Genomic DNA, 87728 nt, shown 5'->3' with positions numbered 1-87728 from the left:
TAAAGGCAAAATTAAAAATGAGCCCGGTGCAATACCGGACTCATTTGGATCAAGCTGCCTAATGAAATAACCGTGTCAACTTTTAGGGGTCACTTCAAAACTCGCTCTTTTTTTGTTATGTACAATAATTCATTACTACTCTAATTCAATCGAAACATTTTTTTGTGGTACGAATGTAGAAATTGCATGTTTATAAATAAGCTGTTGCTTACCTTCTGTTTCCAGTAGGACTGTAAAATTATCAAATCCTTTAATTAATCCACGAAGCTGGAAACCATTTAATAAGTACAGCGTAACAAACGTATTTTCTTTACGGAGTTGATTTAAAAACTGATCTTGAATATTGATTGATTGCTTCATGTCGAATCCTCCTCTTTTTCTCTACTTACTATTATTCGACTTTAGTTGTAACTTTCCTTCTATGTATCGTAAAATTTCTGACGTTTTTTCACCATCTGTAACATCAAACCATGTGACATCCATTTTATTACGGAACCACGTTAATTGACGTTTTGCATAACGACGTGAATTCGTCTTTAATTGTGATACCGCTTCTTCTAAAGAGACACGATTCTCAAAATAATCATATACCTCTTTATACCCAATCGCTTGAATAGATTGACAATCTCTCATCCCACGATTATACAGCCCTTTTACTTCCTCTAATAAACCTTGTTCCATCATTAAATCCACTCGTAAGTTAATGCGATCGTATAGCATTTCTCGATCCATTGTCAAGCCAATTAGTGAAACATCATATAATAACTCGTTTTCTTGTTTTTCGAGTTGTTCACTCATTTTTTCGCCCGTCGTGTGGAAAATTTCTAACGCCCGAATGACACGACGCACATTATTAGCATGAATACGCTCCGCGCTTTCTGGATCTACTTCTTGCAATTTTTCATGTACATATTCCACACCACGTTCTTGAGCTAGCTTTTCCATTTTCTCTCGGTATATAGCATCACCAGCATCATCTGTAAACTGATAATCGAATAAAACAGATTGTATATAAAGACCGGTTCCACCAACAATAATCGGTAATTTACCCCGCTCTGTAATTTCTCGAATATGTTTACGAACACGTTCTTGAAATTCTGCGACAGAAAATGAATCTTCCGGATCTTTTATATCGACCATATAATGTGGAATTCCGTCCATCTCTTCTTTTGTCACCTTTGCGGTTCCAATGTCCATCGTGCGATAAATCTGCATGGAATCTCCACTTATAATTTCACCATTCAACGCTTTGGCAAGGTCAATACTTAACTTCGTCTTTCCAACAGCAGTTGGTCCAATGATGACAGCAACCTTTTCGCGTTGCATTTCTCCCATATCATTCAACTCTCTTTATGTAATATACTCCATCTATTGATTATATCCAATCTTAACAATTTTAACGGTACGATTGCAAGTTCTTTCATTCTGGTACATGAAATTTCATATAAAAAAAGAACATAGTTTGTCCAATTCTGCATACACATGATAAAAAATAGCTTTGAGAGGATGAGTTGACTATGAAACAATCTACCATCAATTTTTCATCTTTAACAAAAGACCTCATTTTAGCCACTGCTACAAAAGAACAAAACTGTTCACAAGAAGAATTATACTTCGCTCTAAATTGTTTGCTACGTTCTTTTCATTCTACGCTCCAAGAAACGACATTACATCCAGAAAATAAAAATACAGAGTATATGCAGACTCAATTTTGCAGTGCATATAAAATTCTTACAGGTACAACTATTTATCCCTTTCAATAATCCATAAAAAGCGGTTGCTTGAAAATATGTAAGCAACCGCTTTTTAAATTAATACATATACACTATTGTATAACTTTCACTTTTACAGACTTACGGCCCCAGCTATTAGCACTACCATCTGAGCCCACTAATACATCAATGCGATTTCCTTTAATCGCACCGCCAGTATCTCCAGCAATCGCTTCTCCATATCCTTCTACCCATACTTTCGATCCAAGTGGAATTACCTTTGGATCAACAGCAATTACTTTCATATTTGGATTCGCTGTTAAATCATGCCCCATTGCAGTTAACACACGACCACCATACGTACCATTCTCACTTGGATTTGCTGTATACGCCGTCGCTTCTACTGTTATTTCACGACCGCCAGCAGGTGCATTTGTTTCAGCAGATTTCTTAACTGGTTTCGCAGCTGGCTTTTCCTTTGCTACAGGCTTACTTGATTCTACATTTTTAACAGACTCTTTGCTCTTAACTGCCGTATTATTTTTAACCGACGGATTTACTCTAGCCGGTTCTTCTTGCGTTACAACTTCTTTCTTTTCAATCACAGGTGCTTCTCCTGTTAAAAATGGTACGTGAACATATGCAACTTTTCCATTGTAGTCGAATTGTAACCATTCATTTTGAACTTGATTTGTCGTTTCAATCAAATCATTTTTATTAAATTTACCAAGAATTTCAGAGTCAGTATTCGCTCCAGCACGAATATTTAATACGTTCGCCGTTACATAATACGTACTTTTAGTAAATTCAGCACTTACAAATGCTTCTTTACCGTCTAATTTAATTTTCGACCATCCGTTTTCTGTATTTATAACATCTAATTTATTTCCACTTAACATTTTACCTACAAGCTTTGACTCTACATTTGGGTTTTCTCTCACATTTAATACGTCTGTTGTTACAATCGTTTCTGCTTTCGCAGAACCTGCAAAAATCCCAAGACCAAAAACTGCCGCTGTTGCTATACCTAATAATTTTTTCATGAATAGCCTCCATTTGCTTTGTTTTCGTATTTTCATTATAGCAACAGATTTTTTAGTTTTTTAGAAATCACACAATTACAAAGCACTCGTAATATACGATTAACGAGTTGTAACATAAATTTCCATATTAATGAAATGCATTTTCAATAGAAACCCCAATATTTTTCATATATTTTCCACATACAAGCATGAAAATTTTTTTCCAAAAAAAATTACAGTATTACTGTTTTGTTACAAAAAAATCATATTCCATTACATCTTTTACCATAAAACATCATTCTCCAATTATTAATCTCTTTTTTTGTAATAAAAAGGAGTAGCTTATAGCAGCTACTCCTTTTTCATTTATTATTTAACTTTCTTTTTCCAAATTCCCATCATAAGAGCAGAAATAACTGTCCCTACTAATATAGAGAAAATATATAGCAACGGTTTATTTACTAATGCTATAACAAATAACCCACCATGTGGTGCCGGTAATGTAATTTGGAATAACATAGATAACGCGCCTGCAATACTTGAACCAACAACACAACTTACAATTACTCGAATCGGATCTGCAGCTGCAAATGGAATTGCACCTTCTGTAATAAACGATGCTCCCATAATATAATTTGTTAAACCAGATTTACATTCCGCTTCTGTAAACTTCGTTTTAAAGAATGTAGTTGCAAATGCAATTGCAAGTGGCGGTACCATACCACCAGCCATAACAGCAGAGTGAACTCCAAAGTTCTGCGCTTCTATTGCAGCAATACCAAATGTAAATGCGGCTTTATTAATTGGACCCCCCATATCGATTGCCATCATACCACCTAAAATAAGACCTAGTAATATAGCATTTGTACCGTTCAAACCATTTAACCATCCTGTTAACATTTCATTCAATGCTACTACAGGTGGATTTACTACTTTTTGCATTACAACTCCTGTAATTAACAATCCAAAGACTGGATATAACAAAACAGGTTTAATTCCTTCTAACTGCGCTGGTAATCCTGAAAATAATCTTTTCAATCCTAAAACAACATATCCAGCTAAGAAACCAGCAATTAATCCTCCTAAAAACCCAGCATTCGCATGTGCCGCTAAAAACCCTCCAACAACACCAGGCATAAAACCAGGACGATCAGCAATAGAACTCGCAATAAATCCAGCTAAAATTGGTACAAGGAATAAAAACGCCCCTGTTTTTCCTCCACCAATAGACATGAACAATTCAGCTAATGGACCTTCCGCCTTTATACCACCAAACGAAAACGCTAGCGCTATTAAAATTCCACCGCCAACAACGAACGGAAGCATATTACTTACACCACTCATTAAATGCTTATAAATTCCTAATCCTTTTTCATTCTCTATACTCTCTGACTTCCCATTCTCTTTTACACCTTTAAAGATTGGTGCATCTTGTTTGACAGCTCGATTAAGAAGCTTTTCCGTTTTTCTAATCCCATCAGCTACCGGCACTTGAATGACATGTTTTCCAGCAAAACGATTTATTTCTACTTGTTTATCTGCCGCAACGATAATGGCCGTTGCACGTTCAATGTCCTCTTTCGTTAAACCGTTTTTTATACCTGTTGATCCGTTCGTTTCAACTTTAATCGCAATCCCTAACTCTGCCGCTTTCGCTTTCAAACTATCAGCAGCCATATATGTGTGAGCGATTCCAGTCGGACAAGCTGTAACAGCTAATACGTATGGTTCATCCCCTTCCGGTTTCGCTACTTCAACTTCTTCTTCTTTTTCATTCTCTTTTTCATCAAATAAGCGAAGAAGTTCCTCTTCATCCTTTGCTTCTAATAATTGCTTGCGAAAGCCTTCATCCATTAATAATGTAGAAAGACGGGACAACGTTTCTAAATGTGTATTATTTGCTCCTTCACTTGCAGCAATCATAAAGAATAAATGTGCAGGCTGTCCGTCAAGCGATTCATAATTGATACCGCTTACACTTCTACCGAAACAAATCGCCGGTTGCTTAACAGCCTTCGTCTTCGCATGAGGTATGGCAATGCCTTCCCCAATTCCAGTCGTACTTTGGGACTCCCGCTTTAAAATAGCTTCTTTAAATTCCGTTTTACTATTTAAACGATTTGCCCCACTTAATTTCTCAACTAATTCATCTATGACAGCTTCTTTATTTGAAGCTGTCAAATTCATAATGACTGTATCCCTTTTTAATAGTTCTGTAATTTTCATATGTTACTTCCCCCTATCGCTTAACTACAATTACTTGCGACAATAATTCTTCTACTTTTTCCTTTTTACATAAATCTGCCGAAAATGCTGTTGCACTCCCTGTTGCAACACCATATTGGAATGCCTTTTCAATATCTTTTGTTTGTTCGTATTTACCTACAAATCCAGCAACGAGAGAATCTCCTGCCCCAACTGAATTAATAACAACACCTTTTGGAACAGTTGCTTCATATATACCTTCTGCCGTAAATAATAAAGCTCCATCTCCGGCCATTGATACAATAACGTTCTCTACACCTTGTTCGACTAATTTTCTTCCATACGGTAAAATCTCTTCTACTGTTAAAAGCTCCACTCCAAATAACTCACCAAGTTCATGATGATTTGGCTTTATTAAAAATGGCTTATTTTTAATTACATGTTGCAGTGCACTTCCACTTGCATCCACTACTACACGAATACCTTTTTCAGCTCCAAACGCAGCAATTGATTCATAAAAAGTATTTGGAATAGAAGTCGGTACACTTCCAGCAAGTACAACACAATCTCCACGTTGCATACTTTCAATTTTGTTCATTAACTGTCCGAACTGCTCTTTTGTCACAATAGGACCTTGTCCATTTAATTCTGTTTCTTCTTCCCCTTTTATCTTTACATTAATTCTAGTATCTTCATCTACTTGGACGAAATTTGTTGTTACACCTTCATCATGTAATACATCTTGCATAAACTGACCAGTAAATCCACCAGTAAATCCAAGTGCAACATTTCCAACACCTAAACGATGAAGAACGCGAGAAACATTAATCCCTTTTCCTCCAGGAAACTTCATGTCTTTCTCTGCTCGATTTACTGTGCCTAAATCAAAAGAATTAACTTGTACTACATAATCAATAGATGGGTTTAAAGTAACTGTATAGATCATTGTTTATCAGCCTCAATTACATTGGTTTGTCTTTTATATTTTTCTAAATCAATTTCTAAATGGTTTGTAATAATATTTGCATCTTCAACATTGGCAATTTTCGCAAACGCAACTTCTGAAAACTTACTTTCATCAATTAAGAAATACCCTTCGTTCGCTAATGTTAATGCCATTTGTTTTAAAAGCGCTTCTTCTGGATCTGGTGTTGTAAAACCAAACTGTTCATGTACGCCATTCGCTCCTAAAAAACATTTATCAAAGCGATACTTCTGCATACTTTCCTGTGCCATCGCACCAATTAAAGCCTTCGTCCTACTCTTCATCATTCCGCCTAGTAAATACGCACGAATATTATTTTCAACTAAAGCTTCAATATGCATAAGTCCATTCGTCACGACAGTAACATCTTTATTTATTAGAAATGGAATCATTTCAAATGTTGTACTTCCTGCATCTAAATAAATACAATCCCCTTGTTCCACAATAGTAGCTGCATACTTAGCAATTTGATGTTTTATTTGAATGTTTTTGGATGATTTTTCAATCATCGTTGGCTCCTGTCCCTTTGCTGTTAAAACAGAGGCACCACCATGAACTCTTTTTAATAACCTTTGTTTTTCTAATTGTGCTAAATCACGACGAATTGTTGATTCAGAGCTTTCTGTTCTTTCAACTAATTGCTGTAATTTAACTACTTTCTGTTCTTTTACAAGCTGCAATATCATTTGATGACGTTCAGGAGTTAACATTTTACTCACCTCTTCTTTGATTACAGTATAATGAAAACGATCACAAAAATCAACCATATTCATTCATAAATAATCAAAAACAATCAAAAAAAAAAAAAAAAAAAAAAAAAAAAAAAAAAAAAATAAAAAAAAAAAAAAAAAAAAAAAAAAAAAAAAAAAAAAAAAAAAAAAAAAAAAAAACAATTATAGAAAACAAAAAAGAAACCCGTTTGATTGTTATATCAAATAGGTTTCTTTTCTCGATTCACTTATAAAGAAGCTTTATATATGCTTAAAACATCATCTTTATTTAATTTTTTAAAGTTACCAAATTCACCATAAGCCATCGCTTTATCCGCCATTAAATCAATTTCATTTTCTCCAATAGTATAATCAGATAATGCTACTGGCGCCTCAATTGAAGTCCAAAATTGACGCAGTGCCTCAATTCCTTCTAACGCCACTTCTTTATCTGTTTTGCCATCTGTTTCTATATCAAATACACGAATAGCGAACTGCTTAAAACGACTTACATTTTCATCTATAACATGCTTCATCCAATTTGGGAATAGAATTGCAAGGCCGCCGCCGTGTGGTATGTCATGAACAGCAGAAACTGCATGCTCAATATTATGAGTTGCCCAGTCTCCTTTTAGTCCCATTGCTAAAATGCCGTTTAACGCCATAGTACCGCAATATAAAATTGTTTCCCTATGCTCATAATTTTCTAGATCACTTAAAAGCTTAGGAGCTGTTTCAATTACTGTTCTTAAAACAGATTCACAATAACGATCTTGTAGTTCTGTATTTGTTCCATGATGGAAATATTGCTCTAATACGTGTGACATAATATCTACCATACCGTAAATTGTTTGATCTTTCGGTACAGACGCAGTATGAACTGGATCTAAGATTGAAAACTGCGGGAAAGTAACCGGGCTACCCCAGCCGTATTTTTCATTCGTTTCCCAGTTTGTAATTACCGAGCCTGCATTCATTTCAGATCCTGTTGCTGCAAGAGTAAGTACAGTACCAAATGGTAATGCCTCGCTAGCAAATGCTTTTTTCGTTACAATATCCCATACATCTCCATCGTACTTACTACCAGCGGCAATCGCTTTCGTACAGTCGATTACACTTCCTCCACCAACTGCTAAAATAAATTCGACACCATTTTCTTTACAAATTTGAATCCCTTTTTTTACTGTTGATACACGAGGATTCGGTTCAACACCAGTCAATTCAAATACTTCCGCATTTATATCTTTTAAAATAGAAATTACATTATCATATATACCGTTTCTTTTAATGCTGCCTCCTCCATATACGAGAAGAACTTTTTTACCGAACTGTGGAATTTCAGTTTTTAACTGCTCTAATTGTCCTTTACCGAAAATAAGTTTTGTCGGATTACGAAATACAAAATTTTGCATATCTTTTTACCATCCCTTCTATTTAAAAAGCAACTATACTTTTGTATACCATATTTTTTTCATTTCACAAAAATATTTGCTTAACAAAAAAATCCCAGCCTTTAGGGCTGAGATTTTTTATTGATAATAAGGTGAGATCATTAAGTAAACAATAACACCAGATAGACTTACATATAGCCAAATTGGCATCGTCCATCGTACAATTTTACGGTGACGTGTTAATTGATTCGTAAAACCAAATACAAGTGCGAACAATGCAAGTGGTACAATAATTGCCGCAAGGATAATATGTGTAATTAAAATGATGAAGTACACATATTTAATAAATCCTTCCCCGCCAAAATGTGTTGCTGGCGCCAAGTAATGATACGATAAATACGAAACACAGAATAGCAAAGTCGTCGTGAATGCCGCAAGAATGAAACCACGGTGCATTTTCACATTCTTTTTAATAATAGAGTATAAAGCTGCTAATAAGAATACGAACGTAAAGCTATTAAAAATTGCATTTAACATTGGTAAAATCGTTACATCAAAATGTACTTCTCCTTCATAGCCAACAGGTCCAAAGAACAAAAATAAAATAATCGCATTTACAATTACAGAAAGCGTTATCACAATAGGAGCATAGCTTTTCTGATTTGTTGATTGATCCACCAAAATGGTCACTCCCTCTTCCTTCAAATATGTATACGTAACCTCACTATTTTAACATATTATTCACAGTGTAAATGTGACAATAGTTTGACACAGTAAGACCAGACAAAGAAAAAAATCCTTCTTAATAAAACTTCTTAAGAAGGATTTTATCGCTTTATTATTCAAATAGCAATGCAATTAGTTTTTGTTAAAAAACGTATTGCTATATGCTTGAAAAATTTCAGATACTTGATATCCCATTAATGAAATTGCTGTTAATGAAAAGAAACCAATCATAAGAAATCGAAACCACATATAAATCTCCTCCTTGTATTTAGCTTAAAAAACGTTAGCTATATTACAAGTTACGTGGCACTCTTCATCATCACTTTCTTTCTTCTTTACAATTGCTGTTATAAATCGAATCATAAAGAATAGAACAAAAGGAATTTGTTCGTAATTCACCTTGGCATAGTTCAGCAACGGCTCGCGCTGCACATCGAACGGGGATGAGAAGGAATAGAACATACCTTGCTCTTCCATATATACAATTACAATTTTCATGCAAAATACTATTCCTAGAAACGAAACAATATCTTGCCATTCTGTCGTATATAACAGGTTATACAGCTCTAATACGTACTCTTCCATCATCATCCCCCCTTCCTTTTTTACCATTTTGCTCGCCTTCGTATAAAAAGTCAAGAAAAAAGTTTATATTCACTATGACAATAGTAATTACTCGTTTCTATGTTTATATATGATTCTTTTATAGCAATGATTGGGTGTAACTCTATTCCAAAACAATGAATTAGAATCGAACGGATTCTTCCTTTCTACTTTTAGGTTTCAAAACTGTGCTATTTTTATTTCTATTAAAAATAAAATAAGAAAGTATTATAAGAACAGTAACAAGCATCGTTAAAAGTGCTTGTGGACGCAAAGATTCAATTGCAAGCATTGCAACTAAAACTGCTATAATAGCAGCAATTGTAACATACGTTACATATGGGAAAAGCCACATTTTCACTTTCAAATTTCTTTGTTCTACTTTTCCCATTTTTTTACGCATCTTTAAATGCGAAACTGCAATAACGAGATAAACGAGTAACGCGATCCCACCAGAAGCATTCACTAAAAATAAAAATACTTTATCTGGAGATATGTAACTAAAAACAACTCCAATATAAGCGAAGAAAGTTCCAAATAAAACTGCTCGAACTGGAACACCACTACTGTTCAATTTTAAAAACACCTTTGGAGCATCTCCTCTTTCTGCCATCGAAAAAAGCATTCTTGAGTTTGTATATAAGCCCGAATTTAAACAAGAGAGTACAGCTGTTAAAACGATAAAATTCATAATTTGTGCTGCCGCTGGTATTCCTATATGTTCAAGTACCGCTACAAATGGACTTTTTAGTATGTTTGCTGAATTCCATGGAAGGAGTGTAACGACTATAGCAATAGATCCAATGAAAAATACGAGAATACGCCAAATTACACTATTTGTTGCTGTTTTTACTGCTTTTACAGGTTCAGCAGACTCACCAGCCGCTACCGCTACAATCTCTGACCCCATAAATGAAAATATAACGACGGTAATTCCAAGCAGCACCGAACTTATCCCATTTGGCATAAATCCCCCTTGTCCTACTAAATTTGAAGTGCCAGGTGCTTCCGTTCCTGGTACAAATCCTAAAATAACAGCAAGTCCAAGACAAAGGAATAAGACGATGCTTATTACTTTAATAAAAGAAAACCAATATTCAAACTCTCCAAATGATTTCACTGAAAAAACATTCGTCAACGTTAATAAAATCGTTAATATTAGGCTTAATAACCAAAGTGGGATGTCTGGAATCCAATATTGAATAATGCCAGCACCTGCTGTGGCTTCTATTGCAATAACAATTACCCAGAAAAACCAATATAGCCACCCAATTGTATACCCCGCCCATGGGCCAATAGCTTCTCGTGCATATGTTGCAAATGAACCACTTGTCGGGTTAATAGCTGCCATTTCGCCCAACATTCTCATGACGAAAATGACTAGAAGTCCTGCTAATGCATATGAAACGATAGAACCTGGCCCGGCCGAATGTACAACTGCACCACTTCCAACAAACAAACCAGCCCCTATTACGCCACCAATTGAGATCATCGTAATGTGGCGTATTTTTAGGTCTTTCTTAAGATTTTTATCCAAATCTTGTACATCCCCTTCCAAACTTTATTTTGAAATTTATGTAAGAGTATTATGCAAAAAACCTTGTCTTACACTTCTTAATATATCAAAATATTCTGAATTAAAAAATTTCAAATCCACCTCCTTCATAAATTATTACATTAGGTTTAATAATTTTCCATACACAATTGTTGAGAAAATTATTAAAACTAACAAAAAGATAGAATTTTCAGATATTATTAAAGAAACAAGATTATACATCTAGACAACTTTTTGTATAGGAGTGTTGATATGTTAAACAAGTTCAAATTTATTTGTTGTATGTTAGTAATTTTCTTACTGCTACCGCTAGCCCCCTTCCAAACAAAAGCAGCAAACAATTTAGGATCAAAATTACTCGTTGGATATTGGCATAACTTTGATAACGGTACTGGCATTATTAAATTAAAAGATGTTTCACCAAAATGGGATGTAATAAATGTATCTTTCGGTGAAACTGGTGGTGATCGTTCCACTGTTGAATTTTCTCCTGTGTATGGTACAGATGCAGAGTTCAAATCTGATATTTCCTATTTAAAAAGTAAAGGAAAAAAAGTAGTTCTTTCAATAGGTGGACAAAATGGAGTCGTTTTACTTCCTGACAATGCTGCTAAACAACGTTTTATTAATTCCATTCAATCTCTAATCGATAAATACGGTTTTGATGGAATAGATATTGACCTTGAATCAGGTATTTACTTAAACGGCAATGACACTAATTTTAAAAACCCAACAACTCCTCAAATCGTGAATCTTATCTCAGCAATTCGAACGATTTCAGACCATTACGGCTCAGATTTCCTACTAAGCATGGCCCCTGAAACAGCTTATGTTCAAGGCGGGTATAGCGCATATGGAAGCATATGGGGTGCATATTTACCAATTATTTACGGAGTGAAAGACAAACTAACTTATATTCACGTTCAACACTATAATGCTGGTAGCGGCATTGGGATGGACGGTAATAATTATAATCAAGGAACCGCAGACTACGAGGTCGCGATGGCAGATATGCTCTTACATGGCTTTCCTGTAGGCGGTAATCCAAATAATATTTTCCCAGCTCTTCGTTCAGATCAAGTAATGATTGGACTTCCGGCGGCACCAGCAGCAGCTCCAAGTGGCGGGTATATTTCTCCAACTGAAATGAAAAAAGCTTTAGATTATATCATTAAAGGCGTTCCTTTCGGAGGAAAGTATAAGCTTTCTAATCAAAATGGCTACCCTGCATTTCGTGGTCTAATGTCTTGGTCCATTAATTGGGATGCAAAAAACAGCTTTGAATTCTCCAATAACTACAGAACATATTTTGATGCTATTCCTTTGCAAAAATAATAAAAAACAGCAATAGGTTATATAAAGTAACCTATTGCTGTTTTTTATTTATGTAAATTACTTTTTCACATCCATATCTACAGTACGAAGAGATTCATCTCCATTTCGTAAATAGCTATTTACGAGACTTAAAAGTAACTTCCCACCAACTAACATTGCACGTTCATCAAAATCAAATTGAGGATGATGATGCGGATATGTTGCTCCTATTTCTTCATTACCCGCACCTGTGAAGAAAAATGCTCCTGGAACATGCTCTAAGTAGTATGCAAAATCTTCACCACCCATAATCGGCGGCACTTCAATGACCCTTTCTCTTCCAAGATCACGTTCTGCAACCTCCATAAAATGACTCGTTTCCTCTACATGATTTATTAATATTGGATAGCCACGTTTATATTGAATATTAACTTCAGCCTGAAGAGACTGACAAATCCCCTCAACAACTCGTCTAAATTCCTTCTCCATATATTCTCTTACTTCAGGATCTAACGTTCGAATGGTTCCTGTAAACGTAGCAGTATCCGCAATAATATTATCCGCTTGACCAGCATGGAATGTACCAACTGTTAAAACTACGGATTGAAGTGGATCGACTTTTCTACTAACTAACAGTTGCAACTGGTTAATAATTTGTGTTGCAACAATAATAGCATCTACAGTATGATGCGGCATACCTCCGTGACCACCTCGCCCTTGAACCTTCACCTCAAAAGAATCAGCTGCCGCCATCATTGCTCCTGCTTTCGCACCAACAATTCCTACAGGCATTTGAGAAGATACATGCGTACCAAAAACAACATCTACTCCTTCTAAACAACCATCCTCAATCATAGCGATAGCCCCGCCAGGCTCTTTCTCTTCTGCATGTTGGTGTATAAGAACTATTTTTCCAGAAAGTTGGTCTCTATGATCACTTAATATTTTTGCAACTCCTAAAAGTGTTGCTGTATGTCCATCATGGCCACAAGCGTGCATTACGCCCGGAACCTTTGATTTATATGAAACTTTCTTTTCATCTTGAATAGGTAGTGCATCAAAATCAGCACGCAACGCGATTGTCTTCCCAGATTTCCCACCTTCAATTACGCCGATGATTCCTCTTCCCCCGACATCTGTTTTCACATCAATATGAAAACTTTTTAAGATTGCAGCTATTTTTTTCGGTGTTTCTATTTCTTGAAACGATAGCTCTGGGTATTGATGAAAATCTCTTCGCCACGAAACCATTTGGTTATACAAACTTTCCAACTCTTTATGCCATGTTTCTATCATAGAAATTCCCCTTTCTTTTTTAACACTTTAAATTTAATTTACATAACATTCTGTATTTAATCAATAAAAAGGAGAACTTTCTCTGAAAGTCCTCCTACTATTCTAGAATCGTCTAATTACTATTTTGCTTCAACACAAATACTGAAAGTTCAGGTACACTCCAAAATCTAACCGGCATTCGGGTTGTCCCAATACCTCGATTTACGTATAAATGTAACGGCTTATTCTTCCCTTCTAATTCATACATACCTTCAACATAGCTCTCAGCTAATTTTGTAGTAATTAATGGACCTATAAAAGGAATTTGAACTTGTCCTCCGTGACTATGCCCTGAAACTTGAAAATCAACTGGATAACAAGCTACTTTGTCTACAACATCCGGCTCATGTACTAATAGCATATTGAAATCTTGTTGCCTTACATGTTTTAAAGTCGCGTCTATTTGCGGCTTCCCTAATAAGAAATCATCCAAACCTGATATTGTAATATATTTACCGTTTCCCACTTTAATTTTCTGCACTTCATTTACTAATACAGAAAAACCAGCTTCCTCCATATACTTTTTATAAAACACACTACCACCCCCGCCCCTATCATGATTCCCAAACACAGCATATTTCCCTAAGGGAGCATTAATTTTCTGCAAAATAACCTTCGCTTCATCTTTTTCCGCACTATAAGATCCAAACTTATCTATTAAATCTCCTGTGAAAACTACTATATCTGGATGCAATTCATTCATCTTCTCCACCAAATTTTCTAGTTGTTTCAATGTAAACTCTGGTCCTAAATGTACATCTGAGAATTGCAATATTTTTTTATTATTAAACTCTTTAGGAATCGTCGGGGCTTCTATTTCATTCCACGTAACTGTTATTAGTTTTCGTTCTATTTCTGTCGCATAGAAATACAAGCTTACTGGAATCATTACTATACTTATGAAACTTATAATAAGTTTCTTTAAGATTGATTTTTTTTGTTCTTTTTTTACATGATGCGTATTCATGTTTTCACCTCTAGATGTAGTTTAAAATCCTTTTGTTACATTGATGTGACAACATGAAAAAAATTGGGGTTTCAACACGTTGTAGCAAATATGTTTGTTATCCCAGCTGCAATTTTTACCGGTCATGTAACTTGGATTGAATATTTCCCAAACTTCTTGTTTTCTTTGGGAATTTAGTAGGCGGTTTGTATTTTGTAGAACTACCTTATTTCATATCTTATAATAAGAAACTACCTACAAATAAAGAGAAGACTGAAATACAGAACAAATCTATATCCGCTTAAATGGAATGGTTATAAAGTAGGCCTAAAAAATATTACAAATTTCATTTTTTTCGTGAATATATCTACGTACACTTGTTCTCGAATGTTTTATACGTTATAATAACAACTTAAATAGCATTATTTACATATGAGGTGAAAAACATGAATAAAACAGAATTAATTAAAAACGTAGCACAAAATGCTGAGATTTCTCAAAAAGAAGCTACTGTAGTTGTACAAACTGTAGTAGAATCAATCACTAACGCTTTAGCTGCTGGTGAAAAAGTACAACTTATCGGATTCGGTACATTCGAAGTTCGTGAAAGAGCTGCTCGTACAGGCCGTAACCCACAAACTGGTGAAGAAATGCAAATCGCAGCTTCTAAAGTACCTGCTTTCAAAGCTGGTAAAGAACTAAAAGAAGCTGTAAAATAATGAAAAAATAGCCTTCTCGTTTATGAGAAGGCTATTTTTTCATAACATAATTAATAAAAATCTGACCATTGTGCTGTTTTTTTTGTTCCTTTATGCAAATAAAACCTTTCCTTTCAAAGAAAGATTTTGCTGTAATACTCGCCTCTGTATATATATCCCCGTGCCCTAAGTTCACTGCTTCTTTTTCTAACTTCTGTAATATGTATGAAGCTACCCCTTTTCCTTGATAATCTTTATGCGTAAATAAGCGATCTATATAATGCTCATCATTATAATCCCCAAACCCCACTATCACACCTCTATACTCAGCAACGTAACAAATATTCTTTTCTAAAGACTGTAGCCATCTTTCTCTATCTAGTCGCTTTGGCGCCCATGCCTGTAGCTGTAACTCGTTATAATCTCTTGCATTCACCGTATGAACTGTTTCATAGAACAATTGTAATACTGTTTCTAAATCCTCTTTCTGGAATGTCCTAATTATAATATCCGTTAACATATATGAGTCTCCTTACTAAACTAACACTCGGCTTTCTACTATAATAAGATTCAATATTGCTGCTTTATTATACCTTTTTTCTTTTTATACAAACAAAAAAACAACACTTATTCAAAGTATTGTTTTTTGTATAAAAGCATTTTCAATTACTCTATAAATTAAAATTTTTATTATTTTAATTTCACTCTTTGCAATCTTAGCGCATTTAATACGACTGATACCGAGCTAAATGCCATCGCCGCCCCTGCAACCCAAGGTGCTAAGAAACCTAATGCTGCAATTGGGATCCCTAAGCCATTATAAGCTAACGCCCAGAATAGGTTTTGCTTAATATTTCTAATCGTCATTTTACTCATAAAAATTGCATCGGCAATACTATTTAAATCACCACGGATTAACGTAATATCCGCTGCTTCCATCGCTACATCCGTTCCTGTTCCAATTGCCATACCAATGTCTGCTGTAGCAAGAGCAGGAGCATCATTTATTCCATCTCCAACCATCGCTACTTTCTTACCTTGCGCTTGCAGTTTTTTCACTTCTTCTGCTTTTCCTTCTGGCAATACTTCTGCAATTACGTGATCAATACCAACTTGCCCTGCAATTGCCTGAGCAGTTTGTGTATTATCCCCTGTAATCATAACAACGTCTAGACCCATTTTCTTAAGTCGTGCGATAGCTGCTTTTGAAGTATCTTTTACAGTATCCGCAACAGCAACTATTCCAGCATACTCCTTATCTATCGCTATTAACATTGCTGTTTTTCCTTCTCGCTCTAGCTCTTCCATCGATTTAGAAACTTCTTCAATATCAATATTAAACTTCGTCATTAATCGACGTGTACCAATTAATAATTGTTTCCCTTCAACAATCGATTCAATACCGAACCCAGGAATTGCTTCAAATGTTTCCGAACTTGGTATATCAATTTTCTTTTCTTTAATTCCTTCTACTATCGCTTCTGCAAGTGGGTGTTCAGAATTTTTTTCTGCCGCTCCTACTAAACGTAGTATTTCTTCTTCATGGAATCCATCTGCTACAATTATATCTGTTAACACTGGCTTCCCATTTGTCACAGTACCCGTTTTGTCTAAAATAACCGTATCTAATCGGTGCGTTGCTTCTAAATGCTCTCCACCTTTAAATAAAATACCATACTCAGCTGATCTTCCTGATCCAGCCATAATAGATGTAGGTGTCGCAAGACCTAACGCACATGGGCAAGCGATAACAAGTACTGCTATCATTTTCTCAAGCGCTCCGCCAAAATCACCAGGTGTAACAAATATCATCCACACTGCAAATGTAATAATAGCAATCACAACTACAACCGGTACGAAAATACCAGAAATTTGATCAGCTACCCGTTGAATAGGCGCTTTCGATCCTTGCGCTTCTTCTACTACTTTAATAATTTGAGCTAATGCCGTATCTCTACCTACCTTAGTTGCTTTAACTTTTAAAAATCCATTTTTATTTATTGTAGAACCAATTACTACATCTCCAATTGTTTTATCAACTGGAATACTTTCACCCGTTAACATCGATTCATCAATCGCAGATTTTCCTTCTACAATTTCTCCATCAACCGGTATTTTTTCACCAGGTTTTACATAAACGATATCACCAGCTACCACTTCTTCGATTAAAATCTTCATTTCTGTTCCATCTCGCACAACTGTAGCTGTTTTCGCTTGTAATCCCATTAACTTTTTAATTGCTTCTGATGAACGTCCCTTTGCCTTTGCTTCAAATAATTTACCTAAAATAATTAATGTAATAAGTACCGCACTCGTTTCAAAATATAAATCTGTCATATGTTCCGAAGAACCAATAGATTGAATACTTAAATATACACTATAGAAATAAGCGGCCGACGTTCCAAGTGCCACGAGGACATCCATATTCGCACTTTTATTACGTAACGCTTTATAAGCTCCAATATAAAACTGTCCACCAATGATAAATTGAACAGGAGTTGCAAGGGCTAGCTGTACCCAAGGGTTCATTAGCATATCAGGTAAATAAATAAACGATGTAAATGAGAAATGACTCACCATTGCCCACAATAACGGGAATGATAAAATAAACGAAATAATAAATTTCTTCTTTTGTCGTTCAATTTCTTGTAAGCGATGATCTGTTGATCCATCTTGCTCATCTGATTTCACTTCTAATTTATATCCTAACTTTGTAATCGTACTCTTCATTTCATTTACACTGACTTCATCAGGATTAAAGTCTACCGTTGCCGACTCTAAAGCGAAATTAACCGTCGCTTTGTTCACACCATCTAACTTATTTAAACGCTTTTCAACTCTATTCGCACATGCTGCACATGTCATTCCTGAAACAGTAAATTCAGCTTTATCACTTACAATTCCATATCCTAACGATTCAACTTTTTCTTTAAAGTGTTGCGGATTTGTTTTAGTTGGATCGTACATTATTTTTGTTTTTTCAAGTGCAAAATTTACATTTGCATCATGAACACCTTCTACTTTTTTCAGACCTTTTTCAATTCTATTGGCACATGCTGCACATGTCATTCCTGATATTTGAAGATTGGCCTCTTTTTGTTCATTCATGTCTCTCACCTCTATATACCCTTATAAGGTATAATTATTAGCAAAATAAATCGTACTTCGTTTAAAGTACGATTTATTTCCATATCTAAAAATAATTATTGAACATCGTATCCTTGATCTTCGATTACAGCAACGATATCTTTTAATGTTATAGCAGACGAGTCGATAGTAACTTCAACAGTTCCTTCTGCTAATTGAACCTTCACTTGTTCAACACCGTTTAGCTCTTTCACACTGCTTTCGATAGAGTTTACACAATGTCCACAAGACATACCTTCAACTTTTAATGTTAACTGTTCCATTTAAAATCCTCCTCTTGTTTCTTCATTGTTTGTTAATCACAACTACATCTTACCATACCCCCCTAAGGTAATCAATGGTTTTGTATCATGATTTTTCAATTATTTTCTAAACGTTTATTTTACACACAATTTTTCACTACAATACACCTAAATCCAATATACGGGTAAACAAAAAAAACAAGCCAGTTACATACTAGCTTGTTTTTACGCTTTTGAAAAACGTTCAAATACTGTCATTAATTCTTCAATTGCTTCGTCACCATTTCCATTTTTAATAGCTCCTGAAACACAATGACTCGTATGATTTTTTAAGACACCCATTCCTACTTTTTTCATCGCTGCATTAATCGCTGAAATTTGCACTAAAATATCAACGCAATAACGATCATTTTCAATCATATTTTGAATACCACGAACTTGTCCTTCGATTCTCTTCAATCTATTTATAATTTGCTCTTTTTCTTTTTCTGATCTATGTGTTACTGATTCATGCTCTTTATGATCCATATTATCACCTTCTTAAAATTTCTCTTCATCCAATAAAACAATTGCTTTTATGAGTATACTAATTATAGCATTAAATATCTATGTATGATACCCCATATGAGTATATTTCCACTTTATGATTATTCTTAACACATTATTAGCTTCTCAGTCTCAATTTTTATTATACCCTTTCCTTTTTGTAAAAAAATCATTATATCTCCAATCAAAATCCAATAAAGTGAAACTTTAATTAGCACTCCCCAATCGGGCTTTTACTGGTAGCCTGCCCGGCAAATAGCGGGATAAATTGAAACAATAATAAGCGGGGATTGTCCATCCCCGCTTATTATTCGCCTACAAATATAAAAGCCTCAATCTTCACACGTTTAAATTGAGACTTTTTTCTTCCTATATATAGTTATTGCTGATCACATACTTTTGTATCATTCACTACTGAAGTTCCTTCAACGGTCACCGTATGAAAACAATCATTCACTCGAACTGTCACAACATTATCTTGCCGATCAATGATATGATATTCATTAAAATTTTTATTCAGAGCACTGCGAATTTGTTCTCCTTCATAAATTGGGATGCCATGTGATAGAACCCAAATCAGTCCAGCGATAGCAAGAATAGTTTTCATACGATCTACCTCCTTGAGAATATAGTGAACTTTTAATCCGCGCTTTTTCAGCTCTATTCCTCTTGATTTGAATGAATCAAGCCTTTTTGGAAATAAGTTCATTTCGTCTATTTTATGTTTATGCTAATTGTGACGGAAATGTGACAACTTTTTGTCTCTTTAGACGAAAAGTTGAAACAAAACTTTCAAAAAGGACAATTCTACTTGAACAACACAAAAGACTATGGAAAATTTCCCCATAGCCTTTTGTTTGCATTTTATTAGACGATCACTTGATTAACTAACTTAAAAATGTGAATTTACTCCAATCACTAGCCTTTTAAACACTGGATACATGACTAATAAATCTCAACCCTTTACTTAAAGAAGTCGGCACAACAGATGCATGATTCTCTCCTTCTGCTTCATAAAACATAAATCTAAATTGATCGTGTTTTACTTGGAGAAGGCGCTCTGACAATTCATTTGCACCTACAACCATATGCTCTCGTTCAAGTGAACCAACTGTAAGAAATACTCCTGTTTTAACCTTTGCATTGTTTAATTCATTTATAAGATTCTCTTCTTTTTCAAGCACAGATTGGTTATTCCACCAAATAGATGGGCTACTAATAAAATAATTTTGAAAGGCATTTACGTTTGTAAATAATATATGTAAAGCAAATAGGCCACCTAGCGAATGCCCAAATAACGTTTGTTTTCCTTTATCAATCGCAAAACTTTTTTCAATTTGCGGTTTAACTTCTTCTTCAATAAAAGTAAAGAAGTTATGTGCTCCTCCTGTTTTAGGCCACGGTTTACCGTCTGGTTTTAAAGGAGCATCTTTTGAAATTACGCTAGGTGTAAAATCATAGCATCTTTCTTCTCCTGAAAATGCTCCTTCAATTGGATAACCCATACCTACTATAACGGCTGGTGAAACACCTGTTTTTTCAGCCCTTACTGATTGTATTTTAACCGCTTCATGAAATGTTTGAAAAAAGGCATTGCCATCTAATACGTATATGACAGGGTATCCTGAATCCGGTGCTGGTTGCCTCGGCTTTGAAATATGAATTTGATATTCCTTACCCTCTACTTTTGAATACATTTTCCACTGTTCTGTATTAGATGTAATAATCTGCTGTTTTTCAATAGTAGTATTCACCCTATCTCCCCCTTTTAGCTCGTTACATATATTTCTACTTTTTCTTCTTGAGATACAACACTATCATAACCGAAACAAACAGGAGCCCCATTATACGGGTCAATCATGACACGCGCATCAATATGAAATACTTCTTTTAAAACTTCATTTGTAATAATTTCTTCTGGACTACCAGTTGTAACAATTTTTCCATCTTTCATTGCAATAATTTCATCGGAAAACCTTGCTGCGTGGTTAATATCATGCAATACCATTACAATCGTACAGTTATGTTCTCTATTTAACTTTTCTACAATTTGCAATACATCTAATTGGTGAGACATATCAAGATATGTAGTCGGTTCATCTAATAGCAACACTTCTGTCTCTTGTGCTAAAGCCATTGCTAGCCATACCTTTTGTCGTTGACCACCTGATAAATTTGCAATTTGTCTCGTTCTAAATTCTGAAGTTTTCGTTATATCTAATGCCCAATCAATCATTTCTTTATCTTTTGAGGTTAACTTGTTTACGTTATTTCGATGTGGATAGCGTCCATAAGAAATTAATTCTTCTACTTTAAGCTCTCCTGGTGCAATCGGAGTTTGCGGAAGTAAAGCTAACAGCTTGGCAATTTCTTTCGTTGGAATTGTATTTAAATCCTTTCCTTGCAAATACACTTTACCGCTTTTTTGCTTTAAAATTCGTCCCATCGTTTTTAATAGTGTTGATTTACCGCACCCGTTTGGCCCTATAATTGTCGTTACTTTTCCTTCTTGTATTTCCACATTTAAATCGCGAAACACTGTAAGTTTTTCATAACTTGTTTCTAAATTTTTTGCACTTAACATACTCACTTTTATTCCTCCTCTTACGCTTTCGCCTTATAAAGTAAATATAAGAAATACGGTACACCGACAATAGAAATAACGATTCCAACTGGTAACTCTACAGGTGTGAAAACTGTTTTTGCAATAAAGTCTGAAGCAATTACAAGAAACATTCCGATTACTCCGCACGTAGGAATGATATGCTTATGCTGAATACCAACAAGTCTTTTCGCTATATGCGGTGCCATTAGTCCTATGAAACCAATACTTCCTGAAACAGCAACACATGCGCTTACAAGTCCGATACTACTTAATAGTAAAATTGATTTCTCTCTTTCTACTGAAACACCTAAACTCGTAATACTCGTTTCTTCCAATTGAAATAAATCTAATAAATAAGCTTTCTTCTGTATAAGTGGAATTAAAATGATAAGCCACGGTAACATAGCAATAATATACTTCCAGTTTGCACTATATATGCTTCCAGACACCCAAACTGCAGCCATCTCAAAATCAGTTGATTTCATTTTGAGTGATAAATACATAGAGAATGCGCCAAACCCTGAACCGATTGCAATCCCTGTTAACAAAAGTCGCTGCGAATCTAACTTACCGTTTTTCCAAGAAAACAGATAGATTATAATGGCTGCACCTAATCCACCAACTAGGCCAAACATCGGCATCATCATTATAGAAATCCAGTCTGTGCTCTTTAATTGTCCTTGAAAGAAAAACATAAAAATGACGATAGCTGTACCTGCTCCGGCATTTACTCCTAAAATACCTGGGTCCGCCAAACCATTTCTCGTAATCCCTTGAATTACAGCACCCGCAACGCCTAATCCTAATCCTACTAATCCAGCAATTACAATGCGCGGAAGACGAAACTCAAAAATAACTAAATCATGCTCTGGTAACGGATCTATTCTAAAAAGTGTTTTAAATACATCTGTAATCGTAATATCAAACGTTCCATTCGTTAAACTAATATAAATGGCACATAGTATTAAAAATATAATAATCCCCATCGTCATTCCAAAACGTTGACTTGAACTTTTAAGCATGTCTCTCTCCTCCTCTTGTACGGATTAAATAAAGGAAGAAAGGAATCCCAATTAAAGATGTAACGACTCCAATTGGCGTTTCAAATGGATAGTTTACAAATCTACTTAGTACATCACATAAAGCTAAGAAAACTCCACCAATAACACCCGCACATGGTAAAATCCACTTATAATCTACCCCAATAATAAAGCGAGTAATGTGTGGAATAATTAAGCCTACAAAACCAACTTTTCCTACTAAAGCAACTGCTGTTCCTGTTAAAAAAATTACTGATAAAATTGCCATCGCTTTTACTAGTTTTGTACGCTGCCCTAGATTAATAGAAACTTCTTCTCCTAAAGAAAGAATGGTAATAGATTTCGCTATTAACAGCGCTAAAACTATCCCAATTATCCCAAAAGGTATCGTGATTTTAATTATATTAGGGTCCACTTGGTCTAACTTTGCATTAAACCAAAAACTAACATTTTGAGAGATTTGGAAATACGAAGCCATCGCAGCTGATACACTGCTTAAAAATGTTCCAATAACTGTCCCTATAATTGCTAACCTAACAGGAGATAAGCCATTTTGAAGAAGTGAGCCAAAACCAAACACGATACCGGCCCCTAGTGCAGAACCAATCATTGAACATAAAACCATACCGATCGATGACATTCCTGGAAGAAAAATCATACATAGTGTAATAACAAAGGCTGCACCATCCGTCACACCCATAATAGAAGGGGATGCAAGATAGTTTCTTGTCATCCCCTGCATAAGTGCTCCTGATATGGCTAGAAATGCTCCGACTAAAAGAGCTGCAACTACCCTTGGTAAACGTGAAGTAATAATAATATTATGATTTACATCGCTTGAATCAAAATGAAATAATGCGTTCCACACTGTTTCAGCATCAATACTTTTCGCACCATACAAAATAGAAAGTATAACTGTAGCTAAGATGAGTATGGGTGCTATACATAATATAGTTACTGGTACTGCATTTGTTTTCTGCATATCATTCAACGCACCTTACTTATTGTATTATTTAGATAAATTTTTCACTGCTTCTTTTAAGAATGCTGTTTTACTCCAAGCTGTACCACCTTGTGCCATTGGATCCACAACGTTTACAAATACTTTCTTTTCTTTCGCAGCATTCATACTTTGCCAAATTGGATTGCTTTCAATTTCTTCTAGTACTTTCGGGTTTTTATTTTCACTTGCCTCGTATTGTAAGAAAATATAATCCGGGTTAAGTTCAGCAAGTTTTTCAAATGAAATTTTCTCTTGTGCTTTTACAGTTTTCAATTGCTCTGGAGCAGTTAGTCCAAGATCTTTATAAATGACAGGGTTAAAGTATACGCCTTCAGGATATAGGAATAATTCGTTTGCTCTTAGTCTAACGACAAGTACTTTTTTGTCTTTTAACTTATCTCCTAGTTTTGCTTTTGCTTTTTCAGCGTCCGCATTGTAATCTTTAATAATCTTTTCTGCTTTATCTTTTTTACCAGTTAATTCTCCCATTAACTTTAAGTTATCTTCCCAATTTGTTGAAACGTGTGATACTGGGAACGTCGGAGCTACTTTCGTAAACTTTTCAGCTGTTTCTGCTGGGAATTTCGTACTTGATGTAATAACATCTGGTTTTAATTGAAGTAATGTTTCAAAATTCGGTTGCATTTTCTCACCAACAGATTTTGCACCCTCTAAATCTTTTTCAAGATACTTTGGTAATTTACCACCTACAGTAATCGCACCAACTGGTTTAATTCCAAGTACTGCCGCATCTTCCATTGACTCTAAACTAGCTGTCGCAATTTTATCTACTTTTGCTGGCACTGTATATTCTTTACCTAAATATGTAATTTTTCGTTTTTCATCTTTTTTTGTTTCCGTAGCTTTTGTCTGTTGCTTTTGCTCCCCTGAAGTTTTATCCGCACTATTACATGCCGCTAACCCTACACTTAAAACTGTAACCATCCCTAATGTAAATAACTTCTTGTTCATCTTTATATATCTCCTCTCGAAACCTGTAAATAGATTATTTTTATATAAAAACTTAACTACATGAAACTTGTTCTAAGCATATATTTCATTAGATTAATAATTTTATCCGGAACTCATTCCCATTCACTTCCCCTAAACTATAATTCTTTTATACTTCATCCATTGATAATCTTTTCACTGATAATGATTATCGTTACTAAGTATATATTTAATATGTAATTATTTCAAGAATGATTTGAAAAATTTTAACAAACTGAATTAAAAAGAAGTATCCGCCTATTATTAGCGAGATACTTCTTTTTTTAGAAATTTATATGTAATTCAACTGGACAATGGTCTGATCCTATTATTTCACTGTTAATTTTCGCATCCGTTATTTGCCCTTTTATTCTGTCCGAGACAACAAAATAATCTAAACGCCATCCGATATTTTTCGCTCTTGCTCCCATACGATAGGACCACCAAGAGTATGCACCTTCCTGATTAGGATAAAGGTGACGGTACGTATCAACAAATCCTTCTTCTAAAATACGTGTAAACTTCTCCCTTTCTTCATCAGAGAATCCAGGGTTTTTACGGTTACTTTTTGGATTTTTTAAATCTATTTCTTTATGAGCAACATTTAAATCTCCACAGAAAATAACTGGTTTCTTTTCATCTAATTGCTTTATGTAAGCCCTGAAATCATCTTCCCATTCCATTCTGTAATCTAAACGCTCTAATCCTCGTTTTGAGTTTGGCGTATATAACGTTATCATGTAAAAATCTTCGAATTCTAAAGTAATGACTCTGCCTTCTTGATCATGCTCTTCAATGCCTAAACCGTACGTAACAGAAAGCGGTTCTTTTTTCGTAAAAATTGCCGTTCCTGAATAGCCTTTTTTCACAGCATAATTCCAATATGTATAATATCCCTCTAGATTTAAATCAATTTGTCCACTCTGTAATTTAATTTCTTGTAGACAAAATATATCTGCATTGGATTCCTCAAGATATTCTAAAAATCCACCTTTTGTGATAACTGCACGTAAACCATTTACATTCCATGAAATTAACTTCACTTATAATCCTCCTCTTGCTGTTCACTTTCAAAGTTCATGCTATCACAAAATAGAAAAACAATCATATTTTCATCTTTGTAATCTTGCTCTTACATTTTTGAATACGTACATACGCACTTTATTCAGGTTATACTAATTTCAGAGGTGATGTTCTTTGCACAATGGAGAATTTATGTTAACAAGTGTGTATTGGCAAGCAATTATTCATAATGATTCTTCCTATGACAACAAATTCTTTTATGCTGTGAAATCAACTGGTATCTTTTGCCGACCATCGTGTAAATCAAGAATACCGAATCAAAACAATGTACGAATTTTTCTTCATGCAGAACAGGCATTGCAGGAAAACTTTCGTCCGTGCAAACGTTGTAAACCAAATGGGATTACTTTACCAAATGAAGAGTGGGTAGAACAAATTAAACAGTATATTGAAAAGCATTTTGACGAAGCATTAACTCTCGACATACTGGCGGAAATGTGCCACGGTAGCCCCTTTCATTTACAACGCACTTTCAAAAGAATAACAGGAATTAGCCCAATGGAATATATACAGCAATTCAGGATTGTAAAAGCGATGGAATATCTTTCACATACAAAGCAATCCGTTAAGGAAATTAGTACTGCTGTCGGGATAGAAAACCAAGAGTATTTCGCAACTTTATTTAAAAAGAAAACTGGATTTACTCCTACTGAATATCGAAAAAAGAACGTAATGAAAGAGGTAGACAATAATGAATTCCTACAAAAATAAATCTATATATTGGACGCTACTTACACATAAAAATTGGTGCTTTCATATTGCTGCAACTGAAAATGGAATTTGTTTCATTGGATCACAAGACGCAAACTTTGAAGAACTAAATATATGGGCTAGAAAAAAACAGCCCCAACATATATTGACTTGCAATCCAGATTACATGCAAACATATACGAAAGAAATTATGGAGTATTTAGAAAACAAGCGTGAAACTTTTACTTTCCCTATCGATGCTTACGGAACTGCTTTTCAATTATCCGTTTGGAATACGGTACGTGAAATTCCTTACGGGAAGACCTATTCTTATTCAGAAATTGCAGAAAGAATTCAAAAACCTACAGCTGTGCGTGCCGTTGCTTCTGCTATTGCCGCCAACCCTCTTCTCATTACGATTCCTTGCCATCGCGTTATAGGAAAAGATGGAAAACTAACTGGTTTTAGAGGCGGATTAGAAATGAAAAAAGAATTGCTCACATTAGAAAAATTACAGGTGGAATTCATATGACAGCAGAATATAATAACGCATTGACTTTAGCAGCTCCAAAAGAATTTAATTTCCAAGAAAACTTACGCTATCTATCACGTTCTAACAATGAATGTATGTTTCACATTGAAGATAACAAAATTTATAAAGTCATTCCTGTTGAACATGTAAACCCTTTAGTTGAAATTAGTATAAATACTGAAGGAAATATTCAAATACGTTTTTTAGGAGAATCCTATAACTCTGAAAAATGGGTATGTGATGCTATAGCTAACTACGTAATAGAGTGGTTTGATTTCACTACCGATTTAGCTCCTTTTTATACATTAGCTAAACATGACCCACTCCTTCAAGGCCCTATTCAAGATTATTATGGGCTTCGCACATTAGGTATTCCAGATTTATTCGAAGCACTTTCCTGGGGAATTATCGGTCAACAAATTAACCTCGCATATGCTTATACGCTAAAAAGAAGATTAGTTGAACAATTTGGAAGTTACGTAAAATGGAACGATAGAAAACATAGGATATTCCCATCACCTGAAACAATTGCAAATTCACATGTAGAGGATCTTAAAAAATTAAAAATGACGACTAGAAAATGTGAATATTTAATCGGTATTGCGAGGCTTATTACAGAAGGGAAACTATCAAAAGAATCGTTACTACAAACACAAGATGTAAAAATTGCTGAAAAACAATTAACCGCTATCCATGGTATAGGACCGTGGACTGCCCACTATGTTTTAATGCGCTGTTTACGCTTCCCTTCAGCCTTTCCAATTGATGATGTTGGTCTGCATAATGCAATTAAATTTATTACAGGTTCCGAAAATAAACCGACTAAACATGAAATAAAAGACTTTGCGGCAAACTGGACAAATTGGGAATCTTATGCAACTTTTTATTTGTGGCGCGTGCTATATTAAAAAGAACCAAGTAGCACATTCGTACTACTTGGTTCTTGTCTAAGCTTGTTCTTCAAATCGTCTTGCGATTTCTACAATAACTTGAACAGCTTTTTCCATAGTATCTACCGAAACATACTCAAATTTACCGTGGTAGTTTTCACCACCAGTGAAAATATTTGGCGTCGGTAATCCCATATATGATAATTGTGATCCATCTGTTCCACCGCGAATCGGGTGAATGTTCGGTTCGATATTTAAACTTTTCATCGCTTCATATGCAATATCAACAATTTCTCTTACCGGTTCAATTTTTTCAAGCATGTTATAATATTGATCATTCATTTCTAAAACGACCGCATCTTGCCCATACTTCTCTTGCATTTGCTTCACAATATTTTCAACGTTATTTTTACGTGTCTCAAAATTTTCACGATCAAAATCTCGAATAATATAATACGCTTTACTTTGCTCAACATCACCATTTAAAGAAAGTAAATGATAGAACCCTTCATAGCCTTCTGTATATTCTGGCGCCTCTTCTACTGGTAAATGCCCGTTAAACTCCATAGCAAGTTTCGTTGCGTTACGCATTTTATTTTTCGCTGTTCCAGGATGTGTATTCGTTCCGTTAAACGTTAACTTAGCACCTGCAGCATTAAAACTTTCATACTCTAAACCACCTAATGGACCTCCATCCATCGTGTAAGCGAATGATGCACCAAACGTTTCTACATCAAAATGCGCTGGCCCACGACCAATTTCTTCATCCGGTGTAAATGCTACTCTTATTTTCCCATGCTTAATTTGCGGATTATGTATTAAATGGTTCATTGCAACCATAATTTCTGTAAGACCAGCTTTATCATCTGCACCTAGAAGTGTTGTACCATCAGTTGTAATAATCGTATGTCCTTTATATGATGGTAATTCCGGGAACTGCTCTGGTGTTAAAACAACATTTAGCTCTTCATTTAACGTAATTGCATGACCATCAAAATTTTCATGAATTTGTGGTTTTACGTTTTTCCCCGTAAAGTCTGTTGCCGTATCTAAATGGGCTAAAAATCCGATTACAGGCACATCCTTGTCCGTATTAGCGGGAAGTGTTGCCATTACATAACCATTGTCATCCATCGTTACTTCTGTTAACCCAATTTCTTTTAACTCTTCAACTAATAATTTACCAAATTCAATTTGTCCAGGTGTTGTTGGCACTGTATGGCTTTCTTCATTTGATTGGGTATCAATTTTTACATATCTCGTAAATCTTTCAATAAGTTCTTGTTTCAAGTTCGTTCACTCCCTTTTCTGTTTCTCTCTCCATTATAATCCTTAAAACGAAATATTTTAACTGTTTTGACTGTGAAGATGTATATTTCATTTACATTGTTAACAATTTTAAACGAATGCTAAAAAGACATAATATTTGTACATTAAAACCGTAACAGGTAACATACATAATTATAAAATATGGGAGGTTTTAAAGATGAGGCTAACTCTCTTTCGCTATTTTCTTTTTTTCTTAGGATTAATTTTCTTTGGCCTTGGAAACGCTCTTGCAGTCAAAGTTAAATTTCTCGGTTTGCATCCTTGGGAAGTTTTAAATATGGCCCTCTACCAAAGATTTGGATGGACCATTGGTACGTGGAGTGTCATATGTGGATTATGTCTCGTTCTCATTTCTTTACTAGTAGATCGAAAATATATAAACGTAGGCACATTTTTAAATGCACTGCTTATCGGTCCTATTATGGACTTTTTCTTACAATCAAATATCCTTCCAAACGCTACTCATTATTTATGGATAAACTTACTCATCTTATTTTCCGGTATTGCAATCACAGGTATTGGGGGAGGTATGTATGTTGCGGCTGAAATTGGTGCTGGACCTCGCGATGGATTCATGCTTACTATTTCCGACAAAACGGGACTGTCTATTAGCCGTGCTAGAATCATAGTAGAATGCGTTGTATTAGTTATTGGATATATGCTAGGAGGTCCTGTTTTCATCGTAACGTTTCTATACACTTTTATTCAAAGTCCAATCTTTCAGCAATCATTTACAGTATTTCAAACACTTTTACACACTTTACATAACAAAAATAAAGAGCAAATTAATGAAAATATATAAAACACAACTAAATACCTATTGCTCTTTTCATTAACTTTCTAACAAATAATTCACCCTATTTACGATTCTCACCGCAAATAGGGTGTTTCTTTTTTTATCTCACAATATAAGAGTATATACTACTCACTCACAGTAAAAGTATAGATATCGTCATAAACACAACCATTTACCCTAATCACATACTCGCCAGGTTTACTAAAACTAATTGTGTATTTATTTAACTGAATTGCTTCTTTATCTCCCGAAAGAACATCAATACTTCTACCACTCAATAAATACTGCTCACTTTGATTCATCTTTACATGAATCGCATTAAAATTCTCCTCTTGCACTTGCGATGTTTCTGCAGCACTTATACTTGGTTCTAAAAAAAGTAGTCCACTTAATCCAATTGTCCCCGCTAAAGCTACTCCCGCAAATTTTCTCATCTTTTTCATCACAATGACCTCCTTCTAAATGTAGCGCAAAGGCGATGTCTCCCCCTTACACCACAAAGCCTATATGTAACGGAATAAAAAGTAAACACGTACAACAAGACAAAATTCTACATCTTTTTCTTCTATTGAATATAAATCCAATGTTTGGAGTTTTGTCATATTTAAAATGGTTTCCTTAAACCAATTTTCCCATAATTTATTCAAATACTGAATAATTACTTATTGATGTAACATTCTAAAAATAGTTGATAAAGATGCTTTCTATTCAAATAAAAAAGATTTTGCTATAAAAGTAACTTTTACAGCAAAATCCATGCAACCAATTTTATTCCGCTTTCCATAATCTCTCTACGTTCATTAATTGTTCTTCTTTAAATTCCATCTTATATATATCCGGTTTTGCTGTATTCATTAAAAATTCAAGCCCATATTGCTTATCAAAATAGTTCATCATCAATGTCATGGCAAGCCCATGTGTACCAATTACAATTTTGCGCCCTTGAAAATCGATTAAGATTTCTTTTAATACTTTCACTACTCTTCTCTGACAATCCGCATATGACTCTCCTTCCGTTCGTGCAAAGTCCGGATTAGAGAACATCTTCTTTACAAGTGGATACACCTCTTTGTCTAATATAATCTGATCCTCACTTGCAAATCGACACTCTTTAAGATTTTCATATACTACTATTTCTTTTTCATAGAAATTAGCTGCCTCTTCTATCGTTAACATAGCTCTCTTATACGGACTTGAAATGAAAGTATCAATTCCCTCTGTTTTTAATATCTCAGTTACTCTATGAGTATCTAAATTTCCTTTCTCAGTTAATCCACGTGTTCTTTCATTCCCCTCTATTTTAAGTGATTCACCATGTCTAACCATGTAAATAAATGTACTCATAATTCCTCCTTAAGATTGTTTATACATCACGTTAATCTGTCCCATCCAAAAACTTAGGCGTAATCGCAATATTAATTTATTCCCCTTTAATATACTTTATACACTTTGCTAAGTTGTTCTTCTAATCCACTCTCCTACTAAACTCTCAAATAGTTCAGGCTGTTCAATTTGCAAATTATGTCCTGCCGTGTCTAACACAGCTAATGTCGCTCTTGGATAATTTTCAATCATTCCTATAATATCTTGATACCCTACCGTTATATCTTGTCTTCCAGCTAATAAAAGAACGGGTTTCTCATATTTCTTACGGTGAAAATCTATAGTAAGAGGGTAATTCTTTTGCAACCTTTCAATAAATTCATAATTAGCAACATCTAATCCTGGCTTAATTTCTTCTTTGAATCGTGTATATGTATATTCATTTGCTACCACTGCCAAATCGCAAAATTCTTCTCTTTCGATAGAAGTGAGCGTATTTAAAAACTCCTCGTCTCGTACAAGCACCTGTTTATCCGGTAAAAGTCTTTCTTTTGGTTGTGCTACAACAACAGGACATACTAACAATAATCCATTCACCTTCTCAGACATCTTTGAGAGTATCCCTCTAGCCAAATATCCTCCGTACGATTCTCCTACCAATAAGAATTTTTCAGTAGAAATAATCTCCTCAATAAATGCAATAAGTACTTCTAATATATGGTCTGAACTATTTATCCAATCTGGAGCATTCGATTTTCCCATGCCAGGTAAATCAATATAAATTTTTTGATATCCTTCATATTTCTGAAATACTGATTCCATACATCTTTGCATTAACCTATGATCAGGGGCACAGCCATGTATAATAAAGACTGGTTTCCCCTCTCCAACAATTTCGTAGTATATTTCTGCATCTTTAATTCGACATAACATAAAAAGTTCACCCTCTTTTTATAGTTTTAATGGCAACACTATCAAACCCACAAAATCATACCTTCTTATCTTATTACTTTCTAGAACTGATTTTCAATTATAAATTTTCAGATTATAAAACAGAAAGTCTTCCCTTTCGTTTTATAACCTAGAAGGAAGTCCCTTGTCATTTTATATGTAATGTTGCATCTCTGCTTGCAAATCACTAAAAAACCTTTAAAATCTAAAGGATGACTAAATATACAAATTCTATCTATATTCCTTATAAACTAAAAATTATTGAACGCAATACTTTTTCAATTTTAAGAAGTATTACACTCTTCAATTCTTTTCTTATTAGCATGCTTTTTATATGGAAATCTGATACAATCCTTAAGTAATATTATTATGTATAGATATTACGAATATGGTGCATAATTAAAGAAGGTGATTTTATTGAAATTAAATAAAAATTTACAACTATGCATATTAATTACAACGTTAGTATGCTATTCAATCTATTTTATGTTTTTCTTTCTGTTCCCTACTCATTTTTCAAATTTCAATGTACGCTTCGCTTCACTCATCATTGAAGCCATTACATTTGTATCACTAATTTACTCTATATATTCTAAAAAGGTTAGTTCAAATCCTTTTTGGATATGTATCACAATAGCAATTGGTAGTTTTTTATTAGGAAAAATAGTATATACGTATCAAGATAACTTTTTTGAGATTCCAATATATCGTTTTACTGTTTCTGATGTATTTTACATGTTTTTTCTATTCTTCTGCCTTATCGCTTTCTGCTATAAAATCTTAAAAGAATGCAACAAATGGGAAAAGGCATTCTTTATTTGTGATCTATGCATCGTACTCATTTCCGTATTCACATTAGAATGGTATTTATTTAATCAGCCAGATTTAAATATATTTTCCCTTTCACTGGGAGATATTTTTCTTTCCTTTCTATATCCAATTGCAGACCTATTATTTCTTCTACTAAGTGTTAGTCTCTTTTTCCGTCCAACTGTTTTTAATTCCAAACGGAAAATTTATATTTTTATTTTTGTATTAATAAGTTCTGCAACTTTTAACTATATTTATTTCTACCTATATAGCTATTTAGCAAATGATACTATAACGCTATTACGTCTTTTATATAGAGTACCTATATTACTTATCGCAATAGCTGCTTCCATTTCAGACGATTATAATAACAATAAAAATTATTTTACTGTACACCCTAGATTAGGGAAAAAGATTTTAGTCGTATTTCCCTATCTGGCCGTCGCAATACTAATCGGGTTTACGTTAAAAGAACAAACATCATCTTCCACTCTCATTACAGGAAATTGTATCGCTTTTGTTTTTGTACTTATTCGACATTCTATTGTGGGTATGCAAAATGCTACTCTAACAAAACGTCTACAAGCATTTAATGCTCAACTAGAAGATAAAGTTACTTTAAGGACTTCTGATTTAGTCCATAAGTCAGAGGCTCTATCTCAGAAACAGCAAAAATTCGAATCATTATATGAATATCATCCTGACCCCATTTTTACAATTGATTTAAATGGAGTATTCTTAAATGTAAATAAGGCAGGAAGCGTCCTACTCGGAGCACCAACAAACGAGTTACTCGGTGAGACATGTTTCTCGATAATTTTAGATGAAGATAAACACAAACTGTTAACTGCATTAGAAAAAGTTAAACAACAAAAATCGGCATCCTTACAACTTAGTTCTCAATATAAAGATGGTTTTATTTATTTTTTATACGTTACCATTGTCCCTATTATGATAGATGGACAAATTTCAGGAAGCTATATTATGGTAAAGGATATTACCGCACAAAAAAAACAACAAGAAGAAATAAAATATTTAGCATTCCACGATACTGTAACGAAAATTGGGAATCGAGCCTATTTCCATAAGAAATTAAGAAAAGTTATAAAGAATGCTCAAACAATAAATAGTGAGTTTGCATTATTATATTTAGATTTAGACCGCTTTAAAGCAATTAACGATACACTTGGGCATTCGTCAGGTGATTACATATTAGAAGAAGTGGCACAGCGATTCCAATCATGTCTTCCATCACATACTTATGTATCAAGAATCGGTGGCGATGAATTTACAATCTTAATTGAAAACTATACTGACCATGATTCCTTATTTCAGTTATGTAACGAATTATTTGAAAGTATGAAAAAACCATTTGTCATACATGAACAAAAATTAAATGTATCACTTAGTATTGGTATCGCTATTTATCCACATTCTGGAATCGATGCCTCTACACTTTTGAAAAACGCTAATGTCGCAATGTATGATGCGAAAGAAAAAGAGCTTAATTCAGTCTCTATTTATGACGATGTAATCGCTAAAAAAATCGAAAGACGATTACGATTAGAGAAAGATTTACCAAACGCACTTCAAAATGAAGAATTATTCCTTTTATATCAACCTCAAGTTGACAGTGAATCTAACAAAATTATCGGTGCTGAAGCTTTGATCAGATGGAACCATCCCGAATTAGGTGTTATTTCTCCATACGAATTTATTCCTATTGCTGAAGAAACACTACAAATTATTCCAATAGGAAAATGGACATTACAACAAGCTTGTGAGCAAATGAAACGTTGGCATGCACTTGGGTATTCTCATTTAAAAATAGGAGTAAATTTATCTGCTAAAGAATTTGAACAAGAAGATTTTGTAAAGTCTATTTCATCTACTTTAGCAACTACAGGCTTACCAGCAAGTTCTCTCGATCTTGAATTAACAGAACGAATTGCAATGATGGATGAAAGAGAAACATTAATAAAACTACGTACACTAAAAAATTTAGGAATTCACATTTCAATCGACGACTTTGGTACAGGCTATTCTTCGCTTGCTTACTTACCTTTATATCCAATCGATACTTTAAAAATCCCGAGGGAATTTATGACAATGTCTGAAACGTGTGAAGATGGAATGGAAATCATTAAAACAATCATCACATTAGCACATACATTAGAGATGTCGGTTATCGCTGAAGGTGTAGAAACGAAAGAACACGTGAATTTCCTTCAAAAAAATAAATGTCAGTTTATTCAAGGTTACTATTACAGTAAACCTATTTATTCTAATGCATTTACTAAGCTGTTAAAAAACGGTATTCGTCTATAGTATATAGCTCTATACAGAATATAATAGGCTACATACTAATGAATTTGAAAAACAAAAGGAAAGAAGATACCTTTTTTCCTTTTGTTTTTCTATTTAACTTTCTATTATTTCACCACTTCATTTATTAAATCTATTAAATGATGAATCCCCTCATCATTTGTTTTCTTATATCCATTCATGTTTTGAACATATCTCTCCTTATTTGCATATAGCCGGTTTACTGCATGTGTAAATGTACTATTACTTGCTCTGTCTTGAAGTAAAACTTCCGCATACCCTTGCCTAGAAAAATAGTCAGCATTTAAAACTTGATCCCCTCTACTGGAACCGTTAGTTAACGGGATAAGCAACATCGGTTTCTTCAAAAATAACAATTCAGAAATAGCAGTAGAACCCGCTCTGGAAACGACAACACTTGCCATATTCAATATATGCGGCAATTCTTCCCCTATATATTCAAATTGCATATAACCTTCCATGCCAATAGATGAATCTACCTTTCCTTTACCGCACATATGAACAATATTAAAACTTAATAATAATGTATCTAAACTTTTCCTTACCATATCATTTATCCATTTAGCCCCTTGACTCCCACCCATAATTAACAATACTGGCTTATCTTGCTGAAATTCACAATAACTTCTTCCTCGTAATACGTTACCTCTCTCAATTTCTTCCCTTACAATTGGTCCTACATAAACTTTTTTCTCGTTACTTACATTCTCCCCTGTATGAGGAAATGTTGTGCATAGTTTTGTAGCAAAAGGCAATGCTATTTTATTTGCTAACCCTAACGTACTGTCTGGCTCACGTATTACGATTGGTACATGATTTAACCATGCCCCTATAACTACAGGAACTGAAACAAATCCTCCTGCCGAAAAGATAACGTCTGGCTTCACTTTCTTAATTAATTTATAACTTTGTAAGCAGCCTTTTATAATTTTAAAAGGATCTTTAAAGTTCTCCCAATCCCAATATCTCCGAAGTTTCCCCGTTGAAATACTATTGTACTTAACATTTTGAACTAATAACTTTTCAATTCCATTTTGAGATCCAATATACTCAACTCTCCATCCTTTTTCCATAAATTTAGGAATCAATACCATATTAATCATAACGTGTCCTGCTGTACCGCCCCCAGTAAAGAGAATCTTTTTATTCATAACTTATATCCACCTTTATCATTAAAAATCTTGCTTTATATCAATCTATTACATGTAAGTAAACTTACTATTATTTATATAAATATTTAACTCAAATCCTATATCTTGCAAAAGATCTTTGATGAGTTCATAAAAATCATTTCCATACTCACTACATTCACACTGAGTAAAGACTTGGATTACAGGCCTAATTCCCGTCTCTACTGCTGGATTTTTCCGATTAACCTTTTCCACGTATGCTCGACATTTATTTATCGCCTCATAGATGTGCAAAACATGCGCTTCTTCATCTTTCCAATCCAGCGTATCGACAATCGAAAGAAATAGTGTATTTTGATTATTTATTGCTTCATAACCATTCACATTCATATACTTCTTACACCCTTTTTTATTTTTCATTGCATGCAGATGTCACTGCACTTCGCATATTCAAGTACATCTTTTAATGATTGATGAAATTGAATTTCTGGGATCCAACCTAACTTTTTTATATCCTCTATTACTAAGCTCACATTTGAGCTGCTTCCACTATTCTCTGTTTCTTTTATAGTAAAATGGAGCTGTGTTAATCTTTTATATTGTTCTAGTACATCTAATAAAGATCGTCTCACTCCTGATCCAATATTATATTGTTTCCCATTTATACCATTACGTAATAACACATGATACGCTTTAACCGCATCACGTACATCTAGAAAATCCCTACTATCTTTCAAACTGCTTACTTCAATAATCGCTTTACTCCTACCCGATTCTATATCTATCATTTTTTTTGCGAGAATCGAACAAATGCCATTCGATTCTCCTGGACCAATTAAGTTTGAGGGCTTTGCAATGATAATATTTGAATCCATTAATCCGCCCCAAGCCTCTGCAATAATGACTTGCATCGTTTTACTTAAACTATATGGATTTGAAACTTTTATGTTATTCATACTATCTGCTTGCAATGCAGATCCTATAACTAATGTTTTACAATGCGAAGCTTCCTGCTTAATCGCTTCTAATAAATACAAAGTCCCTATTACATTAATCTCCATGTATTCAAGAGAAGCTGTCCAAGACTCTATAACTGAATTTCTTCCTGCTAAATGCAATACATAGTCTGGTTTTATTTGTTTCATTACCTTCATTACTTCGCTCTTATTAGTTAAATCACAAGTAATACTATTTCCGATGTTTTCTCTATGTGGACGGTTTTGAAACATAGGAATTACATGAAAGCCCTGCTCTAAAAAATATTGGCAAGCATGTCTACCTGTGAAACCATTTGCACCAGTTATTAAAAGGCTTGCATTTTTTTTCATCGTAGAAATCCGCCCTTTAATAGCATTTGTTTCACCTCATCTTTTGCAAGTAAGTCTTGTTGAGAACTAAAACTCTTCACATCCACAAGCGGATAACTAGCATAATATTCTTGAAGTCCCTCTATAGGAATAGTCGGTAGTACCACAAAATAATTTTGATCAAAACTTATACTTGTTTTACTCTCTACTTCAGATAAAAGCATTTCACTTAATTTTTCACCTGGCCTTATCCCTACTTCTTTTATCTTCACGTATTCTTTTTTCGAATCTTCGATCAACACCTTTGCTAAATCTGTAATTTTACATGCCGGCATTTTCATGACAAAGATTTCCCCTCCTCTTCCGTCAAATGCTGCTTTAAATAACAACCGAACAGCATCTTCAATCGTTAAGAAAAATCTAGTCATATTTACATCGGTAATTCCTATTTGTGAAGACTTCTTAATTTGCTTTTTAAAAAGCGGCACTACACTTCCGCTCGTCCCTAAAACATTTCCACCACGAACACAAATGAATTTTGTTTTCTGCGTTTGCACATTCGCATGAACCATTAATTTTTCACCAATTGCTTTTGTCATCCCATACGTATTTGATGGATCCGCTGCTTTATCTGTTGAAACATATATAACTTTCTCAACTTGCATCTGGATAGATGCTTCAATTACATTTTGCGTACCATGTATATTTGTTTTTATAGCTTCATAAGGATAATACTCACATACTGGAACATGTTTTAAAGCTGCAAGATGGAATACATAATGTACATCTTGGCAAGCATAGACGAGTTGGTCTTTATCACGAATATCTCCAATGATAAATTTTAATCTAGTTTCATTTATAAACTGTTGCTGCATTTCAAACTGAACCGTTTCATTCCTTGAAAAAACTCTAATTTCTTTCGGTGATTTTTCTAATAATTGTTTTATAAGTTCATGTCCCCACGAACCTGTACCACCAGTAATTAAAATTATTTTATTAAGCATTTCTTTTCCTCCTGCTGTATATTTCATAAAAATTGTATTTATTAAAAGCTATTGAATTATTTTCAATTGATTCAAATCATAATTGTCATTTGTTACATTAAATTGACAAAATAAAAAAACAGAAACTATTAAGCATAGTTTCTGTTTTTTATTTCGCTTCATAACGGTAAGATTTTTTATACTATTTGCATGATAAATAAATTCCTTGTAAAAAACACCGCTCATTTATTTCTTATACTCGTAATAAAATAAAGTGAAACTTTATTTAGTGGGGGGGCAGCCCGACCTCCACTGAACTTCTTTGCTTCCGCTGAATTTTGAGGTGGGGATCTTACTGCCCGGCAAATAGCAGGATAAATAGAATGATTCATAGCCAATAATCACGTTTAAACTTATGAAAAAGGGAGGTAACGGAATGGACCGAAGCAATTCAAATCATACATATAACGGACCTTCCAAAGCACTGCCTCTCTCCCTATTTGATGTAAAAAATGAATTGAAACAAAAAAGCAAACTCATTCATTCTGACACCATGTATACATTAACGAAAGAAGAGCAATTCATCATCAACAATATAAAAATACAGACAGAACAACTAAATAAAAATAATGTTACGAGAACACGCGCGTACTACCAATTTTACATTCGATATCCAGAAATACATTGGGCACTACTTGGACATATGGTATCACGTAACGGTGGTTGGAATATGACTGATTTAAAAGGAGACTTATATACGAAACTTTTATCAGAGAAAGATCAAATTACATTTTTTTCTTTTTTAGAAAGAGGGAATTGGCTCATTTTTCAAGATGTATATCCTCAATTTTTACTTTATGAACAAAGTGTTAAAAAAGCAAAAAAGCTATTTCATCTTCTCCCTCACCTAAATGTTTCTACATTTATGGAAACGATGTGGAACGATTTTTGGAAAACTGGGAACAAAAAAACATTAGCAATCGCAACTATTATTAATGAGCAAAACTACTTAGAAAAAAGAGTGATTCAAAATGCACACTTTCAAAAGACCGTACTCAATAGTATCGGATTTAAACTCTTTGATTTCTTTCAGTTTAATCATATCCTTTTCCCTTTCTACGAAAATAATACAAATCAAAAAACTTTATTAATTGGCGATACAATGAAACATTTTACTTCCTTGCATGAACGAATCTTAATTGGAAAAAGGTTGTATTCATTATTATTTCGAGATACACATATTTTATCTCAAATCATATATTGGGCTGAGCATCATCCACATACAGGCTCAAGGAAAGATTACTGGCCTCATTTATTTTCAAGTGTAAATGAATCTTTTTCCCGTGAGTTTTATAAACGCCGCATAAAGAAATGCCAGTTACGTAGTGGCGCATATCGTATATACAGCCCTGCACTCATCTATGCATGGCGAGATATGAAGCATGAAGAAGTTGAAAGTGAAGATTGGTTTACGGACTGGCAAGTTGTAAATTACTTAGTGGATAAGGAGGAAAATATGAATGGAAAAATTACAGAAGACTACTGCAAAACACTCGAAAAAATTGAACTGGCAATTCTCGCAAAGAAAAATGTCCTCCTTCGAGAAGAAGAATAATTTTCTAGCATTAGCAGTTACAATCTTACTCTCTTCAATTATCGGAACTTACTTAGATGCTTTCTTTGTCCATAAGCACATATATTTCTTTCCAGTTAGGCCCTTCCCATCCATATTTTCAGTTAACATTGGCTTTACGTTGTTTGTACTACCGATTTTAACAATCATTTTCATACAAATTTCAAAAACATTATCTGCCGTTTCTAGAACTATATTTATTATTTCCATAGGTATTTGTGCTAGCATTTTTGAACAAGTTGCTGAAGGTTTAGGTTTATTTATACATAGTGCAGACTGGAACCATACATATTCTTTATTTGGTTATATGGTGTTCCTTTCTTTTATTTGGAAAGTATATAATTGGATACAAAAATAAAGAGACCATTATAGGTCTCTTCTTAAGCATACTCTTCAGTTACTGCTAATGGTGCAAACGTTTGAAGACTTTTAGAACGTAAACGATAGGCAACAACTTTCTTCTTATATTGCCTTATTACATCAACATGTTCTTCATAACTATATATCGATAACGTAATTACTCTTTTTCCTTTTTTCGTTTCAATGATTATCGGCGTGCCTTCACCTTGTGGCGGAAAATAATGTTTATCTAAAAATAAAGCCTCGTTAAAATCATTTATAACTTGCAGTTTCATTTCGCCCTCTATATTCTTTCCATCTAGCGATACAGTCGTATGTTCTTCATCAAGTTTTTGATGTAATTCAAATCTACTAATAATGGATTCTACAACAGAAGTTGGCATACTAGAAACTAGAACTTTAATGGCACCAAAAATAAATAATGTAACTATAAACCATGTTGTCACTTTTATCATCTCCATACATTTTAAAATAAGTAGCATTATACTTCTTATTACAACTTTTAAAATATAAATTTCGTTCCATAAGGTATTAATATACTAATGAGTATTCCTGTTACAATCATCGTTACTGAACCGATAGTCGCTTCTTTCTCGCCTTCCTTCACGAGTCGACTCACACCGATAATATGTGATGCGCAGCCCATCCCCACTCCTTTTCCAATCGTACTTGTTATCCGGAAAAACTTAAGTACTGTCGGTCCGATAATAGCACCTGTTATTCCTGCAACAACTACAAAACTAGAAGTCATAGTTGGAATACCACCAATTTGATCCGCTAATGAAATAGCAATTGGCATTGTCGATAATTGCGGAAGAGTTGTTAGTATAAATTCCTTATCTATATTCAAAATCCCACCAATCACTACATTCATACTCGTTAAAGCCACTATACCTATCAATACGCCAATAAGTATCGATAAAAAGTTTTTCATAAGTATCTTTCGTTCTTTAAATAGAGGTATGGCTAACGCTACAATTGCAGGACTCAAAAAGCCTGAAAGAACGTCCCCACCATTTTCCTTATACTCATGATGAGAAATGCCAAACATCAGAAATAAGCAAATCATAATTGCTGTAACTGTTAATACTGGTAACATAAATGGAAACGTATATTTTTTATACAGCTTTGTCGCAAATAAATATATGACTACAGTAATAAGTATTAAGACCATTTGAATCGTGCACCTTGTCGATTTTATTTTTTGAATGTTACTAATAATTGACTTACATACCCTGAAACAATCAACGTTACTACCGTACTTGCAACAACTAAAAGGAATATAATACTTCCTTTACTTAAAAGAAAAGATCCATATTCCATTAATCCTGTTGTCGAAGGAATTAAAAATAACGGTAAAAATACGATTAACTTTTCTGCCCCTAACTCAAACCACTTTAATGGAAAAATACGAGTAAAAAGGAGTAGAAACAGCATTAACATTCCTATTAAACTTCCTGGCATCGATAGATGGAATATTCCCTGAATCCACGTACCAGCTAAGCTAAACACATATAGCACGCCTACTTGAAGTAAAAGCGTCACATACTTCATTTCTTCCCCTCATTCCAATATTACGCATCACTATTATGAAATTTCGTTTAGCGTTTCCGCAAACCTCGTAATTCCAAGTTGGATTTGTTCTACATTTACTCTCCCAAAAGTAAAACGAATATATTCACTTTTAGAACCTAAAACACTTCCAGGGACAAATGCTACACCATTCCGTATAGATTCACCTAATAAATGATATTCATCAAACGTTCCTTGTACTTTGCACCATACATGTATTCCACCCTCTGGAACAAAAAATTCAACGCGGTCCCCTAATATTTCTTCAAGCTTTCTAATTAACTCATCTCTTCTTTGTTTCAATTGTCCACGAAGCATTGTAATATGCGTATGAAAATCTTCTGATTCTAAAAATTGATTTGCTACCCACTGTGTAAATACACTATGACCAAAATCAACTTGTTGCTTCGCATCTGCTAAACGTTCTATTACGCGCGTAGGACCAATTACCCAGCCAATACGTAATCCTGACGCAACAATTTTTGATAATGAACTTATATAAAGAACATTCCCATTCTGATCCATTGATTTTAATGTTGGATTCACTTCTCCATTAAAAGAAGTTAAACTATATGGATCATCCTCTACAATCGGTATACCGAATTCAGAAGACAATTCTAAAATCTTTTTACGCCTCGCTAACGAAAGCACAGTGCCCGTCGGATTTTGATAATCCGGATTCAAAAACACCATACGAATACGATGCTTTTTGTGCAAATCGATTAAGTCATCTGGATTCATTCCATGCTCATCAACAGGTAAATGGAATATATTTAAACCGGCCGATTTAAACATGGGAAGCGAGAAACAATACGAAGGATCTTCAATTGCAATGGCATCGCCCGGTTTTAATAAGCATTGAACGATAAGATTAAGTGCCTGTTGTGCTCCAGATGTAATCAGAATCGAGCTTGATTCTGATTCAATTTGTTTGTATTGCTGAACATGTACTGCAATTGTTTTTCTCAACATCTCATTTCCAAGTGGATGGTCATAACCGAGGTTTTCCATAAATGTTTTCTCCGACAAAATCGTTCGAAATCTATCGCTCGGAATTAATTCTGGTGACAATTCTCCACTCGCTAAATTAATTAAGTCATCTTTTTGTGTTTCCGTTCGAATTTGTTGAACAAGTGGTACGTTAGGTAAGAACGATCCATCCTCAACGTACCTCCCCCAGTTCGGTATTCGTTTATGTGACACACCCCATATGTCTGTATTCACCCGAGTTCCGCTTCCTTTTTGCCGTTCTACTACTCCAAGTGATTTTAACTCTTCATATGCAGCTACTATTGTGCTCCGGTTCACTTGTAATTCCTTTGCTAGCATACGCTCAGAAGGTAACTTGCTATCAGAAGGAAATTCACCTGAAGAAATACCCCTTTCAATATAATCAGCAATTTGTTTATATACGGGTGTCTTATCTGCACGATTTGGTTTCCATTCCATCTAGTTCCCTCCTCTCAAAACGAACTATCCTTTACTCATTAATAACAGTATTTACTGTAACAATCGTATTAATTAAGCGCATGATTTAAAAATGTTTCTACCGTCATATTAAAGCTAGTTGGCTGCTCTAAATAAGGTAAATGTCCACTATTTTCAAACTCAATGAAAGTCGTATTTTTTAAATGTATTTCAAACTCTCTTACATATTTCTCAGGGACAAAATCATCATTTCCCCCTCTTATTATTAAAACAGGACATGAAATATTTGCAAGAAACGGTCTCTGATCATAATCAACTAATTCAGCAAATAATCTTTGAATATGCAATGGGTTAATAGACTGTAAAGATTGATAAAATCCCCGGACGATCCCTTCATTATCTGCTACTCCCATCGCCTTCAATAATGTATCCGCCCATGTTTTTCCGTTATCCTGTAAGCTAAGTAAATCATATACTTCAAGTCGCTCTTTACGATCCTTTAGTTCCAAATAAGGAAATGCATTTACAACAATTAAGCTAGAAACAAAGCTTGGATATTGTATAGCAAAATCAATTCCTACTCTAGCCCCTTTTGAAAGACCACAAATGACTACTTTTTGTAGCTTTAAATAATTGCATAACTCATACAAAACATTTGCGTATTCTTTAAAGTTAATTTCTAGTCCTTCAGATTTCCCATGCCCAGGTAAATCTATTGAAATCACTGTCCAATTCCCCTTGAAATATCGCCTTTGATATAACCAATTATTTGCGTTTCCTCCAAGACCGTGTAAAAACAATATGACGGGACCCGATCCTTCTATATTATAAAAAACCTTTCGATTCTTATATTCAAAATACATATTCATCACCTTCAGCTATAGCATCACTTATTTTTATCTTTGAACGGGTATATCCAAAACGGTTCTCTCTCTAACCACTCGACTGTTTCCGGAACACCATCTTCATACTCTCTTTTCAGTTCCGCTACCTTAGTCGCAAATTGTGATGCATGTGCTTGCAATGCGTCCAACTTTTTGGGAACATATTCTTTTACTCCATTTTTAAAACTTGGTGGCCCTATTTCTGCTTCATGATTATTTGAAAAAGCTACAGCATAAAATGTTGGCCTCTTATTTTCCGGAATATTAGCTAACGCCCTGGCTACTGCTTCTCCTGTTGCATTATGATCTGGATGAACTGCATATCCCGGATAAAAAGAAATGACTAACGAAGGATTCAATTCTTCCACACAATTTTGTATTACACTTCTTAATTCTCCAGGAGTTTCAAATTCAAGCGTCTTATCACGATATCCCATCATACGTAAATCTTTAATCCCTAAAATATTAGTTGCGCTCTTTAGTTCTTTCTCTCTTATAGCATATAATGATTCACGTGTTGCAAAAGGAGGGTTTCCCATCGCTCTCCCCATTTCGCCAAGCGTTAAACAAACATACGTAAGAGGAACATTCTGCTGAGCATAAGCTAAAATTGTTCCAGCCACGCAATATGATTCATCATCTGGATGCGGAAAAACAATTAAAACGTGGCGCTCATTTTTTATCAAAGTGCTACTCCTCCATCATACACAATGTAAATGTGTTCCTTTAAAAAGTTATTAAATCACTACCGCATACCACGTTACCCCAACAAGTAGAACGAAAAGAAGGATAATATAGATAGTCGATAAGTTTTTCACATTTCTCTTTGTAGACTTGCCGTAATTCTCCTCCACATTTCGTGCAACTAGTACGGTCCCAAACAGCGATACAATTACAATAATAACTACTAGTGAAATTGCAAAACTCATTGTATTTTCACCTCTCTAAGGCTAGTCTATTTTAATTAAGAACTTCAATAAAAAACTTCCTCTTTAAAGCATCAATAAAATACTACCTTTCTTCTCTTATCATAATGGATGTTTGTAAAAAACGGACCAACCACTTTTATGTTTTTTTGCTCATCCACTTCAAAATAAAAAGCAACTAATCACTTAGATCAGTCGCTTTTTCAAAAGGTTATTTGTATTCATTTTTCACTTGAAATGAATTCGATTTAAAAGTTTCGTCTTTTCATAATGAAACATTGATTGCGATAGCTAGAAAATTGTTCCATTTACAAGAAAAACTGTATTTTCAATAAGAAGCGACGTATTTCACCGCTTCTTACTATGACCATATTTACTATTTTACAAGTGACTTATTCGCTCTTATAACTTCTTGATAAAGTAATGGTGACCATTTTTCATTTATATAATCTTGTATTATCCAGCCCACTCTCGTAGGATTCTTTTGCTTCATATAATTTGCAATTTCAGGATTTATGTAGGACGCATAATAATATGGACTATTCCATGCTGTACCACCAGAAGACAAGCTTGTAAAATTAATATATAGATGATTAACATCTTCACTATTGTTAATCGTTTCATTTAATGTATCTTTAATAGCGTTTACTTTCTCATCATAACTCACTTTATATTTATCTTGTACTGTTACATTTACATTTTGATTTATAGTTGAGGTAAACGTCTCATTGTCTGGCCAATAGAAATTATTATATCCCCCAGATTCATTACTACCACTATATCTTTTTAGTAATACAATTTTCCCACGAGCATCTCCAAGCTTTATATTCCCTTCTGTTTTTAAAAAGATTGGATCACGAAAATAATTTTTCTCAAACGTACTACTAAATGAGCTTTCCGCCCCTTTCATATCCTCATACTCTTTTTTTAAAGACATAATAATCGTTTCACTTGGATTATCTTTTAAAAATTGTTTCGCTTCGTTTATAAATTCGTGCAGTGTTACATAAAGATATAATGGCCCATGATGAAGAACTATCGTATTATCATCTGTTAAACGCCCTCTTATATCAAAAATTCTAGCTCCATGATCCATTTGATAACGAAAATCATATTCTTGCGTCATTCCCCACACTTGCTTTATCGGATTTTGCAACTTGAACGTTCCACTATCATGTGTTCCTGGAATTGAAATTCGTGCTAACGGTATGTCATCATTTATAGGTTTCATCCATCTAGACCAATTTTCAAGCTCATTAATAGAGCTAGCTGCAACGGTTTTCTTATCATTGAAAGCAAATACAAAGGCGCTAAGTACCATACTACATATGAATAACTTCAAAATAAACTTCTTATTGTTCATTATTATTCCTCCCTTTTCTGTTTTACATCAAACTTATTGAATATAATATAATCTGGTGAGTAAAAAATAAATGACATTTCATAAATATGAAATATTGCATAGAAGTAACGTTTAACTAATCGGACGAATACGAGGTGGAATTCTTACTGCCGACAAATTGCGAGATAAAGTAAAAAAACATTCACGTATCCTGAATTAAAATAATCGAAAGGAACTTCATCTGAAGTTCCTTTCGATTATTTTATATTTAATACATATGAACCATCTTTATTCTCATACTTATAGACATATAAATAATATTTACCTGGCTTTGCATTATAGGTTCCTTTAACTACATTTCCTTCATTTTCACCATATGCTACATAGTTATTTACATCCGATTCATGATGAAGTACCCATGTCATTCCAATATTTTTTTCATTTAGTAGAGAGATATTAATAGTTTCTGGCGAGTCAATTTGGAAAGTAAATACATCTACGTTATCACGATTATGTAGTGTCCCTTTCATTGGTGTATGAAAGTTAATTTTATTTGCCTGTTTAGGTTCATTATTTGGTTCATTTTCTGTTACTTGTAACTCATTCCCACCGTTTAGTTCTCTTCGTTCATACCCTAAATTTACTAGGATAGACTTCAAATCCGGTAAAACACCAATTTTATCTGAATATGGATCTTTAGACTTCGTTCCAGTGTTATGGTTACTTAATATCGTTCTCAATTCACTTGGTCTATATGGTTGTCCTACATTTTCTTTAGCAATACTTTGTACTAAAGTCGCTGCTCCAGCAATAATAGGCGAAGCACTAGACGTGCCACTAAAGCTGGATGTATAAAGATTTACAGCACTTCTACTTTGCTCAGCTGTAGTTGTATCTACGTTTTCTCCCCAGCCATACACATCAATACGGCTTCCATAATTCGAAAACCACATACGTTCATGAGGGAAAGATGAAGAACCCGCTCCTACCATAATTGCACCCGAATCTTTAAAATCTTTACTATTACGATTTAAAACTTGTTTACCATTTCTATCTTTAAATTGATCTAAATCATTCCAACCATTTGCTCCAGCCTCTATAATTACAACACCCTTATCTGTACCCGCACGAATTGCATCAAAGATATCTGGTTGTACTTCAACAGGCAAATATTTATCACCATATCCATCAAAAGAAGCTTGTGCCTCTAATAATAAAACATCCCCAGCTTCTAAATGATTTACAGCACTTAATATTGCATCAGCTGTATTATACTGTCCGTTATCTCTTATTTGAGAAATCACTTTTGCTTTTGCTTTTGGTGCAATCCCAATATTCCCTACTTCATTATCTTCAGATGATACAATTCCTAGTACAGACGTCCCATGACCGACATGTTGATCTATATTTCTTCCAGACATCAATTCAATATTTCGATGTACTAAATCCTCATGATTTAATAACCAACCATATTCCATATCAACAAAGGTTACATCATTTCCATTACCGCCTTGAACGCCCCAGGCGAAGGGTGCATTAATACCGTATGGTGCTGCTTCAAGATAACCTTGTTTATTAAATCTAGGATTATTATTAGGAGTAAGAGATACACTTAATTGTTTCACTTCAGGCGGTATTATTTTTTCTTGTTTCTTCATATACACATCTTCTATTAAAGAAGATGCTTTTAACTTATCTACTAGTGTTTCTTCACGCCCATCATTTTTGGTTTGAAGAATATAGTAGTTTAATAGGCTTGTAGATACATTATTAGGTGCTTTCACTTCAAGATTTTGTATTTCTTCCGGACTTACAGATGTGAATAGACGAGTAAATGTTACATCTGGATATTCTGCCAAAAAATCTTCTAATACTTTATCGTTCGTTTCAGATTGTATCTGTTTTTCAATACCATCTTCATATGGTAATTTCAAATCTGCACTGAATTTTACAATGATTTGTTTATCTGTTTCTTGTTCTATCCCTAATTTACTCTGCTGTTCTATAGAATCAGCAGTTACAATATTAACACTGTCCCCTATTCCTAAAAATGTTGAGACGATCACAGCTGAAACACCTACTCTTTGAAACATTTTCATTACATAAATCCTCCTAATTCATAACAATTAATAATCATTATATTAATCTATAATGATTTTATTTCTATAACATATTACCTTTCTACTAAATAGATTATAGTAAGCAGCAATATGAACTTCAATGTATTTTCATATGCAATATTTCATATTTGAATCCTATATGGATGTAAATAAAAAACTTATAATGATTATTTATTTTATATGTGCTAATATACTTACATTAAAATATTTATATTCCCATATTCTGAATTACATTATGCAACAGTTATACCTTACTTTATTAGGAGGATTTACAATGAAATTATTAAAACTAAAACATATAATTCCTTTATCTGCAGTAGCACTTACATTCGTATGTAATCAAAGTACAGCTGAAGCTTCCACCATTCATACAGTAAAAAAGAATGATACACTTTGGGGCATTAGTAAACAATATGGAGTTTCCATACAAGCCATTAAACAAGCGAATAATAAAGGAAACGATCAAGCTTTTATTGGAGAACAGTTACATATTCCAGGATCTATGAAATCAAATGAGGTTACAGTTCATCAAAACGAAAAAACTACGAACACTTCTGGACAAATTATTTACCAAGTACAACCGGGAGATTCATTAGAAACGATAGCAAAGCGCTACAACGTAACCGTTCAATCTATAAAACAAATTAACAACACAATCGGTAACAAGCTTTATACAGGTCAACATTTGAAAATTAATTCCAGTATTTCCGAAAAAGAAATAGACTTAATGGCACGCTTAGTTACCGCTGAAGCTGGTGGCGAATCATATAAAGGAAAAGTAGCTGTAGCAAAAGTTATCCTAAATCGAGTAAATGCAAAAGGGTTCCCAAATACAATAACAGGCGTTATTTATGAACCTATTAAATACGGATATGCATTTACTCCTGTTACAGATGGAAGAATTAATCAGCCTGCAAGCGCTGAAGCAAAAATGGCTGTAGAAGAGGCTATCTCCACAAAGGGAATACATTCTGATTGGCTTTATTTCTACAACCCAAAAACATCAACAGACAAATGGATTACGACACGTCAAACAGTAGCAGTAATCGGTAACCATGCCTTCGCTAAATAAAACTATACTTCCCTTCTAATTTATGCACTTAACAACTTTTTCAAATGATGAACAGACCTTTTTACTGAAAAGGTCCGTTCTTTTTATATGTAAACTTTTATGAATCATATGAAAAAGTGATTATTTAAAACGATATCTCCGTTCAAATAAAAACATTTATACTTCATCCACCACTTAGAGAAATTGAAAAAGTATAAAGTTCAAAAACTTTTTCTTTATTCATAAAAGCTATTTCTTAACTTCATAAAAGTGTTATACACTAGGAAAATAGTAAACAAACTATTCGTTAGCAGGTGAAAGAATATGTATGATGTTACAATTATCGGCGCTGGAGTAAGTAGCATTTTTATGGCTTATTCATTAGTCAAAAGTAACAAAAACATTTTAATTCTTGATAAAGGTAAACCGCTAGAACATCGAAATTGTCCTTTAGATCAAGGAAAAACGTGTGACTGTAACATATGTGATAAATATTTCGGTTTTGGTGGCTTAGGAAAGTCTGAAGGAAAATTTAATTATACAAATGGATTTGGAGGAGAACTCGAACAAAAAGTAGGTAAAGAAGGTTTTATGCAACTCATGGCTGAAGTAGATGAAATTCTATGTCAGTTTGGTGGAAATTCAGTTTCAAAATATTCTACAGAAAATGTAAATCTCACTAAGAAAGCTGCAACTTGTGGTTTACAAATGTTAACAACAGAAGTAAGGCATCTTGGTACTACAATTTCCAGTACCATTTTTCAGCAACTCTATGAATTTTTACTTACGAAAATAAATATCCAATTTCATATAGATGTAGAGCATATTATGAAACAGAAAGATCATTTTAATATAACTACAAATCAAGGAACAGTTCAATCTAAGCAACTCGTATTTGCAACGGGGCGCTCTGGGGCAGATTGGTTAAAAGAAATGTGCACTTCTCTAAGTATTTCTCAGGAACAAACACGTGTAGACTTAGGGATTAGAGTAGAAATGAAAGAACATCAATTACGTTCTATATTAAAAGATACTTTTGAAACGAAACTTTCTTATCAAGGTGAAAATTTCACAGCAACTACTTACTGTATGAATCCAAAAGGACGCATTATTCGAAAGTACGAAGAAGGTTTAGTTATGCCTGACGGTCAAAATTTTCGAGAGCAAGGAACTGGCACTCCTAACTTAAATTTCACTTTGTTTATCCCGCGCTATTTCACAACTCTTAAAGACGCCAATATATATGCAAACTCAATTATTAAAGGCATTAATCAAGGACGAGATCGGATTGTTATACAGCGCTTAGAGGACTTATTAAAGAAACAACCTACAATGGAAAAAGATATGAAACATAATCGTATACAACCTACACTACACGGAGATTATGGAGATTTGCATAAAGAAATTCCTCCATTATATATTGACGGACTCAAAGAATTTTTATTACGCTTAGAACATTTTATCCAAGAACCTATCGATAAAGATACTTTATTATATGGAATAGATGGAAAGTTCTATGCCCCTACGATAAAAATCAATAACCATTTTGAAACAAGTATGAATGGGCTATTTTTAGTTGGAGATTGTTCAGGTGTTACTCATTCATTATCTCAAGCAGCTGCAAGTGGTCTATATGTTGGAAAATATTTATCTGATATGTGAACTCTTTCATTACACTACTAGTCAAACGGTTTACGTTTCACCACCACTTTACTTAATGAAATGATTATCCTACAAAGAAGCATGATTTTACGGGATATATGAAAAACTACATTCTATGTAGTTTTTCATATAACCGTTTACTTTAAACTCACCTTTTATTCAAATTCCAACTCATTGAATGTCAATAGTTTAAAAAGCGTCTATTCCTTTTCACTTTCATTTGTTCGATATTTTGTAACATCATCATAGTGTTTAATATGTTAGGATGTCTATAAGTCACTTTCACTACAAATATGACTTTTTCTGCTTCGCATCTAAAAAATTAAATTTATGTTACTTCGCATTTAAATTCCCCATTGTATGTATAGGAACACTGCAAATTATTACCATTAGAAAACATAATTTAAATGGTTCACCCTACTATAATAGTTATAAAAACATAACATATAACCTTAGTTAAATAAATTTTATAAAGAAGGTGTAAAAATGAAGAATAAAATAAATTTACAAATGCAAAATATAAGCTTTGTTATCATAATTGCTTTAGCAGTATGGTTAAAAACATATCTTATTACGCGATTCAGTTTTGATTTAAAAATTGAGTCTTCTACACAAGAGCTTATTTTGTTTATTAGTCCTCTCGCTGCATCGTTAGCATTTGTTGGATTAGCATTATTTGCAACTGGTGAAAAGCGAAATTATATAGCGCTATGTATTAATTTCTTATTAACGATCGTACTTGTCGGAAATGTAATGTTCTATGATTTTTATAGTGATTTCGTTACGTTACCAGTACTTGGACAAACATCAAACTTTGGCCAATTAGGCGGTAGTATTATAGAAATATTGAACTACAAAATTATACTCGCATTCGTAGACATTATTTTCTTCTTTATTTTATTAAAAAAGAAGACATTGGTCTTTAAAACAGAACGTGTAACACATTCTACACGCTTACTATATTTCGCCTTAACAATTGCTGTATTTTCTGCAAATCTGCATCTTGCAGAAAAAGAACGCCCTGAATTATTATCGAGATCCTTCGACCGAGTAATGCTTGTCAAAAATTTAGGACTATACACTCACCAAATATATGATTTAACGCTGCAAGCAAAAGCAGGATCACAAAAGGCACTCGCTGATAGTAGTAAATTACAAGAAACTGAAAACTACGTAAAAGCAACCCAAAGTGAACCAAATCCTAATATGTTTGGCGCAGCGAAAGGAAAAAATGTAATTGTCGTTACTCTTGAATCCTTGCAAACCTTTTTAATAGGAGCATCCGTCAATGGTCAAGAAGTTACACCTTTCTTGAATGAATTCATAAATGAAAGCTATTACTTTGATAACTTTTTCCACCAAACTGGACAAGGAAAAACATCCGATTCTGAATTTCTAATAGATACATCGTTGTATCCATTAAACCGTGGAGCTGTATTCTTCACACACGGAAACAATGATTATACTGCAACTCCAGAAATTTTACGTGAACAAGGTTATTTCACTTCTGTATTCCATGCGAATAACGCAACATTTTGGAATCGTAACATTATGTACTCAGCTCTTGGTTATGATCGTTACTATAATGAACTTGATTACAAAATCACGCCCGAAACAAATTTAAATTGGGGATTAAAAGATATAGAATACTTTGATCAATCAGTAGATATGTTAAAAACGATTGATCAACCATTTTACGCTCGTTTCCTTACTTTAACAAACCATTATCCATTTACGTATGATGAAGACACAAAATTCATTGAACCATATAACTCTGGTAATGGCGTATTTGATCGTTACATCGTAACATCACGTTACTTAGACGAATCCATTAAAAACTTTATTGAGCGTTTAAAGGCCGAGGGGCTTTATGATGATTCTATTATTGTATTATACGGTGATCATTATGGCATTTCTGAAAAACATAACCGTGCAATGGCGCAGTTTTTAGAAAAAGATCAAATAACAGAATTTGATACTTTACATTTACAACGTACACCTTTATATATTCATATCCCTGGACAAACAAAAGGTCAAACGATTTCAAAGCCTACGGGACAAATTGATGTGAAACCTACTATTCTAAATTTATTAGGGATTGATACTACGAACGATATCCGTTTTGGTCACGATATGTTTTCAGATGAATATACAGGATTTGTTGTTTTACGTGATGGTAGCTTCGTTACAGACAAATATGCATACAAAAACAACACTTTTTATGACCGCATAACAGGTGAAATTGTAGATTTACCAAAAAAAGAAGCTCAAGCACTCATTAACCGTGCACAAAATGAATTACGTATGTCTGACAAAATTATTGAAGGCGATTTATTACGTTTCTCAGAAAGTAATAAAATTAAAACTGGCCAAGTAAAAACTAAAATTAAAGAAACTGAAAAATAATCTATATATGCGAAAGGAGCAACTCATTACGGTTGCTCCCTTTTTCCCCTCTTATAACAACGGATATAAACAAAAAAACAACTCCAAAATCCACTTTTGAAGTTGTTTTACGTTTATTCTATGCTTGTTTCTAAATTTAAATCTGTATAGGCATTATACTCACCTATATTTAAGATTACTTCACATTGACGTAATCTCAATTCAAAGAGCGTTATAGAATCATGATACACTTCAGGATTTGATTTCATTTTATGTAATATCTCTTGTTTTTCTTGTATTTCTAACTGCGTATTTTCTACAGCTTGTTTCAAGGAGTTAAATGGATTTCTAAAGAACATATTAATATCCCGCTCTTGTGTATTTTCAAACAGCTCAAATTGCAAGAAAAATTTCTTCATAATAGAAGCCGTTACTTCTGTATAATCTTCATTTTCTATATACTGTTTATATTTGTTATATAGCATAGATCTATTCTTTGGAAGAACCCCAAATAATTTGCCGGCACTTTTCAGTAAAAATTGCGCTGGCGTAAATCGGCGTAAAATATTTACTTCTTCCATTTGTATTCTAGTCGTCATTCTATCAGTATCTCTGCGCCAGTCATCAAGCACTTTAAAGTCACATTCTAATTGTATTCGATTTTCTCCAAATAAAGAATTAAGTCCTTCACTGAGTTCTTCTAAGTGCGATTGACTTTGAAGTAACTCATTATTAGAAGTTTCAATCCAATTTTGCATAGAACGAGCAAAGTTAGGTAATACAGTTTGTTCTAAATATTTGTGTACTCTTTCGTTCATTGCTGTATTTAGTTCCATTTCAATGTTTCCAAAATCGCTTTCTTCACTGATTAAATCAGAACAACTCTGCAGTAGCTTCGGAATATGTTCAGTAAGACCATTCGTAATTTCTGTTTTCATTGTACGATACGATTGTGTAATGATATGAATTTTTTCCCTCTCAAAAGCAGTAAGGTTATTAATACTACCATTTAATTTAACTAACATATCTTCATTCCAATTCATAGCATCCACTAGATTGTTTTCCTTCTCAACGCGTTTATCTAAAAGGTATGTAATTGTTTTTCGAATGAAAAACAATAGCTTTTCAGTACGATCTGCATCGATATTTTTATAGTTAAAGTTAAAACGAATAAACTCAGTTAAATCATTTAGTTGTTGATTACTTGTATATAACGAAGAGTAAGGGAAAAGTCTCGCTTGCGGGAAATACGCGTTTATTCTCGCTTGCGTATCATGTAAAACTCTTTTTACTTCTGCTTCACTGTAAATGTTATCGATTTTATTTAATAAGAAATGAATTTGTAGATTTGGTGTATGTTCTTGAATACTTAATAGAATGTCACGTTCTTTGTCAGTAAAAGGTGAATCCGCATTCAATACGAACAATAATTCGTCTACAGAATTCAGATATTCAAATATCTCATCTCTAGTATCGTTATTTCTATTAAAGCCAGGTGTAACTACAAATGTAAGTTTATTTTCACTTAAAAATTTGCATGGTAGTTTAAATTCAACACACGCTCTATCTCTATACGTTTGGTGGTGTAAAGACATCATATCATGGTAATCAGAGAAATTCTCAGTTGTTGTAATTGCTGAGTCTGTTATAGCGTTAATTTCTGTATGAGCATCATTTTTTAAAACCACTACATTTGAAATTGAGTTTTCTAATATATTTTCTCCTACTATAGAGTTAATAAATGCAGTTTTTCCATTTCCTGAAGTGCCCGTTACTAAAATACGATTTGTTCTTAAATCTGCAAGTTCGCTAACTAACCATCTAAATCGGTGACCCATTTCTATATCATGCTTTTGTGCCCACTGTGTAATAGATTCAAAAAGATGTAAACTATACTCTAAGCCATCCACATGATTAATAGAATACAACAGTAGGTTTTCTGCATTTTTTATATTTGCTGCATCTATTTTGGAAGGGAAAATCTCATCCCATGCCAATACAGCTGCTGATGGAAATACAGCATAAGAAGAATTGACTACCTTTAACCAATTTGTTAACAGATTTGGAATGATATCATGTAATTGTCTAAGCGTATATTGGCCTTGAATTAATTCAAAATACGTTTCTTCGTAAAGAGAAGAAATTTTGTCCCATATATCGGACGAATGTATTTCGATATGTAAGAAAAACTCATTTATTGTGTTAAGCCATAATAAGTAATTTTGTTCATTTTTATAACTGTTCCAAAGTGATGATACAATTTGTGTAAATTGCACTTGATCTACATGATTTAATGTAACTAATACTTCATGAAAATAGTCTGGTGAAATATTTTTAGTAAATCCTTTATCGATATACCCTTTTAGCACCTCAAACCAAGGATAAGATTCTGTTCGAACCAGCTCATTCACAGCAAGCTCTACTGCACTATCAAAATCTTGCTGTTCTTCATAAAAAGAACGGGCAATTTTGGTGACATTCGGATAATCGGGATTTAAAGAAACCGCCTCTTTAATTACAGCGAAAGCTGAGTCAAAATTATTTTGCTCGATGTAAAGAGAAAGTAATTGCAGTCCAATTTCAGTCATCAATATTTTGTTATCAGTAGTAATGGAAGTATAAACCTCTTCAGCAACTGATAGTCGGTTTAGTTCAAAGTAAGCATCCGCAATGTTTTTTTGTGCCCATGGTGCTAGTTCGTTGCCAACTTTCTCCCATTTGAAAATAGCTGATTCAAAATCTTGATGGTGATAATAAAATTCACCTTGTGCAAAACGAATATAAGACCCATCGGAAATTTCATGTTTTTCTTCGTTTACATAAACTTCCCCAAGTACGTCAAGAGGTGGTTTTGTTTCATTCTCCATTAGGAATGTTTCATAATACATCTTTTTTATTAATTGTTTTTCTATTCTCATCTTTTCCCCCACTATATCTTGAAAACACACTTTTAAGATATGTCAATACTTTTTTTATGTATGCTTTTTATCTTAACAAAGAATTTCTTTTGGAAAATTTCATTTTCCTTTCATTTTTCAAGTAAGATTGAATTTTTATGAGAAAAGTTTCAGTTCTTTTTCAATTCGCTTTCAGTTGTGAAACAACATTAAGTGTTCCTAATAACCTAATAACACTATAATATTCCGCATTATATTATCAGGAAAACTATATATATTACATTATAAAAACAATCTATAACGAATATATATGCATTGTTTGTTTCACCGATAAATAAAAAAACTCACCACATAATGGTTATTAGATAGACCAATATGCTACGTCCTTTCAGAATTTCAAACACACCACGATAACTTAAACAACAATAATAGTGAACGGCTATCATTACAATACCTCTCTCAAATTGTTTTCCTTTAAAATATTTCAGTAGTTATGTAATTAAATTGTTCTAACCTATATAAATAACTAGTCCAAAAAAACTCTATATGCATATCATGTTATAGTAAAGAATTCAGGAAATCCTAAAAAGGAGGCATTTTCATGTTTGAAGATAAATCTAAAATAAATTACCCATATGAATTTACTGAAACTACAACAGTCCCTCTAAAGAACCCCATTGATAAAAAATTCAAGAACGGCACAGGTACACATAACTTCCCAATTAAAAAGCATTATAAAGAGCAGGTTTTATATACTGAAAAAATTAATAATAATAATAAAAACAAATAATCCTATAGATCCTTATAACAATTAACCAAATAAGAATCAATATTTGGCCATGCATAGTTATATGTTTAATAATGTAGAAATCTTTATTATACAATTTACGTACCTTTAAAAAGTGCTGATATACGGCGCTTTTTTATACATAGATAAATTAAAGCTTACTTAGTCTAGAAATAAACTGTAAAATCAATCCACCTTATTTTCGTTTAACAATTAACTCTACATATTAAAAGGGAGCAACATTTACTGTTGCTCCCTTTTAATATCTAATTTTAGTATCCCTACATAACCCTCTTAAACATCTTCTCCAACTCATAAGTAGAATGATGTACAAGAATCGGTCTCCCGTGCGGGCATGTGTATGGATTTGTTGTTGTACGAAGTTCTTCAAGTAAAGCAAATATTTGATCGTTCGTTAAATATTGATTTGCCTTGATAGATGCTTTACAGCTCATCATAATGGCTGCTTCTTCACGCAACTTTTTAATATCAACTTTTTTTAGTTTGACAACTTGCTCCATCATCTCATCAATGATTTCTGTTTCTTGTCCTTTCGGGAACCACGTTGGATGCGAGCGAACAATAAAAGATTGATGGCCGAATTGTTCCAAAAATAGGCCGACTTTTTTAAGTTCTTCTAGTTGCTCTTCGACACGTAAAAATTCAGTAAGAGATAGGTCAATACGGTACGGTACAAGTAGTTCTTGTACTTCTTGCGCTACTCGTCCTACTTTATCACGGAAGTACTCATAATTAATACGTTCCTGTGCGGCATGTTGATCAATCATATATAACCCATTATCATTTTGAGCGAAAATATATGTTCCGTGCATTTGTCCAATTGGATAAAGCGGTGGTAAATCGTTACCGTTCATTTCAATCTCTTTTATTTCCCCGACCTCTTCTTCCAACTCCTCTAATTCAAAGTCGTCATCGTTACTGTTCCACGACTTCTCTTCTCGAATCGGTTCTTCGATTATCGGTTTAGAGGATGGCTGCCAACTTTGCTCTTCTCTTACGAGCGACTGTGGTGGTTGCCATTCTCGCTTCGCCGGTTGCCAAAGCTGCGCTGGTTGTTTCACAGTTGTTCGTTCTTCTTGTTTTTCATCCATGTCAGTCGGTAAAACGATGTTTGGCATCTGTGGTTCTTTCGGCTTTGTATGCTCAAACTGGAACTGTTCTTGCACACTTTCGTCTTTTTCTTTTTTCTTCGTTGTTACGCCTGCATCTGGAATGAGCTGTATTTTTTTAAATGCTGCTTGCAATGTTTCTTCGATAAGCTTTAGCAATTCTTGTTCTTTACTAAATCGAACTTCTAATTTTGCTGGATGTACGTTAACATCAACAAGCATTGGGTCCATTTCAATCGATAAGAAGCCGATTGGATATCGTCCAACTGGCAGTAATGTATGGTATCCTTGCTGAACTGCTTTCATTAATACGAAATTTCGCACGTAACGGCCATTTACGATCGTTGACATATAGTTACGAGACGCTCGCGTTACTTCTGGTAATGTTACATACCCTTTAATTGTGAAATCTAAAGATTCAGCTTCAATTGGAATAAGCTTCTTGGCAACTTGAATGCTATAAATTGATGCAAGTACTTGCCTTACATCACCATTTCCGGATGTATGAAGCAATTTCTTTTCATTATGAAACAGTTTTAACGATACTTCTGGATGTGACATTGCAATACGATACACGATATCTGTAATATTCCCAAGCTCTGTATGAATTGTTTTCATATATTTAAGACGCGCTGGTGTATTAAAGAATAAGTTTTGTACTGTAATATCCGTTCCTTTTCGGCTCGCTGTTTTTTCTTGTTTTATAATGTCTCCACCTTTAATGATAAGGTGGGTACCCGGCGCATCACCTGTGCTAGTGATTAATTCCAATTCACTAACTGAGGCAATACTTGGCAATGCCTCACCGCGGAATCCGAGCGTTCTTATACGGAACAGATCGTTTTCATCTTTAATTTTGCTCGTTGCGTGGCGTTCAAATGCAACGATACAATCTTCTTCGGCAATGCCATCTCCATTATCAATGATGCGAATTTTTGATAAACCAGCTTCTTCTAAGTGGATTTCAATAGATGTACTATTCGCATCGATAGAATTTTCCACAAGTTCTTTTACGACTGAGGCAGGGCGCTCTACTACTTCCCCTGCCGCAATTAAGTTAGAGAGTTGATCATCGAGTTTGCGAATTTTCCCCATCTACTTACTCATCCTTTCTTTAACTTTTTCTGTAAGCGATACAGTTCGTTCATCGCTTCTAAAGGCGTCATATCTAGTAAATCAATTTTTTTAATTTGTGCAAGTACTGCGCTTTCTTTTTGATCAAGCACAGGCTTGTCTTGTTTTTTTGAAGATTGGTCTCCTCCAAAGAAAGATAGTTGTGACTCTTCTTCAGTCTCTTCTTTCTTTTCTTGTATTTCTGCCGGTTCTTCTTTTACAACTACAGGTTCTGGAACAACTTCTTGCACCTTTACTTCTACACGCTTTGGAATAATAATTTCTTCTTGTCCTTCTAGTTGCGCTAACACTTCTTTTGCACGAGCGATTAAGCTATCTGGAAGCTCAGCAAGTTGCGCAACGTGAATTCCGTAACTTTTATCGGCTGCTCCATCTTGAATTTTATGAAGGAAGACTACTTTTCCATTCTCTTCAATAGCTGAAACATGTACATTTTTCAGTTGATCTAAACTTTCTTCTAGCACCGTTAATTCATGATAATGCGTAGAGAATAATGTTTTTGCACCAATTTGGTCATGAATATGTTCAATGATTGCTTGTGCAAGCGCCATACCATCATACGTTGATGTACCGCGTCCAATTTCATCAAATAAAATTAAACTTCTTTCTGACGCATTTGCAATCGCATTTTTCGCTTCTAACATTTCAACCATAAATGTACTTTGACCTGAAATTAAATCATCCGCTGCACCAATTCTCGTAAAGATTTGATCGAATACAGGTAATACCGCTTCTGTCGCTGGTACGAAACAACCAATTTGTGACATAACAGTAACAAGTGCTAATTGTCTCATATACGTACTTTTACCAGACATGTTCGGTCCTGTAATTAAAAAGACATCCATCTTCTCTGGCATAATACAATCATTTGGTACATACAATTTCCCGTTCAATACTTTTTCAACGACAGGATGGCGACCATCTTTAATAAAGATTTCACGCTTCGTTGTTAGCACGGGTTTTACAAACTGCTCTTCTTCACTTACAGTCGCAAAGCTTTGTAGTACATCTAATTCACTAATTACTTTCGCTAAATGTTGTAATTTCGGAATGAATACTTTTACTTCTTCACGAAGTGCTGTAAATAAATCATATTCCAGTTGTACAATTTTCTCTTCTGCTTCTAAAATTAACGTTTCTTTTTCTTTCAGTTCATCTGTAATGAAACGCTCAGCATTAGCAAGCGTCTGTTTTCGCTCATAGCGCCCTTCTGGAAGCGCTGCAAGATTCGCCTTCGTCACTTCAATGTAGTAGCCGAAAATACGGTTGTATCCAATTTTTAATGATTTAACCCCTGTAATATCACGCTCTCGTTTTTCAAGCTCCGCGATCCACGTTTTCCCATTTTTGCTCACGTAACGATATTGATCAAGCTTGTCATTATAACCGTCTTTAATAATATCTCCATCTTTAATAGAAAGTGGTGGGTTTTCCTGAATACTTCTTCCTAGTAATTCAGTTAAGCTCTCACATGGATCCGCACCTTGAATTAACCTTGCTGCATAAGCATTATCTAAAAGACTAATCGCTTCTAAAATAGCTGGTACTTGAAGTAAAGAACGTCTTAACTGTAATAAGTCCCGTGCATTTACATTACCAAATGCAACTTTCCCTGCTAAACGCTCTAAATCATATACTTCTTTTAGCTTTTCTTTTAAATCTTCACGTAAGAAGTAATCATTTACAAATGTTTCTACCATTTCTAAACGTTCTTCCACTTTCTCTTTCTGGATAAGCGGACGTTCCATCCACTGTTTTAACATACGGCCACCCATAGCTGTTTTCGTTTTATCTAATAGCCATAATAGTGAGCCTGTTTTTTCTTTCGTACGAAGAGTCTCAGTTAACTCTAAATTACGTTTTGAGTGCACATCAATTTTCATAAATTGATTTGTATAATAAATTTCTACTGGTTGCAAATGATCTAATGAACGTTTTTGTGTTCTTATCACATAGTTAAATAAGCGTCCAATCGCTTTAAGTAACTTTGCTTGTGAAACATTTTTCACAAGATGTTCTAACCCTTCCGGAATCGTTGTTGCATCTTCATACGAAATCGTCATTTTTAATGTTTCAGTTAATTTATTTAATTCATCTTTTGAAAATGTAGAATCTACAACAATTTCTTTCGAACCAGTTGCATACACCTCTAATAAAATATCTTCTACTGAACCTGTTAACAACGTCACTGTATTTTGTCCAGTCGTTAAGTCATTACAAGCTAGCGCATAAGATCCATCTTCGAAATGTGTTAATGCTGCTAAAAAGTTATTCTCTTTCTCGTCTATTGTACGCCCTTCCATCATCGTTCCTGGCGTAATTAGTTGTACTACTTCACGACGTACTACACCTTTAGCTGTTTTTGGATCTTCCACTTGCTCACAAACAGCTACTTTATATCCTTTTTCAACAAGTTGTTCAATATAATTTTTAGCTGCATGATGCGGTACACCGCACATCGGTATACGATCACTACTACCACCATCTCGGCTCGTTAATGTAATTTCAAGTTCATGAGCTGCTTTAACCGCATCTTCAAAGAACATTTCATAAAAATCACCTAATCGGAAAAATAAAAAGGCATCTTCATAGTCTGCCTTAACCTTTAAGTATTGCTGTATCATAGGCGTATATTGCGTCATGTCTTTCCTCCATAATTTTTACATAATAATCTATATTCATCCCGCATTAACGGGCAGTAAGATTCCCACCTCAAAAATCGGCTGGAACAAAGAAGTTAGGTGGGAGATCAACTGCCCGTAAAAGCCCGATTGGTTCAACTAATAATCAGTGGGGATGCCCCCCCACTGATTATTAGTTGAACTTTATATATGTCACACTTCACGGACATCCATCTCTCCTATTTCAGGAGTCTTTCTTCATTATAACATATTTCATAAAGATTCATGTTCATTCAGCACCACTTATGTAAAGTAAAAAGCTAGGAAGAACTTCTCCCTAGCTTTCTATTACTCTTCTTCTGCGTCAACGATAAAGTTCGGATCTAATTCTTCAAACTCATCATCATCGACTTGGAAATCCTCATCTGATTCTACACAACCTTCAGGATTTACACTTACACAAATTTTTGTTTCCCCAACTACTTCTGTTACAAATTCACGTTCTACAGTTACAACAATTTTATTCCCATTTGGCGATACAAGAGCTTCTAAACAATTTGGCGGTTGAATGACACGAGCAATAATTTCTAAATCGTCACCAGAGAAGTTCTTATCACGATAACCAATGCTTACTTCGTCAGTGTAGTTCACACGTTCTGTTACAACTTCAGTCTTTGTATTGCCATCAAACGAATACCAAGTGTTCACATCATAGAAACCTTCAATTTCTACATGTTTTCCATTCTTTCTCGCTTCGTACGAGTGGTTAATTACCCAGCACCCTAAAATACTTGTTGGCTCATTATTCGATTCACATGTATGCGTTGACTTTGTATACTTACGTCCTTTTCCAACCACTGCTTTTGTAATAATCTCTCTAAATTCGGACATTCGTAACCCTCCTCAATCACTATTCACTTAATCATATGCGTGACAATAGCGGAATGTGTCATTCTTTTTTTGAGAAGAACTTACGTTTAATCCACTAAAAAAAAGAGATGTCAATATGACATCTCTTTAACAACCACAATTTCCTTTTTTACTTTCTACCGCCGCACCAGTTTCACCCTTAAGTACATCGCCGCCAGTTGAAACTAATATTTCATCTGTAACATTATTAGAAATGGTACTCGCAACTAACTGTAGTAAGTCATTTACATATGTTTGTGAAGATTTAAACTCCTGCACAACTGGAATATTGTCTAACTTATCTTGAAGTGCGTCAATTTCAGCTTCTACTTTTTTCAAAGCTTCCCACTTCCCGTAATGTTGCAAGTTAACTGCTTGTTTTTGCAATGCTTTAATTTCATCAATTGCGTGCTTTACATTTTCATTTTTATGAATTTGCGCCTCTGCTTTCTTAAAAAAATCAACTTCTTCTGTTTCAGAAATCATTTTCGCTAATTCTTTCGCTTGCTCTACAATTTCGTCTTTGGTATATACTTTCATCTATTATTTCACCTCAATCGGTTCCTCAACTAATTCCCCGTTAAGAGACCAAGTTTTTGCTTCCGTTATTTTTACTTTCACAAGCTGACCAATTAAAGATTTTGAAGCGACGAAGTTTACAAGTTTATTCGTACGAGTATAACCTGCAAGTACTTCCGGATTATTTTTACTTTCCCCATCAACTAACACTTCTACAACTTGACCTTTATAACGATTATTCTTTTCAACTGCCAACCCATTTACGAGTGTGTTTAATCGTTGTAGTCGTTCTTTCTTTACTTCCATAGGCACATTATCTTTCATTTTTGCAGCTGGTGTACCTTCTCGCGGGGAATAAATAAATGTAAATGCAGTATCAAATCCTACTTCACGATATAACGACATCGTTTCTTCAAATTGCTCATCTGTTTCATTTGGGAAACCGACGATAATATCAGTTGTTAATACTGCGCTTGGAATTGTTTCTTTAATTTTTCTTACAAGTTCTAAATAATGTTCACGTGAATATTTACGTGCCATAATTTTCAACATATCTGTGCTTCCAGATTGAACTGGTAAGTGAATATGTTCCACTAGATTTCCACCTTTTCCAAGCACTTCAATTAAGTGGTCATCGAAATCACGTGGATGACTCGTTGTAAAACGAATACGGGCAATATCAACTTTACGAAGTTCGTCCATTAAATCGCCAAGACCGTATTCTAAATCTTCAAAGTCTTTACCATATGCATTTACGTTCTGTCCAAGTAGCGTAATTTCTTTATAACCATTCGCAGCTAAATGACGAATCTCTTGAATAATATCTTCTGGACGCCTGCTTCGCTCTTTTCCGCGTGTATACGGTACAATACAATATGTACAGAATTTATCACAGCCATACATAATATTTACCCAAGCTTTAATATCGCCACGACGTACTTTCGGAAGGTTTTCAATTACGTCTCCTTCTTTTGACCAAACTTCAACTACCGTCTCCTTCGAGAACATTGCATCTTTTAGAATGTAAGGTAATCTATGAATATTATGCGTGCCAAATACCATATCTACATGCTGATTCTTTTGCATGATTTTATTTACAACAGATTCCTCTTGAGACATACAACCACATACACCAATTAAAAGGTCCGGATTTCTACGTTTTAATGATTTTAAATGACCAAGTTCACCAAACACTTTATTTTCAGCGTTTTCACGAATTGCACAAGTGTTTAATAAAACTACATCTGCATCTTCAGTTGAAAATGTCGGTTCATATCCAAGTGTTGTGAAAATACCTGCCATTACTTCCGTATCATGCTCATTCATTTGACACCCATATGTACGAATATAAAACTTTCTTCCTGCACCAAAATTACGAAACTCTTCAGGTAAGCCAAAATCCCGTTCAATTTTAACTTCTTCTTTTCCACGCTTTTTGGCATCTTTTAAGGAAGGTGGTTGATATACGCTTTCAAAGTATTTGCTATAATCTTTCTCTTCTTTTTTCGTAGAGGAATTTGCTTGTTGACTTGCTAATCGTTGTTGCTCGTTCATCGGTAATCTCCTTTCACCCTTAACTATACACACTCTGTAGTCTATTTTAATGTGCTTAGACCCACCTTAAAAATGGTTAGATAGCTTGATTGAGAGATAACTTGTCCTTTGAAACTTGAGTAATCGATCTAATCATCCGTAAGAATGAAGTCTTCCTCACACAAATAGACATTCCCTTTTTATTATTTCATCTTGTCCTACCCAAAAGCATATTGCTTTATCCCTATACACATTACCATAGTATGAAGCGTTTAGCCAATTTTAACAAGGAATAGGCCCTGCCTTATCTTACATTTCATAAGCAATGAACTTGCCATTTCCATACAGCGATCCTTATATTATTTTACCATTCTGAATTTTCTAAGTAAACAAAGCTATCCTATATTTTTCATTCAGTAAAAAAAGGTTGCCAAATGGCAACCTTCTAATCGTTACATAAATTCAGCAACAAGCTCATCAAACATTTTCTGATCCATATTTAAATCAGCTTGTACTAATGGCTTTTCACTATAGCCTTTTACAAGTTCTTGATATGATGGTTGCGCAGTATTTTGATAAATTAAACCTGTTACTAATCCGTTATTTTCCATTAATGTTTGCATAGCCATCATGCGATTAGATGGATCATATCCCTCTACTGTACTTAGTTTCGTTAAGTTCTCTTTGAACCAATCGTACGTATTTACTTTATTATAAGTAACACATGGACTAAATACATTAATTAATGAGAACCCTTTATGGTTAATACCAGCTTCAATAATTTGCGTTAATTCTTTTAAATCACTTGAAAAGCTTTGCGCCACAAATGTTGCACCAGCTGTTAATGCCATTTCCATAACATTTAATGATGGTTCAATCGAACCTTGTGGTGTACTTTTCGTTTTAAATCCAGCTTCACTACGTGGTGAAGTTTGGCCTTTTGTTAATCCGTAAATTTGGTTATCCATTACTATATACGTAATGTCAATGTTTCTACGAATAGAATGGATTGTATGTCCCATACCAATCGCAAATCCATCACCGTCACCACCTGATGCGATAACTGTTAAATCACGATTTGCCATTTTCACACCTTGTGCAATCGGAAGGGCACGTCCATGAATACTATGCACACCATATGAATTAATATAACCTGATATACGACCTGAACAACCAATACCAGAAACAACAGCAAGTTCATCTGGATTTAAGCCAACGTTAGCTGCCGCACGCTGAATTGCAGCTTGCACCGAAAAGTCTCCGCAACCTGGGCACCAGTTTGGTTTTACACTGTTACGAAAGTCCTTAAATGTTGCCATTTAATACAACCCCTTTTTTGCATTCGTTGTAAATCTCTTTTGGCAAGAATGGGTTTCCATCATATTTTAAAAGACTAGAAATTTTCTCACCACTACCAAGATTCATTTTCATAATGTTAGCAAGCTGACCAGTCGCGTTGTTTTCTACAACTACAACACGTTTTGCATTTTTCACAAGTGGATCGATTTCAGCTTTCGGGAACGGGTGAATTAAACGGATTTGAGCATGGTTTACTTTCATACCCTCTTGTTCTAAACGCTCCATTGCCTCTTCGATCGCACCACGAGTTGAGTTAAATCCAACAAGCAATACATCTGCTTCCTCATGCTTAACATTTTTATAAACAGGGGTATTAAACTTCAAGTTCTCCATTTTACGGAAACGTTTGTCCATTTGATCTTTACGGTTTATTGCCGATTCAGATGGTTTACCAGTTTCATCATGTTCTACACCTGTAACATGGTGAATACCATTTTTCATACCAGGTAAAACACGTGGTGAAACGCCATCTTCTGTTACTTCATAACGCTTGAAGTATGCTTTATTTTCACGTTCTGGTAATTCTGCTTCTAAATCCAGCTTACCGCGACGAATTTCCACTTTATCTAACGTAAGCGGTTCTACAGTTTGTTTACCTAAAGAAAGCTGTAAATCCGTTAAGAAAATAACAGGCACTTGATATTCTTCAGCTAAGTTAAACGCTTCTACAATATCATAGAAAGCTTCTTCCACTGTACTTGGCGCCATTACGATTTTTGGAATTTCACCATGCGTACCGTAAATCATCGCCATTAAATCAGACTGCTCTTGTTTCGTTGGTAACCCCGTACTTGGACCACCACGTTGCGTATCAACAATTACTAGCGGTGTTTCTGTAATACCTGCTAAACCAATCGCTTCCATCATTAAAGAAAGACCAGGCCCTGCAGATGCTGTTAATGTACGAACACCAGCATAGTTTGCGCCAATTGCCATTGTACAAGCTGCGATTTCATCCTCAGTTTGGATTACTGTTCCGCCGACTTTAGGCAATTTTTTAATTAAGTATTCCATAATTTCAGATGCAGGTGTGATTGGATATGCTGACATAAAACGAGCGCCACCAGCTACCGCACCAAATGCGATTGCATCGTTTCCAATCATAAACATGCGTTTCTTACCATCAGCTTTTTCAAGCTGCATCATGTTTACTTTCTCACCTAGCAATTCTTTCATATATTGAGAGCCACGTTTAATTGCGTCCATATTCTTTTGAACGACTTGCTCTCCTTTACGACCAAAGATTTCTTCAACAACATCCAAATAAGCTGTTTCGTCTAAACCTAATACCGCACTTGATGCTCCAACAGCAACCATGTTTTTCATTAATGATGTACCTAATTCTGAAGCAATATCTGTAAACGGTATCACATATAAATTTACATCTGTATTGTCAGGTATTGTTGGATTAAATTTCGCATCCGCAACGACAATTCCGCCTGGACGTAGTTCGTGGAAGTTAAAATCAATTGTTTCTTGATCAAAAGCAATTAAAATATCTAAGTCATCTGAGATCGCACGTACTTCTGTTGTACTTACGCGAATTTTATTATTTGTATGGCCGCCTTTTATACGTGATGAGAAGTGGCGGTAACCGTATAGGTAATATCCTAATCGGTTTAATGCTATACAGAAGATTTCCCCTGTACTTTCAATTCCTTCACCTTGTTGGCCTCCAACTTTCCATGAAAGTTGACTAATCATCTCCTACACCCCTTTTGGCTGCATTCATTGTAGTGTATTTTTTTACAGTATTAGTTTAGCATTTTTTATGCAAATAAACTACAACGGACGCAAATTATGCCTCTTCTGATTTCCCTGAATCTTAAGTATAAAGCTATTTCGTTTTTCATTCTAGTATTAGGTCCTAAAAAAAGCAATAATATCAATTGGATTTATTTTAATTTTTCTGATTTTTTAAAACAAAACACTTAAAAACTTATATGTTCAACAAAGTTATCATACAAAAATCGTTCTACAGTTGATGCAGCATAGTGTTTATATAGTTCATTAATTACATTTTCATAATCTTCATACACCGATACATTTACAACTGTTTCTAAAATCCCATCAAAATCTGAACCAAACCCTATGTTGTTTTCTCCACCTAGCGAACAAATATAATCGATATGTTTTATTATATCTGTAATATTCGCTTGTTTTTCATTTGTAAGAAACTGAGGTACAAAAGTGACACCAATCATGCCATTTCGCTTTATAAGGAATTGAATTTGTTCCTCATTTAAATTACGTGGATGGTCACACAGTTTATAGCAATTTGAGTGAGATGCAATAGGATTATTTGCAATTTCTATCACATCCCAAAAACTTCTCTCATTTAAATGGGACAGATCGGTCCATAAATGTAACGTATTAAGTTCTTGTACAACTTGTCTACCGAAAGTAGTTAAGCCTGCTCCACGTGTCTCTAGCGCCCCATCAGCTAACAAATTCGCATAGTTCCATGTTAATCCAAAGGAACGTACACCTAATTGATAAAACAAACGTAATTTCATCGCCTCTTTTCCAATTGCTTCGCATCCTTCTAATGTTAAAAGAGCTCCAATCTCGTCCTGTTTTAACATACTTATATCAGCTTTCGTTCGGATCAACTTCACACCTGGTAGCGATAAAATTTCATTATAAAAAATATCTATCATTTGTAATGCCGCTTCAAAACGTTTTTCATATGCTACTGTTTCTGGCACATATATAGCAAAACATTGTATACTTCCTTTTCTTTTCTTTAATTGTTCAAATGTAATATGTAATTGTGAATCATTTTTAAAATTCTTTTTCCCCTTTGCAATCCATAACTGTAAGAGTACATCACAATGAGCATCAAAAATTTTCATTTTCATTCCTCCACTATAAAAATAACCTGTTTGCATACTGCAAACAGGTTGTTTAAACTTAACGAGGTTCTACAATTAATTTTATTGCTGTACGCTCTTCCCCATCAATCATAATATCTGTAAACGCTGGGATACAAATCAGGTCCAAACCACTAGGCGCTACAAACCCTCTTGCAATTGCTACTGCTTTTACCGCTTGGTTCAATGCACCTGCACCAATAGCTTGAATTTCTGCTGTTCCGCGTTCGCGAATAACACCTGCAAGTGCACCAGCTACAGAATTAGGGACCGACGTTGCTTTAACTTTTAATATTTCCATTCCGCGTTTCCTCCTCGTTTCTTTAAAAAGTATTAGCAATTATATCACTTTAACTTATATTCACGAGGAATGGCGCGTATTCCTGCTAAATTTTCGTAATTTTTCTAAAAAATTAAAATATAATAACTTATCTAAATCTTTACGGAGATTTACTCAAAAAATGGTTGATCGTCATTAATTAAAATGCGCTCAATTTTCTTTGCTTTTCCTGTATTCGGATCCACATCAATTAGCACTGCACTTAATTGTGTTCTACCATTCGTCACTTCAAATCTTACCGGTAAGTTTGTTAAAAACTTCTTCAAGACCGCTTCTCTATCCATACCTAAAATTCCGTCATACGGGCCTGTCATACCAACATCTGTAATGTATGCTGTTCCGCTTGGTAAAATACGATTATCTGCTGTAGGTACATGAGTATGTGTACCTACTACCGCTGTAGCACGACCATCTACATACCAACCTAGCGCTTGTTTTTCACTTGTAGTTTCCGCATGAAAATCAACAAAGATAATATTCGTACGTTTTTTCGCAATGTTAATTAATTCATCCACTTTTCGAAATGGACAATCAATCGGAGGAAGGAACGTACGCCCTTGTAAGTTAATAACTGCAACTTCTGTTCCATTACAATTCACAAATATAAGACCTTTTCCCGGTGTTCCTTCTGGGAAGTTAGCTGGTCTTGCAAGATATTTTGCATCATCAATAAATTCAAATACCTCACGATTATCCCAAGCATGGTTTCCAAGTGTAACCGCTTGTGCGCCGCACTCTAAAAAGTTTCGATAAATTTTTTCTGTAATACCACGCCCACCTGCTGCATTTTCTCCATTAATGATTGTTACTGTAGGTGTATATTTTTTCTTTAACGCCGGTACGTATTGTTGAATCATACTTCTACCAGGAGATCCTACTACATCCCCAACAAATAATATTCTCATATGTCTTACCCTTTCTATGTACTACATTTTTTATTACTATAACTTCAAGCAATTTCCTTACAACCAATTTATTATAAGTTTGTTTCACTTGATTTTCTTTATTTTATCCAATTCCAACACAAAAAAATAAAGTGGTGTTTCACCACTTTATTTTGCGTATTCCACTGCACGTGTTTCACGAATAACAGTTACTTTAATATGTCCTGGGTAATCCAGTTCATTTTCAATACGTTTTCGAATATCACGAGCTAAACGATGAGCTTCTAAGTCATCGATTGTATCTGGTTTTACCAGAATACGAACTTCACGTCCTGCTTGAATTGCGAATGATTTTTCAACGCCTTCATAAGACTCTGAAATCTCTTCTAACTTTTCAAGACGACGAATGTAGTTTTCAAGCGTTTCACTACGAGCTCCCGGTCTTGCAGCTGATAATGCATCTGCTGCTGCAACTAAAACTGCAATGATAGAAGTTGGTTCTGTGTCACCATGGTGAGATGCAATACTGTTTATAACTACAGGATGCTCTTTATATTTCGTCGCGAGTTCAACACCAATTTCAACGTGGCTACCTTCTACTTCATGATCAATCGCTTTTCCGATATCATGTAATAGACCTGCACGTCTTGCTAGTTTTTCATCCTCACCAAGCTCTGCTGCCATAAGTCCAGTTAAATATGCAACTTCCATAGAGTGTTTTAAGACGTTTTGTCCGTAACTTGTACGGTATTTCAAACGACCTAAAATCTTAATTAAATCTGGATGTAATCCGTGAACACCCACTTCAAACGTTGTTTGCTCTCCGACTTCGCGAATATACTCGTCCACTTCACGTCTTGATTTTTCGACCATCTCTTCAATACGCGCTGGGTGAATACGTCCGTCCTGTACTAGTTTATCAAGAGCGATACGAGCTGTTTCACGACGAATTGGGTCGAATCCAGAAAGGATTACCGCCTCTGGTGTATCATCGATAATTAAGTCAATACCCGTTAACGTTTCTAACGTACGAATATTACGACCTTCACGCCCGATAATACGTCCCTTCATTTCGTCATTTGGAAGATTTACAACCGAAACGGTTGTTTCAGCAACATGATCAGCTGCACATCTTTGCATTGCAAGAGATAAAATCTCTTTTGCTTTCTTATCCGCTTCTTCTTTCGCGCGAATTTCACTTTCTTTTACCATAACGGCAATTTCATGAGAAACTTCACTTTCCACTTTACCAAGAATAATTGCTTTCGCTTGTTCGCGTGTCAGATTGGAAATGCGCTCTAATTCTGTTTGTTGCTTTTGAACTAACTCTCCCACTTTGCTTTCCAACTCTTCAATCTGTTGTTGTTTCGCTACAAGAGAATCCTCTTTCTTCTCTAACTGTTGCTCGCGCTTATCGAGCGTTTCGTCTTTACGATCAAGGTTCTCTTCTTTTTGCATTAAACGATTTTCTTGTTTTTGTAATTCGCTTCTACGGTCACGAATTTCTAATTCAGCTTCAGTACGAAGTGTATGAATTTCATCCTTTGCTTCTAAAAGCGCTTCTTTCTTAAGTGCTTCAGCATCACGATTCGCTTCGTCTAAAATACGTCTCGCTTCATTAGCTGCACCATTAATCTTCGCTTCAGCAATAGACTTTCGAACAAAAAAGCCAACAACTGCACCGACTGCTGTTGCAAGCAAAATGGAGATGAGTATCCAAAATGTACTCGTCATGATTTCACCTCCCCTTGCTATGAATGAAAAAAGACTGTCGGCATGTACATTGAATTACAACATACAGCAAAGACCGTCGTCCCGCTTTTTTAAGGGACTTTCTTCATTTCACAATTAAAATGTCATATTATTATTTCGGCAAGATTTAAACCTTACTCCGAATATTACTTCTCTTCTTGAGAAGAGTATATCGTATATAAGAAAAAATATACATTCTCATTGTATCTATCGGAATTTTCATTGTCAAGCGTTGTCTACTTTTACTTTCTTTACCTTCAGTCCTGAATGTTATCTGAATTTGAAAAATTGATAGCATATTATCCTGGAAAACCTTAGTAAATACCATTTTATTCCCTTAAAACATATGAATATCCCTCTTTACACATCCCGTTTGAGTCAAAAAAATTTTTTTAACTACTGCGATATACGCGATTTTAATAGAAGGTAAAAAAATAAAAGACACGGGACCGTGTCTTTTATTTTTTAATCTTGAAGAGTTGAATCTTCCGTGTCTTCCACACCTGAGTCTTCACCAATTCCGTGATGATCACGAACAAAGAAGGCAATTTCCTCTCTTAAATCCGTATTCTCTTTTAAGAATTGTTTTGAATTTTCACGACCTTGTCCTAAACGTTCTTCATTATACGAGTACCAAGCACCACTCTTTTGAACGATATCAAGTTCAGAAGCCATATCTAAGATTTCACCTTCTCTTGAAATACCTTCTCCGTACATAATATCAACTTCAGCAACACGGAATGGTGGTGCTACTTTATTTTTCACTACTTTTACTTTCGTTTTATTACCAACGATGTCGTTACCTTGTTTTAATTGCTCAGCACGACGTACTTCAAGACGAACTGTTGAATAGAATTTCAACGCACGACCACCTGGAGTTGTTTCTGGGTTCCCGAACATAACCCCAACTTTTTCACGAATTTGGTTGATAAAGATTGCGATTGTTTTTGATTTATTGATTGCACCTGAAAGCTTACGAAGTGCTTGTGACATTAAACGTGCTTGTAAACCTACGTGTGAGTCACCCATGTCTCCTTCGATCTCTGCTTTCGGTACAAGAGCTGCTACAGAGTCAATTACGATAATGTCAACCGCGCCACTTCGTACAAGTGCTTCTGCGATTTCTAGTCCTTGCTCCCCTGTATCAGGCTGTGATAATAGTAATTCATCTATGTTAACGCCTAATTTTTGTGCATATACAGGATCCATTGCATGCTCCGCATCAATAAACGCTGCTTGTCCACCTTGACGCTGTACTTCAGCGATTGCATGTAATGAAACTGTTGTTTTACCTGAACTTTCAGGTCCGTAAATTTCAATAATACGGCCACGTGGGTATCCGCCTACCCCTAGTGCCACATCAAGTGCTAAAGAACCACTTGAAATTGTAGAAATTCTACGCTCAGCTTGTTCTCCTAATTTCATAATTGAACCTTTACCGAATTGCTTCTCTATTTGTTTTAACGCCATATCTAATGCCGCTTGACGATCACTCATTCAAAATTCCTCCTTAACTGAATTGCTAATCTTATTATACCTATTTTCAATTCAATTTGCCAACAAAAATCGAACATTTATTCGATTTTTTTATTTTCCATTACATAAAACTGCATTTAACCATTAAAAAAAGCTAAAAGAGACTTATATCTCTTCTAGCTTTTTATACAAATGATAAAACCCATATTTTGCTGAGCGTTCCCTAATTTGTTGACGACTTCCGCTTAAATTTAGAGGAAAGACTACAGTTGGTTCATCTTTAATCGCCAATCCAACAAATACTGTTCCCGGCTCTTTATGTTCTGAAGCATCTGGTCCTGCTACCCCAGTGAAACTAATTCCGATATCCGCTTTTAATAATTCTTTAACATTTTCAGCAAGATAACGAGCACATTCTTTACTAACTGCACCGTCAGTAGACAACACTTCCTCAGGTACATGTAAAACATGTTGCTTCACATCATTATGATAACAAATGACACCGCCTTTAAATACTGAAGACACACCAGCACTTTCTGTTACTTGATTACCGAAGAGACCACCTGTTAAACTTTCTGCACACGCTAAAGTTAATCCTTTTTTCTTCAATAACTCTATCACCTTATAGTGCAGAAACTCTTGGTCATACCCGTAGAAAAATTCTCCTACTCTTTCTAAAATCAAATCTTCCATATGCTGAATGAGTTTCTCCGCTTCATGAGCATTTTGATGCTTCGCAGTTAAACGTAATGTCACTTCTCCATCATTCGCAAGCGGGGCGATTGTCGGGTTCGTTTGTCCATCAATTAAATCTTGAACTTTCACCTCTAATTGAGATTCCCCAATTCCGAAGAAGCGAAGCACGCGAGAATAAATGTTTTCTCCTGTTGTAAAGTTACGTAAAAAAGGCTCTACATAACTTACATACATTGGCCTCATTTCTTTCGGTGGTCCTGGTAATAAAATATAAACTTTTCCGTTCTTATTTGAACCCATACCAGGTGCCATACCGTGATCATTTGCAAATACAGTTGCTCCATTCAAAACGAGTGCCTGCTTTTTATTATTTTCAGTGAACTCACGACCTGTACGCTTAAAATAATCGCTTATTAATGCTAATGCATTTTCGTCATATACAAGCTCTTCCCCTAAGCTAGACGCAATTGTTTCCTTCGTCAAATCATCTTTTGTCGGGCCTAATCCACCTGTAAAAATAAGCATGTCCGCACGTTCTTCTGCAACTTCAATCGCCTGCTGTAATCGTTTGTTATTATCTCCAACTACAGTATGGTAGTACACATTAATGCCAATTGAAGCTAACTTTTCAGATAAAAACTGGGCGTTTGTATTTGCAATTTGTCCAAGTAATAATTCCGTTCCAACCGCAATAATTTCAGCATTCATCCCAATTCCCCCATAAACTTCTATTTTGAGTTTACAAAAGCAGCTCTATTTTTCCAGAAATAATCCCATCCTGAAATAACAGTAAAAATTAATGCAATCCATATAAAGATATCAGCAACTGGAATATGGATTAAATTTAACGGTACATCGTGTAATAAATACGCTGCAATCGCAATAATTTGTGTCCATGTTTTAATTTTCCCTAATTGATTCGCTGCAACGACTTCCCCTGTTCCAGCAAGTACAAGTCGTAAACCTGTCACAGCAAACTCACGACTTATAATTACTATAACGATCCAAGCTGGTACAGATCCCATCTCGACTAATGTGATAAGTGCTGCCGAAACAAGTAATTTATCTGCTAACGGGTCAAGGAATTTCCCTAAGTTTGTTACAAGATTATACTTTCTTGCGTAATGTCCATCAATCCAATCTGTAGCTGAGGCAATAATAAAGATAAGCGCCCCTACTAAGTGTTGAATTGGTAGATCTACATCACCAATTGTGTATGAACCCCAATCAAAGGGTGCTAACATAATTACCATAAAAACTGGGATTAAGAAGATTCTAGATATTGTAATTTTATTTGGTAAATTCACAGCTATTCCTCCATCATATCAAAAACATTTGTTCATTGAAAAAAGTCATCGAAGCGATGACTGTTATTGTGCAGGTTGCTCTACCCCTTGGTTTTTTATCACCAATCTTTGGTGAAGTTCTTTTTCTGGATCCAATGGGTAAGCGACCACTTGGCCATTCAGTTTAACTTCAACATTCGTTGCATTTCCAATATTAAGTCGCACTTCTTTTGCTGTTGATAAATCACGTTTTTCTGTTTGACCACTTTGTACTGTAGTGTTTAGAATTTCATTACCCGCGTCGTCCTTAACATCTACATAACTTGTACCCTTCGCTGAAATTTCCAGTTCTAATGTTTTATTATTATGAATTTCCAAAGTAGATACCTTACCACTTGTTCCAACTACTTTTACTTCTTGTTGTCCAGTTGGTTCCTCTTTCTTTGGCTCTTCTTTTTTTGGCTCTTCTTTCTTTGGTTCTTCTTTCTTTGGTTCTTCCGCTTTCGCTTCATCTTTCTTCGTATCTAGCGGAGAATTTTCTGCTTTTTTAACTTCAATTTTCTCACTTTGAGTAGCCGGAACTCGTCCGTCATCTTTACCAGTCAGTGCTTGAATAACAAACCAAACTACGACTCCAAATGCGATTACTAACAATGCAATTAAGATTTTCGGCATATGATCTGCCATTGGCAATGATGAAGATTTTTGCATTGTTTCTTGTGTTTTTTGTCCAGTTGATACTTGTGGAACATCACGATTTTCAGATTGTGGTATCGTACTCTGATATTCTACAAGCAGTTCCTCTCCATTTAATCCAGCCGCATCTGCGTATTGTTTAATGAATGCACGTGCATAAAAAGCTCCTGGCAATACGTCATAATTGCCTTCTTCAATTGCTACTAAATGGCGTTTTTGAATTTTTGTAATCTCATGCAGCTGATCAATAGACAAGCCTTTTGCTTCTCTTGCTTCTTTCAGCTTTTGTCCTAATTCTGTCACTACTAACACCTCAATATTTCTTTAAAAGTCGAACATAGAGAAATTATTTTGCGTACCTTGCTCAATTTCATCTACTAAATTATATTGAATTTCTTCATCATAATCGTTACGTAACTCGATAATATAATCAAAATCATCCAATGTGTATTCTGACTGACTCACAAATACATCAGGATGTTCCACAACTTTCGTTGCAGGCAATCTCATAATTTCACGAACGAGTTGCCAATGCCTTTCATTGGCACGCTTTGTTGACACAATTCCATCTAGGATGAAAATATTGTCATCGCTATACTCATCTTCAATCAATTGACTACGAACAGTTTGCTTAATGAGAGTAGATGATACAAATAACCATCGTTTATTTGCACAAACACTTGCGGCAACAATGGATTCTGTTTTTCCGACACGAGGCATTCCTCGTATCCCAATTAGTTTATGGCCTTCTTTTTTCATGATTTCCGCCATAAAGTCTACAAGTAATCCTAATTCATCACGCACAAAACGAAATGTTTTCTTGTCATCTGCATCTCGTTGTATGTACCTACCATGTCTAACCGCTAGTTTATCCCTTAGCTTTGGCGGACGATATTTCGTTACCGTTATGTTATCCATCGTATTTAAAATTGATTCAAGTCTAGAGATCTGCTCTTGATTATCACACATAAGGAGTAACCCACGTCGTGCATTATCAACACCATTAATTGTGACAATATTAATGCCGAGCATACCGATTAACGAAGAAACGTCACCAAGCAAGCCAGGTCGGTTTTTATGTATTTCATATTCAAAATACCATTCAATCATCCAAGATCACTCCCCTTGCTTACTTTACACCTACGTACTATATTATATGATTTCACCTTAATAGGGAAGCTAAATGTATAATCTCTCCCGTGTAATTATTATACAAAAAAAGTAGAGAGGAGATTCTCCTCTCTACTTTTACTTATGTTGTACAAACTTAACCATTAAATTTGCGATTGTATGCTGCTCTTGTTCATCAGCAACTTTCCAAAGCTCAGACAACAATTTTTCTTGATCGTTACGCGCTTCTACTTCATTTGCTAAATAATCGCCAACACGAAATGCCATATCTGATACGGCACCATTATTAAGCCCTTTTCCTTCCGCTTGTTCTAAACGTTCTCCTAAAAAGCTCTTCCACTGATCAAAATTATCTAACACTGACATAATTAAGCACCTCACTATTGAGTAATAAAATCATGCTTAATTTGTGCAACTTTTCATTTTTTATGTAAGAATTTTTTAACAATGCCAGCCACCATTCACACCGATAATTTGTCCAGTTATGTAAGATGCTCCTGGTGATACGAGAAATGAAACTGTCTTTGCTACCTCTTCTGGTAAACCTATTCTGCCTAATGGTATCTCTTCAGCAATGCCAATCTTATCTTCTTCAGAAAAGACACTTAACATTTCCGTTTCAATTGCACCTGGTGCTACTGCATTCACACGCAATCCACTTAAAGAAACCTCTTTTGCTAAAGCTTTCACATATGAATTTTGTGCTCCCTTTACCATTGAATATAACACTTCACAAGAAGCCCCTATTTGCCCCCATATAGATGAAACAACTACAATATTTCCACTTCTCCGCCCAATCATAGGTGGAAGTGCCATTGATAGTAATTTATATACACTCTTAACTTGAAGTTCTACCATATAATTCAACTCATCATTTGTTACATCTGTCACTAATCCAAAGATACTCTTCCCAGCTGCGTATACGATAACATCAATAGGATGTTCAATTTGTCCCCACAACTGCTCTGCCCCATCATTAGAAGCTAAATCCGCTTGAACAGGAATTACTTCACCCCATTCCTTCTGTAACTCATTTACCTTCTCTTCACTGTTATTGTAATGAACATATACAGTATATCCATCTTGAATTAATTGTTTTGAAATAGCATAGCCAATCCCTCCGCTCCCTCCAGTTACTAATGCATACTTTTTCATAATTACCCTCTCTTATCTCTACAAGCTCATTTTTCATATAACTAAATAATACCCTCATCTTACAATTTATCAATGATAAGATGAGGGTATCTTTTAAATTTTATTTTTTCGGTAAAACTTGACAAACGCTCATTTTTTCTTCTGATAATAATAATTTTGCTACTTCTTGTAAATCTTGAACAGTTAGGCTTTCTAATTCAGTCAATGCATCAAACAAGCTAGATTCATTAAACGCATATCGCGTAAATTGATTTGCAATATATTCCGGTGAATTCAACGAGCGTAAAAAGCCACCAATTTTCTTTTTCTTTACTCGTTCTAATGCTGCCTCATCTAATTGATCATAATTTGTGTTTAATAAAATATCTTTCAAACGCTTTTCCAATTCATCCGGTTGCTTCGTATCACCGCCAACCATTGCAAAACCGAAGTTATTCTCTTCCGTATAATCATACGAGAACGAATCATCAATAAGCCCTTCATTATATAACGATTCATAATGAACGGAGCTTTTTCCAAATAAATAATCTAAAAGTAACGTAAGCGCGATTTCTTGTTTTAAAAGAGCTTTCCCTTTTTCTTTTAAATTTGTCGCTTTAATACCGACTAAACATTTCGGTGTTTGTACAGGCATTGAAATGATTTTCTTCTTTTCATTTACCTCATTTGGTTCATCTTCAAATGAACGTACAATTTCCGGCTGATTTTTATAATCTTTTTTCGCTTGATTTTCACGCACTAAGTCCATTGTTTCCTCTGGATCAATTGCACCAACAACAAATAGTAACATATTGCTCGGATGATAAAATGTTTCGTAGCATTCATATAATAGGTCTTTCGTAATTTTACTAATAGACTCGATTGTCCCTGCAATATCAATTTTAATGGGGTGCTTTACAAACAAGCTATCAATTAATCCAAAGTATAAGCGCCAATCTGGATTATCTTGATACATTTGAATTTCCTGTCCGATAATCCCCTTTTCTTTTTCAACAGTTTTTTCAGAGAAGTAAGGCTCTTGTACGAAATTTAACAACGTATTTAAATTTTGTTCTACATTTGATGTGCATGAAAAAAGATAAGCTGTTCTTGTAAAGGATGTGAAAGCATTTGCCGATGCTCCTTGTTTACTAAACAATTGAAAAGCATCGTGATCTTCTTTTTCAAATAATTTATGCTCAAGAAAATGCGCAATTCCGTCAGGTACACGAATCATTTCTTCTTTACCTAATGGTACGAATGTATTATCCATAGAACCATACTTTGTCGTAATCGTTGCAAATGTTTTATTAAATCCTTGCTTCGGTAAAACATATACATCTAATCCATTCGGAAGTTTTTCATAATAGAGCGTCTCTTTTAATTGCTCATAAACAATCTTCTCCATTTATTCTCCCTCCGTTCCTTGTAAAAAGTAAATTGTATCTAGTTCAATATTTTTAGCAACTTTCACAATCTCTTCTTTCGTCACACTTTCTATACCTGTTAACCATTCTTCAACTGGACGTGTACGATCTGAAATAATACCATGATATAGCATTTCCACAAATCCACGTGGCGTATCAATTGCTTCTAATATTTGATTTTGAATGACACTTTTCGTTTGATGCATCTCTTCTTCAGAAAAATCACCATTTTGCATCGCAAGCATTTGTTCTTTAATAATTTCAACTGCTTTTTCATAATTTTTTGCTTCAATCCCTGACATAACAAACAACAAGCCTTTATGACTTTCAAATCTTGATGCTGCATAGTACGCTAAACTATTCTTTTCACGGACATTTACGAATAACTTCGAATGAGAAAAACCTCCAAACAGCCCATTGAACAATTGCAGTGCGAAATAATCTTCATCTTTATATGTGACAAACGTACGATAACCAATGTGTAATTTACTTTGTTTTAATTCTTGTTTTTCAACAACTTCTTTTTCTTCATTATTTCGCTTATGAAGGAGTACATTTCTTTCTCTCACAGGACGCGCTGTAATAGAAAAATACTTACTTACAAGATCAACTGCGTTTTCTGAAATATCACCAATAATATATAGATCCATTTCATCTTCCGCTAACACCTTTTGATAATATTGATACAGACTTTCATTTGTAATAGAAGTAACACTCTCTTTTTTTCCATTTGCACTTAATCGATACGGTTCTACTTTGCACATTTCTTCGATTAAACGCTCATTTGCATAGCGCATTTTATCATCATAAGTAGCTTCAATTCTCTGCAAAAGCGCTCTTTTTTCACTTTCTACAATAGAAGGTAGGAAACTATTCCCCTCTGTTGCTGGATGTAAAACAATATCCGATAACATAGAAAGCGCTTTTTCAAATAACGGTGGTGCATCGTGTAAATATACTTCATTTGCAATGTCTACATAAATGGAGATGATATGGTCTTCCCCTTTTTTACTTACATCTACTCCCAAAGAAGATCCGTATAATTCTTCTAAATATTGACGTAGACGAATTACAGAAGGAAGTTTTTCTGTCGCACTTTGCAATACGTATGGCAATAGGGCACGCTCTGTCACCGTCTCCTCATTTAAAGGTGCTTTAAAACGAAATACAAAGGTATTTGTTTTATATTTATCAGTCGGAATAATATGTACTCGCAAACCACCTAACTCATGTAATTGTTGTTCCATTAGTTTCATTTATAGCCCTCCTTTACGTATATAGGAATATTCCTCTTCAATATACAGTTTTTAGAAATAAAAAACCAATTTTTCTTCCTTATTATGCTTACAAATGACTTTTTCTAAAAACTATAATATGTAAGGAACATAGTAAAATTTCGTATTACATATATTCTATGTAAAAAAGCTCACACTAATGTGCGAGCTTTTTTCTACTTACAAATTACTTATCGTTTTCCTTTTTCATAAGGAGTTCCTAATGCTTTCGGAGCTTCAGAACGACCTACAAAACCGACAAGTGCTAATATTGTGAATACATACGGTAATATCGTTAATAAAACACTTGGAATCTGGTCTAATACAGGAATTGTTCCACCCGTTACACTAAGAGACTGAGCAAAACCAAAGAATAGAGCTGCACCCAGTGCGCCTAGCGGATTCCACTTCCCAAAGATCATAGCAGCTAAAGCTAAGAAACCTTGTCCTGTAATAGTTGCCCCTGAGAAGTTATTAGAAATGGACATTGCAAAAATCGCTCCACCAATTCCGGCAAACACCCCTGATATACAAACGCCGATATAGCGCATTTTATATACGTTAATCCCCATCGTATCCGCTGCCATTGGGTGTTCACCAACAGCACGCAATCGAAGACCAAACGGTGTTTTATAAATAACATACCAAACAACAAATGCTAAAATAATCGCAATATACGACGTTATTGGTACATTTGAAAAGAATATTTTCCCTATAACCGGAATATCCGAAAGACCTGGAATATCAATCTTTTCAATACGGTACTGAATAAAGTCAGTCTGCCCTTTATCAAAGATCTTCTTAATTGCAAATACTGTTAAACCAAGAGATAAGAAGTTAATTGCTACACCACTTACAACTTGATCCGCTCGGAATGTAATAGATGCTACTGCATGAAGTAATGCAAATAAACCACTACCAATTGCCGCAAACAATAACGCAATCCACGGAGTCATCGTTCCCCAAGTATCACCCATTAATAAGTTTGTAACAACTCCAATAAATGCACCAAATAGCATTAGTCCTTCTAATCCGATATTTACAACACCCGATCGTTCACTAAATACACCACCTAGTGCTGTGAAAATTATAGGTGCCGATGTATATAACGTACCCGTCACAAGAATGGCTAATATATCTAAAAAGCTCATTTATTTCCCCTCCTTGCTCATGCGTGTAAGCGCCCATCTTAACACATAACTACATGCAACAAAGAAGATGATACATGCAATAATTACGTTTATAAGCTCTGATGGCACATCTGCCTCAAAGTTCATTTGAGGGGAAGCACTTTTCAAACCACCAAATAATAAAGCTGAAAGGATAATACCAAACGGATTATTTCCTCCAAGTAAGGCTACGGCAATCCCGTCAAACCCTACCCCTGTAAAGGAGGACATCGCTGTCATGCTTTGGAATGTTCCTAATCCTTCCATCGCTCCACCAATCCCTGCGAACGCACCAGCAATTGTCATGGAAAATACTACATTACGAGAAACTTTCATCCCTGCATATTGAGAAGCATGTTGATTAAATCCTACTGACTTTAATTCATAACCTAAAGTTGTTCGATCTAATAAGAACCACATTAAAATAGCGATTAAAATTGCTACAATAATTCCCCAGTGAAGGCGTGAACCGTCAGTAATGGATGCAAGCCAGTCTGAAGATAATGACGCACTCTCTTTAATGTCGTACGTTTTATCATTACCCTCGTGTAAAAAGCGCTTAATAATATCATATGTTACATATAACGCGATATAGTTCATCATAATTGTTACAATAACTTCATTAACTTGAAACTTTCCCTTTAAATATCCAGGGATGAAACCCCAGATTCCGCCTACTAACGCCGCGAATAAAATAGATAATGGAATGTGAAGAACAGCTGGTAGCGAGACTGCATAACCGAACCAAACCGCTGCAAGCCAACCAACTAACAATTGACCCTCTACCCCGATATTAAATAAACCTGTACGAAATGCAAACGCCACCGATAAACCAGCAAGAATAAGCGGTATCATTGTACGAAGTGTTTCACCAATCGCACTTGGACTGCCGAACATGCCTGTCCAAAGTGCACTATAACCAACAATTGGGTCATAGCCACTAACTAGCATTACAATCGCTCCTACAAGTAAGCCAAAAATAACGGATAGTACTGGGACTAAAATATTTATCGTTCGTTCTGTTAAAAGTTTTTTAGCCATTTGTACCCACCTGCTCCTTCTTTGTTCCTCCAGCCATTAACAATCCAAGCTGTTGTTCATTCGTTTCTTTCGCATCAACTATTGCTACAATTGTTCCTTCATAAATAACAGCAATTCGATCGCTAACATTTAAAATTTCCTCTAACTCTAGTGATAAAAGTAATACACCTTTTCCTTTATCTCTTTGCTCTATTAATCTCTTATGAATAAATTCAATTGCCCCTACATCTAAACCACGTGTCGGCTGTGCAGCAATTAATAAATCTGGATCACGGTCTACTTCACGTGCAATAATTGCCTTTTGCTGATTTCCCCCAGATAGTGCACGAGCTAACGTTTGCTCACTAGGTGTACGTACATCAAACTGTTCAATAAGTGCCTTTGCTTTTTCTGTAATTTTGCTGAAATTTAAAATCCCTTTCTTTGAAAACGGATTTTTATAGTACGTTTGCAAAACTATATTATCTCTAACAGAAAAATCAAGAACGAGTCCGTGTTTATGACGATCTTCTGGAATATGACCAATTCCTTCTTCTGTTATTTTTCTAACAGGCCAATTTGTTATTTCTTTCCCTTTAATTGCAATAGAACCTGACTCAACTTTTCGTAAACCAGTAATTGCTTCTATTAATTCACTTTGTCCGTTTCCATCAATTCCTGCAATACCAACAATTTCCCCCGCACGAACAGTTAAGTCAAGGCCTTTTACAGCAGGTAGTTGACGTGCATCGTGAACAACAAGGTTTGCAATTGAAAGTACCTCTTCTTTTGGCTTCGCGTCTATTTTTTCTGTTTTAAAATTCACTTGACGTCCGACCATTAATTCTGCAAGTTTATTTTCATCCGTATTTGCAACGTCAACCGTTCCAATCCCTTTTCCTTTACGAATAATCGTACAACGATCGCAAACTTCCATAATTTCTTTCAACTTATGTGTAATAAGAACAATAGATTTCCCTTCTTGCACAAGCTTTTTCATAATTTGAATTAGCTCATGAATTTCTTGTGGTGTTAACACAGCTGTCGGTTCATCAAATATTAAAATTTCTGCCCCGCGGTAAAGTGTTTTTAAAATCTCAACACGCTGTTGCATACCGACAGAAATATCTTGTATTTTCGCATATGGATCTACAGCTAAACCGTATTGTTCAGACAGTTTTTGAATTTCTTTAGCAGCTTCCTCAACAGCAATTTTCCCTTTTTTCTTCGGTTCGTTTCCGAGAATAATATTCTCTGTAACTGTAAAATTATGAACAAGCATAAAGTGCTGATGTACCATTCCAATACCAAGGTCATTTGCTATATTCGGATTTGTAATCTTTACAGTTTTTCCTTTAATTTTAATTTCACCTTGTTCTGGCTGGTACAAACCAAATAGTACATTCATCAATGTGGATTTCCCTGCACCATTTTCTCCAAGTAAAGCATGTATTTCTCCCTGCTTTACTTGCAGCGTAATATCATCATTCGCTACAATGCCTGGGAATACTTTCGTAATGTTATTCATCTCAATTACGTATTCCATTGTGTTCCTCCTTTTAACAGGGAACATTCCCCTATTACACTATTAACTTATTAAGCAATTCGGAAGCTTTATACATACAAAGGTTAGTTCTATGAACTAACCTTTGCTATTTCTCTATTTATTTTTTTAGAGAAGCTTCATATTCTTTATACTCTTTATCTGTAGCTGGTACTTTAATTGCACCATCTGTAATTTTCTTTTCAAACTCTTCTACTTTTGTTAAAATTTCAGGGTTAACTTTTTTCACGTTGTCAGTTGTTTTTGCAATACCAACGCCGTCATCTTTTAAGCCAAACGCTTCTATTTTACCGCCTTTTAATTTACCGTCTTTCGCTTCTTGTGCTACTTTTTCAACAGCGATATCTACACGTTTTACCATTGAAGTTAATGTTACGTTTTCAGGCATACCTTCTTGGTTTTGGTCACGGTCAACACCGATTACCCAAACGTTTTCACCTTTTTTCTTACGGTTTTTCGCTTCAGTGAATACACCATTACCTGTACCACCAGCAGCATGATAAATTACATCTACGCCTTGACCATACATTGCTGAAGCAAGTACTGTACCTTTTTCAGGTTTATCAAATGCTTCTGCATATTCAGATACGATTTCAATATTTGGATTTACTGCCTTTGCACCAGCTTTAAATCCATTTTCGAATTTACTAATTAAATCACTCTTCATTCCACCAACAAATCCTACTTTATTCGATTTCGTTGACATAGCTGCTACCGCACCTACAAGGAATGAGCCTTCATGATCTTTAAATGTAATGCTTGTTACGTTTGGTGCATCTACAACAGTATCAACGATTGCGAATTGTTGTTTTGGAGATTCTTTTGCTACTTCTTTAATTGCACCTTCTAATTTATAACCAATTCCGAAAGATAAATCATACTTATCTTTTGAAAATTTCTTTAAGTTCGGAATATAATCTGCTTCTTTTTCAGACTGTAGGTAACGATAATTTGTCTTTTCCTTTAAATCGTTATCTTTACCAAACTTTTTTAGCCCTTCCCAAGAAGATTGGTTGAATGATTTATCATCAACGCCTCCAACATCTGTTACCATACCGACTTTGAAATCTTTATTGTCTTTACTGTCTTTCTTGTCACTGCTCGCTTTATCCGAGTTACCACATGCACCTAAAACTGTACTTGCTGCTAATGTTAATGATAATAAAAGACCTGCTTTTTTCTTCATACTAGAAACCCCTCCTAAAATGATATATATATTTCTTCTTACGCTGCTGTCCCTTACTTCTTGCTGTCACCTCCCTAAAAAGGAACTTACTTACATACGTTTTCTTAATACGTGGAAGCTAAACTTATCAGCTCTAAAGTAATTAATAGAATATAAGATTGGCTCATCATTTTGATCATAGTGCATTTGTTTTAATACAAGCAGTGCTGTTTCAGGCTCACATTCTAAAATCGGTGAGATTTTCGGATGGTAACCAATCGGCTCAATATGAGCAACCGCATACGTTATGCGCTTATGCGTGTTATTATGTATCACTGTAAGTAATGATTCTTCATTGTAGCCCGATAAATCCGGCAATATTTCTTTTGCAAGTTTATCAATGCAATATACAACAGGTTCCCCATCCGCTGTACGCACACGCTCAATCATCACTGCATTAAAACCATCTTCACTATTAAACTTCTCTTTTTCTTCTTCGGTTAAAGTTGTTGTAGATGATGATAAAAAGATTGTTCCTGGTGTTTTCCCCACACTAGAAATCATATCTGTAATACTAGAAAGTTGTTCTATTCCAGAAGAAAATAATGGCTTTGCATTTACAAACGTCCCTACACCATGTCTAC

At 34.7% G+C, this 87728-nt stretch carries 80 protein-coding genes and 3 pseudogenes (1 of these 83 running past the window's edge); 15 read left to right on the top strand and 68 right to left on the bottom strand.

Going from position 1 to position 87728, the window contains the following annotated elements; all coding sequences use genetic code 11:
- Positions 1-135: 135 nt before the first annotated feature.
- Together hfq and miaA are read right to left on the bottom strand one after the other, a co-directional pair.
- On the bottom strand, positions 136-360 hold the full coding sequence (hfq, locus tag DPQ31_RS20260) for an RNA chaperone Hfq (RefSeq protein WP_000813896.1): 225 nt from the start codon (positions 358-360) through the stop codon (positions 136-138).
- Positions 361-381: 21 nt separating this feature from the next.
- Positions 382-1335 carry a tRNA (adenosine(37)-N6)-dimethylallyltransferase MiaA gene (gene miaA / locus DPQ31_RS20255; RefSeq protein ID WP_000504364.1) on the bottom strand — a complete coding sequence of 318 codons (954 nt, stop codon included), beginning with the start codon at positions 1333-1335 and terminating at the stop codon, positions 382-384.
- 182 nt (positions 1336-1517) lie between these two features.
- Between miaA and DPQ31_RS20250 the strand changes: the two genes are divergently transcribed.
- The gene (locus DPQ31_RS20250) at positions 1518-1763 is read left to right on the top strand and encodes a hypothetical protein (protein WP_000814421.1); all 246 of its coding nucleotides are present in this window, start codon (positions 1518-1520) and stop codon (positions 1761-1763) included.
- Between the two features lie 62 nt (positions 1764-1825).
- Here DPQ31_RS20250 and entD read toward each other — a convergent pair whose 3' ends face one another.
- The 8 genes from entD to gabP all read right to left on the bottom strand — a co-directional run bounded on the left by entD (position 1826) and on the right by gabP (position 10891).
- Complete coding sequence (gene entD, locus DPQ31_RS20245) at positions 1826-2755, bottom strand: cell wall-binding protein EntD (protein ID WP_000734606.1); 930 nt, start codon at positions 2753-2755, stop codon at positions 1826-1828.
- Positions 2756-3103: 348 nt separating this feature from the next.
- Positions 3104-4960, bottom strand: coding sequence for a PTS fructose transporter subunit IIABC (locus tag DPQ31_RS20240; protein ID WP_097957697.1), 1857 nt, complete (start codon positions 4958-4960; stop codon positions 3104-3106).
- A 13-nt stretch (positions 4961-4973) separates the two neighbouring features.
- Entirely contained in the window at positions 4974-5885 is a 912-nt protein-coding gene (pfkB, locus tag DPQ31_RS20235) for a 1-phosphofructokinase (protein ID WP_000640843.1), read from the bottom strand.
- On the bottom strand, positions 5882-6634 hold the full coding sequence (locus DPQ31_RS20230; RefSeq protein ID WP_000957289.1) for a DeoR/GlpR family DNA-binding transcription regulator: 753 nt from the start codon (positions 6632-6634) through the stop codon (positions 5882-5884). Before DPQ31_RS20230 ends, pfkB begins: the two co-directional genes overlap by 4 nt.
- Positions 6635-6882: 248 nt before the next feature.
- Entirely contained in the window at positions 6883-8046 is a 1164-nt protein-coding gene (locus DPQ31_RS20225; RefSeq protein WP_208730921.1) for an iron-containing alcohol dehydrogenase, read from the bottom strand.
- Between the two features lie 117 nt (positions 8047-8163).
- Positions 8164-8706, bottom strand: a complete 543-nt coding sequence (locus DPQ31_RS20220) for a DUF420 domain-containing protein (protein ID WP_000228316.1) — start codon at positions 8704-8706, stop codon at positions 8164-8166.
- A gap of 318 nt (positions 8707-9024) precedes the next feature.
- Positions 9025-9363: a hypothetical protein gene (locus DPQ31_RS20215; protein ID WP_002039366.1), complete on the bottom strand. Its 339-nt coding sequence runs from the start codon at positions 9361-9363 to the stop codon at positions 9025-9027.
- A 133-nt stretch (positions 9364-9496) separates the two neighbouring features.
- A complete protein-coding gene (gene gabP / locus DPQ31_RS20210) occupies positions 9497-10891 on the bottom strand; it encodes a GABA permease (protein ID WP_087969845.1) in 1395 nt (464 codons plus the stop codon).
- Between the two features lie 270 nt (positions 10892-11161).
- Here gabP and DPQ31_RS20205 point away from each other — a divergent pair, with 270 nt between their 5' ends.
- Positions 11162-12244, top strand: coding sequence for a chitinase (locus tag DPQ31_RS20205; protein ID WP_199632938.1), 1083 nt, complete (start codon positions 11162-11164; stop codon positions 12242-12244).
- Between the two features lie 57 nt (positions 12245-12301).
- Here DPQ31_RS20205 and DPQ31_RS20200 read toward each other — a convergent pair whose 3' ends face one another.
- Complete coding sequence (locus DPQ31_RS20200) at positions 12302-13519, bottom strand: M20 metallopeptidase family protein (protein ID WP_000573505.1); 1218 nt, start codon at positions 13517-13519, stop codon at positions 12302-12304.
- A 112-nt stretch (positions 13520-13631) separates the two neighbouring features.
- Entirely contained in the window at positions 13632-14525 is an 894-nt protein-coding gene (locus DPQ31_RS20195) for a metallophosphoesterase (protein ID WP_001091710.1), read from the bottom strand.
- 63 nt (positions 14526-14588) lie between these two features.
- Here DPQ31_RS20195 and DPQ31_RS20190 point away from each other — a divergent pair.
- A pseudogene (locus DPQ31_RS20190) lies at positions 14589-14809 on the top strand (formate/nitrite transporter family protein); the annotation flags it as partial.
- 141 nt (positions 14810-14950) lie between these two features.
- A complete protein-coding gene (locus DPQ31_RS20185; RefSeq protein ID WP_001043903.1) occupies positions 14951-15223 on the top strand; it encodes an HU family DNA-binding protein in 273 nt (90 codons plus the stop codon).
- A gap of 31 nt (positions 15224-15254) precedes the next feature.
- On the opposite strand, the gene DPQ31_RS20180 is transcribed toward DPQ31_RS20185, so the two are convergent.
- The 11 genes from DPQ31_RS20180 to DPQ31_RS20130 all read right to left on the bottom strand — a co-directional run bounded on the left by DPQ31_RS20180 (position 15255) and on the right by DPQ31_RS20130 (position 25818).
- Positions 15255-15722 carry a GNAT family N-acetyltransferase gene (locus DPQ31_RS20180; RefSeq protein WP_000954491.1) on the bottom strand — a complete coding sequence of 156 codons (468 nt, stop codon included), beginning with the start codon at positions 15720-15722 and terminating at the stop codon, positions 15255-15257.
- A 170-nt stretch (positions 15723-15892) separates the two neighbouring features.
- A complete protein-coding gene (locus DPQ31_RS20175; RefSeq protein ID WP_097953950.1) occupies positions 15893-18310 on the bottom strand; it encodes a heavy metal translocating P-type ATPase in 2418 nt (805 codons plus the stop codon).
- Positions 18311-18405: 95 nt separating this feature from the next.
- Positions 18406-18612, bottom strand: coding sequence for a copper chaperone CopZ (gene copZ / locus DPQ31_RS20170; protein ID WP_000436968.1), 207 nt, complete (start codon positions 18610-18612; stop codon positions 18406-18408).
- Between the two features lie 204 nt (positions 18613-18816).
- Complete coding sequence (locus DPQ31_RS20165) at positions 18817-19119, bottom strand: metal-sensing transcriptional repressor (protein WP_000349642.1); 303 nt, start codon at positions 19117-19119, stop codon at positions 18817-18819.
- A gap of 397 nt (positions 19120-19516) precedes the next feature.
- The gene (locus tag DPQ31_RS20160; protein ID WP_000849103.1) at positions 19517-19744 is read right to left on the bottom strand and encodes a hypothetical protein; all 228 of its coding nucleotides are present in this window, start codon (positions 19742-19744) and stop codon (positions 19517-19519) included.
- A 319-nt stretch (positions 19745-20063) separates the two neighbouring features.
- A complete protein-coding gene (locus tag DPQ31_RS20155) occupies positions 20064-20891 on the bottom strand; it encodes an alpha/beta hydrolase (RefSeq protein ID WP_098711849.1) in 828 nt (275 codons plus the stop codon).
- 14 nt (positions 20892-20905) lie between these two features.
- Entirely contained in the window at positions 20906-21727 is an 822-nt protein-coding gene (locus DPQ31_RS20150; RefSeq protein WP_097957688.1) for an ABC transporter ATP-binding protein, read from the bottom strand.
- A 14-nt stretch (positions 21728-21741) separates the two neighbouring features.
- Positions 21742-22764: a FecCD family ABC transporter permease gene (locus tag DPQ31_RS20145; RefSeq protein ID WP_000920445.1), complete on the bottom strand. Its 1023-nt coding sequence runs from the start codon at positions 22762-22764 to the stop codon at positions 21742-21744.
- Positions 22757-23764 carry a FecCD family ABC transporter permease gene (locus DPQ31_RS20140; RefSeq protein WP_001173039.1) on the bottom strand — a complete coding sequence of 336 codons (1008 nt, stop codon included), beginning with the start codon at positions 23762-23764 and terminating at the stop codon, positions 22757-22759. The genes DPQ31_RS20145 and DPQ31_RS20140 overlap by 8 nt, the downstream gene beginning before the upstream one ends.
- Before the next feature lie 27 nt (positions 23765-23791).
- Positions 23792-24757: an iron-hydroxamate ABC transporter substrate-binding protein gene (locus tag DPQ31_RS20135; RefSeq protein ID WP_001035500.1), complete on the bottom strand. Its 966-nt coding sequence runs from the start codon at positions 24755-24757 to the stop codon at positions 23792-23794.
- Positions 24758-25059: 302 nt separating this feature from the next.
- Positions 25060-25818: an exodeoxyribonuclease III gene (locus DPQ31_RS20130; protein ID WP_000767623.1), complete on the bottom strand. Its 759-nt coding sequence runs from the start codon at positions 25816-25818 to the stop codon at positions 25060-25062.
- A 172-nt stretch (positions 25819-25990) separates the two neighbouring features.
- On the opposite strand from DPQ31_RS20130, the gene DPQ31_RS20125 reads away from it, so the two are divergent.
- From DPQ31_RS20125 to DPQ31_RS20115, 3 genes are read left to right on the top strand one after another with little or no spacing between them, the layout of a single operon-like run.
- Entirely contained in the window at positions 25991-26569 is a 579-nt protein-coding gene (locus DPQ31_RS20125; RefSeq protein WP_208732107.1) for a bifunctional transcriptional activator/DNA repair enzyme AdaA, read from the top strand.
- Positions 26550-27080 carry a methylated-DNA--[protein]-cysteine S-methyltransferase gene (locus tag DPQ31_RS20120; RefSeq protein WP_098711848.1) on the top strand — a complete coding sequence of 177 codons (531 nt, stop codon included), beginning with the start codon at positions 26550-26552 and terminating at the stop codon, positions 27078-27080. The genes DPQ31_RS20125 and DPQ31_RS20120 overlap by 20 nt, the downstream gene beginning before the upstream one ends.
- A complete protein-coding gene (locus DPQ31_RS20115) occupies positions 27077-27988 on the top strand; it encodes a DNA-3-methyladenine glycosylase 2 (RefSeq protein WP_097957685.1) in 912 nt (303 codons plus the stop codon). Before DPQ31_RS20120 ends, DPQ31_RS20115 begins: the two co-directional genes overlap by 4 nt.
- Before the next feature lie 39 nt (positions 27989-28027).
- Here DPQ31_RS20115 and pepT read toward each other — a convergent pair whose 3' ends face one another.
- A complete protein-coding gene (pepT, locus tag DPQ31_RS20110; RefSeq protein ID WP_097957683.1) occupies positions 28028-29260 on the bottom strand; it encodes a peptidase T in 1233 nt (410 codons plus the stop codon).
- 196 nt (positions 29261-29456) lie between these two features.
- Here pepT and DPQ31_RS20105 point away from each other — a divergent pair, with 196 nt between their 5' ends.
- A complete protein-coding gene (locus tag DPQ31_RS20105) occupies positions 29457-30101 on the top strand; it encodes a YczE/YyaS/YitT family protein (RefSeq protein ID WP_098711846.1) in 645 nt (214 codons plus the stop codon).
- Positions 30102-30220: 119 nt separating this feature from the next.
- On the opposite strand, the gene DPQ31_RS20100 is transcribed toward DPQ31_RS20105, so the two are convergent.
- The 3 genes from DPQ31_RS20100 to DPQ31_RS20090 all read right to left on the bottom strand — a co-directional run bounded on the left by DPQ31_RS20100 (position 30221) and on the right by DPQ31_RS20090 (position 32351).
- Positions 30221-30538 (bottom strand): hypothetical protein, encoded by a 318-nt coding sequence (locus tag DPQ31_RS20100; protein ID WP_016108957.1) that lies wholly within the window; start codon positions 30536-30538, stop codon positions 30221-30223.
- 325 nt (positions 30539-30863) lie between these two features.
- Entirely contained in the window at positions 30864-31439 is a 576-nt protein-coding gene (locus tag DPQ31_RS20095; protein ID WP_070173663.1) for a histidine phosphatase family protein, read from the bottom strand.
- A gap of 108 nt (positions 31440-31547) precedes the next feature.
- A complete protein-coding gene (locus DPQ31_RS20090; protein ID WP_208730919.1) occupies positions 31548-32351 on the bottom strand; it encodes an alpha/beta fold hydrolase in 804 nt (267 codons plus the stop codon).
- A gap of 435 nt (positions 32352-32786) precedes the next feature.
- On the opposite strand from DPQ31_RS20090, the gene DPQ31_RS20085 reads away from it, so the two are divergent.
- On the top strand, positions 32787-35507 hold the full coding sequence (locus DPQ31_RS20085) for a GGDEF domain-containing phosphodiesterase (RefSeq protein ID WP_016108960.1): 2721 nt from the start codon (positions 32787-32789) through the stop codon (positions 35505-35507).
- 104 nt (positions 35508-35611) lie between these two features.
- Here the strand turns inward: DPQ31_RS20085 and DPQ31_RS20080 are convergent, their stop codons facing one another.
- The 4 genes from DPQ31_RS20080 to DPQ31_RS20065 are packed head-to-tail and all read right to left on the bottom strand — an operon-like array spanning position 35612 to position 38966.
- Positions 35612-36676, bottom strand: a complete 1065-nt coding sequence (locus DPQ31_RS20080; protein ID WP_098912023.1) for an undecaprenyldiphospho-muramoylpentapeptide beta-N-acetylglucosaminyltransferase — start codon at positions 36674-36676, stop codon at positions 35612-35614.
- 48 nt (positions 36677-36724) lie between these two features.
- Positions 36725-37075 (bottom strand): DUF6572 domain-containing protein, encoded by a 351-nt coding sequence (locus DPQ31_RS20075; RefSeq protein ID WP_002093408.1) that lies wholly within the window; start codon positions 37073-37075, stop codon positions 36725-36727.
- On the bottom strand, positions 37072-37983 hold the full coding sequence (locus DPQ31_RS20070) for an SDR family oxidoreductase (RefSeq protein WP_097957678.1): 912 nt from the start codon (positions 37981-37983) through the stop codon (positions 37072-37074). Before DPQ31_RS20070 ends, DPQ31_RS20075 begins: the two co-directional genes overlap by 4 nt.
- Positions 37980-38966 carry a UDP-N-acetylglucosamine 4,6-dehydratase family protein gene (locus DPQ31_RS20065; RefSeq protein WP_000932618.1) on the bottom strand — a complete coding sequence of 329 codons (987 nt, stop codon included), beginning with the start codon at positions 38964-38966 and terminating at the stop codon, positions 37980-37982. Before DPQ31_RS20065 ends, DPQ31_RS20070 begins: the two co-directional genes overlap by 4 nt.
- A 415-nt stretch (positions 38967-39381) precedes the next feature.
- Between DPQ31_RS20065 and DPQ31_RS20060 the strand changes: the two genes are divergently transcribed.
- The gene (locus tag DPQ31_RS20060; protein WP_000376155.1) at positions 39382-40560 is read left to right on the top strand and encodes a DUF2515 domain-containing protein; all 1179 of its coding nucleotides are present in this window, start codon (positions 39382-39384) and stop codon (positions 40558-40560) included.
- On the top strand, positions 40535-40936 hold the full coding sequence (locus DPQ31_RS20055; protein WP_131202366.1) for a CBO0543 family protein: 402 nt from the start codon (positions 40535-40537) through the stop codon (positions 40934-40936). The genes DPQ31_RS20060 and DPQ31_RS20055 overlap by 26 nt, the downstream gene beginning before the upstream one ends.
- A 22-nt stretch (positions 40937-40958) precedes the next feature.
- On the opposite strand, the gene DPQ31_RS20050 is transcribed toward DPQ31_RS20055, so the two are convergent.
- The 10 genes and pseudogenes from DPQ31_RS20050 to DPQ31_RS20005 form a co-directional block, all read right to left on the bottom strand.
- The gene (locus DPQ31_RS20050; RefSeq protein WP_000214609.1) at positions 40959-41384 is read right to left on the bottom strand and encodes a YfmQ family protein; all 426 of its coding nucleotides are present in this window, start codon (positions 41382-41384) and stop codon (positions 40959-40961) included.
- A gap of 56 nt (positions 41385-41440) precedes the next feature.
- Entirely contained in the window at positions 41441-42112 is a 672-nt protein-coding gene (locus DPQ31_RS20045; protein WP_098711843.1) for an LrgB family protein, read from the bottom strand.
- A gap of 23 nt (positions 42113-42135) precedes the next feature.
- Positions 42136-42492 (bottom strand): CidA/LrgA family holin-like protein, encoded by a 357-nt coding sequence (locus DPQ31_RS20040; protein WP_097957676.1) that lies wholly within the window; start codon positions 42490-42492, stop codon positions 42136-42138.
- 33 nt (positions 42493-42525) lie between these two features.
- Positions 42526-43959: a MocR-like pyridoxine biosynthesis transcription factor PdxR gene (locus DPQ31_RS20035; protein WP_000454969.1), complete on the bottom strand. Its 1434-nt coding sequence runs from the start codon at positions 43957-43959 to the stop codon at positions 42526-42528.
- 68 nt (positions 43960-44027) lie between these two features.
- On the bottom strand, positions 44028-44801 hold the full coding sequence (locus tag DPQ31_RS20030) for an alpha/beta fold hydrolase (protein ID WP_098819800.1): 774 nt from the start codon (positions 44799-44801) through the stop codon (positions 44028-44030).
- Positions 44802-44824: 23 nt separating this feature from the next.
- Positions 44825-45505 (bottom strand): bacillithiol biosynthesis deacetylase BshB2, encoded by a 681-nt coding sequence (gene bshB2, locus DPQ31_RS20025; RefSeq protein WP_033657348.1) that lies wholly within the window; start codon positions 45503-45505, stop codon positions 44825-44827.
- A 54-nt stretch (positions 45506-45559) separates the two neighbouring features.
- Positions 45560-45751: a hypothetical protein gene (locus DPQ31_RS20020; protein WP_000006467.1), complete on the bottom strand. Its 192-nt coding sequence runs from the start codon at positions 45749-45751 to the stop codon at positions 45560-45562.
- A gap of 225 nt (positions 45752-45976) precedes the next feature.
- Positions 45977-46090 (bottom strand): annotated as a pseudogene (locus tag DPQ31_RS20015) (GntR family transcriptional regulator); the annotation flags it as partial.
- A 34-nt stretch (positions 46091-46124) separates the two neighbouring features.
- On the bottom strand, positions 46125-47111 hold the full coding sequence (locus DPQ31_RS20010; protein ID WP_001060370.1) for a phosphatidylinositol-specific phospholipase C: 987 nt from the start codon (positions 47109-47111) through the stop codon (positions 46125-46127).
- Between the two features lie 236 nt (positions 47112-47347).
- Positions 47348-49189: a S8 family peptidase gene (locus DPQ31_RS20005; RefSeq protein WP_098054473.1), complete on the bottom strand. Its 1842-nt coding sequence runs from the start codon at positions 49187-49189 to the stop codon at positions 47348-47350.
- Between the two features lie 295 nt (positions 49190-49484).
- On the opposite strand from DPQ31_RS20005, the gene DPQ31_RS20000 reads away from it, so the two are divergent.
- The 3 genes from DPQ31_RS20000 to DPQ31_RS19990 all read left to right on the top strand — a co-directional run bounded on the left by DPQ31_RS20000 (position 49485) and on the right by DPQ31_RS19990 (position 54329).
- Complete coding sequence (locus tag DPQ31_RS20000) at positions 49485-50282, top strand: cell wall hydrolase (protein ID WP_208730917.1); 798 nt, start codon at positions 49485-49487, stop codon at positions 50280-50282.
- Between the two features lie 303 nt (positions 50283-50585).
- Positions 50586-51923, top strand: a complete 1338-nt coding sequence (locus DPQ31_RS19995; protein WP_106080856.1) for an NAD(FAD)-utilizing dehydrogenase — start codon at positions 50586-50588, stop codon at positions 51921-51923.
- Between the two features lie 486 nt (positions 51924-52409).
- The gene (locus DPQ31_RS19990; RefSeq protein ID WP_098711838.1) at positions 52410-54329 is read left to right on the top strand and encodes an LTA synthase family protein; all 1920 of its coding nucleotides are present in this window, start codon (positions 52410-52412) and stop codon (positions 54327-54329) included.
- A 113-nt stretch (positions 54330-54442) separates the two neighbouring features.
- Here the strand turns inward: DPQ31_RS19990 and DPQ31_RS19985 are convergent, their stop codons facing one another.
- Both DPQ31_RS19985 and DPQ31_RS29390 read right to left on the bottom strand, forming a co-directional pair.
- Positions 54443-57226 (bottom strand): dynamin family protein, encoded by a 2784-nt coding sequence (locus DPQ31_RS19985; RefSeq protein ID WP_001217642.1) that lies wholly within the window; start codon positions 57224-57226, stop codon positions 54443-54445.
- A 329-nt stretch (positions 57227-57555) separates the two neighbouring features.
- Positions 57556-57693 (bottom strand): annotated as a pseudogene (locus DPQ31_RS29390) (IS6 family transposase); the annotation flags it as partial.
- Positions 57694-57806: 113 nt separating this feature from the next.
- Between DPQ31_RS29390 and DPQ31_RS19980 the strand changes: the two are divergent.
- Positions 57807-57995, top strand: a complete 189-nt coding sequence (locus DPQ31_RS19980) for a hypothetical protein (RefSeq protein ID WP_000461139.1) — start codon at positions 57807-57809, stop codon at positions 57993-57995.
- Between the two features lie 278 nt (positions 57996-58273).
- Here the strand turns inward: DPQ31_RS19980 and mutL are convergent, their stop codons facing one another.
- The 25 genes from mutL to DPQ31_RS19855 form a co-directional block, all read right to left on the bottom strand.
- Positions 58274-60217, bottom strand: coding sequence for a DNA mismatch repair endonuclease MutL (mutL, locus tag DPQ31_RS19975; RefSeq protein WP_000516451.1), 1944 nt, complete (start codon positions 60215-60217; stop codon positions 58274-58276).
- An 8-nt stretch (positions 60218-60225) separates the two neighbouring features.
- Positions 60226-62898, bottom strand: coding sequence for a DNA mismatch repair protein MutS (mutS, locus tag DPQ31_RS19970; RefSeq protein WP_000195987.1), 2673 nt, complete (start codon positions 62896-62898; stop codon positions 60226-60228).
- 327 nt (positions 62899-63225) lie between these two features.
- Complete coding sequence (gene cotE, locus DPQ31_RS19965; RefSeq protein ID WP_001288802.1) at positions 63226-63768, bottom strand: outer spore coat protein CotE; 543 nt, start codon at positions 63766-63768, stop codon at positions 63226-63228.
- A 126-nt stretch (positions 63769-63894) separates the two neighbouring features.
- Entirely contained in the window at positions 63895-64326 is a 432-nt protein-coding gene (locus DPQ31_RS19960; protein ID WP_000870465.1) for a YlbF/YmcA family competence regulator, read from the bottom strand.
- A gap of 3 nt (positions 64327-64329) precedes the next feature.
- Positions 64330-65859: a tRNA (N6-isopentenyl adenosine(37)-C2)-methylthiotransferase MiaB gene (gene miaB, locus DPQ31_RS19955; RefSeq protein WP_001005380.1), complete on the bottom strand. Its 1530-nt coding sequence runs from the start codon at positions 65857-65859 to the stop codon at positions 64330-64332.
- Between the two features lie 431 nt (positions 65860-66290).
- Positions 66291-67157 carry a 2-oxoacid:ferredoxin oxidoreductase subunit beta gene (locus DPQ31_RS19950; RefSeq protein ID WP_000190161.1) on the bottom strand — a complete coding sequence of 289 codons (867 nt, stop codon included), beginning with the start codon at positions 67155-67157 and terminating at the stop codon, positions 66291-66293.
- Positions 67144-68901, bottom strand: a complete 1758-nt coding sequence (locus tag DPQ31_RS19945) for a 2-oxoacid:acceptor oxidoreductase subunit alpha (protein ID WP_000625412.1) — start codon at positions 68899-68901, stop codon at positions 67144-67146. The genes DPQ31_RS19950 and DPQ31_RS19945 overlap by 14 nt, the downstream gene beginning before the upstream one ends.
- A gap of 227 nt (positions 68902-69128) precedes the next feature.
- Complete coding sequence (locus DPQ31_RS19940) at positions 69129-70052, bottom strand: dipeptidase (protein ID WP_097957671.1); 924 nt, start codon at positions 70050-70052, stop codon at positions 69129-69131.
- A 58-nt stretch (positions 70053-70110) separates the two neighbouring features.
- Positions 70111-70371 (bottom strand): stage V sporulation protein SpoVS, encoded by a 261-nt coding sequence (spoVS, locus tag DPQ31_RS19935; protein ID WP_000404341.1) that lies wholly within the window; start codon positions 70369-70371, stop codon positions 70111-70113.
- A gap of 149 nt (positions 70372-70520) precedes the next feature.
- Positions 70521-71315, bottom strand: coding sequence for a TIGR00282 family metallophosphoesterase (locus DPQ31_RS19930; RefSeq protein WP_001221099.1), 795 nt, complete (start codon positions 71313-71315; stop codon positions 70521-70523).
- Positions 71316-71462: 147 nt separating this feature from the next.
- Positions 71463-73028 carry a ribonuclease Y gene (gene rny, locus DPQ31_RS19925; protein WP_000204713.1) on the bottom strand — a complete coding sequence of 522 codons (1566 nt, stop codon included), beginning with the start codon at positions 73026-73028 and terminating at the stop codon, positions 71463-71465.
- A 483-nt stretch (positions 73029-73511) separates the two neighbouring features.
- Positions 73512-74543, bottom strand: a complete 1032-nt coding sequence (recA, locus tag DPQ31_RS19920; RefSeq protein WP_001283854.1) for a recombinase RecA — start codon at positions 74541-74543, stop codon at positions 73512-73514.
- Positions 74544-74687: 144 nt separating this feature from the next.
- The gene (gene cinA, locus DPQ31_RS19915) at positions 74688-75926 is read right to left on the bottom strand and encodes a competence/damage-inducible protein CinA (RefSeq protein WP_208730915.1); all 1239 of its coding nucleotides are present in this window, start codon (positions 75924-75926) and stop codon (positions 74688-74690) included.
- 20 nt (positions 75927-75946) lie between these two features.
- Positions 75947-76525 (bottom strand): CDP-diacylglycerol--glycerol-3-phosphate 3-phosphatidyltransferase, encoded by a 579-nt coding sequence (pgsA, locus tag DPQ31_RS19910; RefSeq protein WP_001052980.1) that lies wholly within the window; start codon positions 76523-76525, stop codon positions 75947-75949.
- A 63-nt stretch (positions 76526-76588) separates the two neighbouring features.
- A complete protein-coding gene (locus DPQ31_RS19905; protein ID WP_000137455.1) occupies positions 76589-77503 on the bottom strand; it encodes a helix-turn-helix domain-containing protein in 915 nt (304 codons plus the stop codon).
- Between the two features lie 21 nt (positions 77504-77524).
- Positions 77525-78310, bottom strand: coding sequence for a DUF3388 domain-containing protein (locus DPQ31_RS19900; RefSeq protein ID WP_000574107.1), 786 nt, complete (start codon positions 78308-78310; stop codon positions 77525-77527).
- Between the two features lie 138 nt (positions 78311-78448).
- The gene (locus DPQ31_RS19895; RefSeq protein WP_000114447.1) at positions 78449-78697 is read right to left on the bottom strand and encodes a DUF3243 domain-containing protein; all 249 of its coding nucleotides are present in this window, start codon (positions 78695-78697) and stop codon (positions 78449-78451) included.
- 75 nt (positions 78698-78772) lie between these two features.
- Entirely contained in the window at positions 78773-79486 is a 714-nt protein-coding gene (gene ymfI, locus DPQ31_RS19890) for an elongation factor P 5-aminopentanone reductase (RefSeq protein ID WP_208730914.1), read from the bottom strand.
- Between the two features lie 100 nt (positions 79487-79586).
- Positions 79587-80873 carry an EF-P 5-aminopentanol modification-associated protein YfmH gene (gene yfmH / locus DPQ31_RS19885; protein ID WP_208730913.1) on the bottom strand — a complete coding sequence of 429 codons (1287 nt, stop codon included), beginning with the start codon at positions 80871-80873 and terminating at the stop codon, positions 79587-79589.
- Positions 80874-82148 (bottom strand): EF-P 5-aminopentanol modification-associated protein YfmF, encoded by a 1275-nt coding sequence (yfmF, locus tag DPQ31_RS19880; RefSeq protein ID WP_000772425.1) that lies wholly within the window; start codon positions 82146-82148, stop codon positions 80874-80876. It lies immediately after the preceding gene.
- 209 nt (positions 82149-82357) lie between these two features.
- Complete coding sequence (locus DPQ31_RS19875; protein ID WP_000008852.1) at positions 82358-83317, bottom strand: ABC transporter permease; 960 nt, start codon at positions 83315-83317, stop codon at positions 82358-82360.
- Positions 83318-84376 carry an ABC transporter permease gene (locus DPQ31_RS19870; protein WP_001085263.1) on the bottom strand — a complete coding sequence of 353 codons (1059 nt, stop codon included), beginning with the start codon at positions 84374-84376 and terminating at the stop codon, positions 83318-83320. It abuts the gene before it with no gap.
- Positions 84369-85901, bottom strand: a complete 1533-nt coding sequence (locus DPQ31_RS19865; protein WP_000456934.1) for an ABC transporter ATP-binding protein — start codon at positions 85899-85901, stop codon at positions 84369-84371. The genes DPQ31_RS19870 and DPQ31_RS19865 overlap by 8 nt, the downstream gene beginning before the upstream one ends.
- Before the next feature lie 118 nt (positions 85902-86019).
- Positions 86020-87105, bottom strand: coding sequence for a BMP family lipoprotein (locus DPQ31_RS19860; RefSeq protein ID WP_000725766.1), 1086 nt, complete (start codon positions 87103-87105; stop codon positions 86020-86022).
- 90 nt (positions 87106-87195) lie between these two features.
- A protein-coding gene (locus tag DPQ31_RS19855) for a GntR family transcriptional regulator (RefSeq protein WP_000114182.1) crosses the window boundary here: on the bottom strand, positions 87196-87728 show its 3' portion. Its footprint extends 193 nt past the window's final position; the window shows 533 of its 726 coding nt (coding positions 194-726); its start codon lies beyond the right edge, outside the window — the gene reads right to left on this strand; the stop codon is at positions 87196-87198.

This window comes from Bacillus sp. COPE52 (assembly GCF_003355115.1).
In the GTDB taxonomy this organism is placed as follows: Bacteria; Bacillota; Bacilli; order Bacillales; family Bacillaceae_G; genus Bacillus_A; species Bacillus_A toyonensis.
The sequence above is the reverse complement of the archived record's forward strand: the minus strand, read 5'-3'. Positions and strand labels throughout refer to the sequence as shown.

What these genes read in the sequence shown, in the direction of transcription:
- hfq (WP_000813896.1), bottom strand. Translation starts at nt 360, where the DNA reads ATGAAGCAATCAATCAATATTCAAGATCAGTTTTTAAATCAACTCCGT.
- miaA (WP_000504364.1), bottom strand. Translation starts at nt 1,335, where the DNA reads ATGGGAGAAATGCAACGCGAAAAGGTTGCTGTCATCATTGGACCAACT.
- DPQ31_RS20250 (WP_000814421.1), top strand. Translation starts at nt 1,518, where the DNA reads ATGAAACAATCTACCATCAATTTTTCATCTTTAACAAAAGACCTCATT.
- entD (WP_000734606.1), bottom strand. Translation starts at nt 2,755, where the DNA reads ATGAAAAAATTATTAGGTATAGCAACAGCGGCAGTTTTTGGTCTTGGG.
- DPQ31_RS20240 (WP_097957697.1), bottom strand. Translation starts at nt 4,960, where the DNA reads ATGAAAATTACAGAACTATTAAAAAGGGATACAGTCATTATGAATTTG.
- pfkB (WP_000640843.1), bottom strand. Translation starts at nt 5,885, where the DNA reads ATGATCTATACAGTTACTTTAAACCCATCTATTGATTATGTAGTACAA.
- DPQ31_RS20230 (WP_000957289.1), bottom strand. Translation starts at nt 6,634, where the DNA reads ATGTTAACTCCTGAACGTCATCAAATGATATTGCAGCTTGTAAAAGAA.
- DPQ31_RS20225 (WP_208730921.1), bottom strand. Translation starts at nt 8,046, where the DNA reads ATGCAAAATTTTGTATTTCGTAATCCGACAAAACTTATTTTCGGTAAA.
- DPQ31_RS20215 (WP_002039366.1), bottom strand. Translation starts at nt 9,363, where the DNA reads ATGGTAAAAAAGGAAGGGGGGATGATGATGGAAGAGTACGTATTAGAG.
- DPQ31_RS20205 (WP_199632938.1), top strand. Translation starts at nt 11,162, where the DNA reads ATGTTAAACAAGTTCAAATTTATTTGTTGTATGTTAGTAATTTTCTTA.
- DPQ31_RS20200 (WP_000573505.1), bottom strand. Translation starts at nt 13,519, where the DNA reads ATGATAGAAACATGGCATAAAGAGTTGGAAAGTTTGTATAACCAAATG.
- DPQ31_RS20195 (WP_001091710.1), bottom strand. Translation starts at nt 14,525, where the DNA reads ATGAATACGCATCATGTAAAAAAAGAACAAAAAAAATCAATCTTAAAG.
- DPQ31_RS20185 (WP_001043903.1), top strand. Translation starts at nt 14,951, where the DNA reads ATGAATAAAACAGAATTAATTAAAAACGTAGCACAAAATGCTGAGATT.
- DPQ31_RS20180 (WP_000954491.1), bottom strand. Translation starts at nt 15,722, where the DNA reads ATGTTAACGGATATTATAATTAGGACATTCCAGAAAGAGGATTTAGAA.
- DPQ31_RS20175 (WP_097953950.1), bottom strand. Translation starts at nt 18,310, where the DNA reads ATGAATGAACAAAAAGAGGCCAATCTTCAAATATCAGGAATGACATGT.
- copZ (WP_000436968.1), bottom strand. Translation starts at nt 18,612, where the DNA reads ATGGAACAGTTAACATTAAAAGTTGAAGGTATGTCTTGTGGACATTGT.
- DPQ31_RS20165 (WP_000349642.1), bottom strand. Translation starts at nt 19,119, where the DNA reads ATGGATCATAAAGAGCATGAATCAGTAACACATAGATCAGAAAAAGAA.
- DPQ31_RS20160 (WP_000849103.1), bottom strand. Translation starts at nt 19,744, where the DNA reads ATGAAAACTATTCTTGCTATCGCTGGACTGATTTGGGTTCTATCACAT.
- DPQ31_RS20145 (WP_000920445.1), bottom strand. Translation starts at nt 22,764, where the DNA reads ATGCTTAAAAGTTCAAGTCAACGTTTTGGAATGACGATGGGGATTATT.
- DPQ31_RS20140 (WP_001173039.1), bottom strand. Translation starts at nt 23,764, where the DNA reads ATGCAGAAAACAAATGCAGTACCAGTAACTATATTATGTATAGCACCC.
- DPQ31_RS20135 (WP_001035500.1), bottom strand. Translation starts at nt 24,757, where the DNA reads ATGAACAAGAAGTTATTTACATTAGGGATGGTTACAGTTTTAAGTGTA.
- DPQ31_RS20125 (WP_208732107.1), top strand. Translation starts at nt 25,991, where the DNA reads ATGTTAACAAGTGTGTATTGGCAAGCAATTATTCATAATGATTCTTCC.
- DPQ31_RS20120 (WP_098711848.1), top strand. Translation starts at nt 26,550, where the DNA reads ATGAATTCCTACAAAAATAAATCTATATATTGGACGCTACTTACACAT.
- DPQ31_RS20115 (WP_097957685.1), top strand. Translation starts at nt 27,077, where the DNA reads ATGACAGCAGAATATAATAACGCATTGACTTTAGCAGCTCCAAAAGAA.
- DPQ31_RS20105 (WP_098711846.1), top strand. Translation starts at nt 29,457, where the DNA reads ATGAGGCTAACTCTCTTTCGCTATTTTCTTTTTTTCTTAGGATTAATT.
- DPQ31_RS20100 (WP_016108957.1), bottom strand. Translation starts at nt 30,538, where the DNA reads ATGAAAAAGATGAGAAAATTTGCGGGAGTAGCTTTAGCGGGGACAATT.
- DPQ31_RS20095 (WP_070173663.1), bottom strand. Translation starts at nt 31,439, where the DNA reads ATGAGTACATTTATTTACATGGTTAGACATGGTGAATCACTTAAAATA.
- DPQ31_RS20090 (WP_208730919.1), bottom strand. Translation starts at nt 32,351, where the DNA reads ATGTTATGTCGAATTAAAGATGCAGAAATATACTACGAAATTGTTGGA.
- DPQ31_RS20080 (WP_098912023.1), bottom strand. Translation starts at nt 36,676, where the DNA reads ATGAATAAAAAGATTCTCTTTACTGGGGGCGGTACAGCAGGACACGTT.
- DPQ31_RS20075 (WP_002093408.1), bottom strand. Translation starts at nt 37,075, where the DNA reads ATGAAAAATAAAAAAGGGTGTAAGAAGTATATGAATGTGAATGGTTAT.
- DPQ31_RS20070 (WP_097957678.1), bottom strand. Translation starts at nt 37,983, where the DNA reads ATGAAAAAAAATGCAAGCCTTTTAATAACTGGTGCAAATGGTTTCACA.
- DPQ31_RS20065 (WP_000932618.1), bottom strand. Translation starts at nt 38,966, where the DNA reads ATGCTTAATAAAATAATTTTAATTACTGGTGGTACAGGTTCGTGGGGA.
- DPQ31_RS20060 (WP_000376155.1), top strand. Translation starts at nt 39,382, where the DNA reads ATGGACCGAAGCAATTCAAATCATACATATAACGGACCTTCCAAAGCA.
- DPQ31_RS20055 (WP_131202366.1), top strand. Translation starts at nt 40,535, where the DNA reads ATGTCCTCCTTCGAGAAGAAGAATAATTTTCTAGCATTAGCAGTTACA.
- DPQ31_RS20045 (WP_098711843.1), bottom strand. Translation starts at nt 42,112, where the DNA reads ATGGTCTTAATACTTATTACTGTAGTCATATATTTATTTGCGACAAAG.
- DPQ31_RS20040 (WP_097957676.1), bottom strand. Translation starts at nt 42,492, where the DNA reads ATGAAGTATGTGACGCTTTTACTTCAAGTAGGCGTGCTATATGTGTTT.
- DPQ31_RS20035 (WP_000454969.1), bottom strand. Translation starts at nt 43,959, where the DNA reads ATGGAATGGAAACCAAATCGTGCAGATAAGACACCCGTATATAAACAA.
- DPQ31_RS20030 (WP_098819800.1), bottom strand. Translation starts at nt 44,801, where the DNA reads ATGTATTTTGAATATAAGAATCGAAAGGTTTTTTATAATATAGAAGGA.
- DPQ31_RS20020 (WP_000006467.1), bottom strand. Translation starts at nt 45,751, where the DNA reads ATGAGTTTTGCAATTTCACTAGTAGTTATTATTGTAATTGTATCGCTG.
- DPQ31_RS20010 (WP_001060370.1), bottom strand. Translation starts at nt 47,111, where the DNA reads ATGAACAATAAGAAGTTTATTTTGAAGTTATTCATATGTAGTATGGTA.
- DPQ31_RS20005 (WP_098054473.1), bottom strand. Translation starts at nt 49,189, where the DNA reads ATGAAAATGTTTCAAAGAGTAGGTGTTTCAGCTGTGATCGTCTCAACA.
- DPQ31_RS20000 (WP_208730917.1), top strand. Translation starts at nt 49,485, where the DNA reads ATGAAATTATTAAAACTAAAACATATAATTCCTTTATCTGCAGTAGCA.
- DPQ31_RS19995 (WP_106080856.1), top strand. Translation starts at nt 50,586, where the DNA reads ATGTATGATGTTACAATTATCGGCGCTGGAGTAAGTAGCATTTTTATG.
- DPQ31_RS19990 (WP_098711838.1), top strand. Translation starts at nt 52,410, where the DNA reads ATGAAGAATAAAATAAATTTACAAATGCAAAATATAAGCTTTGTTATC.
- DPQ31_RS19985 (WP_001217642.1), bottom strand. Translation starts at nt 57,226, where the DNA reads ATGAGAATAGAAAAACAATTAATAAAAAAGATGTATTATGAAACATTC.
- DPQ31_RS19980 (WP_000461139.1), top strand. Translation starts at nt 57,807, where the DNA reads ATGTTTGAAGATAAATCTAAAATAAATTACCCATATGAATTTACTGAA.
- mutL (WP_000516451.1), bottom strand. Translation starts at nt 60,217, where the DNA reads ATGGGGAAAATTCGCAAACTCGATGATCAACTCTCTAACTTAATTGCG.
- mutS (WP_000195987.1), bottom strand. Translation starts at nt 62,898, where the DNA reads ATGACGCAATATACGCCTATGATACAGCAATACTTAAAGGTTAAGGCA.
- cotE (WP_001288802.1), bottom strand. Translation starts at nt 63,768, where the DNA reads ATGTCCGAATTTAGAGAGATTATTACAAAAGCAGTGGTTGGAAAAGGA.
- DPQ31_RS19960 (WP_000870465.1), bottom strand. Translation starts at nt 64,326, where the DNA reads ATGAAAGTATATACCAAAGACGAAATTGTAGAGCAAGCGAAAGAATTA.
- miaB (WP_001005380.1), bottom strand. Translation starts at nt 65,859, where the DNA reads ATGAACGAGCAACAACGATTAGCAAGTCAACAAGCAAATTCCTCTACG.
- DPQ31_RS19950 (WP_000190161.1), bottom strand. Translation starts at nt 67,157, where the DNA reads ATGGCAACATTTAAGGACTTTCGTAACAGTGTAAAACCAAACTGGTGC.
- DPQ31_RS19945 (WP_000625412.1), bottom strand. Translation starts at nt 68,901, where the DNA reads ATGATTAGTCAACTTTCATGGAAAGTTGGAGGCCAACAAGGTGAAGGA.
- DPQ31_RS19940 (WP_097957671.1), bottom strand. Translation starts at nt 70,052, where the DNA reads ATGAAAATTTTTGATGCTCATTGTGATGTACTCTTACAGTTATGGATT.
- spoVS (WP_000404341.1), bottom strand. Translation starts at nt 70,371, where the DNA reads ATGGAAATATTAAAAGTTAAAGCAACGTCGGTCCCTAATTCTGTAGCT.
- DPQ31_RS19930 (WP_001221099.1), bottom strand. Translation starts at nt 71,315, where the DNA reads ATGAGAATATTATTTGTTGGGGATGTAGTAGGATCTCCTGGTAGAAGT.
- rny (WP_000204713.1), bottom strand. Translation starts at nt 73,028, where the DNA reads ATGACGAGTACATTTTGGATACTCATCTCCATTTTGCTTGCAACAGCA.
- recA (WP_001283854.1), bottom strand. Translation starts at nt 74,543, where the DNA reads ATGAGTGATCGTCAAGCGGCATTAGATATGGCGTTAAAACAAATAGAG.
- cinA (WP_208730915.1), bottom strand. Translation starts at nt 75,926, where the DNA reads ATGAATGCTGAAATTATTGCGGTTGGAACGGAATTATTACTTGGACAA.
- DPQ31_RS19900 (WP_000574107.1), bottom strand. Translation starts at nt 78,310, where the DNA reads ATGATTGAATGGTATTTTGAATATGAAATACATAAAAACCGACCTGGC.
- DPQ31_RS19895 (WP_000114447.1), bottom strand. Translation starts at nt 78,697, where the DNA reads ATGTCAGTGTTAGATAATTTTGATCAGTGGAAGAGCTTTTTAGGAGAA.
- ymfI (WP_208730914.1), bottom strand. Translation starts at nt 79,486, where the DNA reads ATGAAAAAGTATGCATTAGTAACTGGAGGGAGCGGAGGGATTGGCTAT.
- yfmH (WP_208730913.1), bottom strand. Translation starts at nt 80,873, where the DNA reads ATGGAGAAGATTGTTTATGAGCAATTAAAAGAGACGCTCTATTATGAA.
- yfmF (WP_000772425.1), bottom strand. Translation starts at nt 82,148, where the DNA reads ATGAAACTAATGGAACAACAATTACATGAGTTAGGTGGTTTGCGAGTA.
- DPQ31_RS19875 (WP_000008852.1), bottom strand. Translation starts at nt 83,317, where the DNA reads ATGAGCTTTTTAGATATATTAGCCATTCTTGTGACGGGTACGTTATAT.
- DPQ31_RS19870 (WP_001085263.1), bottom strand. Translation starts at nt 84,376, where the DNA reads ATGGCTAAAAAACTTTTAACAGAACGAACGATAAATATTTTAGTCCCA.
- DPQ31_RS19865 (WP_000456934.1), bottom strand. Translation starts at nt 85,901, where the DNA reads ATGGAATACGTAATTGAGATGAATAACATTACGAAAGTATTCCCAGGC.
- DPQ31_RS19860 (WP_000725766.1), bottom strand. Translation starts at nt 87,105, where the DNA reads ATGAAGAAAAAAGCAGGTCTTTTATTATCATTAACATTAGCAGCAAGT.